Source organism: Aeromonas sp. FDAARGOS 1407, from assembly GCF_019048725.1.
GTDB classification, from domain to species: Bacteria; Pseudomonadota; Gammaproteobacteria; order Enterobacterales; family Aeromonadaceae; genus Aeromonas; species Aeromonas enteropelogenes.
This window is the reverse complement of sequence record NZ_CP077399.1, coordinates 2,744,359-2,859,701: the sequence shown is the minus strand read 5'-3', so window position 1 is coordinate 2,859,701 and position 115,343 is coordinate 2,744,359. Positions and strand designations below refer to the sequence as shown.

Annotated in this window: 94 protein-coding genes and 4 pseudogenes (2 of these 98 only partly in view); 35 read left to right on the top strand and 63 right to left on the bottom strand. The window is 57.6% G+C overall.

Annotated elements, in window-relative coordinates; translation table 11 throughout:
- A protein-coding gene (purL, locus tag I6L37_RS13610; protein WP_216992125.1) for a phosphoribosylformylglycinamidine synthase crosses the window boundary here: on the bottom strand, positions 1–3,754 show its 5' portion. Its footprint begins 152 nt before the window's first position; 3,754 of the gene's 3,906 nt are visible here — the first part of the coding sequence; it begins with the start codon at positions 3,752–3,754; the stop codon falls past the left edge of the window.
- A gap of 149 nt (positions 3,755–3,903) precedes the next feature.
- Here purL and mltF point away from each other — a divergent pair, with 149 nt between their 5' ends.
- Positions 3,904–5,394 carry a membrane-bound lytic murein transglycosylase MltF gene (mltF, locus tag I6L37_RS13605; RefSeq protein ID WP_216992124.1) on the top strand — a complete coding sequence of 497 codons (1,491 nt, stop codon included), beginning with the start codon at positions 3,904–3,906 and terminating at the stop codon, positions 5,392–5,394.
- A 174-nt stretch (positions 5,395–5,568) separates the two neighbouring features.
- Positions 5,569–5,715: a hypothetical protein gene (locus tag I6L37_RS13600; protein WP_167335329.1), complete on the top strand. Its 147-nt coding sequence runs from the start codon at positions 5,569–5,571 to the stop codon at positions 5,713–5,715.
- A 48-nt stretch (positions 5,716–5,763) separates the two neighbouring features.
- Here the strand turns inward: I6L37_RS13600 and I6L37_RS13595 are convergent, their stop codons facing one another.
- The 20 genes from I6L37_RS13595 to trmJ form a co-directional block, all read right to left on the bottom strand.
- Positions 5,764–5,991 carry a zinc ribbon domain-containing protein gene (locus I6L37_RS13595; RefSeq protein ID WP_216992123.1) on the bottom strand — a complete coding sequence of 76 codons (228 nt, stop codon included), beginning with the start codon at positions 5,989–5,991 and terminating at the stop codon, positions 5,764–5,766.
- Between the two features lie 115 nt (positions 5,992–6,106).
- Entirely contained in the window at positions 6,107–7,603 is a 1,497-nt protein-coding gene (gene der / locus I6L37_RS13590; protein WP_061475428.1) for a ribosome biogenesis GTPase Der, read from the bottom strand.
- A gap of 74 nt (positions 7,604–7,677) precedes the next feature.
- Positions 7,678–8,862, bottom strand: coding sequence for an outer membrane protein assembly factor BamB (gene bamB, locus I6L37_RS13585; protein ID WP_216992122.1), 1,185 nt, complete (start codon positions 8,860–8,862; stop codon positions 7,678–7,680).
- Positions 8,855–9,505, bottom strand: coding sequence for a tetratricopeptide repeat protein (locus tag I6L37_RS13580; RefSeq protein WP_216992121.1), 651 nt, complete (start codon positions 9,503–9,505; stop codon positions 8,855–8,857). Before I6L37_RS13580 ends, bamB begins: the two co-directional genes overlap by 8 nt.
- A 3-nt stretch (positions 9,506–9,508) precedes the next feature.
- Positions 9,509–10,786, bottom strand: a complete 1,278-nt coding sequence (hisS, locus tag I6L37_RS13575; RefSeq protein ID WP_216992120.1) for a histidine--tRNA ligase — start codon at positions 10,784–10,786, stop codon at positions 9,509–9,511.
- 138 nt (positions 10,787–10,924) lie between these two features.
- Positions 10,925–12,040 carry a flavodoxin-dependent (E)-4-hydroxy-3-methylbut-2-enyl-diphosphate synthase gene (gene ispG / locus I6L37_RS13570; protein WP_042025965.1) on the bottom strand — a complete coding sequence of 372 codons (1,116 nt, stop codon included), beginning with the start codon at positions 12,038–12,040 and terminating at the stop codon, positions 10,925–10,927.
- A gap of 10 nt (positions 12,041–12,050) precedes the next feature.
- Positions 12,051–13,004, bottom strand: a complete 954-nt coding sequence (gene rodZ / locus I6L37_RS13565; RefSeq protein ID WP_216992119.1) for a cytoskeleton protein RodZ — start codon at positions 13,002–13,004, stop codon at positions 12,051–12,053.
- Entirely contained in the window at positions 12,994–13,785 is a 792-nt protein-coding gene (tapF, locus tag I6L37_RS13560; protein ID WP_216992118.1) for a PilW family type IVa pilus biogenesis/stability lipoprotein TapF, read from the bottom strand. The genes rodZ and tapF overlap by 11 nt, the downstream gene beginning before the upstream one ends.
- Positions 13,786–13,796: 11 nt before the next feature.
- Entirely contained in the window at positions 13,797–14,900 is a 1,104-nt protein-coding gene (locus tag I6L37_RS13555) for a bifunctional tRNA (adenosine(37)-C2)-methyltransferase TrmG/ribosomal RNA large subunit methyltransferase RlmN (RefSeq protein WP_042025961.1), read from the bottom strand.
- Positions 14,901–15,069: 169 nt separating this feature from the next.
- Positions 15,070–15,498: a nucleoside-diphosphate kinase gene (ndk, locus tag I6L37_RS13550; RefSeq protein WP_026457648.1), complete on the bottom strand. Its 429-nt coding sequence runs from the start codon at positions 15,496–15,498 to the stop codon at positions 15,070–15,072.
- Positions 15,499–15,763: 265 nt separating this feature from the next.
- Positions 15,764–17,047 carry an aminopeptidase PepB gene (gene pepB / locus I6L37_RS13545; protein ID WP_216992117.1) on the bottom strand — a complete coding sequence of 428 codons (1,284 nt, stop codon included), beginning with the start codon at positions 17,045–17,047 and terminating at the stop codon, positions 15,764–15,766.
- On the bottom strand, positions 17,044–18,348 hold the full coding sequence (pepB, locus tag I6L37_RS13540) for an aminopeptidase PepB (RefSeq protein ID WP_216992116.1): 1,305 nt from the start codon (positions 18,346–18,348) through the stop codon (positions 17,044–17,046). Before pepB (I6L37_RS13540) ends, pepB (I6L37_RS13545) begins: the two co-directional genes overlap by 4 nt.
- A 160-nt stretch (positions 18,349–18,508) precedes the next feature.
- On the bottom strand, positions 18,509–18,847 hold the full coding sequence (gene fdx, locus I6L37_RS13535) for an ISC system 2Fe-2S type ferredoxin (RefSeq protein ID WP_005333808.1): 339 nt from the start codon (positions 18,845–18,847) through the stop codon (positions 18,509–18,511).
- A gap of 1 nt (position 18,848) precedes the next feature.
- Entirely contained in the window at positions 18,849–20,696 is a 1,848-nt protein-coding gene (gene hscA / locus I6L37_RS13530; RefSeq protein WP_216992115.1) for a Fe-S protein assembly chaperone HscA, read from the bottom strand.
- Positions 20,697–20,724: 28 nt separating this feature from the next.
- Positions 20,725–21,243: a co-chaperone HscB gene (gene hscB, locus I6L37_RS13525; RefSeq protein WP_026457930.1), complete on the bottom strand. Its 519-nt coding sequence runs from the start codon at positions 21,241–21,243 to the stop codon at positions 20,725–20,727.
- Between the two features lie 9 nt (positions 21,244–21,252).
- Positions 21,253–21,576 (bottom strand): iron-sulfur cluster assembly protein IscA, encoded by a 324-nt coding sequence (gene iscA, locus I6L37_RS13520; protein WP_216992114.1) that lies wholly within the window; start codon positions 21,574–21,576, stop codon positions 21,253–21,255.
- Positions 21,577–21,591: 15 nt separating this feature from the next.
- The gene (iscU, locus tag I6L37_RS13515) at positions 21,592–21,975 is read right to left on the bottom strand and encodes a Fe-S cluster assembly scaffold IscU (protein ID WP_005299770.1); all 384 of its coding nucleotides are present in this window, start codon (positions 21,973–21,975) and stop codon (positions 21,592–21,594) included.
- 41 nt (positions 21,976–22,016) lie between these two features.
- Positions 22,017–23,231 (bottom strand): IscS subfamily cysteine desulfurase, encoded by a 1,215-nt coding sequence (locus I6L37_RS13510; protein WP_042025954.1) that lies wholly within the window; start codon positions 23,229–23,231, stop codon positions 22,017–22,019.
- Positions 23,232–23,284: 53 nt separating this feature from the next.
- Positions 23,285–23,788, bottom strand: a complete 504-nt coding sequence (gene iscR, locus I6L37_RS13505; RefSeq protein ID WP_026457689.1) for a Fe-S cluster assembly transcriptional regulator IscR — start codon at positions 23,786–23,788, stop codon at positions 23,285–23,287.
- A 91-nt stretch (positions 23,789–23,879) separates the two neighbouring features.
- Positions 23,880–24,608, bottom strand: coding sequence for a tRNA (cytosine(32)/uridine(32)-2'-O)-methyltransferase TrmJ (gene trmJ, locus I6L37_RS13500; RefSeq protein ID WP_026457688.1), 729 nt, complete (start codon positions 24,606–24,608; stop codon positions 23,880–23,882).
- Between the two features lie 186 nt (positions 24,609–24,794).
- Between trmJ and I6L37_RS13495 the strand changes: the two genes are divergently transcribed.
- On the top strand, positions 24,795–25,211 hold the full coding sequence (locus I6L37_RS13495; RefSeq protein ID WP_026457687.1) for a hypothetical protein: 417 nt from the start codon (positions 24,795–24,797) through the stop codon (positions 25,209–25,211).
- Here I6L37_RS13495 and I6L37_RS13490 read toward each other — a convergent pair.
- On the bottom strand, positions 25,164–25,697 hold the full coding sequence (locus I6L37_RS13490; protein ID WP_042025951.1) for an SCP2 domain-containing protein: 534 nt from the start codon (positions 25,695–25,697) through the stop codon (positions 25,164–25,166). The genes I6L37_RS13495 and I6L37_RS13490 overlap by 48 nt on opposite strands.
- 189 nt (positions 25,698–25,886) lie before the next feature.
- On the opposite strand from I6L37_RS13490, the gene I6L37_RS13485 reads away from it, so the two are divergent.
- Complete coding sequence (locus tag I6L37_RS13485; protein WP_216992113.1) at positions 25,887–26,882, top strand: peptidase U32 family protein; 996 nt, start codon at positions 25,887–25,889, stop codon at positions 26,880–26,882.
- A 60-nt stretch (positions 26,883–26,942) separates the two neighbouring features.
- Complete coding sequence (locus I6L37_RS13480) at positions 26,943–27,815, top strand: U32 family peptidase (RefSeq protein ID WP_216992112.1); 873 nt, start codon at positions 26,943–26,945, stop codon at positions 27,813–27,815.
- 64 nt (positions 27,816–27,879) lie between these two features.
- Here the strand turns inward: I6L37_RS13480 and nlpI are convergent, their stop codons facing one another.
- From nlpI to queA, 7 genes are all read right to left on the bottom strand, one after another.
- Positions 27,880–28,824, bottom strand: coding sequence for a lipoprotein NlpI (gene nlpI / locus I6L37_RS13475; protein WP_324606633.1), 945 nt, complete (start codon positions 28,822–28,824; stop codon positions 27,880–27,882).
- A gap of 93 nt (positions 28,825–28,917) precedes the next feature.
- Positions 28,918–29,286 (bottom strand): rhodanese-like domain-containing protein, encoded by a 369-nt coding sequence (locus I6L37_RS13470; protein ID WP_061475435.1) that lies wholly within the window; start codon positions 29,284–29,286, stop codon positions 28,918–28,920.
- Positions 29,287–29,372: 86 nt separating this feature from the next.
- Complete coding sequence (gene secF, locus I6L37_RS13465) at positions 29,373–30,320, bottom strand: protein translocase subunit SecF (RefSeq protein ID WP_061475436.1); 948 nt, start codon at positions 30,318–30,320, stop codon at positions 29,373–29,375.
- Positions 30,321–30,329: 9 nt separating this feature from the next.
- On the bottom strand, positions 30,330–32,183 hold the full coding sequence (secD, locus tag I6L37_RS13460; RefSeq protein ID WP_216992111.1) for a protein translocase subunit SecD: 1,854 nt from the start codon (positions 32,181–32,183) through the stop codon (positions 30,330–30,332).
- A gap of 18 nt (positions 32,184–32,201) precedes the next feature.
- Positions 32,202–32,537: a preprotein translocase subunit YajC gene (gene yajC, locus I6L37_RS13455; protein WP_026456614.1), complete on the bottom strand. Its 336-nt coding sequence runs from the start codon at positions 32,535–32,537 to the stop codon at positions 32,202–32,204.
- A gap of 55 nt (positions 32,538–32,592) precedes the next feature.
- Positions 32,593–33,729: a tRNA guanosine(34) transglycosylase Tgt gene (gene tgt / locus I6L37_RS13450; RefSeq protein WP_216992110.1), complete on the bottom strand. Its 1,137-nt coding sequence runs from the start codon at positions 33,727–33,729 to the stop codon at positions 32,593–32,595.
- A gap of 119 nt (positions 33,730–33,848) precedes the next feature.
- Complete coding sequence (gene queA, locus I6L37_RS13445; protein ID WP_216992109.1) at positions 33,849–34,916, bottom strand: tRNA preQ1(34) S-adenosylmethionine ribosyltransferase-isomerase QueA; 1,068 nt, start codon at positions 34,914–34,916, stop codon at positions 33,849–33,851.
- A gap of 211 nt (positions 34,917–35,127) precedes the next feature.
- Between queA and I6L37_RS13440 the strand changes: the two genes are divergently transcribed.
- The 3 genes from I6L37_RS13440 to ahpF all read left to right on the top strand — a co-directional run bounded on the left by I6L37_RS13440 (position 35,128) and on the right by ahpF (position 38,454).
- Positions 35,128–35,574, top strand: coding sequence for a CBS domain-containing protein (locus I6L37_RS13440; RefSeq protein ID WP_042024955.1), 447 nt, complete (start codon positions 35,128–35,130; stop codon positions 35,572–35,574).
- Between the two features lie 638 nt (positions 35,575–36,212).
- Entirely contained in the window at positions 36,213–36,779 is a 567-nt protein-coding gene (ahpC, locus tag I6L37_RS13435; RefSeq protein ID WP_216992108.1) for an alkyl hydroperoxide reductase subunit C, read from the top strand.
- Between the two features lie 94 nt (positions 36,780–36,873).
- Positions 36,874–38,454: an alkyl hydroperoxide reductase subunit F gene (gene ahpF, locus I6L37_RS13430; protein WP_216992107.1), complete on the top strand. Its 1,581-nt coding sequence runs from the start codon at positions 36,874–36,876 to the stop codon at positions 38,452–38,454.
- 130 nt (positions 38,455–38,584) lie between these two features.
- Here ahpF and I6L37_RS13425 read toward each other — a convergent pair whose 3' ends face one another.
- The 4 genes and pseudogenes from I6L37_RS13425 to I6L37_RS22095 all read right to left on the bottom strand — a co-directional run.
- The gene (locus I6L37_RS13425) at positions 38,585–39,295 is read right to left on the bottom strand and encodes an SIMPL domain-containing protein (RefSeq protein WP_042071768.1); all 711 of its coding nucleotides are present in this window, start codon (positions 39,293–39,295) and stop codon (positions 38,585–38,587) included.
- Between the two features lie 54 nt (positions 39,296–39,349).
- On the bottom strand, positions 39,350–39,910 hold the full coding sequence (locus I6L37_RS13420) for a hypothetical protein (RefSeq protein WP_216992106.1): 561 nt from the start codon (positions 39,908–39,910) through the stop codon (positions 39,350–39,352).
- Positions 39,911–39,996: 86 nt separating this feature from the next.
- Positions 39,997–47,028 carry a DUF5801 repeats-in-toxin domain-containing protein gene (locus I6L37_RS22100; protein WP_254203581.1) on the bottom strand — a complete coding sequence of 2,344 codons (7,032 nt, stop codon included), beginning with the start codon at positions 47,026–47,028 and terminating at the stop codon, positions 39,997–39,999.
- A gap of 264 nt (positions 47,029–47,292) precedes the next feature.
- Positions 47,293–47,544 (bottom strand): annotated as a pseudogene (locus I6L37_RS22095) (cadherin-like domain-containing protein); the annotation flags it as partial.
- 21 nt (positions 47,545–47,565) lie between these two features.
- On the opposite strand from I6L37_RS22095, the gene I6L37_RS22090 reads away from it, so the two are divergent.
- On the top strand, positions 47,566–47,781 hold the full coding sequence (locus tag I6L37_RS22090) for a hypothetical protein (RefSeq protein ID WP_254203580.1): 216 nt from the start codon (positions 47,566–47,568) through the stop codon (positions 47,779–47,781).
- On the opposite strand, the pseudogene I6L37_RS22085 reads toward I6L37_RS22090, so the two are convergent.
- From I6L37_RS22085 to I6L37_RS13375, 8 genes and pseudogenes are all read right to left on the bottom strand, one after another.
- Positions 47,704–48,111: pseudogene (locus I6L37_RS22085) on the bottom strand (retention module-containing protein); the annotation flags it as partial. The gene I6L37_RS22090 and the pseudogene I6L37_RS22085 overlap by 78 nt on opposite strands.
- Before the next feature lie 272 nt (positions 48,112–48,383).
- Positions 48,384–50,309 carry an EAL domain-containing protein gene (locus tag I6L37_RS13405; protein WP_216992105.1) on the bottom strand — a complete coding sequence of 642 codons (1,926 nt, stop codon included), beginning with the start codon at positions 50,307–50,309 and terminating at the stop codon, positions 48,384–48,386.
- Positions 50,310–50,312: 3 nt separating this feature from the next.
- Positions 50,313–51,080, bottom strand: a complete 768-nt coding sequence (locus I6L37_RS13400; protein WP_254203489.1) for a transglutaminase-like cysteine peptidase — start codon at positions 51,078–51,080, stop codon at positions 50,313–50,315.
- A 113-nt stretch (positions 51,081–51,193) separates the two neighbouring features.
- Positions 51,194–52,513, bottom strand: a complete 1,320-nt coding sequence (locus tag I6L37_RS13395) for a TolC family outer membrane protein (protein WP_042071778.1) — start codon at positions 52,511–52,513, stop codon at positions 51,194–51,196.
- Between the two features lie 192 nt (positions 52,514–52,705).
- A protein-coding gene (locus I6L37_RS13390) for an IS3-like element ISKpn10 family transposase (protein WP_099368947.1) occupies positions 52,706–53,793 on the bottom strand; the annotation gives its coding sequence in 2 pieces (ribosomal slippage) (positions 52,706–53,541 and positions 53,541–53,793; 1,089 coding nt in all).
- 70 nt (positions 53,794–53,863) lie between these two features.
- A pseudogene (locus tag I6L37_RS13385) lies at positions 53,864–55,186 on the bottom strand (HlyD family type I secretion periplasmic adaptor subunit); the annotation flags it as partial.
- Entirely contained in the window at positions 55,179–57,323 is a 2,145-nt protein-coding gene (locus tag I6L37_RS13380) for a type I secretion system permease/ATPase (protein ID WP_216992104.1), read from the bottom strand. The pseudogene I6L37_RS13385 and the gene I6L37_RS13380, both read right to left, overlap by 8 nt.
- 387 nt (positions 57,324–57,710) lie before the next feature.
- On the bottom strand, positions 57,711–58,640 hold the full coding sequence (locus I6L37_RS13375; RefSeq protein ID WP_042028790.1) for a TIGR01212 family radical SAM protein: 930 nt from the start codon (positions 58,638–58,640) through the stop codon (positions 57,711–57,713).
- A 613-nt stretch (positions 58,641–59,253) separates the two neighbouring features.
- Between I6L37_RS13375 and gltB the strand changes: the two genes are divergently transcribed.
- The 4 genes from gltB (at position 59,254) to I6L37_RS13355 (ending at position 67,502) form a co-directional block, all read left to right on the top strand.
- On the top strand, positions 59,254–63,711 hold the full coding sequence (gene gltB / locus I6L37_RS13370) for a glutamate synthase large subunit (protein WP_216992103.1): 4,458 nt from the start codon (positions 59,254–59,256) through the stop codon (positions 63,709–63,711).
- A gap of 12 nt (positions 63,712–63,723) precedes the next feature.
- The gene (locus tag I6L37_RS13365; protein WP_216992102.1) at positions 63,724–65,139 is read left to right on the top strand and encodes an FAD-dependent oxidoreductase; all 1,416 of its coding nucleotides are present in this window, start codon (positions 63,724–63,726) and stop codon (positions 65,137–65,139) included.
- A 272-nt stretch (positions 65,140–65,411) separates the two neighbouring features.
- Entirely contained in the window at positions 65,412–66,707 is a 1,296-nt protein-coding gene (locus tag I6L37_RS13360; protein WP_216992101.1) for a DEAD/DEAH box helicase, read from the top strand.
- Between the two features lie 126 nt (positions 66,708–66,833).
- On the top strand, positions 66,834–67,502 hold the full coding sequence (locus tag I6L37_RS13355) for a DUF2913 family protein (RefSeq protein ID WP_216992100.1): 669 nt from the start codon (positions 66,834–66,836) through the stop codon (positions 67,500–67,502).
- 76 nt (positions 67,503–67,578) lie between these two features.
- Here I6L37_RS13355 and I6L37_RS13350 read toward each other — a convergent pair whose 3' ends face one another.
- The 3 genes from I6L37_RS13350 to I6L37_RS13340 are packed head-to-tail and all read right to left on the bottom strand — an operon-like array spanning position 67,579 to position 70,371.
- Complete coding sequence (locus tag I6L37_RS13350) at positions 67,579–67,818, bottom strand: FeoC-like transcriptional regulator (protein ID WP_026458231.1); 240 nt, start codon at positions 67,816–67,818, stop codon at positions 67,579–67,581.
- On the bottom strand, positions 67,815–70,088 hold the full coding sequence (gene feoB / locus I6L37_RS13345) for a Fe(2+) transporter permease subunit FeoB (protein ID WP_216992099.1): 2,274 nt from the start codon (positions 70,086–70,088) through the stop codon (positions 67,815–67,817). The genes I6L37_RS13350 and feoB overlap by 4 nt, the downstream gene beginning before the upstream one ends.
- Positions 70,089–70,143: 55 nt before the next feature.
- Positions 70,144–70,371 (bottom strand): FeoA family protein, encoded by a 228-nt coding sequence (locus I6L37_RS13340; RefSeq protein ID WP_026458432.1) that lies wholly within the window; start codon positions 70,369–70,371, stop codon positions 70,144–70,146.
- A gap of 120 nt (positions 70,372–70,491) precedes the next feature.
- Between I6L37_RS13340 and I6L37_RS13335 the strand changes: the two genes are divergently transcribed.
- The 8 genes from I6L37_RS13335 (at position 70,492) to I6L37_RS13300 (ending at position 76,796) form a co-directional block, all read left to right on the top strand.
- On the top strand, positions 70,492–70,821 hold the full coding sequence (locus I6L37_RS13335) for a translation initiation factor (protein WP_216992098.1): 330 nt from the start codon (positions 70,492–70,494) through the stop codon (positions 70,819–70,821).
- Between the two features lie 258 nt (positions 70,822–71,079).
- Positions 71,080–71,637, top strand: coding sequence for a TMEM165/GDT1 family protein (locus tag I6L37_RS13330; RefSeq protein ID WP_042028801.1), 558 nt, complete (start codon positions 71,080–71,082; stop codon positions 71,635–71,637).
- 148 nt (positions 71,638–71,785) lie between these two features.
- A complete protein-coding gene (locus I6L37_RS13325) occupies positions 71,786–72,724 on the top strand; it encodes a DUF2157 domain-containing protein (protein ID WP_216992097.1) in 939 nt (312 codons plus the stop codon).
- Complete coding sequence (locus I6L37_RS13320) at positions 72,717–73,721, top strand: DUF4401 domain-containing protein (protein WP_216992096.1); 1,005 nt, start codon at positions 72,717–72,719, stop codon at positions 73,719–73,721. Before I6L37_RS13325 ends, I6L37_RS13320 begins: the two co-directional genes overlap by 8 nt.
- Complete coding sequence (locus I6L37_RS13315) at positions 73,718–74,221, top strand: GDYXXLXY domain-containing protein (protein WP_216992095.1); 504 nt, start codon at positions 73,718–73,720, stop codon at positions 74,219–74,221. Before I6L37_RS13320 ends, I6L37_RS13315 begins: the two co-directional genes overlap by 4 nt.
- A gap of 70 nt (positions 74,222–74,291) precedes the next feature.
- Positions 74,292–75,038 (top strand): ABC transporter substrate-binding protein, encoded by a 747-nt coding sequence (locus I6L37_RS13310; protein ID WP_216992094.1) that lies wholly within the window; start codon positions 74,292–74,294, stop codon positions 75,036–75,038.
- Between the two features lie 101 nt (positions 75,039–75,139).
- Positions 75,140–75,883: an ABC transporter substrate-binding protein gene (locus tag I6L37_RS13305; RefSeq protein ID WP_216992093.1), complete on the top strand. Its 744-nt coding sequence runs from the start codon at positions 75,140–75,142 to the stop codon at positions 75,881–75,883.
- A gap of 166 nt (positions 75,884–76,049) precedes the next feature.
- Positions 76,050–76,796, top strand: a complete 747-nt coding sequence (locus tag I6L37_RS13300; RefSeq protein ID WP_216992092.1) for an ABC transporter substrate-binding protein — start codon at positions 76,050–76,052, stop codon at positions 76,794–76,796.
- A 1,291-nt stretch (positions 76,797–78,087) separates the two neighbouring features.
- Here I6L37_RS13300 and I6L37_RS13295 read toward each other — a convergent pair.
- Both I6L37_RS13295 and I6L37_RS13290 read right to left on the bottom strand, forming a co-directional pair.
- Positions 78,088–78,696 (bottom strand): annotated as a pseudogene (locus tag I6L37_RS13295) (IS66-like element ISKpn15 family transposase); the annotation flags it as partial.
- A 16-nt stretch (positions 78,697–78,712) separates the two neighbouring features.
- Positions 78,713–80,134: an IS66-like element ISKpn15 family transposase gene (locus I6L37_RS13290; RefSeq protein ID WP_032495448.1), complete on the bottom strand. Its 1,422-nt coding sequence runs from the start codon at positions 80,132–80,134 to the stop codon at positions 78,713–78,715.
- Between the two features lie 92 nt (positions 80,135–80,226).
- Between I6L37_RS13290 and I6L37_RS13285 the strand changes: the two genes are divergently transcribed.
- The 3 genes from I6L37_RS13285 (at position 80,227) to I6L37_RS13275 (ending at position 84,951) form a co-directional block, all read left to right on the top strand.
- Positions 80,227–80,721: a hypothetical protein gene (locus I6L37_RS13285; protein ID WP_254203488.1), complete on the top strand. Its 495-nt coding sequence runs from the start codon at positions 80,227–80,229 to the stop codon at positions 80,719–80,721.
- A gap of 239 nt (positions 80,722–80,960) precedes the next feature.
- The gene (locus I6L37_RS13280) at positions 80,961–81,617 is read left to right on the top strand and encodes a hypothetical protein (protein WP_216992091.1); all 657 of its coding nucleotides are present in this window, start codon (positions 80,961–80,963) and stop codon (positions 81,615–81,617) included.
- Between the two features lie 343 nt (positions 81,618–81,960).
- Positions 81,961–84,951, top strand: a complete 2,991-nt coding sequence (locus I6L37_RS13275; protein WP_216992090.1) for a DEAD/DEAH box helicase — start codon at positions 81,961–81,963, stop codon at positions 84,949–84,951.
- A 748-nt stretch (positions 84,952–85,699) separates the two neighbouring features.
- Here I6L37_RS13275 and cysS read toward each other — a convergent pair.
- Positions 85,700–87,076: a cysteine--tRNA ligase gene (gene cysS, locus I6L37_RS13270; protein WP_216992089.1), complete on the bottom strand. Its 1,377-nt coding sequence runs from the start codon at positions 87,074–87,076 to the stop codon at positions 85,700–85,702.
- 200 nt (positions 87,077–87,276) lie between these two features.
- Here cysS and I6L37_RS13265 point away from each other — a divergent pair, with 200 nt between their 5' ends.
- The 3 genes from I6L37_RS13265 to lpxH are packed head-to-tail and all read left to right on the top strand — an operon-like array spanning position 87,277 to position 89,247.
- Complete coding sequence (locus I6L37_RS13265; protein WP_026457729.1) at positions 87,277–87,774, top strand: peptidylprolyl isomerase; 498 nt, start codon at positions 87,277–87,279, stop codon at positions 87,772–87,774.
- Positions 87,764–88,501, top strand: coding sequence for a DUF4269 domain-containing protein (locus I6L37_RS13260; RefSeq protein ID WP_216992088.1), 738 nt, complete (start codon positions 87,764–87,766; stop codon positions 88,499–88,501). The genes I6L37_RS13265 and I6L37_RS13260 overlap by 11 nt, the downstream gene beginning before the upstream one ends.
- Complete coding sequence (lpxH, locus tag I6L37_RS13255; RefSeq protein ID WP_216992087.1) at positions 88,498–89,247, top strand: UDP-2,3-diacylglucosamine diphosphatase; 750 nt, start codon at positions 88,498–88,500, stop codon at positions 89,245–89,247. The genes I6L37_RS13260 and lpxH overlap by 4 nt, the downstream gene beginning before the upstream one ends.
- Before the next feature lie 111 nt (positions 89,248–89,358).
- Here the strand turns inward: lpxH and emrD are convergent, their stop codons facing one another.
- The 3 genes from emrD to I6L37_RS13240 all read right to left on the bottom strand — a co-directional run bounded on the left by emrD (position 89,359) and on the right by I6L37_RS13240 (position 92,086).
- On the bottom strand, positions 89,359–90,558 hold the full coding sequence (emrD, locus tag I6L37_RS13250; RefSeq protein WP_042071809.1) for a multidrug efflux MFS transporter EmrD: 1,200 nt from the start codon (positions 90,556–90,558) through the stop codon (positions 89,359–89,361).
- 262 nt (positions 90,559–90,820) lie between these two features.
- Positions 90,821–91,483, bottom strand: a complete 663-nt coding sequence (locus I6L37_RS13245; RefSeq protein ID WP_216992086.1) for a glutathione S-transferase family protein — start codon at positions 91,481–91,483, stop codon at positions 90,821–90,823.
- Positions 91,484–91,630: 147 nt separating this feature from the next.
- The gene (locus I6L37_RS13240; RefSeq protein WP_216992085.1) at positions 91,631–92,086 is read right to left on the bottom strand and encodes a hypothetical protein; all 456 of its coding nucleotides are present in this window, start codon (positions 92,084–92,086) and stop codon (positions 91,631–91,633) included.
- A 197-nt stretch (positions 92,087–92,283) separates the two neighbouring features.
- On the opposite strand from I6L37_RS13240, the gene suhB reads away from it, so the two are divergent.
- Positions 92,284–93,087 carry an inositol-1-monophosphatase gene (gene suhB, locus I6L37_RS13235; protein ID WP_026458137.1) on the top strand — a complete coding sequence of 268 codons (804 nt, stop codon included), beginning with the start codon at positions 92,284–92,286 and terminating at the stop codon, positions 93,085–93,087.
- A 317-nt stretch (positions 93,088–93,404) separates the two neighbouring features.
- Here suhB and I6L37_RS13230 read toward each other — a convergent pair whose 3' ends face one another.
- Complete coding sequence (locus I6L37_RS13230) at positions 93,405–95,036, bottom strand: methyl-accepting chemotaxis protein (protein WP_201977193.1); 1,632 nt, start codon at positions 95,034–95,036, stop codon at positions 93,405–93,407.
- 337 nt (positions 95,037–95,373) lie between these two features.
- On the opposite strand from I6L37_RS13230, the gene I6L37_RS13225 reads away from it, so the two are divergent.
- From I6L37_RS13225 to I6L37_RS13195, 7 genes are all read left to right on the top strand, one after another.
- Positions 95,374–96,306, top strand: coding sequence for a ZIP family metal transporter (locus tag I6L37_RS13225; protein ID WP_216992084.1), 933 nt, complete (start codon positions 95,374–95,376; stop codon positions 96,304–96,306).
- Positions 96,307–96,466: 160 nt separating this feature from the next.
- Positions 96,467–97,159: a 5'-methylthioadenosine/S-adenosylhomocysteine nucleosidase gene (gene mtnN / locus I6L37_RS13220; RefSeq protein ID WP_216992083.1), complete on the top strand. Its 693-nt coding sequence runs from the start codon at positions 96,467–96,469 to the stop codon at positions 97,157–97,159.
- Positions 97,156–98,118, top strand: a complete 963-nt coding sequence (locus I6L37_RS13215; RefSeq protein ID WP_216992082.1) for a cobalamin biosynthesis protein — start codon at positions 97,156–97,158, stop codon at positions 98,116–98,118. The genes mtnN and I6L37_RS13215 overlap by 4 nt, the downstream gene beginning before the upstream one ends.
- Positions 98,111–98,947, top strand: a complete 837-nt coding sequence (locus I6L37_RS13210) for a cobalamin-binding protein (RefSeq protein WP_216992081.1) — start codon at positions 98,111–98,113, stop codon at positions 98,945–98,947. The genes I6L37_RS13215 and I6L37_RS13210 overlap by 8 nt, the downstream gene beginning before the upstream one ends.
- A 149-nt stretch (positions 98,948–99,096) precedes the next feature.
- On the top strand, positions 99,097–100,101 hold the full coding sequence (gene pseB, locus I6L37_RS13205; RefSeq protein WP_216992080.1) for a UDP-N-acetylglucosamine 4,6-dehydratase (inverting): 1,005 nt from the start codon (positions 99,097–99,099) through the stop codon (positions 100,099–100,101).
- A complete protein-coding gene (gene pseC, locus I6L37_RS13200; protein ID WP_216992079.1) occupies positions 100,098–101,234 on the top strand; it encodes a UDP-4-amino-4,6-dideoxy-N-acetyl-beta-L-altrosamine transaminase in 1,137 nt (378 codons plus the stop codon). Before pseB ends, pseC begins: the two co-directional genes overlap by 4 nt.
- A gap of 44 nt (positions 101,235–101,278) precedes the next feature.
- Positions 101,279–102,490: a glycosyltransferase gene (locus tag I6L37_RS13195; protein WP_216992078.1), complete on the top strand. Its 1,212-nt coding sequence runs from the start codon at positions 101,279–101,281 to the stop codon at positions 102,488–102,490.
- Here the strand turns inward: I6L37_RS13195 and I6L37_RS13190 are convergent.
- The 12 genes from I6L37_RS13190 to I6L37_RS13135 form a co-directional block, all read right to left on the bottom strand.
- On the bottom strand, positions 102,487–103,542 hold the full coding sequence (locus I6L37_RS13190) for a glycosyltransferase family 2 protein (RefSeq protein WP_216992077.1): 1,056 nt from the start codon (positions 103,540–103,542) through the stop codon (positions 102,487–102,489). The genes I6L37_RS13195 and I6L37_RS13190 overlap by 4 nt on opposite strands.
- Complete coding sequence (locus I6L37_RS13185) at positions 103,539–104,981, bottom strand: glycosyltransferase family 9 protein (protein ID WP_216992076.1); 1,443 nt, start codon at positions 104,979–104,981, stop codon at positions 103,539–103,541. The genes I6L37_RS13190 and I6L37_RS13185 overlap by 4 nt, the downstream gene beginning before the upstream one ends.
- Positions 104,978–105,691 carry a bifunctional 2-polyprenyl-6-hydroxyphenol methylase/3-demethylubiquinol 3-O-methyltransferase UbiG gene (locus I6L37_RS13180; protein WP_216992075.1) on the bottom strand — a complete coding sequence of 238 codons (714 nt, stop codon included), beginning with the start codon at positions 105,689–105,691 and terminating at the stop codon, positions 104,978–104,980. The genes I6L37_RS13185 and I6L37_RS13180 overlap by 4 nt, the downstream gene beginning before the upstream one ends.
- Complete coding sequence (locus I6L37_RS13175; protein ID WP_216992074.1) at positions 105,684–106,568, bottom strand: hypothetical protein; 885 nt, start codon at positions 106,566–106,568, stop codon at positions 105,684–105,686. The genes I6L37_RS13180 and I6L37_RS13175 overlap by 8 nt, the downstream gene beginning before the upstream one ends.
- Positions 106,569–106,570: 2 nt before the next feature.
- Complete coding sequence (locus tag I6L37_RS13170) at positions 106,571–107,425, bottom strand: glycosyltransferase (protein WP_216992073.1); 855 nt, start codon at positions 107,423–107,425, stop codon at positions 106,571–106,573.
- Positions 107,422–108,033 (bottom strand): class I SAM-dependent methyltransferase, encoded by a 612-nt coding sequence (locus I6L37_RS13165; RefSeq protein WP_216992072.1) that lies wholly within the window; start codon positions 108,031–108,033, stop codon positions 107,422–107,424. Before I6L37_RS13165 ends, I6L37_RS13170 begins: the two co-directional genes overlap by 4 nt.
- 2 nt (positions 108,034–108,035) lie before the next feature.
- Complete coding sequence (locus tag I6L37_RS13160; protein ID WP_216992071.1) at positions 108,036–108,980, bottom strand: class I SAM-dependent methyltransferase; 945 nt, start codon at positions 108,978–108,980, stop codon at positions 108,036–108,038.
- A 23-nt stretch (positions 108,981–109,003) separates the two neighbouring features.
- On the bottom strand, positions 109,004–111,313 hold the full coding sequence (locus I6L37_RS13155; RefSeq protein ID WP_216992070.1) for an HAD-IA family hydrolase: 2,310 nt from the start codon (positions 111,311–111,313) through the stop codon (positions 109,004–109,006).
- On the bottom strand, positions 111,310–112,470 hold the full coding sequence (gene glf, locus I6L37_RS13150; protein WP_216992069.1) for a UDP-galactopyranose mutase: 1,161 nt from the start codon (positions 112,468–112,470) through the stop codon (positions 111,310–111,312). Before glf ends, I6L37_RS13155 begins: the two co-directional genes overlap by 4 nt.
- Entirely contained in the window at positions 112,467–113,420 is a 954-nt protein-coding gene (locus I6L37_RS13145) for a glycosyltransferase (RefSeq protein ID WP_216992068.1), read from the bottom strand. Before I6L37_RS13145 ends, glf begins: the two co-directional genes overlap by 4 nt.
- A gap of 171 nt (positions 113,421–113,591) precedes the next feature.
- Entirely contained in the window at positions 113,592–114,791 is a 1,200-nt protein-coding gene (locus I6L37_RS13140) for an acyl-CoA reductase (protein ID WP_216992067.1), read from the bottom strand.
- Positions 114,770–115,343, bottom strand: partial view of an acyl-protein synthetase gene (locus tag I6L37_RS13135; RefSeq protein ID WP_216992066.1) — the 3' portion only. Its footprint extends 482 nt past the window's final position; only the last 574 of its 1,056 coding nucleotides appear in the window; its start codon lies beyond the right edge, outside the window — the gene reads right to left on this strand; it ends in the stop codon at positions 114,770–114,772. Before I6L37_RS13135 ends, I6L37_RS13140 begins: the two co-directional genes overlap by 22 nt.

Below are 115,343 nucleotides of genomic sequence, written 5' to 3'. Positions count from 1 at the left end.
CGGTGATGCCGTCCGGCGAGCCGTTCGGGTTGGCAGGATAGTGCTCGGTCACCTGACCGCGGTTATCCACGAAACGCAGCCCCACCAGACCGCTGGCTTGCAGCGCCGCCAGGTGGGCGCCGTCGCGCACTTCCACCCGCCCTTCCCCGTGGGAGACGGCGATCGGCATCATGGAGCCTGCCATGCCGGCGAAGAAGGCGGACGGGGAGTCCTGTACTTCCACCAGGCTGAAGCGGGCCTCGAAGCGCTCGGAGCGGTTGCGCACGAAGCGCGGCCAGAGATCGGCACCCGGGATGAGCTCGCGCAGGTTGGACATCATCTGGCAACCGTTGCAGACACCGAGTGACAGGGTATCGCCGCGTTCGAAGAAGCGCTGGAACTGCTCGCGGGCGCCATCGTTGAACAGGATGGACTTGGCCCAGCCTTCACCCGCCCCCAGCACGTCGCCGTAGGAGAAGCCGCCACAGGCCACCAGGCTCTGGAACTGCTCCAACTTGATACGACCGGAGAGGATATCGCTCATATGCACGTCGACGGCGGTGAAGCCGGCGCGGTCAAACGCCGCCGCCATCTCCACGTGGGAGTTGACCCCCTGCTCGCGCAGCACCGCCAGACGTGGCGAGGCCCCCTTGGCGATATAGGGCGCCGCCACATCGTCGGACGGGTTGTAGCAGAGCTTGGCCTGCAGGCCCGGATCGGTGGCGTCCTGACGGGCGGCATGCTCCTGATCCGCGCACTCGGGGTTGTCGCGCAGGCGCTGCATCTGCCAGCTGGTCTCGCCCCAGATGGTGCGCAGGGCGGTGCGGCTGGCACGGTAAACCTCCTGACCGGCCCGCTGCAGGGTGATGAGATCCCCCTCGCGCACCGTGCCGAGCACGTGGGAGCAGGCGGCCAGCCCATGGCCGGCCAAAAGCGTCAGCACCGCTTCCTTATCTTCACGGCGCACCTGGATGACAGCACCCAGCTCCTCGTTGAACAGGGCCGGCAGCAGGTCGCCACCGATGCGATCCAGTTGCAGATCGAGGCCGCAGTGACCGGCGAAGGCCATCTCCACCAGGGTGACGAAGAGGCCGCCATCGGAGCGGTCATGGTAGGCAATCAGCTTGCGATCGGCCACCAGCGCCTGGATGGCGTTGAAGAAGCCCTTGAGCTGGACCGGGTTGTCCAGATCCGGCGCCTTGTCACCCAGCTGGCGATAGACCTGGGCCAGGGCGGAGGCGCCGAGGCGCTGCTTGCCGTTGCCAAGATCGATGAGGATAAGGTCGGTTTCACCGAGATCGCTGCGCAGTTGCGGCGTGACGGTGTTGCGCACATCCTCGACCCGGGCAAAGGCGGAGATGAGCAGGGAGAGCGGCGAGGTGACGCTTTGCTCCTTGCCATCCTGCTGCCAGCGGGTCTTCATGGACATGGAGTCCTTGCCCACCGGGATGGTGATGCCAAGGGCCGGGCAGAGCTCCTCACCAACCGCCTTGACCGCCTCATAAAGACCGGCATCTTCACCCGGGTGACCGGCAGCGGCCATCCAGTTGGCGGAGAGCTTGACCCGCTTGAGGGAACCGATGTGAGCCGGTGCCAGGTTGGTGAGCGCTTCCGCCACCGCCATACGGGCAGAAGCGGCGTGGGAGAGCAGCGCGACCGGAGTGCGCTCGCCCATCGACATGGCTTCGCCGTGATAACTGTCATAGGTGGCCGCGGTGACGGCGCAATCGGCCACCGGGATCTGCCAGGGGCCGACCATCTGGTCGCGATTGACCAGACCGGTCACGCTGCGATCGCCGATGGTGATGAGGAAGGACTTCTCCGCCACGGTGGGCAGACGCAATACCCGTTCGGCGGCTTCACTGAGAGTGATGCCATCCAGTTGTAGCGGCTTGCCTTGCGCCGGCAGAGTCACCACGTCGCGGTGCATCTTGGGGGTCTTGCCGAGCAGCACGTCCAGCGGCAGATCGATGGGGTGGTTGTCAAAATGCTGATCGGAGAGGGTCAGATGCTTCTCTTCGGTCGCGCTGCCGATCACGGCATAGGGAGCGCGCTCACGCTCACACAGGGCCTTGAACAGCGGCAACTTATCTTGCGCCACCGCCAGCACGTAACGCTCCTGGGATTCGTTGCACCAGATCTCCAGCGGGCTCATGCCCGGCTCGTCGTTAGGAATGGCACGCAAATCGAAACGGCCACCGCGATCACCGTCGCTCACCAGCTCCGGCATGGCGTTGGAGAGACCACCCGCACCCACGTCGTGGATAAAGACGATGGGGTTGTCGTCCCCCAGTTGCCAGCAGCGGTCGATCACCTCCTGGCAACGGCGCTCCATCTCGGGGTTGTCACGCTGCACCGAGGCAAAGTCGAGATCTTCTGCCGACTGGCCGGAGGCCATGGAGGAGGCGGCACCGCCCCCCAGACCGATGTTCATCGCCGGGCCACCCAGCACAATCAGCGCGGCGCCGACCGGGATCTCCCCTTTCTGGACATGTTCGGTGCGGATGTTGCCGATGCCGCCTGCCAGCATGATGGGCTTGTGGTAGCCACGCACCTCGACGCCGTTGTGGCTCGGCACCTCCTCTTCGAAGGTACGGAAGTAACCGAGAATGGCCGGACGGCCGAACTCGTTGTTGAACGCGGCACCGCCAAGCGGCCCCTCCTGCATGATGTCAAAGGCGCTGACAATGCGGCTCGGCTTGCCGAAATCCTGCTCCCAGGGCTGCTCGAAACCGGGGATACGCAGGTTGGAGACGGAGAAGCCCACCAGACCCGCCTTGGGCTTGGCGCCACGGCCGGTGGCTCCCTCATCGCGGATCTCGCCGCCGGAGCCGGTGGCGGCGCCCGGGAACGGAGAGATGGCGGTCGGGTGGTTGTGGGTCTCCACCTTCATCAGAATGTCGACCTGCTCCTGATGGTACTGGTACTCGCCGTTGGTCGGGCTCGGGAAGAAGCGGCCACCCTGGCTCCCTTCCATCACGGCAGCGTTGTCTTTATAGGCAGAGAGGACATGATCCGGCGTCTGCTCGAAGGTGTTCTTGATCATCTTGAACAGCGACTTGGGCTGCTGCTCACCGTCGATGGTCCAGTCGGCGTTGAAGATCTTGTGGCGGCAGTGCTCCGAGTTTGCCTGGGCAAACATGTAGAGCTCGATGTCGTTGGGGTTGCGGCCAAGCCTGGTGAAGTTCTCCACCAGATAGTCGATCTCGTCATCGGCCAGCGCCAGACCCAGCGCCACGTTGGCCTCGGCCAACGCGGCGCGGCCACCGGCCAGCACGTCCACCTGGGTGAAGGGGCGCGGCTCGTGATGGGCAAACAAGGCTGCGGCCTCGTTCATCTCGCCAAACACCGTCTCCATCATGCGGTCGTGCAGCACGGCGGCCACGTCGGCGCGCTGGGCATCGCTCAGCTCACCCTTGGCCTGAACGTAATAGGCGATGCCTCGCTCGAGCCGTTTGACCTGGGTCAGGCCGCAGTTGTGGGCGATGTCGGTTGCTTTGGAAGACCAGGGGGAGATAGTGCCGGGGCGGGGGGTAACGAGAAACAGCTGACCGCTGGGGGTGTGTTCAGGGATGGTCGGGCCGTAGCGCAGGAGCTGGCCCAATGTCGCTCGCTCCGGGGGCGACAGCGGGCTCGAGAGTTCGGCGAAGTGCACGTATTCGGCATAGACATCCTCTATCTCTACTCCTCTCTCCTGTTTCATCTGCGCGAAGCGCTGCAGCAGTTTTTGGACACGAAAATCAGACAGTGCGGGGGCACCACGCAAGATATCCATATGACCTTTCTCACCAAGTGTTGAAGTGGGGGGGAATTGAGACGCGCGTATTATAGGGATCTGGCTCACGGCGGACAAACGTTTTTCTAATTTGATGCAGTGTGACTCGACGCACACTCTCTGGTATAAAGGTGCCTCTTTTTTGACAAATGCCGATTTTTTCAACAAAGGTACTCACCTACTTGCGCTGCATTTTTCGACTGTTTATCGGGTTGATGTTGACGCTGGCCCTGGGTGGCTGTGACTTCTATACCCCCTCCAGCCAGCTGGAGCAGATCCGCCAACGGGGCGAGATCCGGGTTGGCACCCTCTACGGCCCCACCTCCTATTACCAGCGGGACGATATCGCCCAGGGCTTCGATTACGAACTGGCCAAAAACTATGCCGACTGGCTGGGGGTCAAGCTCACCATAGTGCCGGTCAACACCGCCGACGAGCTGGTAGCCCTGCTGCAAAAAGACAAGCTGGATCTCGCCGCTGCCGCCATCATGGTCACGCCGGAGCGGCGCGCACTGCTGCGCTTTGGTCCCGGCTTTTATCAGGTCTCCCCCAAGCTGGTCTATCGCAACGGCAAACCCAAGCCTGCTTCCCTGAACGACATCAAGGGCAAGCTGGTGGTGGCCGCAGGATCCAGCGGCGAAGATCTGCTCAAAGAGCTCAGCAAGGACTATCCAAGCCTCAACTGGAGCACCCGCACCGATGCCGACGTGGAAGATCTGCTCAAGCAGGTCGTAAAAGAAGAGATCGACTACACGATAGTGCAGGATACCGTGCTGGCTCGCACCCAGCGCTACTACCCCGAACTCACCGATGGCCTGACCCTGGCCCAGCAGCAAACCGTGGCCTGGGCCATGACCAAGCTGCCGGATGACAGCCTCTATGCCAGCGTCATCGACTTCTTCGGCCAGCGCTTCATGGATGGCGCCATCGCCAAGCTGGACGAGAAGTACTTCGGCCACGTGCAGAACTTCGACTTCGTCGATACCCGCACCTTCCTGAAGCGCGCCAAGAGCCTGCTGCCGAAATACCAGCCTCTGTTCCAGGCCTATGCCAAGAACATCGACTGGCGTCTGCTGGCTGCCATCAGCTACCAGGAGTCCCACTGGGATCCCCAGGCCCGTTCCTATACTGGGGTGCGCGGCATGATGATGCTGACCGAACCCACCGCCAAGGCGATGGGGGTCAACGACCGGACCCATCCGGAGGAGAGCATCAAGGGGGGCGCCCTCTATCTGCAGCACATGATGGAGAAGGTGCCCGACTCTGTGCCCGAGGATGAGAAGGTGTGGTTTGCCCTCACTGCCTACAACATCGGCTACGGCCACATGATGGATGCCCGTCGCCTGACCAAGGAACTCGGCAAGAACCCGGATGCCTGGGGCGACGTGAAAGAGGTGCTGCCGCTGCTGCAGCAGGCGCGCTGGCATCGCAAGGTGCGCTATGGCTATGCCCGTGGCGGCGAGGCGCGTAACTACGTCAACAACGTGCGCCAGTATTACCAGAGCCTGCTGTGGCTCGACAACGAACAGCAGAAGGATCAGCAGCGGGAAAGTCTCGATCGGGATGACGACAGCCCGTCAGAGCCGGTAGAGCGGCCGACCATTATCGCCGAGGTAGTGAGCCGGATCACCCAGAGTTAACCTGCTGATCCCGCTGTTTTCGGCCAAATTTCTCTGCTACCATCTGATCACATCGGAGCCTATCTGAAATCGCATTGTTTTTCATAGCGTTGAGATATGCACTAACAGCAATTTCCGATGGGCTCCGCCAATGACCCAAGGCCGGGATGGCCACCCAATTGGGAGGAGACCAAGATGCAAAAACGTAGAAAAATCAGTCTGGTCAGAAAAGCAAAGAGCAGCTGGAGCCCCAGACGCAAACTCAAGCTTAATGACATGAAGCGCAAGATATGGCGCAGAAACCGCTCATTTACCCTGCTCATCGCTGAGCACACAGCATAAACCCGGCATTTGCCGGGTTTTTTTATCGCTTCTTTTACTGACCAACCATCATGGCAACAGGGTCGCCTGGAACTGCACCGAGCGTTTTGAGACCAGATTGTTGCAGTGGTTACAGAAGTAATCCACCGCGCCGCACGCCTTCAGCCGCTCCAGCTCCTGCTGGCAGGTGGGGCATAGCGCCGTGATGCGCACGTTGGCCTGACACTGGCCGCAGATCTGCTCCTTGCTGCGGGTATCCAGTTCGGCCTGGCAGGATGGACAAAGCGGGGCTTCCATTTTCGACTCCTCGTAAAGTGAACCAGCCATGGGGTGGCCCATGGCTGGTTCCCCTTCCCTTGCGGATCCGGGAGAGCATAACAAAGCGGCTGCCGGTGAGGGCAGCCGCCAGGGCTTATTTCTTCTTCATCTTCAACAGGCGTTTGCGCTGACGCTCCTGACTCAGGGTCAGGGTGTTCTTCTTGCCCTCAAACGGGTTGACCGATTCCTGGAACTCGACCCGGATCGGGGTGCCCATGATCTTGAGGGACTTGCGGAAGTAGTTGATGAGGTAGCGCTTGTACGAATCCGGCAAGTCGTTGAGCTGGTTGCCGTGGATCACGATGCGCGGCGGGTTGTAACCACCGGCGTGGGCGTACTTCAGCTTGACCCGGCGACCGTTCACCATGGGCGGCTGGTGATCTTCCTGGGCCATCTGCATGATGCGGGTCAGCATGGCGGTGCTGGTACGGCGGGTCGCCGACTGGTACGCCTCCTGAATGGATTCGAACAGGTGGCCGACACCGCTGCCGTGCAGGGCTGAGATGAAGTGAACGCGGGCGAAGTCGATGAATCCCAGACGACGGTCGAGCTCATTCTTGACGTCCTCTTTCACCTTCTGATCCAGACCGTCCCACTTGTTCACCACCAGTACCACGGAGCGGCCGGTGTTGAGCACGAAGCCGAGGATGCTCAAGTCCTGATCGGTGATGGTCTCCTGGGCGTCGATCACCAGCAGGCAGACGTTGGCATCTTCAATGGCCTTGAGGGTCTTGATGACGGAGAACTTCTCCACCGTCTCGTGCACCTTGCCACGACGACGCACACCGGCGGTGTCGATGATGACGTACTTCTGATCGTCGCGCTCCATCGGGATGTAGACGGAGTCACGGGTGGTGCCCGGCATGTCATAGACGATGACGCGGTCTTCACCCAGCATGCGGTTGGTCAGGGTGGATTTGCCGACGTTGGGGCGACCGACGATGGCAAACTTGATGGGCAAGTCGGCAAACGGGGTCTCCTTGGTGTCTTCCTTGGTATCCAGATCACCGGCAGCCACCATGCGCAGCAGGGCTTCTTCGTCGAAGTCCTCCTCCTCTTCATCCTGCGCCTCTTCCCCGGTTACCGCACCGACCAGCTCCTCCAGGTGAGGCGCCAGGGCCAGCTCCAGCAGGCTCAATACACCACGGCCGTGGGCCGCCGCCATCTGGTACACCTCGCCCAGGGCCAGACCGTAGAACTCGGACACCGCGGAATCACCGTCGATGCCGTCGGTCTTGTTGGCCACCAGGAACACTTTCTTATGGGACTTGCGCAGGTGCTCGGCGATGGCCTGATCCGCGGCGGTCAGACCGGCGCGGGCATCCACCATGAACAGCACCACGTCCGCTTCATCGATAGCCAGCAGGGACTGCTCGGCCATCTTCAGCTCGATGCCCTCTTCGGTGCCATCGATACCGCCGGTATCGACCACGATAAATTCCAGCTCGCCCAACTTCGCCTGACCGTATTTGCGGTCCCGGGTCAGACCGGGGAAGTCGGCAACCAGGGCATCCCGAGTACGGGTCAAGCGGTTAAACAGGGTGGATTTCCCCACGTTGGGGCGGCCCACCAGGGCTACTACAGGAGTCATAAAAGCCTCATTCTCAAGACGACAAAGGCTCCGGGTCCGAAGACCAGGAGCCGGATATTCACATTTTCGGACGATCAGGGACGCTTGATGGCGTACAACTTGCCGTCACGGCTCTGTACATACAGGGTGTCACTATCCACCAGGGGGGCGGAGTAGAGACCACTGCTGTCGAGCTGCTGCATCGCCTGGATGGTACCGTCGGTACGATCCAGCCAGTACAGGTATCCTTCCACATCACCCACCACCACATAGTCACCCAGGATGACAGGTGCGGTAACGGTACGATTCTCCAGCTGGGTATTGGACCACAGCTCCAGACCATTGCGACGGTCGATGGCAAACAGATGGCTGCGGCTGTCGGTCAGCACGATGGCATTGCCGGTCAGCGCCAGATCGCGGTAGCCGGAATACTTGCGCTTCCACACTTCGTCGCCGCTCATCAGCTTGCGGGCCATCAGCTGGCCGTTGTAGGCGATGGCATAAAGCTCGTCACCGGCGATGAGCGGGCTGGCATCCACGTCCACCATGCGATCCAGCTCGGTGGCGCCGCGCGGGTCGGCCACCTTGGACTGGCGCACCGGCTGGCCGTTGCTCAGCAGCGCAATACCCACCTTGCCATCGGCACGGCCGTAAATGACGGCGCCGTTGGTGATGATGGGGGCGCCGGTGCTGCGCAAGGTCAGCGGCGGCTGCTCTTCGGAGAGCGACCACTGCAGCTTGCCTTCATCGGTATCCAGCGCCACCAGGCGACCGGAGGTGGTCAGCACCACCACACGGCCATCTTCCACCGCCGGGCTTGCCACCACTTCACCGGGCACCGAGGTCTGCCACAGCACCTCGCCGTTCTCCTCGTTCAGGGCGTAGACCACCCCGTTTTCGGAGCCGAGGAACAGTTTGCCGTAACGGGCAACCAGACCGCCGGAGAGACGGGCGCTGCGCTTGTCGGCATTGATCGGCAGATCCGCCAGATCGACGCTCCACAGCTCCTTGCCGCTGGCGCGATCGAAGGCAGTGACGTCGCCGTCACGGGCGGCGGCATAGATACGGTCCTCTTCCACCACCGGCTTGAGCTGGGAGTAGAAGTTGCCGATCCCGTCACCCACGGTGGAGGACCAGACGGTATCCGCCGTGAAGGAAGAGGTCACCTGCGGCAGGGGCGCCATCGGGGTGAGATCCTCTTCCGAACTGAACAGGGAACACCCCTGCAGAGCGAAGGAGACTGCCGCCCCCAACGCCATCATCTTGAATAGATTACGCATCCGCTGCCTCACCTGTGGTCGTGGCCGGCAAGGCCAGATCGTCCATCTTCAATTTGAGTTCCTGGCTGCCCTGCAGGCCGCCGGCATCCGCCGCCGCCTGATAGGCATCCCGCGCCTCTTCCAGCTTGCCCTGCCCCAGCAGGATATCGCCGCGCACTTCCGCCACCTGGGCCTTGAAGGCGTCGTTGTTGATCTTGCCAAGCTGGGCCAGCGCCTCGTCGGCCTTGCCCTGACCGTTCAGCACCCGGGCCAGACGCAGGGAAGCAAACGGACGAATGCTCTCGTCACCGGAGGAGGCCACCAGCGCAAGCTGCTCGGCAGCCAGGTCCAGCTTGCCCGCCTTGACGGCGGCTGAGGCCAGTTGCAGTGCAGCCATATCGCCATAGGCATCGCCCTTGTTGGCGGTGACAAACTGCTGCGCCTGCTCAAGACCGGCAGCTTCGCCCTTTGCCAGCTGCTCCAGCACCTGGTTGTAAGAGCTGGAAGCAGCCTCCATGGTCTCCTGCTGATGCTGGTTGTAATAGCGCCAGCCGAACAGACCAACCAGACCGATCACGGTCCCGGCGATCACCGAGGTTCCGTTCTCTTTCCACCACTCCTTGATAACCTCAACCTGTTGTTCTTCGGTGGTATAGACTTCCACAGCTTACTCTCCTTTGGCTGCCAGCAGGGCAATGGCGGCATCGACCGTGACGGTCTGTTGCTCGGCCTGACCACGCAGATATTTGATGGTGATCTCCCCGTTTTGCACCTCGGTCTCACCGAGGATCAGGGCGATCGCCGCGCCGCTCTTGTCGGCACGCTTGAGTTGTTTCTTGAAGTTGCCACCACCGCAGTGGCTCATCAGGCGAAGATCCGGCAGCGCATCGCGCAGACGCTCGGCCAGCTGGAAGCCAGCCTGCTCGGTCCCCTCGCCCACCATGCAGAGGTAGACATCCACCGCCGGGCGGATATCGGCGTTGAGCTCGAGCGTTTCCAGCATCAGCACCAGACGCTCCATGCCCATGGCGAAACCCACGGCCGGGGTCGGCTGGCCGCCCAGCTGCTCTACCAGACCGTCGTAACGGCCACCGGCACAGACGGTGCCCTGGGCACCCAGACTGTTGGTCACCCACTCGAATACGGTGAGGTTGTAGTAATCGAGACCACGCACCAGGCGCTCGTTCACTTCATATTGGATACCGGCAGACTCGAGCAGGCGCTTGAGCCCCTCGAAGTGAGCCAGGCTCTCTTCGCCCAGGTGATCGAACAGACGCGGGGCATTGACCAGGATGGCCTGGACTTTTTCGTCCTTGGAGTCGAGCACCCGCAGCGGGTTGCTGTACATGCGACGCTGGCTCTCTTCGTCCAGCTGATCCTTGTACTGCTCCAGGTAGGCCACCAGGGCATCACGGTAAGCCGCACGCTCACTGCTTTGGCCCAGAGTATTGAGCTGCAGAGTGACGTGATCCTGGATGCCGAACAGACGCCACAGGCGGTGAGTCAGCATGATAAGCTCGGCATCGATGTCCGGCCCGTTGATGCCAAACAGCTCGACCCCGAACTGGTGGAACTGGCGGTAACGGCCCTTCTGGGGACGCTCGTGGCGGAACATGGGGCCCATGTACCACATGCGGCGTTCCTGGTTGTAAAGCAGACCGTGTTCGATACCGGCTCGCACACAGCTGGCGGTCCCTTCCGGACGCAGGCTCAGGCTGTCGCCGTTGCGATCTTCAAAGGTGTACATCTCTTTTTCGACCACGTCGGTCACTTCACCGATGGCGCGCTTGAACAAATGCGTCTGCTCGACGATGGGCATGCGCACTTCGCTGTAACCATAACTGGCAACGACCTGGCGCAGGATCTGTTCAACTTTCTGCCATACCGGGCTCTGCTCCGGCAGGCAATCATTCATACCGCGAATAGCTTGGATCTGTTTTGCCACGTTGATACTCGAGAAAAAGAGGTAAAATTTGGCCGCATTATAGGGATTTTCACCCCCGAGGTAAAATCAGGGAATCCGGATGCGGGATGTAAAATCAGTCACCTGGACACGGGGCCACCGAATGTGGCCCCGTTTCGCTCAATCCTTGTCCAGCAGGATCTGGTTGGCGGGATCCAGCATGGCCGCCCGGGCGCGAATGCGACGCTCCAGGGTCGGGATCAGATCCTTGTTGTCGAGCCGATCGACCCGTTGGCCCCCCTCGTAGAAGGCGCTCTTGTTGGCCGCCCCAGCTAGCCCCAGATCGGAGACCAGCGCCTCCCCCGGACCATTCACCACGCAGCCGATGATGGAGACATCCATCGGAGTGATGATGTCCTCGAGACGCTGCTCGAGTTCGTTGACCGTGCCGATGACGTCGAACTCCTGACGGGAGCAGGAGGGACAGGCGATAAAGTTGATGCCACGGGAGCGGATGCGCAGGGATTTCAGGATATCGAAGCCCACCTTGATCTCTTCCACCGGATCGGCGGCCAAGGAGATGCGCAGGGTATCGCCAATGCCCTCGCTCAGCAGCATGCCAAGGCCGATGGCGGATTTGACCGCACCGGCACGGAAACCGCCCGCCTCAGTGATGCCAAGGTGCAGCGGCTGCTCGATCTGCTTGGCCAGCAGACGATAGGCGCCGACCGCGAGGAACACATCGGAGGCCTTGACGCTCACCTTGAAATTCTGGAAGTCGAGACGGGTCAGATAATCCACGTGACGCATGGCGGACTCCACCAGCGCCTCCGGGGTCGGTTCGCCGTACTTCTCCTGGATATCCTTCTCCAGCGACCCGCCATTGACCCCGATGCGGATCGGGATGTTGAGGTCACGGGCGCAGTCGACCACGGCACGCACCCGCTGCTCATTGCCGATGTTGCCCGGGTTGATGCGCAGGCAGTCGGCCCCGTACTCGGCCACTTTCAGGGCGATGCGGTAGTCGAAGTGGATATCGGCGACGATGGGAATGCGGGTCTGCTGCTTGATGAGTTTGAAGGCTTCCGCCGCCTCCATGGTGGGCACGGAGACCCGGACGATATCGGCACCGACCCGTTCGATCCGCTGGATCTGCTCGACGGTGGCGGCCACGTCCGTGGTTTTGGTGTTGGTCATGGTCTGCACCGTGATGGGGGCATCGCCCCCAACCGGTACATTGCCAACCATGATCTGCCGGGATTGACGACGAATAATGGGAGATTCGTGAGCGGACATGACTGAGAGATTACTCCTGCGGCAGTGAGAAGCGGGCAGTACGGCCGTTGTTGTAACGACTCATATCAAACGACTGGCCCTTGTATTCGAGCTTGACGGCCATGGGCGCGCCAACGATCAATTTCAGCGGCTCGGCGCCTTCCAGCACCAGTTCGTCGTTTGCCTTCTTCAGACCGCTATACAGGGTCTTGCCATTGGCATCCTTGACATCCAGCCAGCAATCGGCGGTAAAACTCATCTTGAGCTGGGGCGCGCTGACCGGTTCGCTCGCAGCGCTCTCGTCGGTCGCTGCCACATCTGATGCGCTGCTCTCAGCCTGGGTGCTGACGGCGGCGCTGGGATTTTCCTCAGGCAGGACCGCCGCCTCCGGCGCCAGGGTGCCAGTCGCATCGGAGACGGCAGCGGGCGCTGCAGCGTCGATGGCAGGCTCAGTTGCATCGGTCACCGGCGCCAGACTCTCGGTTCCCGGCACAGAGTCTGTGGCTGCGACGGAGGTTGAGGCGCTCATCTCGGTGGCAGCGAGGGCTTCGTCACCTGCGGAGCGACGGGCCGTGCTCTGCCACCACCAGGCAACGGAGAGGCCGATCAGCACCAGGATCACCAGCCAGGTCACCACCTTGAGCCGACTGTCGTTGGCTTGCTGGCGGGAACGGCGGGAGAAGCTCTGCATGTCGATGTTGTCGGGGGGCGTCAGACCCAGCTTGTCGTAAGCCGCCAGTATGGTCTCTTCGGGGATCCCGACAAGCTTGGCATAGGTACGCAGATAGCCACGGATAAAGGTATGGGACGTGTGCTTGTCGTAAGTATCCGATTCAATGGCGGCAATCAGGGTCAGACGAAGATGAATGCGAGACGCAACCTGCTCTCGTGTCCATCCGAGCTGTTCACGGGCGTTGCGCAGCAGCTGGCCTGGGCCCACTGCCTGGGAATCGTCTTGGAAATCGTGTTGCTGTTCAGTAGTCATTGGCTAAGTAACGCTTGGCTTGTTGCGAAGTGGGATATTGCCTTACCAGCTCAGTCCCGAATTGGTGAAGTAATGCCGGTTTGTCCATGGCCTGCGCCAGCCGCAATCTCAACCAGAGACTCGCTTCGTTTTCGTCCGATACATCGGCAAAACGGGCGAGGTAGGACTGCACGTCAGGTAGCTTGCCATCTTTCATGGAAAGTTCGGCCAAGTCCAGCAATAACCTTGGATCGCGGGGATTATACCCCAAGGCCAGACGATAGTACTCGCCGGCTTTATCATTTCTGCGATTTTGCAGGGCACAAAGCGCCGCATTCTCGTACGTATCGGCTATTTTCACGTACCCGGGCTGGGTGACCGCCTGGTTGAACGCCATGTCCGCCTCATCATAGCGACCCCGGTTGCACAGGAAGGCGCCATAGTTGTTCATTGCGTCAGCATTGGACGGATCCATGGCCAGGGCATTCTTGTAACTGGCTTCGGCCGCCTTGAAATCCCCTACCTTCTGGTAGAAGTAGGCAAAGCCGATCTGAACCTGGGGATTGGAGGGGTCGTACTGGAGGGCGCGGTCAAGGTTGAACTTGGCCTGTTCGGCATTGCCTTGCCGCAGATATTGAATACCCAAATCCAGGCGAGTCTGGGCTGCCGCCTTGAGGTCGGGGCCCACTTCACGCTGGGTCGAATTCTGGCCAGCGTAAGTGGTCTCGGTCACACAGCCTGGCAGCGCGCAGAGCGCTGCCACTACGATCAATGTACGTGTATCCATTCCCTGTCTATACAATGGCTTAGCAATTAAACCATTTTGACGGAAATCCCATCCTGTTGCATCCGATTTTTGATGGTGCGCTTGGTGCGGTCGATCACATCCCCCACCAGCTGGCCACAGGCGGCATCGATGTCATCACCACGGGTCTTGCGGACGATCACGGTGAAACCGTACTCCATCAGCACCTTGGAGAAGCGATCGATACGGCTGTTGCTCGGCTTGCCATAAGGGTTGCCCGGGAAGGGGTTGAACGGGATCAGGTTGATCTTGCTCGGGGTGTCTTTCAGCACCTTGGCCAGCTCGTGGGCATGCTGCATGTCATCATTGATATGATCGAGCAGCACATATTCCACGGTCACCCGACCGCCGTTGGCGTTGGATTTGGCCAGATAACGGCGCACCCCGGCGAGGAAGTCCTCGATGTTGTACTTGTCGTTGATCGGCATGATCTCGGAGCGCAGCTTGTCATTGGGCGCATGCAGGGAGATGGCCAGGGCCACGTCGATCTGATCCCCCAGCATGTCCAGCGCCGGCACCACCCCGGAAGTGGAGATGGTCACCCGGCGCTTGGAGATGCCAAAGCCGTAGTCGTCCATCATCAGACGCATGGCGGGCACTACGTTGGCCAGGTTCAGCAGCGGCTCGCCCATCCCCATCATTACCACATTGGTGATGGGACGTTTGCCACCGACAACCCGGGCGGCACGCCACACCTGGCCGATGATCTCGGAGACTTTCAGGTTGCGGTTGAAGCCTTGCTGGGCGGTGGAGCAGAACTTGCATTCCAGCGCACAACCGACCTGGGAGGAGACGCACAGGGTGGCGCGATCATCTTCGGGAATATAGACGGTCTCCACTTCCTGATCCCCTACCTGCAGCGCCCACTTGATGGTGCCGTCAGAGGAGCGTTGCTCACGGCTGATCTCGGGGGCTTTGATCTCGGCGATGGCTTTGAGGCGCTCCTTGAGCACCTTGTTGACGTTGGTCATCTGATCGAAATCATCACAACCAAAGTGATAGATCCACTTCATGACCTGATCTGCCCGGAATGGCTTCTCGCCCAGTTCGACGAAAAAAGCGCGCATGGCATCCCGATCAAGATCCAGCAGGTTGATTTTTGTTTCGCTCATCAATGGCCTCGGTTCAAACACTTCATCAATTATTGGCTGACGATGTCAGGGGGCGGCATTGTACAAATTATGGGTCTGGCTTTCTACCTGGAGAATAGAGGGATATTGCACCGGAGGCGAAAACAACAAAGGGAGCCGAAGCTCCCTTTGTCACATCACCCGGACCTTATCAGCCGCGCGGGCAGATCTCGTCATCGGAGAAGAAGTAGGCAATTTCACGGGCGGCAGAGGCCGGGGCATCAGAGCCGTGAACGGCGTTGCGATCGATGCTTTCGGCATAGCAGGCACGCAGGGTACCGGCCAGGGCCTCTTTCGGGTTGGTCGCGCCCATGATTTCACGGTGACGGCGAATGGCGTCTTCGCCTTCCAGCACCTGCACCATGACAGGACCCGAGGTCATGAAGCTGACCAGGCCGTCATAGAAGGGCTTGCCCTGGTGCTCGGCATAAAAACCGGCGGCCTGTTCGCTGCTCATGTGCAGCATCTTGGCGGCAACTACTTTCAGGCCTGCGCTCTCGAAGCGGTTGTAGATGGCACCGATCAAGTTCTTGCTGACAGCATCCGGCTTGACGATAGAGAAAGTACGTTCGATGGCCATTGAGATCTTTCCTTAACTACAGAGGTTTATTGTTAGAATCCATGTTCGCTGGCGATTATACGTAAACAAAAACCCAAAAAACACACAGTCTGGCAACTTTTTATTAAAAATACCGTTCTTGCAGTCAACATCAGGGCCATATTGGCCGAGCCAGGCCAGAAAATATGTGCGCTTGTGCACGATAATCCTATGAAGCGCTTAAAAAGCCATCTTTTGCTCATTATTCCAGCACCATGAAAAAGGGCGCCCAAGGCGCCCTTTTCATTTAGCCAGCCTCTGCCAGCAAGGTGTGCGCTATGGTGCGCATCCCCAGAGTATTGGCCCCCGGCGCCCAGAGGGCGTCGCCGTTGTCGCTGAAGCAGGCTGCCAGATCGATATGAAGCCAGCCAGCCCCCTCATTGGCCACGAAGCGGGAGAGGAAGCCCGCCGCGTTGGAGGCGCCACCCGGCCCGCCCCCCTTGACCGGACGACTGTTGGCCGTATCGGCGTAATGAGACGGACACTGCTGGCGATGCCAGGGCTCGAGCGGCAGCGGCCAGGCCGGTTCCTGCTCGGCCTCTGCATAGGCCATGGCCCGGCTCACCAAGGACTTGTCCAGACCAAACAGGGCGTTATAACGCCCACCCAGCGCCATCACGGCGGCGCCGGTCAGGGTGGCCGCATCTATGATGAGCGGGGCACCGGACTCGCTCGCGAGCTGCAGACCGTCGGCCAGCACCAGCCGCCCTTCGGCATCGGTGTTGACGATTTCCACCGTGGTACCGTTTTTGTAGGTGAGGATATCCCCCAGCTTGTAGGCATGACCCGACACCAGGTTTTCGGCGCAGCAGAGGATGAGTTTCACCCGCTTGTTAAGCCCGCGCAGCATGGCCAGCGCCAGGGCACCGGTGACGATGGCCGCCCCGCCCATGTCGCACTTCATGGTGAGCATCCCCTCGGAGCTCTTCATGGAGTAGCCGCCAGAGTCGAAGGTGATCCCCTTGCCCACCAGGGCCGCCGCCACCGGTGCCTTGGGATCCCGACTCGGGTTGAAGTCGAGTTCGAGCAACACGGGTTCGCGCTCGCTGCCACGCCCCACCTGATAGAGGCCGACCCAGCCCGCCTGCTGCAAGGCAGCCCCCTTGAGGATCCGGTGGCTCACCTTGTCTGGCGCCAGCTCGGTGATGAAGGCTGCTGCCTCCACCGCCAGTTCCAGTGGTCCCAGCTGCTCGGGGGTAGCATTGGTCATCTCGCGCACCCAGCGACCACACAACCAGCGTGCCTCCAGTTCCTCCCTGTCCTCTTCCGACGACATGGCCCACTGCAGTTGCACCTCGGCCTTGGGGGTCTGCAAGCCCTGGGCAAAGGCCCACTGCTGTTCACGTTCCCAGTGACCGGCCAGGGTCACTTTCTGGATCCCCTGCTGGCAGAGGCGGCGCGCCGCCTGCTGGATATCGAGCAGGGGGCTTGTGCTCACCAGGTGGATCACCATGCCATCGGCACGGTGGGAGAGCAGTGCCCCCTCCCCCCATTCGGTCGGGGCAAAGTCACGGCATAACCAGACGTTCATACGCTCACCTCCTGCAACCAGCGGGCGATGGTGCGCAGACCATGCCCCTTGGCACCGGTTGCCCAGAGATCGTTGCCCGCTTTTTGATAGGAGGCGGCCAGATCCAGGTGCACCCAGCCCTTGCCCTCGTCACGCACGAAGCGCGACAGAAACGCCGCCGCCGTGGTAGCGCCGGCCGTTCCTTCCGCTGAGGCGACGTTGCCCAGATCGGCAAAGGCCGAGGTGAGTTGGCCTGCATGCCAGGACTCCAGCGGCAGCGGCCACGCCTTCTCGTTTTCGGCTTTGGCGGCAGCCAGCGCACGCAGCTGCTCGGCCTCGTCCAGGGCAAACACGGCGTTGTAATCACGGCCCAGCGCCATCTTGGCGGCGCCGGTCAGGGTCGCGGCATCGAGAATGTGAGCGGCGCCGCTCTCGCTCGCGGCCAACAGGCCATCGGCCAGCACCAGACGGCCTTCCGCATCTGTGTTCTGGATCTCGACCGAAACACCGTTGCGGTAAGTGAGGATGTCGCCGAGCTTGAAGGCGTGGCCGGAAACCAGGTTCTCGGCGCAGCAGAGGATGAGTTTGACCCGCTTGTCGAGCCCCCGGCTGATGGCCAGTGCCAGCGCCCCTGTGACCATGGCGGCGCCGCCCATGTCGGATTTCATCGGCAACATGTTGTCGGAGGACTTCATGGAGTAGCCGCCGGAGTCAAAGGTGATCCCCTTGCCCACCAAGGCAGCCGCCACTGGGGCATCGTCACGGCCGGTCGGGTTGTAGTCGAGCTCGAGCAGCACGGGTTCCCGCTCGCTGCCACGCCCCACCGACCAGATCCCGATATGGCCCGACTCTTTCAATGCCTCGCCAGCGGTGAGACGCGCGGTTACCTTGTCTCCCGCCAGGCCGCGAATGAGCAGCAGCGCCGACTCCGCAAGGCTCATGGGATAGATCTCCTCCGGGCAGCCATTGGTGACGTCGCGCACCCAGCGGGTCGCCTTCTGCAGGGCCTCCAGCTCACGAGCCTCCTCCGCTGGCTGCTCACCAAAGTCGAGCTCCCGCTCCCCCTTGGCGGCGTAGAAACCCTGGGCAAACGCGTAACGACGTTCCAGATCCCAGCCACCGCCAGCCAGTGTGATGCGCTTGATCCCGGTCGATTCAAGGCGGCGGGCGGCACGTTGAATAGCACGCAGCACCTCGTTTTCCTGGCACACAGGATCGAGATGGATCAACGCACCATCACCGTTGAAACTGAGCAGGGCACCTTCGCCCCAGTGAGCGGCCGCAGCCTGGGTGGACAACCCTACCTTCATCATGTCAGCCATCTTTTCTTGCTTCCTTCTTCACTGGCACTGTTTTATTGGCGCTTGTCATGGCCAAAGGGAAATCACGAATACAAAAAAGGCCGTGCCCTCACGGGTCACGGCCTTCACCATATCACTGATGCACCACAGGTTGCTGCATGTGCAATTCACTCATGTCCGATTAATGACGTTCAGAGGCGAGGTTCAGGGTGTACTTGGGCAGCTCCACCACCAGATCCTCGTCCGCCAGCTTGGCCTGGCAACTGAGACGGGATTCCGGCTCCAGTCCCCACGCCTTGTCCAGCATGTCGTCTTCCAGCTCGTCACTCGGCTCGAGGGAGTCAAAACCTTCCCGCACCACGCAGTGGCAAGTGGTGCAGGCACAGGATTTCTCGCAGGCGTGCTCGATCTCGATGCCGTTGCGCAGCGCCACGTCCAGGATGGTCTCGCCGCTTTGCCCCTCGAGGGCAGCGCCATCCGGACAGAGCACGGGGTGAGGAAGAATGATCAGTTTTGGCATATTACACCTTGTTGACGTTTTGTCCGGTCAGCACCTTGCGGATGGAGGCATCCATCCGGCGGGCTGCAAATTCGCCACTGGCAGCATCTGCCGCCTCAATGGCCTCTTTGATTTGATTGGTGGTACCCGACTGGCGCATGACCAGCAGATGGGCGATGGCCTCATCGATATCGGCACGCTCGTCCGCGTTCAGCAACGCCTCACCATCGGCAGCCAGGGCGGCATTGAGGCTCTCGACCACGCGGTCTGCCTCGACCTGCTGCTCGGCCAGCATGCGGGCTTCCATGTCCTGCTGGGCGTTCTCGATGGAGGCGCTCAGCATGGAGAGAATCTCCTCTTCCGCCAGCCCGTAGGAGGGCTTGACCTGGATCTCGGCCTGCACGCCGGAGGATTTCTCCATGGCGCTGACCGAGAGCAGGCCATCCGCATCCACCTGGAAGGCGACGCGAATGTGGGCGGCCCCCGCCGCCATCGGCGGAATGCCGGTCAGGGTGAAACGGGCCAGGGAGCGGCAATCGGCAACCAGCTCGCGCTCCCCTTGCACCACGTGAATTGCCATCGCGGTCTGGCCATCCTTGAAGGTGGTGAACTCCTGGGCACGGGCCACCGGAATGGTGGTATTGCGCGGGATCACCTTCTCGGCAAGGCCGCCCATGGTCTCAAGACCGAGAGAGAGCGGGATGACGTCCAGCAGCAGCATCTCGGCATCCGGCTTGTTGCCCACCAGGATATCGGCCTGGATGGCGGCACCGATGGCCACCACCTTGTCAGGATCGATGCTGGTCAGCGGGGTGCGCTCGAAGAACTCGCCCACCAGTTCGCGCACCAGCGGAACCCGGGTGGACCCCCCCACCATCACCACCTCCAGCACTTCCACCTGCTCAAGCCCCGCATCGCGCAGCGCGCGGCGGCAGGCCAGCAGGGTCCGTTTGACCAGCGGGGTGATGAGCGCGTCAAACTGGCTGCGCGTCACCTCCCCCTGCCAGCCGGCAAAGGCGCAAGGCACGGCATCAGCATCGGTCAGACCGTGCTTGACGGCAGCAGCTACATCCAGCAGCTCCCGCTGCAGACGGGCATCCAGCTCACCGGACAAACCAGCCTGCTCCTTGATCCAGTCGGCCAGCAGGTGGTCGAAGTCATCGCCGCCGAGGGCGGAGTCACCACCAGTGGCCATCACTTCAAATACGCCGCGGTGCAGGCGCAAGATGGAGATATCGAAAGTACCGCCCCCGAGATCGTACACGGCGATCACCCCTTCCTGACCGGAGTCAAGGCCATAGGCAATGGCTGCCGCAGTCGGTTCGTTGAGCAGGCGCAACACGTGCAGACCGGCCAGTCTGGCCGCATCCTTGGTGCCCTGGCGCTGGGCATCGTCGAAATAGGCGGGCACTGTGATCACTACCCCATCCAGATCGCCGCCCAGGGTCTGGGCGCCGCGCTCGGCCAGTTTTTTCAGGATCTCGGCTGACACCTGCACCGGATTGACCAACCCCTGACGGGTCTGCAACTGGGGCATGCCGTTGTCGGCAGCCACAAATTCATAAGGCTGCTGGCGGGTGTCGATGTCAGCCAGCGCCTTACCCATCATCCGCTTGACCGAGACGATGGTGTTGTGGGGATCGAGGGCCGCTTCGCGCTTGGCGTCGAAGCCAACCCGGATCCCATCGGCCTGATAGTGCACAACGGACGGGAGCAGATCACGCCCCTGCTCGTCACTGAGGGTATCGGCGTGGCCGCTGCGCACTGCGGCGACCAGCGAGTTGGTGGTTCCAAGGTCGATGCCGACGGCACGCTTGTGCTGATGAGGAACGGCGCTCTGGCCGGGCTCGGCGATTTGCAGTAATGCCATGGGTAATCAAACTTCCAGCGTTAAGGGATCAAGACTCGAGCAGCGAGTCTTCGAATCGTTCCAGCTCTTCAAGGAGCTTGTCGACAAACTTGAGTTTGCGAACGCAATCTGCGGCCGCGAGATCCTCGCCATCGGCGAGCATGCGGGTCAGCTGCTGCATCAGCAGCTGGTGATCATGCCTGATCTCGTGGCGAAAATCCTTGATGGCGCGCTCAGGGTCGGCCTCGCCTTTCAGATCGGCCAGACGCTCGCGCCACTCCAGCTGTTGCATCAGGAAGGCAGTGTCTTGCAGGGTTTGCTGTTCGCCGCGAATATCGGTGCCACGCAGGGAGAGCAGATATTCTGCACGGCGTAGAGGCGCCTTGAGGGTCGTGAAGGCATCGTTGATCTGGGCGGCACGCTGCACCGCAGCCAGCTGCTCCCGCTCGGGAGCAGTGGCAAAACGATCGGGGTGAAACTGGGTTTGCAGCTGACGATAGGTGTCGGCCAGCTGGCGGGTATCGAGCTCGAAGCCTTCAACCAGCCCAAACAGCTCGAAATGGTTCATGCCAACCTCTTAGACACTGAAGCTTTCGCCACAACCACACTCGCCCTTGACGTTGGGGTTGTTGAACTTGAAGCCTTCGTTGAGGCCTTCCTTGACGAAATCCAGCTCGGTGCCATCCAGATGGATCAAGCTCTTGGCATCGACAATAATCTTGACGCCATGCTGCTCGAATACCTGATCTTCATCAGTCAGTTCATCGACAAACTCGAGCACGTAGGCAAGGCCGGAGCAGCCGGTGGTCTTGACGCCGAGGCGCAGGCCAATGCCCTTGCCCCGGTTTGCCAAGAAAGAAGAAACCCGTGCCGCTGCGGCATCTGTCATGGTAATAGCCATACTGCTCTCCGGCGCTTAAAGACCTTTCTTCTGCTTGTAATCGGCGATTGCCGCCTTGATGGCGTCCTCGGCCAGGATGGAGCAGTGGATCTTCACCGGCGGCAGGGCCAGCTCTTCTGCGATGTCGGTATTCTTGATGCCAGCCGCTTCGTCCAGGGTCTTGCCCTTGACCCATTCGGTCACCAGGGAGCTGGAAGCAATGGCGGAGCCACAACCGTAGGTCTTGAACTTGGCATCTTCGATGATGCCATCGTCGCTGATCTTCAGCTGCAGTTTCATCACGTCGCCGCAGGCCGGTGCGCCGACCATGCCGGTAGCGATGCTGGGATCGTTCTTGTCGAAGCCACCTACGTTGCGGGGATTTTCGTAGTGGTCGATTACTTTTTCACTGTAAGCCATATCTCACTCCTGCTAATTCTGTTGTTCACCGATCATCGAGATCAGTGATGAGCCCATTCGACCGTGTTCAGATCGACGCCGTCCTTGTACATCTCCCACAGAGGAGACATCTCGCGCAGGCGACCGATGGAGTCACGAATAAGCTTGACCGCGTAGTCGATCTCTTCTTCTGTGGTGAAGCGACCAATGCTGAAGCGGATGGAGCTGTGAGCCAGCTCGTCGTTCAGACCCAGGGCACGCAGCACATAGGAGGGCTCCAGGCTGGCGGAAGTACAGGCAGAACCGGAAGAGACCGCCAGATCTTTCAGCGCCATGATGAGGGATTCCCCTTCCACATAGGCAAAGCTGACGTTGAGGTTGCCGGAGACGCGCTGCTCGAGGTCACCATTCAGGTAGACGGCTTCGATGTCCTTGAGGCCATCCCACAGGCGCTGACGCAGAGCCATCACACGCTGACCTTCGCTGGCCATCTCTTCCTTGGCGATACGGAAGGCTTCACCCATACCGACGATCTGGTGAGTTGCCAGGGTGCCGGAACGCATGCCGCGCTCGTGACCACCACCGTGCATCTGGGCTTCGATACGCACACGCGGCTTGCGGCGCACGTACAGAGCACCGATCCCTTTCGGGCCATAGATCTTGTGGGCGGAGAGAGAGAGCAGATCGATCTTCATCGCTTCGACGTCGATCTCGACCTTGCCCACGCTCTGGGCGGCATCCACATGCAGCAGGATCTTGCGTGAACGGCACAGCTCACCCAGCCCCTTGATGTCCTGGATGACGCCAATCTCGTTATTCACGTGCATCATGCTGACCAGGATGGTGTCGTCACGCATGGCATTTTCGATCATCTCGAGGGTGAACAGACCGTTCGGCATCGGCTCGAGGTAGGTCACTTCGAACCCTTCGCGCTCCAGCTGGCGGCAGGTGTCCAGCACCGCCTTGTGCTCGGTCTTGGAGGTGATGATGTGCTTGCCCTTGCTGGCATAGAAGTGGGCGACGCCCTTGATGGCCAGGTTGTCAGACTCGGTCGCACCGGAAGTGAAGACGATTTCGCGTGGGTCGGCACCGATCAGCTCCGCCACTTGATTACGAGCCAGATCTACCGCTTCTTCAGCCTGCCAGCCAAAACGGTGAGAACGGGAAGCCGGATTGCCAAACAGGCCATCCATGGTCAGACACTGCATCATTTTTTCTGCGACACGCGGGTCCACCGGACAGGTTGCCGAATAATCAAGGTAAATAGGCAATTTCATGTTTTTCTCCGTCACAGTTCGGGTCATACATCGCCCCGCTGTGGAAAGCACGTTTATAGTTGGACTTTCAAGCTCACATCGCCGCGTTCCGCCCGTTCAACCAGGGACAACGCAGTTTTCATCTGTTCATCTTGCTTGCCGGCAATCCGGCGCACATCGGCCTGGCAAACCAGTTCGGCCAGGGTGATATCCCCAAGGAAACTGGAGATCCGCTCGCTCAAGTCCCGCCACAGAGAATGAGTCAGGCACTGGGTGCCACCGTGGCAGCCACCCTTGCCCAGGCATTTGGTCGCGTCGACCGACTCGTCAACCGCGGTGATCACCTGGCCAACCGAGATCTCGTCTGGCGCCAGACCGAGGCGATAGCCGCCCCCCGGGCCACGCACGCTGCTCACCAGGCCATGCTTGCGCAGGCGGGCAAACAGTTGCTCGAGATAGGACAAGGAGATGCCCTGGCGCTCGGAAATATCGGCAAGGGGAACGGGCCCCTGCTCAGCATGCAGCGCCACGTCGAGCATGGCGGTTACAGCGTAACGTCCTTTTGAAGTCAGTCTCATGTGCCTTACCGTCTTGCGAAGCAATTAATGGGCACATGGTCACATACCCGACCAAATCAGTCAAGTATATGGTTGAGTAAATTAGTCAGGATTAATCGATGACGCCCGATTTCTGAACCGAGGTCAAAATTCCCCGCAGGATATTGAGTTCCACCGCTTCCGGTCTGGCCCGATTGAAAAGACGACGCAACTTGCTCATCACGTGCCCCGGATGATCTTCGGTGATAAAACCGGTCTTGAGCAGGGTCTGCTCCAGATGCTGGTAGAAACCTTCGAGCTGGGCCGCACTCGGGTAATCTTGCACACCGTCAGTTTCAGCGGCTTGTTCCTGCGACTGCAGCCAGTGCATACGCACCTCATAGCAGAGGGTCTGCACCGCCATGGCCAGGTTGAGGGAGCTGTACTCAGGGTTGGCCGGGATCGCCACATGGTAGTGACACTTTTGCAACTCATCGTTGGTCAGGCCGGTGCGTTCACGGCCAAATACCAGCGCCACCGGATGCCTGGCCCCTTCCACCACGGTTTTTTCACCTGCCTCGCGAGGATCCAGCATGGGCCAACTCAGGGTGCGAGAACGGGCACTGGTACCGATGACCAGACCACAATCGGCGATGGCTTCATCCAGGGTAGAGACGACTCGGGCATTGGCGAGTATATCGCTGGCACCGGCAGCCAATGCATTGGCATTGCCATCCGGCAAGGCTTGCGGATCAACCAGCACCATCTGGGTCAAACCCATGGTCTTCATGGCGCGTGCCGCAGAGCCCATGTTGCCGGTATGAGAGGTGTTTACCAAAACAATACGAATCTGATCCAACATGCCCAGTCAATCTTCGGTGAAAAATGGCGCGCAATTATAACATAAGAGAGCGCTATTTTGGCACCGTTAAAGGAACGCCATTTCAGCACTAACGCGACAGTTTGTATAACAAACCAGCATGAGGCAAACGTGAGAGATGACTAAACTTGAAGGATAAGCGATTAACAGCGCAGGAGTGCCACAGCCATGCTTCCCCCGTATATCTATGAGAGACTGCCCAGCCTCTATTTGCTGATGGCCATTGTCATGATCACCTTGAGCGAGCAGCCTCTGCTGTGGTTTGCAGGTTGTCTGCTGTTTATCGTCGGGGCGATCACCTGGATGATGCGCTCCAGTTATCGCCGTACCGACCTCATCATCTTTCCAGACAAACGCTGGTTGCAACCGGAGTGGCTCTACGAGGCACAACCCTTTATCTGGCTTGCCTTGGGGCTGCTGATATCGCAGCAACCCGCCCCCTTTGCCTCGCTTGCATTGCTCCCCTGTCTGTGGGCATGCCGTTGTCTTTGGGCCCGGCACCGCTACCGTCATCACGTCTGCGGGGCGACAGCCCACTTAAGACGGGATCCCGCCCGGCGTCGCCTGCATCGCAGTCTGAACTGACCCGTTGCGGGCACGCTCGATAAAGGTCGCCAAGTCCATCAAGGGATACTTCATCAGGCTCGGCAGACCATCGAGATCCAGACTATCCATCAGGTTTTTCACTTCCAGACCCAATTCCGTATCACCTTCAATTTTCAGCTTGCGCTGGAAGAAGAGCGAATCCGGGTCTTCCTTGCGTCCGGCGATCAGGATGAGGTCATTGGTAGTGCCGCTGAAGCAGACATCCACTTTTTCGCAGTCGCGCGCCACAACCAGTTGACCCTTCTGCTCGCTGATGAACCAGCACAGCTCGAGATCGGATACTTCCACCTTAAGCCACTTGCCAGCCAGAAATTCGAAGTCGCCATCCTCAATGGCCTCCTTGAATACCCGTGCTAGCAGGCTCTCCATTACCTGCTTTTGCAGATTGAAGGGCACCAGTTTGAGGGGATGACGCAAGAAACGGGGGGCCTGCTCTACCAGACCAAGATGCAATTTTTGAAACACGATGGACTCCCTTTTTTGCGCATTCAACCATATGCCTCCCCATCAGATCCTGTGGGAAATCAAACTTCTGCCGAGTTACCTCTAGAAGGGTAAAGCCACCGAAAACTGCCTCAGGTCAAAAAGCGGCGCCATGCCGATGAATACAATCAGGGCCTATTTGCCCTTCATATGCACCCTCGGAGCGTACTAATGGAATTACTCTGTCCGGCAGGCAGCTTGCCGGCACTGAAAACCGCCGTAGATAACGGGGCTGATGCCGTTTATATCGGCTTCAAGGACGACACCAATGCCCGCCACTTTGCCGGTCTGAACTTCACCGATAGCAAACTTGAGAAGGCGGTTGATTATGTGCACCAGCATTGTCGGAAACTGCATATCGCTATCAATACCTTCGCCCACCCGGGGGCCGATGCCAGGTGGAAGCAGGCGGTGGATCGCGGCGTGGCGCTTGGTGCCGATGCCCTGATCATCGCCGATCTGGCGGTGCTCGATTATGCCAGCCGCCGCTATCCGGAGATGGAGCTGCATGTCTCGGTACAGGCCAGCGCCACCAATGCCGCTGCCATCCGCTTCTATCAGCAACAGTTCAATGCCAAACGGGTCGTTCTGCCCCGGGTGCTCTCCATGCATCAGGTCAAGCAACTGGCCCGCGAGACCGATGTCGGCCTCGAAGTCTTTGCCTTTGGCAGTCTCTGCATCATGGCCGAAGGGCGTTGTTACCTCTCTTCCTACATGACAGGGGAGAGTCCTAACACGGTCGGCGCCTGCTCACCGGCCAAGTATGTGCGTTGGGAAGAGACACCAAACGGCCTCGAATCGCGCCTCAACGAGGTGTTGATCGACCGCTACGGTCCGGGTGAAAACGCCGGTTATCCAACCCTGTGCAAGGGGCGCTTCGAGGTGGACGGCCAGACCTACCACGCCCTGGAGGAGCCGGCCAGCCTCAACACCCTCGGCCTCTTGCCCGAGCTCTTCAAGACCGGGATCCAGTCGGTCAAGATTGAGGGACGCCAGCGCAGCCCCGCCTATGTAGAGCAGGTGACCCGGGTCTGGCGCGCCGCCATTGATGCCTACCAGGCCAATCCCGATGTCTACCAGGTCAAGAGCGAATGGGATGCCCAGCTCGCCCGCGTCTCCGAGGGAAGCCAGACCACGCTCGGTGCCTATCACCGCCAGTGGCAATAAGGAGTCCCCTATGTCCTTCTCTTTCCTGCTCTTCTCTTGCGGCTACAAGGAGCTCAACTCATGCAATTCTCTCTAGGGCCCCTGCTCTTCTACTGGCCCAAGGCCGACACAGAGGCGTTCTATCAGGCAGCGGCCAGGAGCGACGCCGATATCATCTATCTGGGAGAAACCGTCTGCAGCAAGCGTCGCGAACTCAAGGTGGATGACTGGATCGCGCTTGCCCATCAGGTGGCTGATTCTGGCAAGCAGGTGGTGCTCTCTACCCTGGCGCTCATTTCGGCCCCTTCCGAGCTCAAAGAGGTCAAGCGGCTGGTCGACAATGGTGGCCTGATGGTCGAGGCCAACGATCTCGGTACTGTTCAGCTTGCCCGAGAGGCGGGCCTGCCGTTTGTGTGCGGTCCGGCCATCAACGCCTACAACGCAGATGTGCTCGACATGCTGCTCAAACAGGGGATGAAACGCTGGGTGATGCCGGTGGAGCTGTCGCGCGACTGGCTGGTGCAACTCAACCAGGATCTGGGCACCATGCGCCAGCAGTTTGAAGTAGAGGTGTTTGCCTACGGCCATATGCCACTGGCCTACTCGGCCCGCTGCTTCACCGCCCGCTCCCTCGACAAACCCAAGGACAACTGCGAGCTGGCCTGCATTCACTACCCGACCGGTCGTCTGGCCAACAGTCGCGAGGGGCAGCGGGTGTTCAACCTCAACGGGATCCAGACCCAGTCCGGCTACTGCTACAACCTGGGCAACGATCTGGCGAGCATGACGGATCTGGTGGATGTGGTCAGGCTCTCTCCCCAGGGCATGGATACCCTGGGCATGTTGGCCCGCTTCAAGGCCAATCAGCAGGGAGAGGCCCCCCTGCCCCTGCAGCAGGACCGTGACTGCAACGGGTACTGGCGCCAGATCCCCGGCATGAGTCTGGTGGAATAACGCCGACTCTCGCCCAACAAAAAGGCCTCATTGCGAGGCCTTTTTTATAGCTGACGACACCAGATCAGGATGGTTGATCGCTTTTGCTGCGAGCACTCTGGGCTCCCGGCGGCAAGGGTTTGCGCGCCATCAGCTCCAGCTCGAGCAGGGCGTAGCGGTGTTCGATGAAGTCATAGACGTTGTTGGAGAGCGCCAGCTTGAAGTAGCTGATGGCCTCCTTGCGATTGCCCTTGCCCAATTCTAATTTGCCCAGATAGAAGTAAGTCTCGCACAGGCGCTCGGCGAGTTCGCGATTGTCCTTCACCCCTTTGACCACGTTGGCCATCAGTTTGCTGGCATTGATCTCGCCGGTATAGAGGCGAACCAGATCCCAGTTCCAGGCATCGTCGTCATATTTGTTCAGGCGCTCGCGCATCCGGCTCATGGCGGCGGCGGGATCGAGCTTCTGCTCGGCCAGATAGAGCCAGATCACCCGATAGGGATCTTCCGGCTGCGCCTCATAGAAGCGCTTCATGTCGGCGGCGGAGAGATCGGGGCGGTTGCCGTAATAGAGCGCGATGCCGCGGTTGAGGTAGGCATAATCATAATCGGGAGCCAGTTCGAGGGCGGAATCAAATGCCTCGTAGGCTTCGTCATAGTTCTGCTGCTGCACCAGATAGACACCGATGAAGTTGTAGGCTTCGGCAAAATCCGGTTTCTCCCGCAGGGCACGGTTGAAATCCAGTCGCGCGAGGGAGCGCAGCCCCACCCGATCGAAAACAACGGCACGCTCATAGAAGAGTTCTGCTCGCTGCTCCGTGGTAAGCTCCATTTCGCTCAGCATCTGCCCGAGGCGCGCCAGTGCCAGCTCGCTCTGGTAGGAGACCTGCAGAGGGGTCGCCAAAACCAGTGACGCGGGCTGCGGCTTGGGCTCTTTCGGGGTGTTGATCTGACTGCTACTGCTGCAACCCCACATAGGAAGCAACAACAGGATACCAAGGAGGCATCCAATCCCTTTCCTGACGTTCAATGAACACTCCGACGCTGACGCTTCTTGACCTCGCATATGGTAAAGGGCAACAACCACTTTGTCATGTGGCTGAGCCCCTCTCCATCAAATAAATCAGGATTCGACAGGGTATCCGGCATCCTTCCATCCCCGAAAACCGCCATCGACACTGACAACCCGACTGTACCCCATCTGGCGCAAATTATCGGCCGCCAGGATCGAACGAAATCCGCCCCCGCAATAGAGGTAGAGTTCGGTCGCCGGATCCGGGTAACGAGTCTCGATATCGCGCTCTATCACCCCTCGCCCCAGATAGACGGCCCCTGGCAAATGGCCGTTGGCCCATTCGCTCTCCTCGCGCACATCAACCAGGATGAAGGTACGTCCCTCCTCCTGCCAACGCCGGATCTGGTGAACGTCTGTCTCCTCGACCCGAGCGCGGATCCCTTCGACCAGCGCCAGAAAACGGGGATTGTGTTGCATGGCAAACTCCTGTGACTTGAATCATCTGCGTCAGCATACGACAGGCAGACAAAAGAAAAGAGCGCCAGCGGCGCTCTTTTTCATGGTTACGGCAGGATCTCCTGTTGATCCGCACCCTCTTTCTCGACCTGGGTTGGCAGCATGTGCTCGCGCTTGACGCCGAGGAACATGGCAAACGCACTCGCCACATAGATGGAAGAGTAGGTACCGAAGGCCACACCGATCACCATGGCCACGGCAAAACCGTGGATCAGCGCGCCGCCCTTGAGCAGCAGCGCCAGCACCACCACGAAGGTGAGGCCGGAGGTGATGATGGTACGGCTCAGGGTCTCGGTCATGGAGAGATCCAGGATGTACTCGGTATCCCCCTTGCGCACCTTGCGAAAGTTCTCCCGCAGGCGGTCGAACACGACGATGGTATCGTTCAGGGAGTAACCCACGAGCGTCATCAGGGCTGCCAGCACGGTCAGGTCAAACTCGTACTGGAAGTAGGCAAAGACGCCGAGGGTGATCACCACGTCATGCACCAGGGAGAGAATGCCCCCCATGGCCAGACGCCATTCGAAACGTACCGCCACATAGGCAAGGATACAGAGGATGGAGGCCAGCATCGCCAGCGCACCGTCCGTCGCCAGCTCGTCACCCACCGAAGGACCGACAAACTCGACGCGCTTGAGCACGGCATCCTTGTCGATCAGCTTGGCGGCGGCCAGCACCTCGTTGCCCTGTTGCTCGACCTTGACCCCCTCTTGCGGGGTCAGGCGGAACAGCACGTCACGGCTGGAGCCGAAGTGTTGCAGGGTTGCCCCTTCAATTTTCTGCTCGGCCAGGACGTCGTGGATCTTCTCCAGGCTCACCGACTGCTGGAACCCCACCTCGATGGTGGTACCACCGGTGAAGTCCAGACCCCAGTTCAGGCCCCGATCAAACAGGAAGAACAGGGAGATCACCATCAGCAGGGAAGAGAACACCACACCCGGTTTAGCGAAACGCATAAAGGGGATGGGTTTTTCAAAATGTAGGATCTGAAACATGTCTCTTCCTCAGATGGGCAGCTTGTCGATACGCCGTCCACCCCATGCCAGGTTGATAATGGCGCGAGATACCGTGATGGCAGTAAACATGGAGGCAGTCAGACCGATGCCCAGCGTCAGGGCAAAGCCCTTGATGGGGCCAGTGCCGATACCGAACAGGATCACACAGGTGATGAGCGAGGTGACGTTGGAGTCGGCGATGGTCGAGAAAGCACGATCAAAGCCCAGGTGGATAGCCTGTTGAACCCCGCGCCCGTTGCGCAGCTCTTCCCGGATACGTTCATAGATCAGCACGTTGGCATCCACCGCCATACCGAGCGTCAACACGATACCAGCGATACCAGGCAGGGTCATGGTGGCCCCCGGGATCATCGACATGATGCCGACGATCAGCACCAGGTTCATGCACAGCGCCAGGTTGGCAACCCAACCGAAGGCACGGTAGTAGATCCCCATGAACAGCACGATCACCAGCATGGCCCAGCCGATGGCTTCCATACCGCTGTCGATGTTCTGTTGACCCAGGCTCGGACCAATAGTGCGCTCTTCGACGATCTGGATAGGTGCGATCAGGGCACCGGCACGCAACAGCAGCGCCAGGTTATGGGCTTCGTTGGCGTTGTCGATCCCTGTGATGCGGAACTGGCTGCCAAGGCGCGACTGGATGGTGGCGACGTTGATCACCTCCTCCTGCTTGCGGAACTTGCGCTTGCCATCCGGACCGGGCTGACCCACCGGCTTGTACTCGATGAAGACGGTCGCCATGCCTTTACCCACGTTGTCCTTGGTAAAGTTGGCCATCTTGTTGCCACCCTGGCCATCGAGCTTGATGTTGACCTGGGGACGGCTGTACTCATCGAAACCGGACTGGGCACCCACGATGTGGTCACCGGTCAGGATGACCCGCTTGTGCAGTACCACGGGGCGGCCATTGCGATCGGTATACACCTTGGAGCTCGGCGGGACACGACCGGCGGCGGCAGCCTGGATATCGGCTGTCTCGTCGACCATGTGGAATTCCAGGGTCGCAGTCGCCCCCAGGATCTCCTTGGCACGGGCAGTGTCCTGGATACCAGGCAGCTCCACCACGATACGCTCGGCACCCTGCTGTTGCACCAGCGGCTCGGCCACACCCAGCTCGTTCACCCGGTTGCGGATGATGGTGATGTTCTGCTCAAGCGCGTACTTCTTCACCTCCTTGATCTTGGCTTCACTCAAGCCAGCCAGCAGGATGTACTCATCCCCTTTCTGCTGTGTGGTGAAGGTCAAATCAGGATTCTGGCGACGCAGGTGGGAAACGGCACGCTCCTGATCCGCTTCATCGCGGAACACCACCTGTACCTGATCACCGACCCGGCGCACGCCGGAGTAGCGGATCTTCTGGGTACGCAGTTCGGTGCGAAAATCCTGTACCATCTGCTCTTGCTGCTTGGCCAGCGCCTCGGCCATGTCCACTTCCATCAGGAAGTGCACACCACCGCGCAGATCAAGACCGAGTTTCAGTGGCGCCGCGCCGATAGCTTCGAGCCAGGCGGGAGTGGAAGGGGCCAGGTTGAGCGCGGTAATGAAGTCATCGCCCAATTTATTGGCGACGATATCGCGCGCCTTGAGCTGATCTTCGGTGTTCTTGAAACGTACCAGGATCAGCCCGTGCTCGAACGCCGCATGTTTGACCGGGATCTTGGCCGCATCGAGCGTCTCTTTCACCAGGTCAAGAGTTTCCAGCTTGACTTCGGCACCACGGCTGGCAGAAACCTGCAAGGCCGGGTCTTCGCCGTAAAGATTGGGGGCTGCATATAGAAAACCGATGGCGATCACCACGATCACCATCAGGTATTTCCACAGCGGATAGCGATTTAACACGCTGTGCTCCTCGGGAGATTAAAGGGACTGGATAGAGCCCTTGGGCAGAACAGCAGAAACGAAGTCCTTCTTGATGGTGACTTGAGTCTGGTCGTTCAGGGCTATCACCAGGTAATCGCTGTCAGCCGCCACTTTGGCAATCTTGCCAACCAGGCCACCGGAAGTCAGCACTTCATCACCCTTGGAGAGAGAGCTCATCAGGTTGCGATGATCCTTGGCGCGCTTGGCCTGGGGACGGTAAATCATGAAATAGAAGATGAGACCAAATACGGCCAGCATGATGATCATTTCCATGCCACCACCCTGTGCTGCCGGAGCTGCGCCTTCTGCATATGCCTTGGAGATAATGCTCATTTAACAACCTCTTATTGATGTAGATTCACAAAGATAACGAGCTGATACGCTGTTGTTATTTCACGTCATTTTCAGCGAGTGGAGGCACAGGCTTCCCTTGCCGACGGTAAAACTCTGTTACAAAGTCGTCTAATTTACCCTGCTCGATCGCGTCCCGCAAACCCTGCATGACACGCTGGTAATAACGCAGGTTATGGATGGTATTCAGACGGGCGCCGAGGATCTCGTTGCACTTGTCCAGATGGTGCAGATAGCTGCGGCTGTAGTTTTTGCAGGTGTAGCAATCGCAATCGGCATCCAGGGTGCTGGTGTCGTCACGGTGCTTGGCGTTGCGGATCTTGACCACCCCGTCCGTAGTGAACAGATGGCCGTTGCGGGCGTTGCGGGTCGGCATCACGCAGTCGAACATATCGATACCGCGGCGCACTCCTTCCACCAGATCTTCCGGCTTGCCCACCCCCATCAGGTAGCGCGGCTTGTCGGCCGGAATTTTCGGGCAGACGTGCTCGAGGATGCGGTGCATGTCCTCTTTGGGTTCACCCACCGCCAGACCGCCGACCGCATAACCGTCGAAACCGATCTCCAGCAGGCCATCCAGCGACACATCCCGCAGCGACTCGTAGACGGAGCCCTGGATGATGCCGAACAGGGCATTCTTGTTGCCGAGGGCATCAAACTTGTCACGGGAGCGTTTGGCCCAGCGCAGGGACATCTCCATGGACTTGCGCGCCTCTTCATAGGTGGCCGGATACGGGGTGCACTCGTCAAAGATCATCACGATGTCGGAGCCCAGATCGTACTGGATCTCCATGGATTTCTCGGGGTCGAGGAAGATCTTCTCGCCATTGATGGGGTGACGGAAATGCACGCCCGCCTCGGTGATCTTGCGAATATCCCCCAGGCTGAATACTTGGAAACCACCGGAGTCGGTCAGGATCGGTCCCTGCCAGTTCATGAAGTCGTGCAGATCGCCGTGGGCGCGCATCACTTCCTGACCCGGACGCAGCCAGAGGTGGAAGGTGTTGCCAAGCAGGATCTGGGCACCGGTCTCGGCCACCTCTTCCGGGGTCATCCCCTTGACGGTGCCATAGGTACCGACCGGCATGAAGGCCGGAGTCTGTACCGTACCGCGTTCGAATACCAGCTGACCGCGACGGGCGCGGCCGTCAGTGGTTTTCAATTCAAATTTCATTGCTACCTCGGTTTCAGTCAGAGAAACAGTCTGACAGTGGAAGGCCCTCATGGGCCCGATTTTTGGGGCCGCCCACGATTATCACAGGATGCTCGTGAACGGCGCCTGAAGGACGAAGCTTAAGCCTGCGCCCGACGACGGGTGACGAACATGGCGTCCCCGTAGCTGAAGAAACGGTACTGCTCGGCCACGGCTGCCTGATAGGCCGCCATCACGTTGTCATACCCGGCGAAGGCACTGACCAGCATGATCAGGGTCGACTCCGGCAGATGGAAGTTGGTGACCATGGCATCCACCACCTGGAACTGGTAGCCCGGGAAGATAAAGATGTCGGTGTCGCTGAAAAACGGCGCCAGCGGCTTGCCCTGGGCCAGGGTCACCTTGGCGGCACTTTCCAGAGAACGCACCGAGGTGGTACCCACCGCAATGACGCGACCGCCACGGGCTCGGGTTGCCGCAATAGCATCCACCACCTCCTGCGGCACCTCGGCATATTCGGAGTGCATGTGGTGATCTTCAATCTTGTCCACCCGCACCGGCTGGAAGGTGCCCGCCCCCACGTGCAGGGTGACGAAAGCCGTTTCCACCCCCTTGGCGCGGATCTTCTCGAGCAGAGGCTCATCGAAGTGCAGACCGGCAGTTGGGGCCGCCACCGCGCCCGGTTTGGCGTTGTAGACGGTCTGGTAACGCTCCTTGTCAGCATCTTCATCGGGACGATCTATATAAGGTGGCAGCGGCATGTGACCGATGGCCTCCAGGATCTCCAGCACTGGGCGCGCATCAAGGAAGTGGATCTCGAACAGGGCGTCGTGGCGGGCCCGCATCTCGGCCTCGACCTTCTCGCCATCTGGGCCGCCATCCAGGGTAAGGCGGGTACCGGGCTTGGGCGACTTGGAAGAACGGACGTGCGCCAGTACGCTGTGCTCGTCCAGAATGCGTTCGACCAGCACTTCCAGCTTGCCGCCGCTGGCCTTCTGGCCAAACATGCGCGCAGGAATGACGCGAGTGTTGTTGAATACCAGCAGATCACCGGGGTTGAGCTGGTCCAGCACATCGACAAATTGACCATGGCGCAGCGCACCAGTCTGACCGTCAAGCTGCAACAGGCGGCTGGCGGTACGCTCTGCCATTGGGTAGCGGGCAATCAGCTCGTCTGGCAGATCAAAATGAAAATCGGATACTTGCATCTTTCACCTCGGGGGAATCGGCGGCTAGTCTAGTTATCCCCCTCTTGCAAGGCAACCCAAAAGACCAAAAACCCAAGAGAGACAAGGGATAGCGGCCATTTTTGTGACAGACAATGGGTTAATGATTCTTTAATGATCTGTATTGACCCTGATCATGTCTTGCCCGATGGGGGTGGGCTAGGGTGAAAGCAGGTACATAAGGAGGCCCACCATGATGACCCTAGCCGAAATCATGACAGAACAGCCCTTCACCCTGGGTCCGGAGAACAGCGTCAAACAGGCGATGGATCTGATGCAGCAGGAGCGGATCCGTCATATCCCCATCGTCGATGAGCATCATCATCTGCTGGGCCTGGTCACCCTCACCGACATTCTGGCGACTCGCGAGTCCAAACTGCTGCTCATCAGTCCGGAGCGGGAGGCCGAATTCACCGATAGTGTCCAGCTCGACGAGATCATGACCCGTCAGGTGGCAAGCGTGGATCCCCACGCCGGCATCAAGGAGGCGGCCCTCTATTTGCAACGCCACAAATATGGCTGCTTGCCGGTACTCAAGGGGCGCAAACTGGTGGGCATAGTGACTGAGTCTGACTTTATCGCGGTGGCCATCAACCTGCTGGAGTTGATGGAAGAGCAGGATCCCCCTACCGATTTTTGACCACCGATTTGTAATTAAATTACAACGAAAGCGTTTTTAGGCGATAAAAGAGCCTATAAAAATGAAAGGTTTTCATTTTGAATGAAAACTTACACCAAAAACTTGCTTTGTGATCTTCATCACACTATTATCTCCCCCATGCAATGATTGCCGAGGGGGAGACGAGGGATTGTGCACCCACCTTCTTCCTCTCATTTGTCTGCAAGTTTGCACACCCCGTAGTTAGTCTTTGCTGTAAAGCATTTGTTTATATAGCCATTCCTTGTTTGATGACCCGGCCCTGTCTCACGATAGCGCCGGGATTTTTTTATCTGCACGTTCCCCTCTCGCCTTACCGCCATTTACTCCCCCACGTTTCTATCCCTGGCCCCTCGCTTGATCGCACATTTCCTCTCGCACAAGGGGAGCAACACCACAGATATGGAATTCAGACAAGGAGTTAGCGCATCCAGGTCGCCATGTTCATGTTAGGTACAGCAGAGAAGTAGTATCTAATTATTAGATTTAAGCGATTCAAAATTGCGGCTTTTATCGATTAGCGAAAGACCCTAAGATGAATCCATCGAAAGTTAAACGCCTTGTCCGGCTCGACTCATCAACACCAGACAGGCATATGTACATCACCAAGGAGCCAATACATGTCTACCTACATCAACACTGAAATCAAGCCGTTCAACGCCACCGCCTACCACAATGGCAAATTCGTTCAGGTATCTGACACTGACCTGAAAGGCAAGTGGTCCGTTGTCTTCTTCTACCCGGCTGATTTCACCTTTGTCTGCCCGACCGAACTGGGCGACCTGGCTGACAACTACGCCGAATTCCAGAAGCTGGGCGTCGAGATCTACTCCGTCTCTACCGACACCCACTTCACCCACAAAGCCTGGCACGACACTTCTGACACCATCCAGAAGATCCAGTACCCGATGATCGGCGACCCGACCGGCACCATCACCCGCAACTTCGGCGTGATGATCGAAGAAGCAGGCCTGGCTGACCGCGGCACCTTCGTTATCGACCCGCAGGGCATCATCCAGATCGTTGAAATCAACGCCGGCGGTATCGGCCGTGACGCTCTGGAGCTGCTGCGCAAAGTCAAAGCTGCCCAGTACGTTGCCGCTCACCCGGGCGAAGTATGCCCGGCCAAATGGAAAGAAGGCGAAGCCACTCTGGCCCCGTCCCTGGATCTGGTAGGCAAAATCTAAGCCTCCCCACTCCAAAGACCGGCCCGATTCAGGGCCGGTCTGCTTTCTGGCCCACGCATACCGCCGACCCGCAATCACAAGAAGGAATTCGAAGATGTTGGATACCAACCTCAAACAACAGCTGAACACCTATCTGCAGTACATCGTCAATCCCATCGAGATCAGCGTGTCCGGCAATGACAGTGACAAATCCGCAGAGCTGCTGGCACTGGCCACCGAGATCAGCGAGATGTCACCCAAGATTACCCAGACTTCTGGCACTGCCGCTCGCAAGCCTTCCATGAGTGTGGCCACCCAGGGCCAGACTCCGCGCATTCACTTTGCCGGCATTCCCATGGGTCATGAATTTACTTCTCTGGTACTGGCCCTGCTGCAAAGCGGCGGTCACCCCTCCAAGGCCGATGCAGCCGTGCAGGAGCAGATCCGCAACCTCAAGGGTGAGTTCCACTTTGAGACCTATATCTCCCTCTCCTGCCATAACTGTCCGGACGTGGTTCAGGCACTGAACCTGATGGCTACCCTGAACCCGGGGATCACCCACACCATGATCGACGGCGCCCTGTTCCAGGACGAGGTCAACGAGCGTCAGATCATGGCGGTACCGAACGTCTACCTGAATGGCCAGCCGTTCAGCCAGGGTCGCATCTCGCTCGAAGAGATCGTCGCCAAGCTCGACACCGGCGCTGCCGAACGCAAAGCCGCTGAGCTGAATGAGAAAGATCCCTACGACGTGCTGGTGGTGGGTGGTGGCCCGGCTGGCGCTGCGGCAGCCATCTATGCAGCCCGCAAAGGGATCCGCACCGCCATCGTCGCCGAGCGTTTTGGTGGTCAGGTGATGGACACCGTCGGCATCGAGAACTTTATCTCCGTGCCCTACACCGAAGGCCCCAAGCTGGCCGCGAGCCTGGAGCAGCACGTCAAGCAGTATGGCGTGGAAGTGATCACCGAGCAGCGCGCCGCCGCCATCAGCAAGGATGGCTATGTCAACGTGGATCTTGCATCCGGTGCAACCCTGAAGAGTCGTTCCGTGATCCTGGCAACCGGTGCCCGCTGGCGCGACCTGAACGTGCCGGGCGAACTCGAGTACCGCACCAAGGGCGTGGCCTACTGCCCGCACTGTGACGGCCCCTTCTTCAAGGGCAAGCGGGTGGCGGTGATCGGTGGCGGTAACTCCGGCATCGAGGCGGCCATCGACCTAGCCGGCATCGTCGAGCACGTTACCGTGGTGGAGTTCGCCGACACCCTGCGCGCCGACGAAGTGCTGCAGCAGAAGGCCCGCTCCATGGCCAACATCGACATCATCATGAGCGCCCGCACCACTGCAGTGATCGGTGATGGCAGTAAGGTGACAGGCATGGATTACGAAGATCGCACCACCGGGGAAATCAAGCATCTGGCTGTCGCGGGTATCTTCGTCCAGATCGGCCTAGTGCCCAATACCGAGTTCCTCAAGGGGAGCGAGGTAGCGCTGACCCGCTTCGGCGAGATCGAGATCGATACCAAGGGCGCCACCTCCCTGCCCGGCGTGTACGCCGCAGGGGACGCCACTACTGTGCCGTTCAAGCAGATCATCATCTCCATGGGTGCTGGTGCAACCGCCGCACTCGGGGCCTTCGATTACCTCATCCGTAATCCGGCACCAGAAGCAGCCAAGGCTGACGCCGTCACAGTCTGAACGCCATTCAAGTAAACAAAAGCCGACTCTCTCGAGTCGGCTTTTTTCATTCTGATGTTGCGCTGGACATTAAAAACCCGTTGCGAGAGCGGGTTTTGGCATTATCAATGCGCAGTAGACTGGCTATCCATCATTCCAGGAGGAAAACCGCCTCGATGTTGTCGGTGATGGTGATCTGTTGCTGTTGATAGCTGTTTTCCACCATATCTGCGGCAGGTGCGGCGGACATGGCCAGCGCCTTGAGATTGCGGCTATAGACGGGAACTGGCGATGAATTTCGATATTCAGCGCTGTATACCTTGCCAAGCTTCATACCAAATGCCTTGGCCAGAGATTCGGCCTTGCTTTTCGCATCCTCGACCGCAGCCAGGCGTGCCTGTTCCTTGATGGTTTGCGGAGATTTCAGACCATATTCGATATGTGACACCGACTCGAGTCCTGCCTTGAGTGCGGTATCCATCAACTGGCTCAGCTTGTCGAGTTGATACAGCTTCACCGCCAGTTGACGCTGGGCACGATACCCCAGCAAGGTCGGCTTCTTGTTCTCGCCATATTGATACTCGGGAGAGATGACCAGATTTCCCGCCTCCACATCACTGCGCTTGATACCCAGTCCTTCCAGCTGACCAAAGAATGCAGCCACTCTGGTATCAACCTGTTGCTTGGCCTTGAACCCCTGTTTTTCCAACGCGGTGACCGACACATTGAGGGTCAGCATATCGGGTTCCGCTTTCTGCTCGGCGTAACCACTCACCACCAGATGGGGTGCCTGAGGCACTTCCAGAGCATACAGGGGGACACTGACAACCAGCGCAGAAAGGGTAAGAAGCGGACGCCACATATAAAAAACCTCAATCGAAAAATTGAGGTCATTATGCTCCTAGCAAACGGGAATTTATATATCGTGCAATGGCGGGATCTGATCCAGTACCTGATTGGTCAAATTGAGACTGATGCTGATTGTCGCATCAGCAGCGGGAAGAATCTCTGCATGCGCTGTCGTCGGCAATGAACTGTCGAGCAACACCTCATCATCGAAATGGAATGAATCCCACGACAGGATATGTCCTTGAGGAGGTAATTCCGTTCCGAGAGAACTGAAGTCATCTGCGACTACAGTCCAAGCGATTGTTTCAGAAGGCCCCAACAACTCCTGCAAGGATGCAGGATGAAAGCTATTCAATAGATACTCCTGCTGACCCAACTCATGACCAACCAAAATCATGTTATGGGAAGCTTCTGCATCCATGGCCGGTATGTAGCTGATCGATGCAGCCGCAAAGTCGACATGCAGCGTTCCTGCGACATCACCGGCGTCATTTTCTATCTCCACCGCATCCAGCCGATCACCTGCGATCGAGGCTTGATAGCCAAACTGGCCGGCACAGGTAATCTGACCCTGTCCATCCCAGCTATAGCGGATGCCATCAATGTCGACCCAGTTGAATGACTGCATGGTGTCTCTCCTTTATACCGCCGCTATCTTATCCATCCTCTGTCATAAAAAACAGGGGCCAAGCATGGCCTGGCCCCGACTCCTGGCTACGGATCAACCTTGAGGTTACCGTCATCCAGCATTTGCTTGATGATGTCGTGGTTGGTTGTGAGCCCTCCGTTTTGATCCAGATCCAGGTTGCCCTGGAACTGGACGGTCAATTGAGAGCCACCACTCGCCGATCCGTTCGTGTCTATGGTCAGCTTGTTGGTCGTGGTGTCGAACTGCAGATAGTTGTTGAGCACCGTGGCCAAATCATTGTTGTTGAACCCCGAGGGGACACCAACCAGCAGATCCGACAGATCCAGCACATCCCCCCCGTTGGACGGGTTGCCCAGCGTGAAGTCGGTAATGGTGTCGGTACTGCCATCCGCATCGCCAGCAATCCACTTGAAGGTATCGCTGCCCGCACCACCCGTCATGGTGTCGCTGCCCAGACCACCGATCAATAGATCGTTGCCATCTCCTCCTTGCAATATGTCGTTGCCAATTCCGCCGATCAGGGTGTCATTGCCGGATTCCCCATACAGGGTATCGTTGCCGCTGCCACCATCCAACACATCATTGCCCGACCCGCCAACCAGGGTGTCTTTGCCTCCCATCCCGTACAGCAGGTCATCACCATCACCACCCGACAGGATGTTATCCAAGCTGTTGCCCGTGATGCTGTCTCCAAAGTCCGAGCCGATGGCGTGCCCTTGCGTACTGGCCAAGGTCACATTCACCACACTGGCGGAGTCTTCGTAGTCCACGCTAAAGGGGGCATCCGGCAGCAGGCTCAGACCGATGTTGCTGTGAACGGCATCGCCATCGCCGTCCGTCAGCGTGACCGGCAACTGCAAGTTGACCGGAATACCCGGAGTCGCCACGCTGGAGCCGAAGTCGCCAATCTTGAAGGTGCTCCCTGCGGCATAGTGGAACTCCAGGCTGTTGTAACCATCTGCTGTATACGCCGCCAGTTTGGTATTGGAGATCACTCCGGCGACTGTCGCGACATAAGCCACGCCAGCGGTCGGATCGTCATCGGTAAAGTTGACCGTGAAGCTGTGGCCTCCCACCGAGACAACTTGGGACATTCCGGCTCCGATACTGACGATCTTGGTTGAACCGTTGTAACTGATTGCCACGGCAGTCAGCGACTCCTTGTTGCCATCGCCAATATCGTTGTCATTGTCCACATCCTGACGGGCAACCAGTTTTACACTGGAGCTGCTATTGATCGCCGTAAACATGGCGGAGGCCCCATTTACATCGTAGTGAGCCTCAAAGGCATGGGTCTGGTTGGCTAGGACGCCGTAGGAGCCACCACTGACCGGGCTGCCGGTCAGGTCGATGACAAAGTCAATCCGCATCGCCTCACCCAACCCAACGGATGAACCGTTACTGATCCCCCCCGTGTTGGCAGAGGTGTTGACGGTACCGCCATCCACACCATTGGTCATCGCCGTCAGCAGCAGATCCTTGCTGTTGTCATTCGCTGCCGTATTAAAACCAGCCCAGGACGCATTCCCGCCTACGAAGTTGTAACCGCCGCCGTTGAAGTCGATGGTGGTTTGCCCGCCGTCAACTTCGCCAATCATCTGGATCTGATAAGTCCCGGATGCTGGCTGCAAGGTGGCAATGAACACGGTGCCGGCCGCCGTTGTAGCGGTCAGGGTGATACCATCCGACGACAAAGCGTAGGTGATGGGCAAGCCACCCGAGGTCAGGCCACTGCTGCCATTCAGACTGCTGTCAAAGCGGATCGAACCACCATCAGCCCCGTAGTTGTTCAACAGCGAGCCATCGCCATCCAGCAGGAAGGTCTCAGTAAGCCCGGACTGGTTCAGCATGACTCCCATTGCGGGCGTCATGACAAGGGGCACATCATCTTCTACCTGCACGATGAAATCCCGTACCAGAGTCACATTGTCCGGTCCTTCATGAGCAGTGATCGCACTGGAGAGGTTCAATGCCTTCAGTTCTAGATCATTGCCATCAGCCTGAGCATGATCTATCGACCCCTGCAGGGTGAAGGTGTAATCACCATCCGCCTCCACCGCCAGCGTAAAGATCGGTTTGCTGCCGGCCATGGCCACCAGGGTATCCACCCCGACACCATGGACGATGCTGTAGGTGATCGGCACACCGCCTGAGGTCAACGCCGGCAAGCCGGCTGTGCTGCCAACACCGAAATTGACGCCAGCGCTGTCAATCACCATATGGGCCAGTGAGCCGCCCACGGTTGTCAGGGACGGGTCGTTGCCAGGCAAGCCTGTGGGCAAGCCATCCTCGAATACGGAGGCCGTGATCGGTGTGGTATCCAGCACTAGTATCTTCAGCAAGGCACTGGAGGTGTCACCATCTGCATCAACTATGGTGTAGGTAAAGGTCTCCAACGTATCCACTGCTACATCATTGGGCGGTGTGTAGGAGTAGGAGCCGTCGGCATTGACCACCAACTGGCCACCCAAAGGCGTAGTCATGGGACCTGTTGTTCCTCCTTGCACCAGGAAGGTCACGACATTGCCATTGATGCTGTCGGCAACCCCCACATACGCAGCCGGATTGCTGACGGTGAAGCTGACTTGGAACACGGTTGCGGGGGCATCGGCGCCTGCGCTGTCCACGCCGGCAGTCGCATCCACATCCGTGATCACATTGCCAGTGGCAGGAGGCGGCACAGTCGCCTGCAAAGTGGCATCCAGGTCATAGATATTGTTGACCAGCGTCACCGCATCTCCGTTGTCCTCCACCAGTCCCAGCTGGGCGATCGCCGAGACATTGCCGCTCACGTTCAGACCAACGGCGTAAACTTCAACGTTGTTGGTGTTCACAAAGCTGGTCCAGCCGGCGGGAACATTGCCTTCATTGGGCGCACCATCCGACAGGAAATAGACCTTGGTTTCATACCCGGCCAAGGCAGGGTTTGCCAAATCCGTTGTCAGTTGATTCTGTGCCAGTACCAGGGGGGCGTTGTAGTTGGTACCACCGCCATCCGTCGGCAAACCGGAAATGCTGGCCTTGGCCACATCAGGATCACTGGTTTGCGGGATCAGGACTGCACCACTGGCAAAATCAATGACCGTAATGACCAATGGAACCCCCAGCGCCACATACGAGTCGATCATGTGGTTCAGGGCATCCTTGGCCAGTTCCAGACGGTTTGGCGAGCCATTTGACGTCGTACCTATCTGCCACAACATGCTGCCCGAGGTATCGATCACCATGACGAGGTTGAAAGGCGGCAAGCCCGCCTCAGTAATGACGATGCTATTGTCCTTGGCTGTCGGCACATCGTCCTCAAAGTTGATGTTGCCACCCAGGTCCGCACTCACCGTCCCGGTCGCGGTGTCGTTGTCGCCATCCACCACCGTCACGGTCGCACTCAGCAACACCTTGCCACTGGTCAGGCTGATGAGGCTGTTGTCGTTGCTGTTGTCCACGTCCTCCGGCAGATGGTCCAGCTCTGCCGACTGGGTCAGCGTCACCGTGCCATCACTCGCCACGCTGATGCGGAACACCTCCCCGTCCGTGGTCGAGCCCACGACGTCGTCGCCATCCATGGCCAGGGTGATGACCAGCCCGTTGCTGGTCAGCCCGCTGTTGCTGTCGGTCACGCTCAGGCTGTAGCCGCTCACCGTGGTGGTGCCCGGACCGTCCGCGCCATAGCTGGGCACCGCCGCCGCCAGGAACGCCGCCGCAAAGCTGGCACTGGCCGTGTCGGTGTTCGGCCCGATGGTGTCTGCATCCTGGGTGGTCAGGGTGATGTCACCGTCCGCCACCACATTGATGGTCACGCTCGGCACATCGTCCTCAAAGTTGATGTTGCCACCCAGGTCCGCACTCACCGTCCCGGTCGCGGTGTCGTTGTCGCCATCCACCACCGTCACGGTCGCACTCAGCAACACCTTGCCACTGGTCAGGCTGATGAGGCTGTTGTCGTTGCTGTTGTCCACGTCCTCCGGCAGATGGTCCAGCTCTGCCGACTGGGTCAGCGTCACCGTGCCATCACTCGCCACGCTGATGCGGAACACCTCCCCGTCCGTGGTCGAGCCCACGACGTCGTCGCCATCCATGGCCAGGGTGATGACCAGCCCGTTGCTGGTCAGCCCGCTGTTGCTGTCGGTCACGCTCAGGCTGTAGCCGCTCACCGTGGTGGTGCCCGGACCGTCCGCGCCATAGCTGGGCACCGCCGCCGCCAGGAACGCCGCCGCAAAGCTGGCACTGGCCGTGTCGGTGTTCGGCCCGATGGTGTCTGCATCCTGGGTGGTCAGGGTGATGTCACCGTCCGCCACCACATTGATGGTCACGCTCGGCACATCGTCCTCAAAGTTGATGTTGCCACCCAGGTCCGCACTCACCGTCCCGGTCGCGGTGTCGTTGTCGCCATCCACCACCGTCACGGTCGCACTCAGCAACACCTTGCCACTGGTCAGGCTGATGAGGCTGTTGTCGTTGCTGTTGTCCACGTCCTCCGGCAGATGGTCCAGCTCTGCCGACTGGGTCAGCGTCACCGTGCCATCACTCGCCACGCTGATGCGGAACACCTCCCCGTCCGTGGTCGAGCCCACGACGTCGTCGCCATCCATGGCCAGGGTGATGACCAGCCCGTTGCTGGTCAGCCCGCTGTTGCTGTCGGTCACGCTCAGGCTGTAGCCGCTCACCGTGGTGGTGCCCGGACCGTCCGCGCCATAGCTGGGCACCGCCGCCGCCAGGAACGCCGCCGCAAAGCTGGCACTGGCCGTGTCGGTGTTCGGCCCGATGGTGTCTGCATCCTGGGTGGTCAGGGTGATGTCACCGTCCGCCACCACATTGATGGTCACGCTCGGCACATCGTCTTCAAAGTTGATGTTGCCACCCAGGTCCGCACTCACCGTCCCGGTCGCGGTGTCGTTGTCGCCATCCACCACCGTCACGGTCGCACTCAGCAACACCTTGCCACTGGTCAGGCTGATGAGGCTGTTGTCGTTGCTGTTGTCCACGTCCTCCGGCAGATGGTCCAGCTCTGCCGACTGGGTCAGCGTCACCGTGCCATCACTCGCCACGCTGATGCGGAACACCTCCCCGTCCGTGGTCGAGCCCACGACGTCGTCGCCATCCATGGCCAGGGTGATGACCAGCCCGTTGCTGGTCAGCCCGCTGTTGCTGTCGGTCACGCTCAGGCTGTAGCCGCTCACCGTGGTGGTGCCCGGACCGTCCGCGCCATAGCTGGGCACCGCCGCCGCCAGGAACGCCGCCGCAAAGCTGGCACTGGCCGTGTCGGTGTTCGGCCCGATGGTGTCTGCATCCTGGGTGGTCAGGGTGATGTCACCGTCCGCCACCACATTGATGGTCACGCTCGGCACATCGTCCTCAAAGTTGATGTTGCCACCCAGGTCCGCACTCACCGTCCCGGTCGCGGTGTCGTTGTCGCCATCCACCACCGTCACGGTCGCACTCAGCAACACCTTGCCACTGGTCAGGCTGATGAGGCTGTTGTCGTTGCTGTTGTCCACGTCCTCCGGCAGATGGTCCAGCTCTGCCGACTGGGTCAGCGTCACCGTGCCATCACTCGCCACGCTGATGCGGAACACCTCCCCGTCCGTGGTCGAGCCCACGACGTCGTCGCCATCCATGGCCAGGGTGATGACCAGCCCGTTGCTGGTCAGCCCGCTGTTGCTGTCGGTCACGCTCAGGCTGTAGCCGCTCACCGTGGTGGTGCCCGGACCGTCCGCGCCATAGCTGGGCACCGCCGCCGCCAGGAACGCCGCCGCAAAGCTGGCACTGGCCGTGTCGGTGTTCGGCCCGATGGTGTCTGCATCCTGGGTGGTCAGGGTGATGTCACCGTCCGCCACCACATTGATGGTCACGCTCGGCACATCGTCTTCAAAGTTGATGTTGCCACCCAGGTCCGCACTCACCGTCCCGGTCGCGGTGTCGTTGTCGCCATCCACCACCGTCACGGTCGCACTCAGCAACACCTTGCCACTGGTCAGGCTGATGAGGCTGTTGTCGTTGCTGTTGTCCACGTCCTCCGGCAGATGGTCCAGCTCTGCCGACTGGGTCAGCGTCACCGTGCCATCACTCGCCACGCTGATGCGGAACACCTCCCCGTCCGTGGTCGAGCCCACGACGTCGTCGCCATCCATGGCCAGGGTGATGACCAGCCCGTTGCTGGTCAGCCCGCTGTTGCTGTCGGTCACGCTCAGGCTGTAGCCGCTCACCGTGGTGGTGCCCGGACCGTCCGCGCCATAGCTGGGCACCGCCGCCGCCAGGAACGCCGCCGCAAAGCTGGCACTGGCCGTGTCGGTGTTCGGCCCGATGGTGTCTGCATCCTGGGTGGTCAGGGTGATGTCACCGTCCGCCACCACATTGATGGTCACGCTCGGGCCGTCATCCTCGAAGCGGAACACGCTGTTGGCACCCAGATCCACCGCCGCACTGGCGCGGTCGCCATCGGCGTCGGTCACGGTCTGCACCAGGGTCAGCACGCCCTGCCCCAGGGTCAGCGCCACGCTGTCATCTGCATTGCTGGTGTCGCCATGCCAGACGTTGTTCAGCAGGGCCAGGGTCACTTCCCCGCTGGTCGGGTTGATGGTCAGGGTGAAGTAATCCACCCCGCCCGCGCTGCCGGTGATGACGTTGCCCACCTGATTGAGCAGGATGGCCGCCCCCTGGCCGTTGGCAGCCAGCGGATCCACCGCATAGAGGCCGCTTGCCACGTTGCTGCCGCTCAGCGCCAGGCTGTAGCCGATGCTGCCCGCTCCGTCGGCGCCGTAGACGCTGGCAAACTGGGCCTGTACCGTCGCAGCCTGCAAGGTGGCACTGGCCACCCCGTCGTTGCCGGCGCCACCCAGGCCGGGCAGACTTTCATCTACTGAAACAGCGCCTAACCCATCAGAATTAGAAACAACTGCTGCACTCGGAACATCATCCAAGATCGTGACATCAAGGGAGCCATTGGTGGTATCACCATCGGTATCGGTCAGTACAACGTTAAAACTCTCGGCAAGCGAGGTGTCATTGGCTGGCTGGGCATGATTTTCATTGTCGAGCAGGGTGTAGCTGTAGCTCACGCTGCCAGCCCCTGTGACCGAGTTGAAATTAATTCCCGTCACGACCAGTTGATTGCCTAGCGGACTAACAATCGTCAGAGGGAAGGTTGTGGCCGGCTGTCCATTTGCAATCAGCGTGACACCACTCAATGTCAAGCTTTGCACCCCGTCAGGAGCATTGAAGGTAAAGACATTACTTTGTGTCAGTGCTGAGGGATTAGGCGCACTCCCGCCAGCCAACGCTGCCTCATTAAGGGTGAGTTCTCCTCCTGCTAGCGCCAGACCACCCAGCTCAACGGGTTCATCAACAGGTGTAATTGAAATGACGAGGGTTGACTGAACCGTATCTGTACCATCAGTCACGCTGTAAATCACTGGAGGAACCGCACCGTCATAATTGGGCGCGGGGGTGAAGGTGAAACTACCGTCCGCATTAACGACCAAGGTGCCGATACCATCAATCGTGATGCTGGTGCCTACCGTGACACTGAGATTGTCCCCCCAGCTGAAGCTGACCACTGTTGCTGCATTCGGACCATCTGGATTGGTTGTATTAGTCAGTAAATTTCCATTCAACACGCCATCTTCGGGAACGGTCAGTTGCTCTCCTTCATCGGCCAATTCGTTGACCAGCAATGGCTCTACGAATTGTTGGGTGTCGACAACGGGTTCAGCCTGATAGGTGGTGTCAAAACCGGCTGCAGCAATCGTGGCATCTCCAATCCGATCGATAGTGACAAAACCACCATTACCACTGGTTCCCGCAACACCACCGATCCCGCCACCACCCGCAGCAGGTGCTCCACCGGCAGCTGACGCCTCAAAGTTTTGCGTCGGGTCTACCCCTTGCAAGATTGATTGTTGCAAAGCCGCGATATCTGAAGGTAATCCCGTGCCTGCTTCTGCTGTTTGTTGCGGCCCTGATGCTGGAACATCGGGAGCTGTTGCATCGGGCGATGCAGGAGAGGGGGTGTCATCGTAGGGCATCAAAACCAATTTGGCGTCGTCAGCAATGTTAAGCTTGGCCCCAGGTTGCAGAATTTCACCTTTTTGTAGCGGCCGACTACTGCCATCCGCCAATACAATTTCCACTTTGCCTTCAATGGCCGAGACTACAACGGTCTTGTCGATGATTTGGGTACGCATATCCATTGCTCCAAGGTGACAGATCCTGATGCATACAACATAGAAGCTATCTGTGACCCTTACCGTTGCAAAAATTTATATGGACAGCATGTCAAACTGAAGGTGATTGCATTAAATCGAACGGATTGTTTTTCTCTATACATTTCACATGGTTGATCAATGCCCATACGAGACACTGACTTCCAAATGCTACTATAAACAGGCTTGTTCCTTCATCCATTTCAATAAAAAAGGCCCCAATGGGGCCTTTTAATTGACTCATTTGTCATTTTTCAGGACAAGGGAAAGGCTGGGTGGACGAATCCCTGATATCCATCGATATGCAATTGGGACAACACCTCAACCTGCTCCTGATCTTCGACCCGGGTCGCAATGGTGAGCACCCCGGCGTTATGAGCGGCACGGCATACAGCCGCCAGGAAGGATGTATCCGCCCCGGGCTCCATCACTTGACTGGTATAACCGTGATCCACCTTGACATAAGCTGGTGCCAGCTCTTCAAGATAGCCCAGAGACTGGAAGTGGCGACCATAGTGATCCACCCCCCACCCGAAGCCATGTTCACGCAAGACATTCACAAAAGCGGTGACTTGTTCTTTGTGTTTCACGATCGCCGCTTCCGGAATTTCAAATAGCAGACGCTCCTGAAAATCATCATGGCTGGCCAGGAAGGTAGGCAACCACCCTAAAAATACCTCTGAACACAGAGCGCCTGCGGTGATATTGATGGCCAACGTCAGCTCGGGTTCACGCTGCAACAATGCTGTGCTGGCATCAAGAATGGCCTTGTCAAACTCACTCCCCATCTGAAACTGTTCAATGGCCGGCATGAACTGTCCGGCGAAATAGTCATTTCCATCGCGGGAAATGGAAGCAAACAACTCGGCATGCAAACGAGCACCATCATCAAAACGACAAGCGGGTTGTGCCTTAAAACGCCAAAGTTGATTGGCAATGGCATCTTGCACCAGATCTCGCCATGCCAAGCGTCCCATCATGCCCTGACTGTTTCCTCCTTCCATCACGACTGCTCCGCGCCGCTCATTGCGTGCCTTGCCCAAAGCATTGTCAGCTTTGGTCAGCAAGGCGGAGAGATCATCATTACCATCCCGGCCAGCAATACCAATCACAGAAAGAGGCTTGCCTTCATCCATGGGATTGACGACCAGATCCGCAATACGGGTATTAATCAGCTGGGCCAGCTCTTTAAGTTGAGCAAGATCGTTGGTTGGACAAAGCAAGGCGTATTCTGTCGCAGAAATGCGGGCCACTGCAGCCCCACTCCACCCTTGCAGTTGCTCCTGCAGCACTTGGGCAATCGACTTGACCATATTGTCTCGGGCGGCAAAACCCTCTTCCCGATAAATATCTTCAAGAATGTCGACTGCAACCAGCATCACACCACCCTGCCCCGCTTCGGCAATCCAGGCATTTACCTGCCCGACAAAATAGGCCCGATTACCCAGACCCGAAACGGCATCGACATAAACACGCTCACGCAATTTCTCAGCTTCATCGGCTTGCTCTTTAAATTGCACAGCCAGCTTGCCGGACAAAATATTGATCGCTTGCACCACCTGTTTCAATTCATAGGTTTTTGGCTCGGGGATGGCATGACCAAAATGGTGCAGCTCAATTTCAACTGCCTGCTCACAAATCTGCTTAAGCGGCTTCAGCAGGAAATTGAGGGCTCGCATCAGCAGGATGGTCGTAATCAAGAAGCCAACCACAAACCAGGTCGCCAGCTCGCTCATCCCGACCCAAAGCTCGTGATAAGCCTGTCCTGGATGGCCAACCACCTTGAGTTTGCCCAGTTGCAGCCAGCCAGACGTCAAAATTGACTCATTGGATACTTCCGGAAACAGCCCCAATTCGATAAACCAGTCAGGAACCCCCTGGATCTGACTGGTGTTCTCCTCTTCAATCACATCTTTGGACGCAAGCAGATCCAGGCGAACCAGGCGATAATAACCACCATCAAAAATGGCCCGGATCACTGACTCAGCACCCACCTTGTCCCCGTTTTCCAGATAAGGTGTCAATGCCAGTCCCAATGAAGTCGCGGTGTTGATCACCGTAGTTTCCTGCTGCTGTGCAAGATATGATCGCGTTGAATTGAACTGTACCCAGTAGGTAGCCGCGAATAGCAATCCAAACAGCAGCAGCATGGTTGCCAATAACTGTCGATAGAGCGTCATAGGTTAGTCATCCAAATTCATCACAGGCCGAGCCAATCGCCCCGATGTCATGCGATTGCGTAGATCATTCCATAATCCCAAGCGAGATGATTGCCCGGCCAGTTCACCCTGACCACGTGCTTTCATCAACCACAAGTGACTACCGTTAAAACTGTAAATAGGGACCAGATCCCGTCGTTGCGTTGCCGGACGAATGGAGCCAATCAGGTTGTCCAATATAACCGGTACTGATGCAGGGGTTTCATAATACGCAACGACCATGTGGAATTGGTTATAATCGAGTGCCTTGACATATACCATCCGCATTTTCTCATCTGGAATACCCAATTCAAGCAAGGTCGAATATTTTGCGATGCTGAAATCTTCGCAGTCGCCTCCGGATGCCCCCAGAAACTCCAGTGGTGTTGCCCAGTAATCCTTTTTGCGCCACAACTTGCTATCGTCGATAAAACGCATCTGGTTAAAAAACTGATTCACCTTTTCCAGCTTCTGCCGCTCGGATAAGCCGGCTGTGCGGTTCTGCTCGACCAGAGTACGCCAGGTCGTCACCCTTTTCCCGGCCCGTCCCCCATAGGTTTGTTCAGCACGTTTGACCAGTTGGATGTCTTCCTGGCTCAACGGTTGGCTGGCAGATAAAAGAAGGGAAATGGGAAGAAGCCATAGCAACAAGACATAGCGCAGAGCACGACTCACATATCGGCTGACAAGGGGCAGGACACCAGAGTGATCGCCAGATAGACACTTGAAGGTCTCATCGTTCATCTGCTGCATCGTGGGTGGAGAACTCCTGAACAACACGGCCAGTTTTGGTTTGGGCAGGGTAGCCGCATAGGTACGGCCACCCCGCCGACGCTATTTTTCTGCGCTGAGAAAAGAGCGCTAGCTTATTGTTGCTTGGCTTGCCATTCAGTCGGCTGTTTGAAATTGAATGCATTAAGCAGGCTGCCAGTCGCATTCAGGATGCGATAATCTGCCAGCAATGCATCATATTCTGCCGTGATATAGCTGCGGCGAGCTTCAAACAGTTCGTTCTCGGTGTTCAGCACATCCAGCAAGGTACGTTGACCCAGACCAAATTGCTTTTTGTATGCCTGAACAGTGTCGTAGCTCGCGTCCACATGCTCTTTCAAAAAGGTCTTCTGCTTGGTCAATGAATCCTTGGCGTTCCATGCCAAACGGGTGCCCTCTTCTACCTGGCGAAAAGCATTCAGGTGAATGTCTTTCGCCTGGGAATAGAGTGCCGAGGTCGCATTGCTTTCAGCGACATCAGAGCCGCCACGAAACAGGTTGTAACGCATTCGAACCATGGCAGTAAGATCATCGTTGCGACCTTTCACCCCATCGATGTCTTCGTTCCAGTTTTGATCAACCTCAAAGGTAACATTGGGATAGAAGCCGGATTTGGCACCTTCATGCTGGTATTTGGCCGCCTCGATATCCTGCAGGGAAGAGAGCAGGGTTGGATGCACTTCGGTCGCTACCTTGAGGGCATTGTCCAGACTGGCTGGCAGCAATTCGGCATTGGGCACTGGCTGCACCAAATCTTTTGGTACCTCGTTGACGACGCGGATAAATTCACTTTCCGCATCACGGTAGTTGTTCTCGGCAGCAGCCTGGTTGGCGTATGCACGAGCAACACGGCCATCGATCTGGGTCTGGTCAGCTGTTGAGCCCAAGCCCGAGTCCGTCCGTTTCTGGATATCGCTGCGGATCTGTTCATGAGTCTCGAGGTTTTGTCTGGAGAGCTCCAGGATCTCCTGCTGGCGCAGCATGTTGAGGTATACCTCGGCTACCCGCAGGGCGGTATTCTCGGCTTCGGAGATCATTGCCAGACGTTGGGCATTGGCTTCTGCCTCGGTTCTGGAGACGTTGTTGCTGACATCGAACCCGTCAAACAACATCTGACGCAAGCTGATCCCTGCTTCTTTACGCGTCATGGAGTCATCGCTATTCGGATTGAGCCTGGTCGAGGGGCTATCCGTTTTTTCATAACCTACGCCACCACGCAAATCGATTGTCGGATAATAGCCTCCCTTGGCACCATCGTGTTGATAGAGACGCGCCTGATAAAGATCAAACGCTTCTTTAATCTTGGGGTGAGTGGAAAGTGCCAGTCCTACCGACTCCTCCAGCGTTTGGGCTTGTCCCAACGCAGGCAGCAGAGTGGCGCCACTAACCAGCATGGCAACAATCGTTTTTTTCATGTTATCTCCAGTCATGTTTTGTTTTCTGATTGTTGGCTTATCGTTCTCGAAGTGCAGACTGTTTGGCCCGCAATATAGGCTTAAGTAGATAGTCTAGAACACTTTTCTTGCCAGTAATGATATCCGCACTAGCTAACATACCGGGGATGATGGGGTAATCCCCCCATTTTTAGGGGCATTCAAAAGTAGAGGTCATGCGGCCTGTGCCAGACGCTGTTTCGGCGTGTAGCCACCCAGCGCCATATTGGGCCGCTCATGGTTATAAACCCACAGCCAGTTCGTGGCAAACTCCTGTAGTTCATTCAGTGACTCAAACAGGTAATGGCCCAGCCAGTCGTAGCGCACCGTGCGGTTAAACCGTTCGATGTAGGCATTCTGCTGCGGATTTCCTGGCTGGATATAGCCCAGGGTTATCCCCTCCTGTTTCGCCCATCGCTTGAGCTCTTCGCTGATGTATTCCGGGCCATTGTCACATCGGATAATGGCGGGCTTACCTCGCCACGTGATCACCTGCTCCAGCGCCCGTTTGACTCGTGAGGCGGGTAAGGAGAAATCCACCTCGATGCACAGCGCTTCACGATTGAAGTCATCGATCACATTAAACAGCCGCACCGAGCGGCCATCGCTGAGCTGGTCATGCATAAAGTCCATCGACCAGCACTGATTAGGCTGGTCGGGAACCGCCAACGGCTCTGGCTTAGCCCGAACCAACCGTTTCCTGGGTTTTATCCGCAGATTGAGCTCCAGCGCCCGATAGATCCGGTATACCCGTTTGTGATTCCAGCCAAAGCCTTGGACGTTGCGCAGGTACAAAAAGCATAACCCGAAGCCCCAGTTGCGCTGGCTGGCCGTGATACGTAGCAGCCAATCGGCAATTTCCTGGTTTTCATCGACCAGCACGGGCTGATAGCGATAGCAGCTTTCACTGACCTTGAAGATCCGGCAAGCCAGACGGATGGATATGGCGTAGTGAGTCACGGCTTTGGTCGCCATCTCCCGGCGGGCAGATGGCGTTACCACTTTTTTGCCATGGCCTCGGTGATGATCTCTGCCTTGAGGCGCTCCTCGGCGTACATCTTCTTGAGGCGGCGGTTTTCGTCCTCCAGCTCCTTGAGTCGAGCCATGAGGGAGGCATCCATCCCCCCGAATTTGGAACGCCACTTGTAGAAGGTGGTCGTGCTGATGCCATGCTCGCGGCAGAGCTCCGGGACGGGAGCTCCAGCCTCAGCTTGTTTGAGGATGGCGATGATCTGGGTATCGCTAAAGCGTGATGTTTTCATGTAGAACCTCCTGCGTTCAAGGTACGGGAAAATTCTACTTATGAGCACCCTGGTTTTTCGGGGGGATTACCATGGGAAGTGCGTTTAGCTCATCCCCCAAGTAACTTTTTTCAGTTCGCACGCGAACCAGGTAGAAGGAATTCCCCTCCTCATCCTGGATGGAGTCCGCACTTATTTGTTCAACCTTACCATGCAATCCCCCGTAAATGGTGAAATCATATGCGGTGATCTTGACCACGGCATTCAGCCCCGGACGTAGAAATGCGATGTCTTTCGGGGAAATCTTGGCCTCGACCAGCAGGGTATCTTCCAAGGGGACGATTTCCATCAGATCCATCCCTGGCTGGACCACACCACCCAGTGTATTGATCTTGAGCTTTTTAATAGTGCCTTTAAGAGGGGCAATCACGCTGGTTCTGTCCACCCTGTCGCGCAGGCCGACCTGCCCTTCTGACAACTGACCCAACTGGCCCTGTTTCTCGTTAAGCTCGGTTTGCGAGTCGGCCCTGAATTTGAGCGCGATATCATTGCGTTTGAAAATGGTCTCACGCAGCACCGAATTAAGCTTGGGGATCAGCAGTCGGTTACTCTCCAGCTCCCCTTGCATATCATTCACTTGCCGCTCCAATTTGATGAGTTCCACCTGCGGTACTATCCCCTCTTTTGCCAGAGGGCGACTGATGTTCAGCTCCTGCCTGGCCAGATCCACACTACGGTTCACGGTGCGGATCTTGGCATTGAGCTCGATCAGCTCCTGCTCTTTCTGCTCGATTTGTTGACCAAGAATGTAGAGCTGATTTTTCAGGTTGTTGAGACGCGCCTTTTGCACGGATCGCTCTCGGTTCGCATATTCGACGAAGACCTTCTCATAACCCTCGGGAAACTGGATCGGCACCTCTGTCACCGTCACCTGATCACGCCACCCCAGTGCGGGATCGTTTTTCACCTCGACGCTGGCCATCTCGGCACGCAGTCTCGCCACATCCCCTTTCAGGGTGACCAGCTCTTTTTCCCGCTCCCGAAAATCGGAACGAAAACGGGTGTCGTCGATACGCAGCAGAGGCTGCCCCTTCTCAACGATGTCCCCTTCCTTGACGAAGATCTCCTTGACGATCCCCCCTTCCAGGTTCTGGATCACCTGCAATTGACGGGAAGGGATGACCTTGCCCTGCCCAACCGTCACTTCATCCAGTTCGGCCCACGACGCCCAGACGATAGCGCTCATGAAGAACAGGAAACAACACCACAGCAAGATCCTCGCCCGGGTAGGGGTTGTAAGCAGTACCGCCGCAGCGCCGTCGTCAACAAACTCCAGGTGTTCGGGGGATGGCAACACCTCGCCAGAGGGGGATTTTCTGGTGCCTTTCACCCTGTCCATCAATCCCTTAACCATGGGAGACCTCCTGCACACGGACCTTGCCTTCTTTAAGCCGCTGCAAGATGACCTCCTTGGGACCATCGGCAACAATCTGCCCCTGTTCGATCACAATCACCCGACTGGCCACATCCAGCATGGAGGTCTTGTGGGTGATCAGGATGAGAGTCGTTTCCGGCCCCAGTCTGGCCAGTTCCTGTTTGACCTGCATCTCGGACTGGTTGTCCATGTTGGAAGTAGGTTCATCCATCACCAGAATGGGAGGATCATTGAGCAGCGCACGAGCCAGCAAGATCGCCTGACGCTGACCCCCTGACAACTGGCGTCCCCCCTCCCCAATCTGGCGATCCAGCCCGTTGGGATCCCGATTGGTGAAGTTGGTCACCCCTGCCCGCTTGGCGGCTCGCAATACCCGCACGTCGTCCACCAGCGGGTTGCCCAGCATGATGTTGTCCCTTACCGAGCCAAAAAAGAGAACCACGTCCTGGGGCACGCAACCGATATTGCGGCGAATAACCGAAGGAGGCAGTTGATCCAGCTCGAATCCGTCGAGACGAACCGAGCCATCAGTGGGCCGATAGAGCCCCATCAACAGCTTCTCCAGCGTGGTCTTGCCTGCCCCGATCCGGCCGATAATGGCGACCTTCTCACCAGGCTGAATGCGTAAATTGATATTGTGCAGGGTGCTGGTTTCCATCCCGGGATATTTGAAGGAAACATTGTCAAACTCGATCCGCCCCGAGATGACAGGATGGTGAATATACTGTTTGCCCTCATCCTGCTCACCGGGGGTTTGCATGATCTTTTCGAGTATCTCCAGCGCAGATTTTGCCTGGTTATAGCGGGTAGAGAGCACGGAGAGCTGCACCATGGGGGCGATGGCGCGACTGGAGAGCATCACGGCGGCAATCATGCCCCCCATGGTGACCAGCCCCTCGGAAATTTGATATACGCCAACGATCACCAGCCCCACGGTCACCATCTGCTGGATATAGCTGGCAAGGGACGACATGGCGTTGGTGATGCGTCGGGTCTGCACGCCCCAGGTAGAGATGTGGGACACTGCCTGCTCCCAACGATGCTGGAACATGCTCTCGGCGCCGAAGATCTTGACGGTTTCCAGCCCGGAGATGCTCTCGATCAGATTGGCGTTTTTCTGGGAAGCGAGGCGCGACCCCTCTTCAATGGATTGCTTGAGAGGCCCCTGGATATAGAAGCTGTATGCGATCAGGATCAGGATGGCGACGATGGGGACCACCACCATGACGCCGGCAAACACCCAGATGATGAAGAGGAAGAATATCGCAAAGGGGAGATCGATAAGGGTCGATACCGTGGCGGAGGTAAAGAAATCCCGCACCGACTCGAACTCCTGCAGATGTTTGGCAAATGCCCCGGTAGAGGCTGGGCGGGACTCCATCCGCATCCCCATCACCTTGGCGAAAATCTTTGCTGACAGCAGCACATCTGATTTTTTGCCCGCAATATCGATGAAGTAGCTGCGCAGCTGGCGCATCACAAAGTCAAAGGTAAAGACCACCATGGCCCCGACAGCCAGCACCCAGAGCGAATCAAACGCCAGGTTGGGCACTATCTTGTCATAGACGTTCATGGTGAACAGCGGACTGGCCACCGCAAACAGGTTGATGAGGATGGAAGCGACCAGCACATCGCGATAGATGCCGCGCGATTCGAACAAGGTACTCCAGAACCAGTGCCCGTTGCGGGTTTCCAGCACCTTGGGAGAGCGGTCATCAAACTTGAACTGCTTTTTCACATAGAAAAGGCGGCCAAGATATTCATCCCCCAGCTGGGGCGTCGATACCCACTGTGCCGCATCCCCTGCCTGCGGGAAGATGACGCGCCCCTGACTTCTGTCGTCATTCCACTCCAGCAAGATACAGGCACTGCCATTTTGCATCTGCAACACGCAGGGCAACAGCAGGGGGGGGATCTCTTCGAGGGGTTGGATGACCTCGCGAGCAGAGAGGCCACCCCGTTCGGCCGCACGGCTAAACAGGGCGGTGGTCAGACGACCGGATACCAGTGGAAGTCCGTTCGTCAGGGCATCCTGACTATTGGGCACACCATAGAAGCGGGTCAGAAAGACCAGACATTCCAACAGTTCATCGATACGACTAGTTTCTGCTTGCATAGCATCCTGTCACGGCATAAATGAGGTCGGTACGAAACGTATCTGTTCGTATTCCCCGGCATAGCGACTCAAAGAGAACACCACGATACCATCAGGATGTCGGCTCAGCAGACCAAGGCTGACATCAATGACCCTCCTCCGATGACCGCACTCCTAAATAAGGTGCGGCTCAGCCCTCCCCCTTCATGGTGCATCACAGCAGACAGAGGGGATGGATATCTATGACTGGCTACACATCATGACGGGATGAAACCGGACTTGTTTGATAGCGTTTGTTCTCACGGCGCATCACTATAATAGCCTGACGATGACAAAACTATAGTTAAAAAATACAAACTTTTTTATATAACCGTCTGTTTTACTAAGAAATATTAATTTCGAACTCAATTATGGGACGCAAAGTGTAAAGGGACGTCCCAGCGCCTGCCCTTGCGGGCCACTCTTCTCCAATGCCTTGGCGATGTCCGCCATGGCCGTCCAGCGGTTCTCGCACCAGGCCGGCGCCAGCAGGGTCGGCCGGCGGGCCGAAGCCGAGATGCGGTGATAAACCACCTCGGGGGGCGTGTGCTGGATCATGGCGACCGCCGCCTCCACATATTGCTCCAGAGTCAGCACCTCCAGCCTTCCGGCCTGCCATGCCTTGCCAAGGGTACTGCCCTGCACCACGTGGAGCGGATGCAGCTTGATCCCCTCCACCCCCGTCTCCACGATGCGATGCAGGGTATCCAGACTGTCCATCGGCACCTCGCCGGGCAAGCCGACGATAAGGTGGGCACACACCTTGATCCCCCGCTGATGGGCCCGTGTAACCGCATCGACATAGGCAGCATAGCCGTGCCCCCGATTGATGCGCTGCAAGGTCTTGTCGTTGGCGCTCTGCAGTCCCAACTCCAGCCACACCTCGTAACCACGGGCCTGATAGCCTGCCAGCAGATCCAGCACTGCATCCGGCACGCAGTCGGGCCGGGTACCGACGCACAATCCAACCATGTCGCTGACCGACAAGGCCTCTTCATACATCCGCTGCAGGTACTCCACCTCCGCGTAGGTGCTGGTATAGGCCTGAAAATAAGCGAGATAGCGCTTGGCTCGGGTCACTTCATCCCGGCGGGCCAGCAGCTGCTGCACGACGGAGAGCTGCTGAGCCGACTCGTCGGCAAACGAGGAGACATTGCAAAATGTGCAACCGCCACGCCCCAGAGTGCCGTCCCGGTTGGGACAGGTAAAAGCACCGTGGATGGAGAGCTTGTGGATCTTCTGACCGTGGCGCTGTTTGAGATCCTGACCGAATGTATTGACGAGTTCGTGTAACTGCATGGCTCCTCCGCTAAAGGAGCGCCATTGTACGAGTTTGCGCAAAACCGGCGCTGCGCTGGATCAAGGGAAGGTAAGAGCAAGAAAACATATAAATATTCACTCTTTGTCGGATAAATATATGAAACAACCCGCTTACCGACGCTTTTGAAACCTCTGTGGCCTGCTGTGACGCTTTTATCCGGCCAACAAAACCAGCGATAAACTATTGTTGAACAATAAAAATTTTTAAGAGTAGCAATAGTTCATAAATGCAAGGGAGAGGTGCGCGAAATGTGATCGTCTGCACCTCTCCCGGCCCGAGATTGGTAAAATTACTACACCTTGCGTCACAGAGGGAGTTCACCATCAAAGTCTGACAATCTGGATTATCCATCTACAAAATTAAAAAATAACAAAATAAACCAACATAAAGTCACAATATCACTCTGCAAACCCATATTTTGTTATGCGTATGTAACATTGCAAACAGCCCGGTTGTCCAATTGACCTTGCCGAAAAATCCCATTAGTTTGGAGATTCGCCACCTCAGGCGGACGGAACCACAAGAGCCAATCGCAATTTATGCAGTCTGTTTATGACAGTGCGATGCAAGGCCGAGCAAGGGAGAAATGCAATGTCACTATATGATCCAAAGCTGGAGAGGGATAACTGTGGCTTCGGCCTGTTGGCCCACATGGAAGGTGAAGCCAGCCACAAGCTTGTCCGTCTCGCGATGTCAGCATTGGCTCGCATGCAGCACCGCGGCGGCATATCAGCCGACGGTAAGACCGGCGATGGCTGCGGTCTGTTGCTGCAAAAACCGGACAGCTTCTTTAGAGCTGTCGCCGAAGAGAAGGGATGGCACCTGGGCCGCAATTATGCAGTCGGCATGCTGTTTCTCAACCCGGACCCCGTATTGGCCCAGCAGACGCGCGACATCATCGACGAAGAGCTGGAAAAAGAGACCCTGAGCCTGGTCGGCTGGCGCAAGGTGCCCGTCGACACCAATGTGCTCGGCACCATCGCCAAGGCTTCCCTGCCCAGTATTGAACAGGTCTTTGTCAACGCCCCACCCGGCTGGGTCGACAAGGATCTTGAGCGCCGCCTCTATATCGTGCGCCGCCGCATCGAAAAGCGCATCAGCGACGACTACTTCTACGTGGTCAGCCTCTCCAACCTGGTCACCGTCTACAAAGGGCTGTGCATGCCGGTGGACCTGCCGCGCTTCTATCTGGATCTCGCCGACATCCGCATGCAGGCGGCCATCTGCGTCTTCCACCAGCGCTTCTCCACCAACACCAGCCCGCGCTGGCCGCTGGCCCAGCCATTCCGTTATCTCGCCCACAACGGCGAAATCAACACCATCGCCGGCAACCGTCAGTGGGCCAAGGCGCGTAGCTACAAGTTCGCCACCCCGCTCATTCCGGATCTGCAGGAGGCCGCCCCCTTCGTCAACACCACCGGCTCCGACTCATCCAGCCTCGACAACATGCTGGATCTCTTCCTCGCCGGTGGCATGGATCTGTTCCGTGCCATGCGCCTGCTGATCCCGCCTGCGTGGCAAAAGCACCCCAACATGGATGACGATCTGCGCGCCTTCTACGACTTCAACTCCATGCACATGGAGCCCTGGGATGGCCCCGCCGGCATCGTCATGACCGACGGCCGCTACGCCACCTGTGCGCTCGATCGCAACGGCCTGCGCCCGGCCCGCTACGTCATCACCAAGGACAAGTTCATCACCCTTGCCTCCGAAGTGGGCACTTGGGACTACACCCCGGACGAGGTGCTGGAGAAGGGCCGCGTCGGCCCGGGCGAGCTGTTCGTGGTGGACACCAGCAACGGCAAGGTGTGGACCAGCTTCGAGATCGACGACGATCTCAAGAGCCGCCACACCTACAAGCAGTGGATGGACAAGCACTGCCGCCGCCTGGTGCCGTTCGAACAGATGGATGACAGCCAGACCGGCAGCCGCGAATTCTCCGACGATCAGCTCAAGACCTATCAAAAGCTGTTCGGTTACTCCTTCGAGGAGCTCGACCAGATCATCCGCGTGCTCGGCGAAAACGGCCAGGAAGCGGTGGGTTCCATGGGGGACGACACCCCCATGGCGGTGCTCTCCGGCACCCAGCGCACCCTGTACGACTACTTCCGCCAGATGTTCGCCCAGGTGACCAACCCGCCCATCGATCCGCTGCGGGAAAACCACGTCATGTCGCTGGCCACCTGTATCGGGCGCGAGCAGAACGTCTTCAACGAGACCTTCGGCCACGCCCACCGGGTGCTGTTCCAGTCGCCGATCCTGCTCTACTCCGACTTTCACCAGCTGCTGGCGCTGGAAGGGGAGTACTATCGCCATCAGGTGATCAGCCTCAACTTCAAGCCCGAAGAGGGGCTGGAGGCGGCCATCCTGCGCATCTGCGAAGAGGCCAAGGCTGCTGCCGAAGCGGGCACAGTGCTGCTGGTGCTCTCGGATCGCGCCATCAGCGTCGATACCCTGCCCATCCCGGCCGCCATGGCGGTGGGGGCGGTGCAGCGCACCCTGGTCGACAACAATCTGCGCTGTGACGCCAACATCCTGGTGGAGACCGCGAGCGTGCGCGACCCGCACCACTTCGCCGTGCTGCTGGGCTTTGGCGCCACCGCTATCTACCCCTATCTGGCCTACGAGACCCTGGCCAAGCAGGTCGAGGAAGGGGTGCTCACCATGCCTCTGCGCCAGGCCATGCTCAACTACCGCAACGGCATCAACAAGGGCCTCTACAAGGTGATGTCCAAGATGGGGATCAGTACGGTGGCGAGCTACCGCTGCTCCCAGCTGTTCGAGGCGGTGGGCCTGGCCAAATCCGTGGTGGATACCTGCTTCCGTGGCGTCTCCAGCCGCATCCAGGGGGCCGACTTTACCGATATTCAGGAAGATCAGCTCAAGCTGGCCCGTCAGGCCTGGCTGGCGCGCAAACCGCTCGGTCACGGCGGCCTCTTGAAATTCGTCCATGGCGGCGAGTACCACACCTACAACCCGGACGTGGTGCAGACCCTGCAAACGGCGGTGCGCTCCGGCAACTACGCCGATTACAAGGAGTACGCCCGTCTGGTGAACGAGCGCCCAGTCGCGACCCTGCGCGACCTGCTCACCTTGAAGAAGGTTGACAATCCGGTGGCGCTGGAGCAGGTGGAGCCGGCCGACAAGCTGTTCCCCCGCTTCGACTCTGCCGCCATGTCCATCGGCGCCCTGGGGCCGGAGGCCCACGAGGCGCTGGCCATCGCCATGAACCGCCTCGGCGGCCAGAGCAACTCCGGCGAAGGCGGTGAGGATCCCAAGCGCTTTGGCACCGAGAAGAACTCCCGCATCAAGCAGGTGGCCTCGGGGCGCTTTGGCGTGACCCCCCACTACCTGATGAACGCCGACGTGGTGCAGATAAAAGTCGCCCAGGGCGCCAAGCCCGGCGAGGGCGGCCAGCTGCCCGGTGACAAGGTCACCGCCCAGATTGCCCAGCTGCGCTATTCCGTGCCCGGCGTGACCCTGATCTCCCCGCCGCCGCACCACGACATCTACTCCATCGAGGATCTGGCCCAGCTCATCTTCGACATCAAACAGATCAACCCAAGCTGCCTGGTGTCGGTCAAGCTGGTCTCCGAGCCCGGCGTCGGCACCATCGCCTGTGGCGTGGCCAAGGCCTATGCGGACTTCATCACCGTCTCAGGTTATGACGGCGGCACAGGCGCAAGCCCCCTCACCTCGGTGAAATACGCCGGCTCCCCTTGGGAGTTGGGGCTGGCCGAAACCCAGCAGGCGCTGGTGGCCAACGGATTGCGTCACAAGGTGCGCCTCCAGGTGGATGGCGGTCTCAAGACGGGCCTCGACATCATCAAGGCGGCCATCCTCGGCGCCGAGAGCTTTGGCTTCGGTACCGGCCCCATGGTGGCACTCGGCTGCAAATATCTGCGGATCTGTCACCTCAACAACTGCGCCACCGGCGTCGCCACTCAGGATGAGAAGCTGCGCCGCGAGCACTTCACCGGCCTGCCGGAGATGGTGATGAACTACTTCAAGTTCATCGCCGAAGAGACCCGCGAGCTGATGGCCCAGCTGGGTGTCACCCAACTGACTGATCTGATTGGCCGTACCGATCTGCTGGAGGCCCTGCCCGGCCTCACCGCCCGCCAGGCCAAACTGGATCTTTCCGGCATCCTGGCCCGTCCGGTGGCGCCGGCAGGCTCCAGCCTGTTCAGCCAGCAGCACAACCCCACCTTCGACAAGGGGCCGCTCAACCTCAACATGGTGGACGATCTGCTGGGTGCGGTAGAGACCAAATCCGGCGGCGAGTTCCGCTACGACATCCGCAACACCGACCGCTCGGTTGGCGCGCGTCTGTCAGGCGAGATCGTCAAGCGTCACGGCAATCAGGGGATGGCGGCCGATCCGGTCAGGGTGCATTTCAACGGCACCGCCGGCCAGAGCTTCGGCGTCTGGAACGCGGGGGGCCTTGAGATGATCCTCACCGGGGATGCCAACGACTACGTGGGCAAGGGGATGACCGGCGGCAAGCTGGTGATCAAGCCTCACGTCGGCGTGGCGTTCAAGTCCCACGAGGCGGCCATCATCGGCAACACCTGCCTCTACGGCGCCACCGGCGGCAAACTCTATGCTGCCGGCACCGCTGGCGAGCGCTTCGCGGTGCGCAACTCTGGGGCCCTCGCGGTAGTAGAAGGGATCGGCGACAACGGTTGTGAATATATGACTGGCGGCATCGTCACCGTGCTCGGCCAGACCGGTGTCAACTTCGCGGCGGGCATGACAGGCGGTTTTGCCTACGTGCTCGACGAGTGCGGCAACTTTGCCAAGCGCACCAACCCCGAGCTGGTGGAGCTGCTGGAGGTGGCGGATCTGCCCATCCACCAAGAGCACCTGCGCGGCATCATCACCGCTCACCTGAATGAAACCGGCAGCCACCGTGCCGAGGAGATCCTGGCCAACTTCGACTCCTATGTGCCCAAGTTCAGGCTGATCAAACCCAAGTCCAGCGACGTCAAGTCCTTGTTGGGTCACACCAGTCGTTCCAGTGCAGAACTCAGAATCCAGGCGCAATAAGGAGGGAACCCTATGAGCCAGAACGTATTTCAGTTTATCGATGTGCAACGGGTCGACCCGCCGAAGAAGCCGCTCAAGATCCGCAAGATCCAGTTCGTGGAGATCTATGAGTCTTTCAACAAGCCTCAGGTCGAGATGCAGGCGGATCGCTGCCTCGAGTGCGGCAACCCCTATTGCGAGTGGAAGTGTCCGGTGCACAACTACATCCCCAACTGGCTGAAACTGGCCAAGGAGGGACGCATCCTGGAAGCGGTGGAGCTCTCCCACCAGACCAACAGCCTGCCGGAGGTGTGCGGCCGGGTCTGCCCGCAAGACAGATTGTGCGAGGGTGCCTGCACCCTCAACGATCGCTTCGGCGCCGTGACCATCGGCAACATCGAAAAATACATCACCGACAAGGCGTTCGAGATGGGCTGGCGCCCGGATCTCTCCAAGGTGGTCAAGACCGGCAAACGGGTCGCTGTCATCGGAGCGGGCCCCGCCGGTCTTGCCTGTGCCGACGTGCTGGCACGCAACGGCGTGACGCCGGTGGTGTTCGACAAGTATCCGGAGATCGGGGGCCTGCTCACCTTCGGCATCCCCTCCTTCAAGCTGGAGAAAGAGGTGATGCAGCGCCGGCGCGAGATCTTCGAGGGGATGGGGGTGGAGTTTCGCCTCGAGACAGAGGTGGGCCGTGACGTCACCTTCGCCGACCTGCTCGGCGAGTTCGATGCGGTCTTCCTCGGGGTCGGTACCTACAAGTACATGAAAGGCGGCTTTGCCAACGAAGAGGCTCCGGGGGTCTATGACGCCCTGCCCTACCTCATCTCCAACGCCAACCGGCTGCTCGGTTTTGAGAAGGCGCAGAGCGACTACATCGACTTTGCCGGCAAGCAGGTGGTGGTGCTGGGCGGCGGCGATACCGCCATGGACTGTGTGCGTACCGCCATCCGCCAGGGGGCCGCCAAGGTGATCTGCGCCTACCGTCGCGATGAAGAGAACATGCCGGGCTCCAAGCGGGAGGTGAAAAATGCCCGCGAGGAAGGGGTCGAGTTTATGTTCAACCTCCAACCTATCGGCGTCGAACTGGATGCCAGCGGCCGCACCGTCGGCATCAAGGTGGTGAGCACCGAGCTTGGCGCCCCCGATGCCAATGGTCGCCGCAATCCGGTGGTGATTGACGGTTCCGAGCAGGTGCTGCCTGCTGATGTGGTGGTGATGGCCTTTGGCTTCCAGCCCAACCCCCAGCCCTGGATGGCGGAATACGGCATCGAGCTCGACAGCCGGGATCGCATCAAGGCGCGCGAGCAGGCCGAATACCCTTTCCAGACCAGCAACCCCAAGGTGTTCGCCGGTGGCGACGCGGTGCGCGGTTCCGACCTGGTGGTGACCGCCATCTACGAAGGGCGCAAGGCCGCCGAAGGGATCATGGACTATCTGGCCGTCTGATCCGCCATCGCAGCCCCTGCGTCAGCCAATACAGAGCCCCGCCGATGCGGGGCTCTCTTTTTATGAGCCCTCCTGATTGGCCCCTTTCCCGTAAAAACTGAAACTATTTGAGGCAGAATTTGTAGCATCTATCTGATACACTTCGCGCCCGCCATTTTCCGGCCACTCTCTGACGTGATGTCAGACACAGCCGTCGGTGGTCATAACCGACTTTTCGCTCATACCGAGCCAACCAGGCCAGCCATAGTCCCGCTGGAACACAGGAACCCCTTATGAGATTTGAATCGTTCGATTTTGCCCCCGAGATTTTGCGCGCCATTTCAGAGTGCGGTTATCAGGAGATGACCCCTGTGCAGAGCCAAGCCATCCCGGCCGTGCGCCGTGGCCGCGACCTGCTGGCCAGCGCCCAAACCGGCACCGGCAAGACCGCCGCCTTCGCCCTGCCCATCCTGCAGCGTCTGGTGGACAATCCGGCGCCGGTGCAGCCCTCCAACGCCCGGGTACTGATCCTGACCCCGACCCGCGAGCTGGCGGCCCAGGTGGCGAGCAACATCAATGACTTCGCCAAGTATCTGGCGATCACCACCCTCACCATCGTTGGTGGCGGCAAGCAGGACGTGCAGGCCAAGCGGTTGAAAGCGGGCGCTCACATTATCGTGGCGACCCCGGGTCGTCTGCTCGAACACCTCACCGCCTGCAACCTGAGCCTCTCCGGGGTCGAGACCCTGGTGCTGGACGAAGCGGATCGCATCCTCGACATGGGCTTCAGTGCCGATGTGCAAAAGATCCTGCAAGCGGTCAACAAGACCCGCCAGAACCTGCTGTTCTCCGCCACCTTCTCCGAGGCAGTGAAGAAGCTCGCCAACCTGATGTTGGACAAGCCGCAGATCGTCAGCGTCAACAAGCAGAACTCCACTGCCGACACCGTCAGCCACACCGTCTACCCGGTGGAGCAGAAGCGCAAGCGCGAGCTGCTCTCCGAGCTCATCGGCAAGCAGAACTGGCAACAGGTACTGGTGTTCGCCAGCACCCGTGAGAGCTGCGACGAGCTGGTGGAAGAGCTGAACCTCGATGGCATCAAGTCCGCCGTGGTGCACGGCGACAAGGCTCAGGGCAGCCGTCGCCGCGCCCTGCGCGAGTTCAGTGAGGGCAAGCTGCGGGTGCTGGTGGCCACCGAAGTGGCCGCGCGCGGGCTGGATATCCCGGATCTGGCCTACGTGGTCAACTATGATCTGCCGTTCCTCGCCGAAGACTATGTACACCGCATCGGCCGCACCGGCCGCGCCGGCAAGAGCGGCATGGCCATCTCCTTCGTCAGCCGCGAGGAAGAGCGCACCCTACTGGAGATCGAGGCGGTGATCGGTCAGAAGATCCGCCGCATCATGGTGCCGGGCTACGAGGTAAGCAGCCGCGACGATCTGATCAAGCAGTTGCAGGAGCGCCGCCGTTTCGGCAAGCGTCCGCAGCGTGAAGACAACGCCGCCGCCCAGGCCATGGCCGAAGCCAAGCTGCAGGGCCAGCGCCTCAAGCGTCTGGCGGCTGCCAAGAAGCCCCGCCAGCCGAAGTAAGGACCAACCCTTTTCCTCTCCAGTGAGAGGAGAGGGGCAAACATCTCATATACCAAAGGCGCCACTGGCGCCTTTATGCTGTTGATTAGCCGGCCGTGAGTCCGGCTCCCTTTGTGAGGAACCGTGATGACCCTTCCCACCTACAACCTGGCCCTGCTCGAGATGGCCAGCCAGAGCCTGGCCGAACTGGCGCGCACTGCCGCCCAGAAGGCGGGCAAGCGCACACCCGCCCAGGAGAGCCATTTTCTGTGCACCTGGATGGCGGAATCTCTCAAGGAGAAGCGCTTCTCCCGGCTGGTGATGGAGGATCTCAAAGAGTGGGTTCAGCTGGGCCGCACCCTGGGGGCTGGCGCCGATCTCAAGGGGCTGCTCGAGCGCATCGTCAGCCAGTATGAGCGCGCCATGGCCGCCCCGACCCAGCTCGGGACCAGACTCAACGCACTGCTGGCCGAGCTCGCCGCCGCTGGCTGGCTCGTCATCACGGAGAGCGAGATCAACGCCAAGCTGCGCCTGCAATCGGGCGGCCAGCCCAGCCTCATCATCAGTGCCAGCGAATATGGCGAGCATATCGAGGACGGCGAGCTGACCCGCCCCCTCACCCTCTATGTGCGCGGCGACGAGCAGCAGCTGGCCCGGGCTGCCTTTACCCACGCGCTCTTGCTGAGCCAGGGCAACAAGAAGGGCTCTCTGGTCAAGCACCACAAGGCCTACCGGGTGATGCCGGGCAACGCGCAACCGGCACGGGCCCTGCTGGCCGAGACACACCTGCCAGATGAGGCTCGTCAGCCCGCTTAAGCGCTGCATCACGCCATAAAAAAACGGCAGACCACTGGGTCTGCCGTTTTCATTTCCAGGCGATGGCAAAAGGCGACTAGCGCACCTTGAGCCCAATCTGGCCCGGGGCGCACCACTCGAAGATCACCTCTTCACTCTTGCCGCAGCAGCTGCCGCCGCAGAGCCGGTTCTCCCGCTTGATCACCCGCCCCTTGCGCATCCAGACACCGAGCATGGCCTCCACCGCATCTTCCGAGGTGTGGAAGTGGCGAGCCAGATCCCGCCGGCTCACCTTCTGCTGCGCGGCGAGATAGTCACCCAGCTCGCGCAGGATCACAGGACCACCACCTTGCGGGCGACGATGTCACCGTGACGGCGCCCCAGCCACCAGAGCAGCACCAGGGAGAGGCCGTAGCTGGCGATCCAGAACAGGCTCTGCTCGGGATGGTCGGCGAAGGTTGCCACCTGATAGAAGAGGGTGGCGCACATAAAGGCCATGTAGTTGCACCAGGCGGCGGTAAAGAGTGCCCACTGACGGCCGGTTTCCCGCACCAGAGCCCCCATGGCCGCGGCGCAGGGCATGTAGAGCAGCACGAACAACAGGTAGGCAAAGGCACCGGCCGCCCCGTCGAAGTGGGTCTGCATGTTGCCGTAGGTGGAGATGTCGACCTCCTGCTCTTCGGCTGCAGCTTGCTGATCCGCCAGATCCCCTACCGAGATCCCCATGGGGTCTGTCGGGTCGATGGAAGAGAGATTGTCAGCCACCGCGCTGATGGCCTCCTTGAAGCTGGCCACGAGGGAGAACTCGGCCGCCTCTTCATCCCCTTCCCCGCTGCCGGCATAGAGGCTGTTGAGCGTACCGACCACCGCTTCCTTGGCGAAGATGCCGGTGACGATGCCGACTGTAGCCTGCCAGTTGTCATCGCGCACACCGATGGGGTGCAGCACCGGAGTAACCGCCTGGCTCACCTTGCTCAGCACAGAGTCTTCCTGCTCCTGGTGTCCGAAGCTGCCGTCGGTACCCAGGGAGTTGAGCACGCTCAGCACGGCGACCACCAGCACGATGGTTTTACCGGCGCCGAACACGAAGGATTTAAGCTTCTGCCAGGTCTTGATCCCCACGTTGACCGGACGCGGCCACTCGTAGTCCGGCATCTCCATCAACATGGATTCGCTCTTGCCCGGTAGCAGGGTGCTGCGCAGCAACAGGCCGGTGAGCACAGCCACCAGAATGCCGATGAGATAGAGACCGAACACCAGGTTCTGACCGGAGTGCGGGAAGAAGGCCACCGCAAACAGGGCGTAGACCGGCAGACGGGCACCGCACGACATGAAGGGGGCCATGGCCGAGGTCATCAGCCGCTCGCGCTCGGAGTTGAGGGTACGGGTCGCCATCACCGAGGGCACGGTACAACCAAAGCCCATCAACATGGGGACAAATGCCTTGCCCGGCAGGCCGAGGCGGCGCATCAGGGCGTCCACCACGAAGGCGGCCCGCGCCAGATAGCCGGAGCTCTCCAGCACCGCCAGGAACAGGTAGAGACAACCGATCACCGGGATAAAGGTGGCGACGGTCTGCAGACCCACACCGAAACCGTCCGCCAGGATGGCACCGAGCCACTCGGGGGCATTGACCAGCCCCAACAGGTAATGCACGCCATCGACGAACAGGGCGCCGCCCATGATGTCGAAGAAGTCGATGAAGGCGCTGCCCACATTGATGGCAAACATGAACATCAGGTACATCACCAGCAGGAAGAAGGGGATGCCGAACCAGCGGTTGAGCAGCACCCGATCGAGCTTCTCGCTCTGGGCCACGGTGAGCTTGCCCTTCTGCTGGCACGCCTCGGCGGCCCACAGATGAATGTGGCCATAACGGATATCCGCCAGCTGCAGATCGATGTCCTGCCCCTGCTGGGCACGGCTCACCACGTTGGCCGCCGCCTCATGCTGGCCGGGCAGCAAGGTCTCCTGCATCACTGCATCTTCTTCGAGCAGGCGCAGGGCGCGGCCACGGGTCGTCAGATGATGGGGGGCAAGCAGGCTCTCAAGCTCCGCCAGATCTTTTTCAAGCTCGGTGCCATAGTCGAGCATCAGCGCCTGTTGCGCCTTGCCGATAAACTGCTGGATCTGGCCCTTGAAGGCGGCAACCTGCCTGGCGTTGTGGGCGGAGAGCGCCACCACCGGGCAACCGAGGGACTTGGCAAGCAGGGTTTCATCTATGGTCACTCGCCGCTTTTGCAGGATATCCATCTTGTTGAGCACCACCACCATGGGCAGCCCCAGCTCGCGCAGTTGCAGCGTCAGATAGAGGGAGCGCTCCAGATTGGCGGCATCGATGACGTTGAGCAGCAGATCAGGTTGCTGATCCTCGACGAAGCGGCTGGCGATCTGCTCGTCCAAGCTCCCCTCCTGATTGGCCAGGCTATAGATGCCGGGCAGGTCCATCAGCTTGTAATCGTGTCCATCGACAGAAAACTCGCCCATCTTCTTGTCGACGGTGACCCCGCTCCAGTTGCCCACCTGCTGGCGGGCACCGGTCAGGGCATTGAACAGGGAGGTCTTGCCGCTATTGGGATTGCCAACCGTTACCAGGGAATAATTCATACCGGTTCACCCTCGATTGTGCTTTGACCATGACGATTGTTTTGTGAGGTGTGTTTCATACCGGTTCGACCTCGATTTGCTGCGCCAGACTTTTTTGCATGGAAAGACAGATCCCCTGGCACTGGATCTGGAGCGGGTCCCCGAGAGGGGCAGAACGCAGATAGATGACTTCGGTCTGAGGCAACAATCCCATTACCATCAGCTTGCGACGCAGGGGACGGGTCAACTGGTCCAGGTTCTTGATGCGAGCACTCTGTCCCGGTGACAACTGCGTGAGTACCATGACTGACTCCTGAAAGTTAAACAATAATAATTCTCTTTTAGCTAGGCCATTATAAGCTGTGTCTTCAACTTTTATTTGAGTAAAATCAAACTCCGCTTCGCTAATCGATAAAGAAATACCATGAGTCACAACAACAACAGCCGCCTGGTTTACAGCACGGATGGCGGCATGATCAAAGAGCAGAGTGCCCCCCAATCCGCCTCCCCTTTCCCCACCGATGGCACAGTGCGCATTCGCCGCGAGACCAAGGGGCGCAAGGGCGCCGGGGTCATCACCATCCACGGCGTACCGGCCGAACAGCAAAAGGCGCTGGCTACCCAGCTCAAGAAAAAGTGCGGCACGGGCGGGGGCATCAAAGAGGGCGTGATCGAGATACAGGGGGACAAACGGGACCTTATCAAGGCCGAGCTGGAGAAAGCCGGTTTCAGCGTCAAGCTGGTGGGGGGCTGAGCCGCCTGCGGCGCACCTTGCTTCACTTCGGCTTTTTCCCTAGAATGCCCGCTCCCATCGAGGGGGAGTAGTCTCGCACGCCGGATCCCGCCGGCCTGCGACCCTGATCAACATACTTGGTGCCAACTCACCATGGTCAGGGTGATCCAATCACCATCTGGATTTGACAAGACCTTTGACGGGCCAGTGCCAATACCGGGGACGGATGGTGCAGGCTTGTCTTTGGTTTATAACAATTCCGTCCCCCGGTTCACTTTTATGGAAGCCTTGTTAACCTCAACCCTCAGCGTGGCCATCGCCGAAATCGGCGACAAGACCCAACTGCTGGCGTTGCTGCTCATCTGTCGTTTTCGCAAGCCCTGGCCCATCATCGCCGGCATGCTGGCGGCTACCCTGCTCAACCATGCGGGCGCCGCCTGGATTGGCGACTTCATCAGCCGCTGGCTGGATCCCAAGGTGATGACCTATCTGGTGGCCGCGGCCTTCGTTGCCATGGCGATCTGGATCCTGGTACCGGACAAGATGGATGACGAGGAGAGCTCGCTGGACAAGTACGGCCCCTTCATGGCCACCTTCGTGCTTTTCTTCATCGCCGAAATTGGCGACAAGACCCAGATCGCCACCGTGCTGCTGGCCGCCAAGTATGACTCCCTGTTCCAGGTGGTCACCGGCACCACCCTCGGCATGATGCTGGCCAACGTGCCCGTGGTGCTGATCGGCAAGCTGGGGGCCGACAAGCTGCCGCTCAAGGGGATCCGCATCGCCTGCGCCCTGCTGTTTGTGGGGCTCGGGGTCACGACCCTCATCTTCGTCTGACGAGCTGACTGCCCACTCCTTCGAGCGCCCCGCCCCTGGTCGGGGCGCTCTTTTTTGTGTCGGTATGGCGCCGGTGACAAAGGGCCAACGGGCTCCCCTCCTCCTCGCCCCTCATGCCATAATGGGGCAAATTCCGTGGAGTTCCCCCATGCACAAGGTATCAAGAGAGACGCTGCTCGAATGGGTTAGACAAGGCAGGCTTGCCCCCGAGCGGCTCGACGCGGCACTGGCGCTGGCCGAATTGCCCCCTCCTCCCGCGCGCTGGCAGTGGTTGTTCGATCGTCTGTTGCTCTGGCTCGGCGCCCTCTGCCTCGGCGCCGGACTGGTGTTCTTCGTCGCCTTCAACTGGCATGAGCTGGGACGTCTGTCACGTCTGGCCCTGCTGGAAGCGCCCCTGCTCGCCACCTTGCTGGTGTTGTGGCGCACGTCCCTCGGCGACACGGCGCGCCAGGCGCTGCTGTTGACCCTGGCGCTCAATATCGGTGCCCTGCTGGCACTGGTGGGCCAGACCTACCAGACCGGTGCCGATCCCTGGCAACTGTTTGCCACCTGGACTTTGATGCTGCTGCCGCTGGCGGCGCTGGGCCAAAGCCCCTTGCTGTGGACCCTGAGCTGGCTGCTAGCGCAGCTGGCCCTGGTGCTCTACTGGCGCCTCGGCCTGTTCGACCTCTTCTTTGCCTTTGACGAGGAAGCGCTCGGCTGGAGCCTGACCCTGCTCAACGCCGCACTCTGGGGCCTGCTGTTACTGACACCGGCCCGCTGGCGGCTGATGCCAAGCTGGCTGGCAGGGCTTGCCGCTGGCCTTGGGATCACACTGCTCGCCTTGCTGGCTCTGTTCGATGCCGCCTCCCCCTGGGTGTGGCCGCTCTGGCTCGGCTGGCTTGCCGCCGCCTATGCCCTCTGGCACCACAGATTTATCGCCGGCCTCGCCATGGGGTGTCTGAGCCTCATCGCCATCATCCTGGCCACCCTTGGCAAGTGGATGGAACCCGATGTGGACGGTTTCCTGCTGCTCTGCCTTATCGCCATCGGTCTCTCGGTCGTGGCCAGCCGCTGGCTGCAACAGCAAAGGAGGCATCATGAGTGATCCGACCCTCTGGCAACGGCTGCAACAGGCCAATCTGGTCGAGGGGGAGATGCCCCGGGACACCAGCCCCCACTGGTCGAGCCGCTTTCTGCTCGGACTGGTGGGCTGGATTGCCGCCCTCTTCCTGCTGTTTTTCCTGTTCATGACCTTCGAGCAACTGACTCGCGAGCCGGAGCACGCCCTGCTGATGGGCACCCTGCTACTGGCCGCTGCCTACGCCATCAACCGTAGCCAGCACGGGGATCTCTGGGATCAATTTGTGCTTGCCCTGGCGCTGGCGGCCGATGCCTGGCTGCTCTATGGCCTTATCGATCAGATAGACCCCCACCAGGCCCTGCTCTGGTTCGGCCTCTGCCTGCTCTCTTTGGGGATAGCCGTGCTGTTCGATCACTGGCTGGTGCGCCTCTTTCACAGCGTGGCCGCCGCCCTGTTGCTCACCCTGGGGCTCGCCAGCCTCGGCCTGCAACTGCTAGCCCTGCCGCTGGTGATGGCGGCCATCACCTTCTGCTGGCTGCGGGCCGAAACCGATCCGGCCCGTCACCCGCTCTATCACGCCATGACCCTGGGGCTCGCCCTCTCCCTGCTGGTGCTGGGTCGGCTGCACCATCCACTCTGGGAAGGGGGCGCCAGTCTGCTCGACGAGCTCGGCCTCTCGCGCCTGCCACTCTGGCTCAATCCGCTGCTGTGCGCCGCCCTGCTGCTAGCCGTGATGGTGAAGCTGGCCCTGCCGCTGCGCTATGGATTGCCGCTGGTGCTGCTCAGTGCCCTTATTCCCGGCATGGGTGCCGGTGCCCTGGTGCTGATCCTCGGTTTCTGCGCAGGCAGCCTTGGTCTGATGACCCTCTCGCTCTTGCTGTTGACAGGCTATGGTGCCCTCTATTACTACGATCTCGGGCTCACCCTGATGACCAAGTCCTGGCTGCTGCTGGGCTCGGGGGCTTTGTTGCTGGGGACACGTTTTTTGTTGCAACGCCTCAACCAAAGGAGCCCGTCATGAGACCCCTTGCCATCCTGCTGGTCGGCCTCGCCATCCTGGCGGGCATCAACTTCACCGTCTGGCGTTATGAACAGGCCATGGCCAACGGCGAGGTGGTACTGCTGCGGCTAGCCCCGCTCGATCCCCGCTCCCTGATGCAGGGGGACTATATGCGTCTGAATTACGAGCTAGCCCGCGAGCTTGCGACCCACAGGAGCAGCGCGAGTGCCAGCGGGAGCGATACCCTGGTGATCCGCCTGGACGAGCACCAGGTGGCAAGCTGGGTAGCCGGCGACAAGCCGGAGGCCCTGGCACCCAACGAGCGATTGCTGCAGGTGAGTCGCCACGCCGGCCAGTGGCAGATTGGGCCGGATGCCTATTTCTTCGAGGAAGGCACGGGAGAGGCCCTTGAGGAGGCCCGCTACGGCGAGTTCCGGTTGCAACCCGATGGCAAGACCCTGCTGGTGGGGCTGCGCGATGAGGCGTTTCGCCCTCTGGGAGCAAGCCGCAGCCGCTGGTGAGAAAGACGATGGCACTTTGCCCGGTTCATGCCCACACTGGAATCATGATTGCCGCATAGGGATGTGCACCATGAGGATATGGCTGATCTGTCACCTTTTTCTGATCCTGTGGGCCGGTGGCGTGCGGGCCGATCTCGGCAAACTCGAATACCTCACCGAAGAGTATCCTCCCTACAACTACAACGATGAACAGGGGCAGCCCACCGGACTCGCCGTCGAGCTGCTGCGAATGGTGTGGCAACAGGGCGGGGTCGAGCTACAACCCGTCCGCATCATCCCCTGGGCCCGCGGCTACTACCTGCTGACTCAAAAACCCAACGTGGTGCTCTTCTCCACCGCCCGCACCCAGGCGCGGGAAGCCCTGTTCAAGTGGGTATGCCCTATCGGCTACTCGGAGTTCATCCTGCTCGGGCACAGTTCCCGCCCGCTCACTCTGGGCTCGATTGCCGAGATAAGCGACTACAGGATCAGCGCCGTGCGCTCCGATGCCGCCGAACAGCTGCTGCTCAACAACGGCATGGATGACAGCAAGATCATCCCGGCCAACCGACTGAGCCAGGCGGTGAAGATGCTGGTCTCCGGCCGCGCCGATCTGCTCGCCACCAGCAAGCTGGCCGGCTATGAAGCTATCCGCGAACTCGGTATGCGGGTGGATGACTTCAACGTAGCGTTGCTGCTCAGTGCCGAGCAACTCTGCTACGCCTTCAGCCGCCAGGTACCCGACAGCGATATCACCCAGTTCCAGCAGGCGCTGACCCGCGTCCTCGCCTCCCGGGAATTTCAGGCCCTGCAGGCCAAATACCTGCCCGAGCCCTGACAGCAACTCCCTCCCCAGCGCCAACCTGAAGTTGCCGGGGCTGGCGAAATGCGTCGCCCCGACAACACTTGAGGAGAAGACTGATCAAGAGGGCGGCGCAGATGACACGATGGACCGGATTGGCAGGCCTGCTGCTTGCCACCCTCGCACAGGCCAGCCCCGAGCTTGGCAAGCTGCACTACATCACCGAAGAGAACAGCCCTTACAACTACCGGGATGGATCCGGCATGGCCACCGGTTTTGCCGTCGAGCTGTTGCAACGGGTGTGGCAACAAACCGCAACCCCGCCACAACCCATCGATGTGATGCCCTGGGCCAGGGGCTACTCCCAGCTGAGCAAGAGATCCGATGTGGTGCTCTTCTCCGCCGTGCGCACCAGGGCGCGGGATCCCCTGTTCAAATGGGCTTGCCCCATTGACCATGCCAACATAGTGCTGATCGGCCTGACTCATCGCCATATCAATCTCGACAGGCTGGAAGATGCCAAACACTACATCATCGCCGCCGGACGGGCCGATGTGGGGGAGCAGTTGCTGATCCGCAACGGTTTTCAGGCAGACAGGATGATGACCTCCAACCGTTTCAACCATGCCATCAAGATGCTCACCTCCGGGCGGGCCGATCTGCTCTCGACCAACAAGAACACCTTCTATCAGCGTATCGGGGAGCTGGGGCTCGCTCCCGACCAGTTCAGGGTGCAATGGACACTGAGCGCCGACCCCTTCTGCTACGCCTTCAGCCTCGCGGTGAGCGACCATCTGGTCGCCGAATTCCAGCAGGGGCTTCAACAGGTACTGGCCAGCCCGACCTATCCAGCGCTGCGGCGTCGCTATTTGCCAGAGTAGTGATTGCCCGAAGCGCGAACATCAGAGCAATGAGCCAAAAGGGCCAGTGACGCCAGGCATCAGCACCCAGGCTCTCTCTTGCTGTCAGGAAATCTGACTTGGCCTTGGCGAAATCGGCTCGCTTGCCCACACTGAAACGACGATTCCCTCAAGCAGGATGGCGCTGATGAAACAATGGATTGGATTGATTGGGCTGCTGTTTGCCACCCTCACCCAGGCCAGCCCGGAGCTGGCCAAGCTTCACTACATGACCGAAGAGTACAAACCCTATAACTACACGGACGAGGCGGGCAAGCCGGCCGGCTTTGCCGTCGAGCTGCTGCAGCAGGTGTGGCAAAAGACGGGCACCACACCGCAGCCCATCACCGTCATGCCCTGGGCCCGGGGTTACTACCTGCTGACCCAAAAGCCCAATGCGGTGCTCTTCTCCACCGCCCGCACCCAGGCCCGCGATCCCCTGTTCAAATGGGCCTGCCCCATCGGTTACGCCGAGATCGTGCTGGTGGGGCTCACCAGCCGCAATATCGCCATCAACAAGCTGGAGGACGCCAGAGTCTTCAATATCGGGGCGGTGCGAGCCGATGTGGGGGAGCAACTACTGCTCAACAACGGCTTTGACGAGAGCAGGCTGATGGTCGCCAACCGGCTGCCCCAGGCCCTAAAGATGCTCACCTCGGGACGGGTCGATCTGGTCTCCACCAACAAGACCACCATGGAACAGTTGATCCTGGAACAAAAACTCGATCCCGCCCGCTTCAAGGTGCGCTGGATATTGAGCTCGGAGCAGTTCTGCTTTGCCTTCAGCCATCCGGTGAGCGACGAATCGGTCAGAGAATTTCAGACCGGCCTGACCCAGGTGCTGGCCAGCAGCGAATTCCAGCAGTTGTACGGCAAATACTTCTCCGCCCCCTGACAGAGGTGGCACCCGCTTGGGTGCCGCCCTTTCCTTTATCGTTACCCAGTCCCTTTATCCTCAATTCTCACCCTCTCCCTATCGCGGTCCTGCAGCCATCGCCACTCCCTGACCAGGACGTCAGCCTGCCAACCGGCCCGCCGAAATGGCGGAACACCATGCCCCAAACTTTGCGCCAGCGCAGAAAACCAATCTTTTCTGATAGTTAACTCATCAAATCGATAGATAAGACCGTACTGGCTCCGTAAGATGGGCCAGGGTGCCTGTTTGACGCCCGATTTTGTCAGGGATGGTCAGAGGCGCAGGGTGGCGGCGACAGTCAGGGGCGGCAGCGTCTTTGGCGGAGACCAGTCGGTCTCCCGCCCCTGCGGCAGGGTGCGAGGGTTTCACCCTCGACGGAGGTGCCCGTCAGCCCCGGGGCTCCATCCCCTCTCCCCAGGTGGGAGAGGGCTAGGGTGAGGGGTCGGGTAACGTCTTTGCCCTACACAACAAGGTATTGGCATGACCTCACCAGTAGGGTCGATTAGCGAAGCGTAATCGTCCGCGGTAACCGTTCCCCCTCCCCTTGCGGGTAAGACGTAGGGTGCAATAAGCGGAGCGAAGCGCATTGCACCATGGTAACCACTCCCTCTCCCCTTGGGGGAGAGGGTTAGGGTGAGGAGTCGCCAACCGCGTTGGCATGGCTTCGCCATGCAGGACACGAGGACTCCGTCCTCGACGGGGTTTCGCCGCCGCTGCGCGGCTTGGCGAGTGACTTTTCTTTGCGTGGCCAAAGAAAAGTCACCAAAAGAAAGGCCACCCCCACTTGTTCGCCCTCCTGCGTCGGGTTCCCTCGGTTCACCCGTTTGTCCCACGGCACGCGCCGATGGGCCATCCATGGCCCAACGGCGCTCGCTCGGCGTCCTGCCTCGCGGCCTGGACAAACGGGCTCACCTCGGCGAACAACAGGGGGCAACACCCAGCCCGTAGCCCAGTTAACGGCTCCCTGTGTATTTGGAGAATGGCTTATATTGAAAGTCAGATAAAGAATGTTTAGCCGTTATATCATCTTATTTCTCGAACGTCAGATTATGCTTCGCTAATCGAATCTACCACTCAGAGGTTTTTATGAAATATTTTTCCACATTGTTTTTTGCATTGGCTGTAAATACAGCACTTGCAGAGGAACCGGGTCAAGAGCATATCACTTCAAAGGTAATTGGCGAGGCTATGGGGGATTTGGACAAAGATGGTATCGATGAAAAACTCATTGTTCTGGATACTGGGTTGGACGGTGAAATAGGGTATCTATTCACCAGGACGGGGTTGACGGCATCAGTTCTGCCGGGATGGGATAATCTGTCTTCTCGATGCACGCCCTGACCACGGCCCTCAACCACTCCTGTGGGCAGCGGCCCAATCGCTTGCCGGTCTCCACCAACGACAGGATGCGCTGGCGAAACAGCTCGCCCCGGTGAGACCACACGCCGTAGCTACCCTTGCGCCAGAGCACATAGCCACGCAGCGCCCGCTCCGCCTCGTTGTTGGTCAGCGCTATTTCGTCGTCAGTCATAAACCGCCACAGCATCTCGTCATCCCGCAGCAGCAACTGGCATCGTCCACGGTAGCGTTTGCTGCACAACAGGGCGCCGCGCTCCAACTGGCTTCGCCAGCTTTGCCGGTAACGCGCGAGCCTGCGCAGGTATTTCTGCTTGCTCAACGCACCGCTTTCCCAACGGTGCCGGGTACGAAACACCGCATCCGCCAGCAAGACCAACCGGGCACCGATGGGCTGGTTGCACTGCTCGCTACTCTCGGCGATGGCCACGAGATTGCGGGCCACGTGGGCCCAGCACAGTTGCCGCTGGTCGGCGTCGATAAACCGGTAGCCGGCGTACTGGTCGGTCACCAGCACCCCGTCAAACTCGGGTATCTATTCACCAGGACGGGGTTGACGGCATCAGTTCTGCCGGGATGGGATAATCTGTCTTCTCGATGCACGCCCTGACCACGGCCCTCAACCACTCCTGTGGGCAGCGGCCCAATCGCTTGCCGGTCTCCACCAACGACAGGATGCGCTGGCGAAACAGCTCGCCCCGGTGAGACCACACGCCGTAGCTACCCTTGCGCCAGAGCACATAGCCACGCAGCGCCCGCTCCGCCTCGTTGTTGGTCAGCGCTATTTCGTCGTCAGTCATAAACCGCCACAGCATCTCGTCATCCCGCAGCAGCAACTGGCATCGTCCACGGTAGCGTTTGCTGCACAACAGGGCGCCGCGCTCCAACTGGCTTCGCCAGCTTTGCCGGTAACGCGCGAGCCTGCGCAGGTATTTCTGCTTGCTCAACGCACCGCTTTCCCAACGGTGCCGGGTACGAAACACCGCATCCGCCAGCAAGACCAACCGGGCACCGATGGGCTGGTTGCACTGCTCGCTACTCTCGGCGATGGCCACGAGATTGCGGGCCACGTGGGCCCAGCACAGTTGCCGCTGGTCGGCGTCGATAAACCGGTAGCCGGCGTACTGGTCGGTCACCAGCACCCCGTCAAACTCGGCGCCCAGCAGCCGCTTGGCCGCCTCCTGACCACGGCCATAGGCCGTCATGAAGCAGACGGCTATCTTGCTCAGCGCCAGCCACATCCAGCGGCGCTCTCCACCCCGCTGATGCCGGGTCTCATCGGCATGAACGTGGGTGGCCGTCTGCACCTGCTGCTTGATGGCCTGGTAGGTCGGGGTGAGCATGGCACTCACCCGCCCCTGCGCCTCACTGATGGCGCCCCGGCTAAAACTCAGGCCGAAATGCTGTTTGAGCTGCTGCTGTATCTGGCTGACGCTCTGGTGAAACTGGCCGCTTTGCAGCGCGATGTAGCTGAGCAGATTGGCCCCCATCTGGCTGCTGCTGACGTTGTCTGGCAGTGCGGCCTGGGTCGTGCCGATACACCGTGAGCAGGTCGCACGATACAGTTGGTGTTCGGTGACGAGATAGCTCACCTCGGGCAGCTCGAACACCTGATGAACCTGATAGGGTTTGGCATGGGCCACCATGTCCCCGCCACAGCAAGCGCAATCGGCGGCAGGGTAATGCGGGACCAGGGTCAGGCGGGCATCAAGCGGATGCCGCTCGCGGCGATGTCCCTTGTGACCGGGCTGCGCCCCCCGTTGCTTGCCGGACGCCGGACGCTTGCGGGCCGGCGGCGGTGCACCGGGGCCGTCGCTGGAAGGCGGCTTGGAGGAGTTGCCGCTGTGCTGATTGAGGCGGTCCTCCAGCTCGGCGATGCGGTCGAGGAGCTTATAAATCAGCTCGTTGGCCTGCTCCAGAGTGGTGGGCATTCCCGCGGAATGCATGGTGTTTTTGCTCATGGGGGGAGCGTATCTAAGGAGCAGGATCAAGCAAGCAGGAAAGTGGGATCAAGAGACGATCGTCTCATTTTTCCTGTGTCAATACTGTTCCGGTGAATACTTACGAAATAGGAACACAAAGAACACTGCTTATATATAAAAAAAAACAAGATAAGTGGGACTTATGGCACTCTTCGCAAGGGCCAATATTAGATAGTGCTCATGGTGGCATGATGGGGGATCCATTCATCAGCGTTGATATACAACGAGGGGCTATCGTCATTGATCATTTTGGTGGTAGCCGTCATAAGTGGAGTTACACTCATAGATATCGTTTTAATAATAAAGCATGGTATCTAATTGGTGCCACAATAAATTATGGAGCACCATGCGAAGGTTTCTTTAACTTCGACTTCAATGTAATGACAGGAAAAGCTATTTATAAAACATATCAAGATGGTTGCATTGATGAAGAGGTTGCATCAAATTTCAAAACTGAACAGAAAGAGATCTCCGTCCCCGTTACTAAACATATTGATATGGATGGGTTCTATCCAGGCTCGAACAAACTGGACATAAAAGAAATTGGACAAGAAATTTATTACTAACCTTCCCCCTTCACAAGGCAATATTTCATATTCCTCACCTTGGCAAACAGTCAGGGCAACACCCGCTCCCCAATCCGAGGAAAATATAAAATACAGGGGCAGGCCGAGTAACTAATTACACCCTATATGATTCAGCTTGGAAATAGAGGTGTAATTCACTTCGTTCATTACACTCTACGATACACACCGCTTTCTATAGAATAATTCCTTATCAGACGATAAGCATTTTCGGGATTTACATGAACAACGAATTAATTAAAAACTTGAAGTCTTTTAACCGTAAAGAGCGGTTTTACCTAATTGGTCAAATGCTGGGGAACCCGGAGTTTCGCATGGATGACAACCAGCTTGATAAGATATCAAAGCTAATTGGTCTCACCATCCCCAGAAAATACTTTGCTGCAATGGATTACCACCTTGACTGGATCTATGCCAGCTTGTACCTCACTAAAAACAACTCTAAGAGCTGCGTAAAACGCAATTTCATAGAGGAAAATGGAATTGCAATTGACTATCAAATATCAGGCACTCAAGAAGATGTCGACTTTCTTCTCGCCTTTGTTGACGAAAAGCAAATAACCCACCTTGTGATGATTGAGGCTAAAGGCGATAGCTACTTTAGCAATGGTCAGCTAGATAGCAAAAACAAACGATTCAAGGCTATTTTTGGTAACGAAAACACATGGTCAAATGTAAGGCCTCACTTCATAATTTGCAGTCCTAAAAAGCCACAAAGGATAAACATAGAAGAACCAGCCTACTTTATGTTCAAAGACTTTAAATTACCCTGGCTTGAGCTCGATATGGGTAATGGAAAAAACAAAGTTACTCGATGTGATGAAGATGCAAAACCATCTAACGATGGTGAACATTGGAAAGTTGAAAGTCGATTTTAAACATATCTGTGCAACTTATATCACTCATTATCCCTGCCGGAAAATGATCGGGCTGGTTGTTATCTCGGAACTAGCCCCTCGCCCACCCCATGGTGAGACCAGATTGTCGCACTTATGCAACAGGCATCATCGACATGGTTGCATAGGGGAAAAATCATTGTGAGTACAACAGCAAGTAATACATATCCCTATCGGGAACGGTTGTATACAGAAGGTCCGATAGTGAGTATGTCACTGTAATAATACCTGATTCCTCGAACATACGATTACGCTTCGACAATCGAATACAACAGGTTTATCTATAGATACTGACATATAAAAAATCTAAAACAAGGGCTATAAGATGGCTTCACTTATTGAAAAAAACATAGGAAATAGCTCGTTAAGCTGGCTACCTCTTGGCGATATCAATCAGTCTTACGATGAAATATTCAATTCATGGTGTTCTGCAAACTTTTTATTTAAAGAGCTAGATGAGAGCAAAAGAACAAAAGGGCTTAGGCCACCTCAAATTGGTGGTATTTTTGCCGCTCTTGGGTTTGCCAAATCAGAAGAAAAAACAGCAGCAACGATTGTAATGCCAACAGGAACAGGTAAGACAGAGACAATTCTTTCCATCGTTGTGGCTGGAAAATTCAAAAAAACACTAGTCATTGTACCCTCTGATGCATTACGAGAGCAGACAAAAGAAAAATTTATACACCTTGGCTTACTTCGACAACTAGAGTTAATTGACTGCAACACTTCAAATCCTATTGTAGCCACTATTAAACATGGAATTAACAATGAGGATGAATTACAGAAAATATTACAGTCCAATGTAATAATATCATCCGCATCAGCTCTTTCTCTTTTTTCCAATCAAAATCTTTCAAAACTGACAAGTGCTTGTACACATCTTATTGTCGATGAAGCTCATCATATCACCGCATCTACTTGGGCTAGGATTAAATCTCATTTTGAACACAAACCAATATTTCAATTTACTGCAACCCCCTTTAGGTCAGATCGTACAAGGATTGGTGGGAAAATAATATTTAATTACCCACTAAAAAAAGCACAAGAAGATGGGTATTTTAAACCTATCGAATTCCACCCAATTCGAGAGTTTGTTGAGGAAAAATCCGACGCAGCTATTGCTAAAAAAGCTATACACTTGCTCAGGGAGGATATAGCTAATGGTTTTGATCACATAATGATGGCAAGAGCAAGTACAATTGAACGTGCAAAATCTATTTTTGAAATTTACTCCAATGATAAAGATCTTAATCCAGTCTTAATAAACAGCCAGACAAAAAATAAAAAGGAGGTTTTGGCTGCCATACGAAACAGAGAGCACAAAATAATAGTGTGCGTCGATATGCTAGGTGAAGGATTTGATCTGCCTCAACTGAAAATATCGGCATTACATGACCCTCACAAAAGCATAAATATAATGCTTCAATTCACAGGACGATTTACTCGCACAACAAAAAATGTCGGCGATGCAAAATTCATCGCTAACATTGCTAATCCAAATATGAGTGATAGTCTTGAGGAACTTTATAAAGAAGACTCTGACTGGAATAGTGTCATCAGCGATATCAGCTCACGAAAAATTCAAGATGAGAGAGAGTATCATGAATTTAGGTCTGAATTCTCCACCCCGAGCAAACTATTAGATTTAGGTCTAACACCCACCATAAGCTCTACTATTTATAGAATGAGCTTAGAAAAATGGCAGCCAAACAACTTTATATCATTTGGGAACAAACATTTTCAAATAGTTGACTCTACCATTAATGATGACCAAGACATCCTGATTTTCTCAGTAAAATCTTTTTTACCAGTTGGCTGGACTAGCTCAAAAGAACTTTTTGATGAATCGTGGGATTTATATATCGCGTATTACAACAAGGAATTAAACCTCTTATTTATTCACTCTTCCGCTAAAGATGGGTTAGTAAAACGTTTGGTTAAATTAGTCGCTCCTGATGCATCTCTAGTTCAAGGTGAGTATGTTTTCAGAGCGCTTGCTGGACTGAAACGGTTAAAACTACAAAATGTTGGCCTAAATAAAAATAAGAGAGGTCTACGTTATTCTATGCATACCGGAACTGAAGTAAATGACCAAATTCCAGACATCGAAGCCAATAGAGCAACCAAATCCAACATTTTTGGTAAAGGGTATGAAAACGGAGAATTAGTTAGTATAGGCTGTTCTCACAAAGGGAAAGTCTGGGCCATGGACAGTGACTCTCTAGATAAATGGATTACTTGGTGCAAAAATGTCGGTAAAAAAATCCTTGATGACTCAATAAACACTAATGAAGTAATGAAAACGGCAATGCAAACTGAAGAATTAGATAAATATCCAGACTTACATCCTTTATCTATCGAATGGCCCGTTGAGTTACTAAGGAAAAATGAATTAAAGGTCACAATTCTCTCCGATACTTGGGAAGAAAAAATAATACAATGCGAATTAATATTGATAGACAAGGCTAACGTTGATAATAAATCCATGGCAATTGGAATAAAAACCCAGCATGGTATTAATTCAATAACAGCAAAAATACATAAAAAAGGTGAGGTTATATTCCACTCCACAGAAAACATTAAAATAAATTTAGGTGAGAGCATCATTAACATCACTGATTATTTTAATGAAAACCCACCAACTATTTTCATGTCAGACACATCTGTAGTTGATGGAGGTCTAAGGTATTATCCCAATGAAAAATACTCTTACCTTTACGACAGAAACAATGTTGAGGATTGGGAGTGGACAGGTGTAGACATATCTATTGAATCTCAAACAGAATCAAAGATAAAAAACTCAATTCAATATCATACAATTCAAAGGTTATTAAATCACTATGACATAGTATTTGATGATGATGGCGCAGGTGAAGTAGCCGACATAGTAGCAATAAAAAACATTGATAATAGAGAGCTTGTAATCGACCTATTTCACTGCAAATATTGTACAAAATCCAATGGTATAGCAAAACCTGGAGCAAGGGTTGATGATGTATATCAAGTAGCGGGACAAGCAGAAAAAAGTGTAAAGTGGTTTGGTGACAAAGAGAATCTCATTTTACGTTTGATGCAACGTGAACGCAGTCGTTTAAAAAATGGCAGAGCATCAAGAATAGAAAAGGGTGAATTTGCAGATTTAGTGCAGTTAGCAAAAGTCGCTAGATATGCCTCTTTTAAATGTGGAATCTCTGTTGTTCAACCTGCAATATCAAAAAAACTAATATCAGATGACCAGTTGACAATATTAGGTGCCACTGCAGCTTATATAGATGAAATAAGTGGTATAAAACTGAGAGTAATCACAAATATTTAACGCCGCATTTCTTAAACTTTCAAGTCAACACTAAACGAAACCGCAGCCTTGAGCTGCAGTTTTTATTTCTATTCCCAGAACATGCTTCTATCCAAACCAAAACCCCATTTCTCCAATCCCATGCACTGCTCTCCCCCTGCAGCGAAATAGGCGGCCGACATGAACGTTAAAGCCACGGGCGGGCACGGTATTGGTTCCCCCTGCAATCCGCCGAGTCGATTTCAACGGGTCAGGATCGCCGTCAGGGATGATAGCGCAGCCGGCATAGGGGCCAAATCGGATCAGGGCGAGCACTGCTCGCCCTGATTTGGCGCGAGAACAAGGATGTTCGAAGCGGACTTTGGTCGAGGCCATGGATGGCATAGGCCAAAGTGCCATCTGCGGCGCTCCGTCCGACCCGTTGAACGAGACGAGGGAACCCGCGAAGCGGGCGGTTTGCCGGGGGAGAAGACTTTTGGTGACTTTTGGTCTTTCAAAAGTCACTCGCCAAGCCGCGTAGCGGCGGCGAAATCCCTTCGAGGGCAAGGCCCTCGTGTCCTGCATGGCGAAGCCATGCCATCCAAACGTTGGATTGCATTCCGCCAGAGGAATGACATTAGCCCCCCTCACCCTTACCCTCTCCCCCAAGGGGCGAGGGGATCAGACCGAAGGATGCCGAGGCATCACAGCAGGCCACAAAAAAACCGCAGCCCAAGGGCTGCGGTTTTTTTATTGGCTCAACCTGTTGCCAGCAACAGGACAACCGGCCTTAGGCACGGCGCCAGCTGGTCTTGCCGGCACTGTCTTCCAGCACTATGCCCATCTCGGTGAGACGGTTGCGAGCGGCATCGGCGGCGGCCCAGTTCTTGTCGGCGCGGGCCCGATTGCGCTCGGCGATCAGGCGCTCGATTTCGGCAACCTCTTCGTCCGCTTCATCCCCCTTGAGGAAGGCCTCGGGGTCTTGCTGCAGGATACCGAGCACGGCGCCCAGTTCGCGCAGACGGGCACCGAGGCCAGCGGCAACGGCCATGTCTTCGGCCTTCTGGCGGTTGATCTCGCGCACCAGGTCGAACAGGGCTGAGTAGGCTTCCGGGGTGTTGAAGTCGTCGTCCATGGCCTCAACAAAACGGGCCACCTGCTCGTCGCCACCGGCAGCGGCGGCTTCTGGCAGGTCACGCAGGGCGGTGTACATGCGCTCCAGCGCGGCGCGGGCTTGCTTCAGGTTATCTTCCGAATAGTTGAGCTGGCTGCGGTAGTGGCCGGACATCAGGAAGTAACGGACGGTTTCGGCGTCGTAGTGGGCCAGTACGTCTCGGATGGTGAAGAAGTTGCCAAGGGACTTGGACATCTTCTCTTTATCCACCATCACCATGCCGCTGTGCATCCAGGTGTTGACGTAGTCACCACCGTGGGCGCAGCAGGACTGGGCGATCTCGTTCTCGTGGTGGGGGAACTGCAGATCGGAGCCACCGCCGTGGATGTCGAAGTGGTTGCCCAGGTGCTTGGAGTTCATGGCAGAGCACTCGATGTGCCAGCCGGGGCGGCCCGGGCCCCAGGGGCTGTCCCAGGTCGGCTCGCCCGGCTTGGACATCTTCCACAGCACGAAGTCCAAGGGATTCCTCTTGGCATCCACCACATCGACGCGGGCACCGGCTTGCAGCTGCTCCAGATCCTGGCCGGAGAGCTGGCCATAGTCGGCGTAGGACTCGACGATGAACATGACGTCGCCGTTGTCAGCCACGTAGGCGTGCTCCTTGTCCAGCAGGGATTGCACCAGTTCGATGATTTCACCGATGTGCTGGGTGGCACGCGGCTCGATATCCGGACGCACCATGCCGAGGGCATCGAAGTCGGCGTGCATGTCGCCAATCAGGCGCTCGGTCAGCTCGTCACAGGTGACGCGGGTTTCGGCGGCGCGTTTGATGATCTTGTCATCCACGTCGGTGATATTGCGCACATAGGTGAGATCGTAACCGGCGTAGCGCAGGTAACGGGCCACCACGTCGAAGGCGACAAAGGTGCGGCCGTGGCCGATATGACAGTGATCGTAGATGGTGACACCACACACATACATGCCCACCTTGCCCGGGTGGATAGGTTTGAATTCTTCTTTTTGACGAGTGAGTGTGTTGTATATCTTCAGCATCTTATAACCACTGCCTGTGTGTAAAATGGTTGGTCATAATACCCCGTTCGACCAGAGAAAACGAGCCGGATCCCGCCTGCCATCTATGTCTTGACGCCAGATGCACTATGCCCGCCGCCCCTGATGGGCTAGAATTGCCACCACTTTATGCCATACACCCGCGGGCCTGCCTGGCTCGCTACAAAATGAAGGGACAACTCATGGTCACTCTGCATACCAATCACGGCGACATCACCCTCACCCTGAATGCTGAAAAAGCCCCGGAAACCGTGGCCAACTTCCTGCAATACTGCCGTGACGGTCACTATGACAACACCATCTTCCACCGCGTGATCGACGGCTTCATGATCCAGGGCGGCGGCTATGCCCCGGGCTTTGAAGAGAAAGACACCCGCGCCCCGATCAAAAACGAAGCGGCCAACGGTCTGTCCAACAAGATTGGCACCATCGCTATGGCCCGCACCATGGAGCCGCACTCTGCAAGCGCCCAGTTCTTCATCAACGTGAACAACAACGACTTCCTCGACTTCAAATCCGCTACCACCCAGGGCTACGGCTACTGCGTATTCGGTGAAGTGACTGCGGGCATGGACGTGGTAAACAAGATCAAGGGCGTCAAGACCGGCAACTACGGTCGCATCCACCAGGACGTACCGGTTGAAGACGTGGTGATCACCAAGGTGACCCTTGCCGAGTGATCTCTGCCGGCCAGGCTCTGACAAAACTGCGGCCCCGGCCGCAGTTTTTCCATCTGCCGCCCCAAACTGGCGCCATCTCGACTATCTGGCCCACGGCAACCCGCGCCAGCGCTCCGCTCACGCCCTGTTAAGTAACGGCCTGTGGACGCGCTTGCAAGAGCTGTGCAGCGACGTGGCCATGGTCAGTACCCTCGCCATCGGACTGGAGCGGCCGGGTAGCGATCTCGATATCCTCTGCCAGCATCCGGTGCCTGCCCAGCTTGCGGCTCAACTGCGCGAGCAGGGGTGGCTGGCAAGCGACAAGGGGGAAGGCGTCTGGCTGCTGGAGCGGCTTTTTGCCGGCCCGGACGGGTACTCCTGGCCGGTGGAGCTCTATGTCACGCCGGCAGCGGTCGAGACTCTCAACGGCTGGCGCCACCTCACCCTGATGGCCGCCCTGCTGGCGCACTTTGGGGATGATTTTTATCAGGCGGTGCTGCGTCTGCGCCTTGAAGAAGGCTTCAAAGGAGAGGCTGCCATCTGTCGCCTGCTGGGGCTGGCCGGCGACCCTTACGAGGCGCTGCTGACTCTGGAGGGATGCAACCTTGCCACACTCAGGTGGCAGCGGATGTCTGATCCTGCCCGGCCTGCAGTTGTCCAGACGCCGCCTTCAGCCCTTGCCAGCCCCGAAACAGCCGTTCATTGCCCCTCCCCGGATCCGACCCTGAGCACCGACACGCCACCATGAGCACCCTCTTTATCAGTGACATTCACCTGTGCGCCCAGCGGCCCGACATGACGGCGGCGCTGGTGCACTTTCTCGAGCACGACGCCGTCGGCGCCGATGCCCTCTATGTGCTGGGGGATCTGTTTGAATTCTGGATTGGCGACGATGATCCCAACCCGCTCCACCAGACCATCGCCGACGCGTTTTTGGCCCTGAGCCAGCAAAACGTGCCCATCTACTTTATTCACGGCAACCGCGACTTTCTGCTGGGTCAGCAGTATGCCAAGCGCGCCGGCATGACATTGTTGGGGGATCCTTGCGTCATCGAACTCTATGGCGAGCGGGTGGTGCTAAGTCACGGGGATCTGCTCTGCACCCTGGATGAGGGGTATCAGAAGTTTCGTCGCATCACCCAGCTCAAATGGCTGCGCTGGCTCTTTCTGCGCCTGCCGCTCCCCCGCCGGCAGGCCATCGCCTGCAAGATGCGCGGCCAAAGCCAGATGGAAAATGCCTACAAGAGCCAGAGCATCATGGACGTGACGCCCGCGGCGGTGGACGCCATGCTGCGCAGTCACGACTGCCGGATGATGATCCATGGCCACACCCACAGACCCGCCATCCACGACTTTACCCTGGACGGCCAACCCGCCCGCCGTATCGTGCTGGGGGACTGGTTCGAACAAGGGTCGGTGCTGGTCTGCCGCCCGGGCGAGCAACGGCTGGAGCAGCGCCCCCTTCCCCAGGCAGACATGGCATCGCAGGGGTAAGCGAGCATTTACCCGCGCAGGCCAAAAGCGTGCGCGCCACATAACAAAAGAGGCCATGACCCCGACGGGTCATGGCCTCTTTTTATTGGGCAAGGGACTGGCGCGATGGCGTCAGATTGCCATCTGCTCGTGGGGGGAGCCGTGGTGGCGCAGCCAGACAAAGCTCAGCGCCACGATCAGCACCATCAGGGTCATGATGGCCCCCAGGGTCACCTGGCCGGTCATCGGGAAGCAGGCCGCCAGCAGGGTGACGACACCCGCCCCCAGGTTCTGCATGCCGCCCAGGATAGCCCCTGCGGTACCCGCCTGGCCCGGGAAGGGCTCGATGGCGCAGGAGGTGGCGGTCGGGTAGAGGATGCCGCTCCCGATGAAGTAGACGGCAGCGCCCCCGATCAGTGACGCAGCGCTCACTAACCCGAACAGGCCCGGCAGCAGAATGATGAGCGAGCCGAGTGCCAAAAATGCGATGCCCAGACGCATCAGCTTGCCCTGGCTCAGGCGAAAGCTCAGCTTGGCCGAGAGCCAGGCCCCGAACAGATAACCCGGCAGCGGCAGTACGAACAGCACGCTCACGGTGCGGGCACTCAGTTTCAACACATCCCCGAGCAACACGCCGGCGGCCGCCTCAAAGACCGCCAGACCGGAGAAGGTGGCCATCAGGCAGAGCAGGTTGCCCTGAAACTTGGGGTTGCCCAGCACATGGCGATAGGCCGCCCCCACCCGCAGCGGTTGCTGGCGGGCGCTCACCGGCAGGGTCTCACCAAACCAGGCCATGATGGCCAGGGTCGCCACGGCGCCAAAACCGAACAGGAACCAGTAACCGGCGCGCCAGTTGAACAGCTCGGTCAACCAGCCACCCAGCACGGGGGCCAGCAGCGGGGAGAAGATCACCCCCATGCTCACCAGGCTGTTGGCGCGGTTGAGCTCGGCGCCGCTATAACGGTCGCGCATCACGGTGCGGCTCATGGCGCCGCCCGCACCGGTTCCCAGCCCCTGAATGAAGCTGCCCACCAGCAGGGCCGCGAAGTGGGGGATCAGCTGGATGGTCAGAGTCCCCAACAGAAACACCATCATGCCGATGATGAGCACGGGGCGACGACCGATGCGATCCGACAGCGGCCCGTAGACAAACTGGGAGAGGCCATAGGGAATGAGGTAACAGGCCATCACCGCCTGCAGCTGACCGGAGGCCACCTGAAAGTCCCCCGCCATCATGGGAATGGAGGGGACATAGAGGGTCTGGGTCATCTGGCCCACAGCGACCATCAGAATGGTCAGGAAAAACAACGGATAAAAACTGTGCCGATCCATATCAGTCCCAAAAAAATCGTCAAAAAGCTGCCGCCCCCCAGCACAGAAATGGCCCGGGGGAGTCTCTTCACAGAAACAGTGAGTCAATCAAATCAGTGTTGGAAACAGGAGGCGGGGAACCCGCCCGACCATCGCACAGGACGCTTGATGGTATGGGGGCATGATAGTGATTCAGCTCACAGAAAACGAACGAATCTTTATAATCAGCTTGCCTTAGTTTTTCTAATATTACGGGGCATTTCGCCCCGTCTGCAGTTAAAAATCAACGCGTTACCATCTGCTGTGCCTGCTTGATCAGATCCTCCGGGTGCTCCTTGCGCGGCGGAATGGTGATCCCCTTCTGGCAGGCAGGACGGGACTCCATGCGCGCCATCCAGGCCTGCAGATGGGGCAGCCCCTCGATGGAGATCCCGCTCCAGTCGTAGATCCGCACCCAGGGCCAGGTGGCAATGTCAGCGATGCTGTACTCATCGGCCAGATACTCGTGGTGGGCCAGATGGCTGTCGAGCACCTCGAACAGGCGGCGCCCCTCCTTCTGGTAACGCTCGATGGCCGCCGGGATCTTCTCGGGGAAGTAGCGGTAGAAGACGTTGGCCTGCCCCATCATGGGGCCAACCCCGCCCATCTGGAACATCAGCCACTGGATGGCCCGGGAGCGGCGCTTGGGATCCTGCGGCAAGAGCTTGCCCGCCTTCTCGGCCAGATAGAGGAGGATGGCGCCGGATTCGAACACGGCGAAGTCATCGTTGTCCCGATCGACGATGGCCGGAATGCGGCCGTTGGGGTTGATGGCCAGAAACTCGGGCTTTTTCTGATCCAGTGCCGACAAGTCGAGCGGGATCACCCGATAAGGCAGCCCCAGCTCCTCGAGGGCTATCGCTACCTTGAAGCCATTGGGGGTCGCTGCAGTATAAAAGTCGATCATGGTCACTCCTTGGTTACGCAGATGGGGCCACCGGGCACTCATTTCCCCCGGCGGCGGGATCCTGACCCACTCTCTAGTAACACAAACGGCGCACCCAGTACCAGTGATGACACTGGGTGCGCCGTTTGTCGGCCGATGATGACGAGATCAGTTGAGGGTGGCGGCCGGCTTGCGCTGGCGCAGCATGATGAGGCGGGAGAGCAGCGGGAAGTAGGATTCCAGCTTGCGCAGCAGCACCCGGCTGCTGGCGGGATTGGCGAGATCCGACTCCTCCAGCACTATGCCGTTGGAGACGAAATAGAAGCGGGGGTCGCGCACATCCGGCCCGCAGATGGCCAGCTCCCTGCCCCCCTTGCGGATCAGCAGCGGCAACACGGGTAGCCCTATGGTGTCATCTTCCCCGCCCAAAAAACTGGCATCCTGCCAGGGGGTATTGCCATCGATCAGCAGGATCGCCGCCTCCGCCTTGGCTGGCTGCCACTCGGCAAGCGGCGTGATGCCGATGTTGGCAAAGTGGTCGCCATACTCTCTGGATGAACGCAAAATGGCCAGTAAACCTTCACTGGCGCCGGATACGTGCTGACTGACTACTGACAAGTTCATGATTCATGTCCCTATGCTCATGACAAACTGGGTTGATTGCAGGCATAAGACTAGCGCAGATCCGGCCTATATTGGAGCCGTCATATCTGGCAGTGGCAATCGAATGGCTGAATCGGGATAACAGTTGCCATCGGTGGAAATACTGGTATCATACCGCGTCCTTTTATCCCCGTTCTTTAACATCCAGTGGTGAACCTATGCATCCGATGCTGAATATCGCCGTGCGCGCTGCGCGCAACGCCGGTCAAGTTGTAGTAAAAGCCTTCTCCCAGCCCGAGAACATTGAGGCTATCCAGAAAGGCAGCAATGACTTCGTGACCAACGTTGACCGTGAAGCCGAAGCGGCCATCATTCATACCATCAAAAAATCTTACCCGGAGCACAGCATCGTAGCTGAAGAGTCTGGTGAGACTGCCGGAACCAATCCGGATTACCAATGGATCATTGACCCACTGGATGGCACGACCAACCTTGTCAAAGGCATTCCGCACTTCGCCGTTTCCATCGCCCTGCGCGTGAAAGGCAAGACCGAACAAGCCGTTATTTACGACCCGATCCGCGACGAACTGTTCACTGCTACCCGTGGTAGCGGCGCCCAGCTGAACGGCTACCGCATCCGCGTCGGCAAGGCCCGCGAACTGGCTGGTACCGTGCTGGCCACCGGCTTCCCGTTCAAGCAGAAGCACCATATCGAGCCGTACCTGAAGATGTTCCAGAGCATGTTCATCGAGTGTGCCGACATCCGACGCTCCGGCTCCGCCGCCCTGGATCTGGCCTACGTGGCCGCCGGCCGCGTCGACGGTTTCTGGGAAATCGGTCTGAAACCCTGGGATACCGCCGCCGGCGAACTGCTGGCCAAGGAAGCGGGCGCCATCGTGACCGACTTCGTGGGTGGTCACAACTACGAAACCTCCGGCAACATAGTCGTTGCTAACCCGCGCGTGCTCAAAGAGATGCTCGGCAAGATCCGTGAAGAGCTGCCGGAGTCTCTGGCCAAATAAGCCAGCCCGTACTCGACATAACAAAAAACCGGCGCAAGCCGGTTTTTTGTTATCTGCCGCTCGTGGTTATGTGTCGCTCGTGTTTCCCCCTGCAAGGCGTTCGTGGCTCTGTTTCCTTGCAATCCAGCCCTCCACCAAACCATCTATCGCTATAACCATTAACCCACTCTCCCCTTCCCTTCACGCTGACGCACACAGGCGCTGATTGCCACCTCCCCCCTCGAGATGGGGATTGGCAGGCAATAAAAAACCCGGCCTAAGCCGGGTTGATATCAGCAATTCAGGCGTCTCTTCGCGCGCCTGAATTGCACTCGGGATCAGGCAAGATGAAAGCGCCCGATAGTCTGCTTGAGCCCTGCGGCCAGCTGGCTCAGCTCCAGACAGGCGCGCGCGGTATGATCGGCGCCGAAGGCAACCTCGTTGGCCGACTCGTTGATCCGCTCCACGTTGCGCCCCAGCTCGTCGGAGACCGCATCCTGCTCGCCACAGGCGCTGGCGATCTGGATCGCCATGTCGGCGATCTGGGCCACGGCTTCCTCAATTTGCTGGATACCCGCCCCTGTCTGTTCGCTCTGGGTCACGCACTCGCGGATCATGTCGCAGCTAAGTCCGGTCACCTCTTTGGCCTTGTTGGCACGGGCCTGCAGGGTCTCGATAATGGCCACAATCTCGCCGGTAGAGGCCTGGGTACGACCCGCTAGGGTACGCACCTCATCGGCCACCACCGCAAAGCCACGCCCCTGCTCACCGGCACGGGCGGCCTCGATGGCGGCGTTGAGGGCCAGCAGGTTGGTCTGATCGGCAATGCCGCGGATCACGTCCACCACCACATTGATCTGGGCAGACTCGCGCTCCAGCTCGGTCACCAGCACGCCGGCCTGCTCGATCTCTTCGGCAACCCGGGTGATCGCCACCAGAGAGTTGCGTACCTCCCGGTTGCCGCTGCGTGCCAGCGCATTGGCCGAGCTGGCGGATTCCGAGGCGATCTCGGTGTTGCCCGCCACGTCGGCGACGGTGGCCTTCATCTGGGTCATGGCCGTCGCCACCAGAGAGATCTCCTGCTGCTGGCTCTGGATCCCCTTGGCCGACTGCTCGGAGACGGCACTCACCTCTTCGATGGCGGTGCCCAGCTGGGTCACGGCGGCCACCACCTCTTCAATCAGGCCACGCAGGTTGTCCTGCATCTTGAGGGAAGCATTGGCCAGCGCCCCCAATTCATCGCGCCCCAGGTTGCGGCGATCCAGACGGTGAGTCAGATCCCCGCTGGCGATGGCGTTGGCCTGGGCCACCACGGCCTGCAGCGGCAGGCAGATCTGGCGGGTCAGGAACCAGGTCATCGCCATCATGAACAGCAACAAACTGCCGATGCTGACCATGGCCAGGGTGTTGAGCATGCTGACGCTGCCGAGCAGGCTGCCCCGGTTCTCCTTGACGAAGTCGAGGTTGACCCCGACCAGATCGTTGACTGCCTGTTCCAGGGCGCCATAGGTCGCGTTGGAGGCAAACAGCTGGGCCTCGGCTTCGGTATGCCGGCCTGTGGCCAGCAGCTGATCGAACTCGCTCACCGAGCGGCGATAGCTCAACCAATGCTGCTTGGCCCGGTTGAATACCTGACGCTCATGGGCCGCTCCGACCGTGGCCTCATAGGCCTGGAAGCTGGTCTCTACTTTCTGGATATTGTTCTGGATCCGACCACGACGGGCCTGCAGATCGGCACTGTCATCCACCATCAGCAGGGCAAACTGGGCCCGGCGCACATAGGAGACGTCATAGAGCAGGTTTTCCACCGACAGCACGCTCGGCAGGGTCGAGTCGGTAAAGTTCAGCACCCGATCACGCACGCTGCGCAGCTCGCTGGAGAGAAACAGACCGAACAGCACGTTGACGGCGGCGATGATCGCAAAGACCACGGCAATCTTCTTGCCGATGGAAAGATTCTTGTAAAACATGGTGGCAGTGGGTCCTCGACTGCTGACTGGGTGTGGAGTGTGGCGATCACATCCCTGTGAGCTGATACCCGGGCCATCCTGACGGGGAGATGCACAAAACGCGGGAAGAGGGCATTTGGCAAAGTCGCGCACTCTAGCACAAGGCGACAATGCCTTCATTTTTATTAAAAAAATTTAAATGGTGTTAATTCCCCCGGCGCCAAGGCCTCAGGCGGGTGCCCTACGCCAGTGCTCAACTGCATGCTATTTAGCTATGGGGGCAATCGCCTGCCTCGGGTAGACAAGGCGTCGGCGCAGGGATGTAATGAGCCTTCTCTCTTTCTCATAAGGTCACCCGATGGACGATATGTCAGCCCTGCCCGCCTCCTCCTGGTCCCAACAACTGCGCGCCCAGATGCAATCCCGCCCCCGAACGGCCCTCGGCCTCTTCATCGCGCTGGCGGCCGTATTGTTGTTGCTGTTGCAGAGCCTCGTCATGCTGGCGACGGAGGAGATCAGCAGCGGCATGCGCTATGGCCTCATCGGCGGGGCGGCCGGCTTTGCTGCCACCGCCCTCGGTGCCCTGCCCGCCCTCTTTCTACGCGCCGTGCCGCAGCGGGTGGAGGATTCCATGCTCGGCTTTGCCGCCGGCATGATGCTGGCGGCCAGCGCCTTCTCCCTGCTGCTGCCGGGGCTCGATGCCGCCAGCGGCATCACGGGCAACGGCTTTGCTGCCGCCGCCGTGGTGGTAGCGGGGATGACCCTCGGGGTGCTGCTGATGCTGGGGCTGGATCAGTTCACCCCGCACGAACACGACAAGACTGGCCCCTGCGGCCCGGGCCATGAGCATTGCTCCCGGGTCTGGCTGTTTGTCTTCGCCATCGCCCTGCACAACCTGCCGGAGGGGATGGCCATCGGGGTCAGCTTCTCCCAGGGTGACATGTCGGTGGGATTGCCGCTCACCACCGCCATCGCCCTGCAGGATATTCCGGAAGGGTTGGCGGTGGCGCTTGCCATGTGCGCCGCCGGTTTTCGCCCGCCACTGGCCGTGCTGGTCGCCATCGGCAGCGGCCTGCTCGAACCCCTCGGCGCCCTGCTCGGGGTCGGGCTCTCCAGCGGCCTGGCCATCGCCTATCCCATCGGTCTGGGCCTGGCGGCTGGCGCCATGCTGTCTGTGGTCTCCCATGAGGTGATCCCCGAGACTCACCGCAACGGCCATCAAACTCACGCGACCCTCGGCCTGATGGCGGGTTTCGCCCTGATGATGACGCTGGACACCGCCCTCGGTTAAGCGATCTCCGTCCCTTCCCTCGTTACTTGTGGCGCCTCGCGTTGGGGCGCCTGGGTTCCTCCCTGGCATTTCTCTTCTGGCGCTCGGCGCCGTCTTCATCTTTTGTTATGATCTACAGCAACTTAAATACAGCCTGACGGCTATCAAGACGAGGTCAGTGATGAAAGTAGGTATTATCGGCGCCATGGAACAAGAAGTGGCCCTGCTGCGCAGCCAGCTGAGCAACGCCACCACCCTGCAACTGGGTGGCTGCGAGTTCTATCAGGGGATGCTGGCCGGCAAAGAGGTGATCCTGACCCGCTCCGGCATCGGCAAGGTCGCCGCCAGCGTGGCCACCAGCCTGCTGCTGGAAAGATTTGCCCCCGATTGCGTGATCAATACCGGCTCTGCGGGCGGTTTTGCCCAGGATCTGCATATCGGTGACGTGGTGATCGCCAGCGAAATGCGCTTCCACGACGTGGACGTGACCGCCTTCGGCTACGAGATGGGCCAGATGGCGCAGCAACCCGCCGCCTTCCCCTGCGACGAAAAGCTGATCACGGTGGCGCGCGAGTGCATCGCCGAGCAGGGCAAGCACCAGACCAAAGTTGGCCTCATCTGCACCGGTGATCAGTTCATGTGCAAGCCACAGGCCATCGCCAAGGCGCGCGCCGATTTCCCGCAAATGCTGGCGGTCGAGATGGAAGGGGCTGCCATCGGCCAGGTATGCCACATGTTCAAGGTGCCCTATCTGGTGGTGCGCGCCATGTCTGACATCGCGGGCAAGGAGCAGGTGGAATCCTTCGACGCCTTTATCGAGGTGGCCGGTCAACACTCGGCCGAAGTGATCATCAAGATGCTCGGCAAGCTGTGATCCCAATCGCATCGCTCGAACCGATGGCCGCCGATCTGCTTTCCACGACGGCGGCCATCATGTTGGGGGCCGCCTTGCTGGAGGCCCTCATTCCCCGCCCCGCCCACATCCGGCTCTCGGCCCTCACCCCGCAGCTCACCCGCCTTGGCCACAAGGTACACAGGGCGGACGGCTCGCCCAGACAACAGTTGCAGGCCGGCGTGCTGGCGATGCTGGTGGTCTGGCTGCCCTGCGCAGCTGGCCTCTGGTCGGTGCGCAATCTGGCCCTGAGCGAACCTCTGTTCGATCTGCTGTTTCTGCTATTGATGATTGAATCCCGCCCGCTGCGGGAGCTGGCGAGTGCTACCCGCGCCCTTGCCTGCCAGGAGACGCTGCCACTGGCACGACTGCAGGCCGTGCCCTGGCTCAAGCGGGAGACAAGCAAACTCTCGGTCATGGGGATTGCCAAGGCTGTGAGCGAGAGCTGCGCCCTGCGCCTGGTAGGACAATGGGCCGGCCCCCTGCTGGGCTATGCGCTGGCCGGTGTACAGGGTGCCCTGCTCTGGCGACTGACCCAGCTGATGAGCCTTGGCTGGAGCATGAAGGATCCCGCATTCAGCCACTTTGGCCGCGCGGCGAGCGCCTTCTATCAGGCGCTCAATGCCCCGACTGTGCTGCTGCTTGGCTTGCCCCTGCTACTAACCCGTCTCAAGCGTGCTGGCTGGCTGCTGCGAAGTGCCGCACTCTGGCCCTATCCTGCCATGGGCATCCTGCTGGTGCTGCTGGCGGACAAGTTTCAGACCCGGCTGGGGGGCCCGCGCTACTACCAGGGCACACTGCAACGCTGGCCCGTGCTGGGGCTCGGACAGGATCCCGGCGCCGACATGGCCACGCGGATGCTCAATGTCTTGCAAGGAACAGGCTGGGGATGGCTGCTGGTCGCCCTGGCGCTGACACTGGTGGAACGCTGGCATGCTTAGACACACAGGTAAATGGATGGGGTTGCTGGCAGGTTTGCCATTTTTGGCGATGGCGGCGACCCCGGAGCGGGTGGTGAGCGTGGTCCCTCACCTCACCGAGCTTCTCTATGATATCGGGGCCGGCGACAAGCTGGTGGCCGTTGATGATGCCTCCGACTATCCATCCGAGGTGACAGACAAGCCCAAGGTGGCGAATTACCGCAGCATCAATGTGGAAGCATTGCTGGCCCAGAAGCCGGATCTCATTCTCGCCTGGCGATCCGCCCAGTCGCGCATGCTGGCACCGCTGGAAAAGCTCGGCATTCAGGTGTTCTACTCCGAGCCCACCGATTTTGATTCACTGGCTGGCGAGATGCGGGCCCTTGGCAAGATGCTGGGGGTTGAGCAACGCGCCAACGAGGCGGCCGATCGCTATCTGGCCAGACTGGCGGCCCTCAGGCAGCGCTACGGCCAGCCGACCGGCGTCAAGGTGTTCTACCAGCTCTGGTACCCGCCGCTAACCAGTGCCAGTGGCCACGCCTGGCCCGCCCAAGCCATCGAGCTGTGTGGCGGCATCAATGTGATGGCCCATGCCAAGACCCCGTACCCCCAAGTCAGCCAAGAGCAGGTGATCAAGGCCAACCCCGAGCTCATTCTAGCGGGCAGTGGCGATCCGGGCGCTCTGGCGCACTGGCAACAGTGGACCATGATAGACGCAGTCAAGCAGGGACGATTGACCCTCATCAACTCGGATGAGCTGCACCGCTTCACCCCGAGAGCCCTCAATGCCGTGGAGCAGATCTGCTCCGCCATCTGGCAGAACCGGACTACGCCCGTTACGTCGCCTTAAGTCGTCATTACAATTAACTTTGAGAGTGATGACCTAAGTTCGCGTGTTAAAAGCGTTTTTGCGAATGGATCACACTCTTTGCATAAAAAGCTGGTACTTTATTTGCTAGCATATGATTCATCTACTGTTTTTCTGACGAGATGCCCGCAATGTTCAATGATAAAACGCTACTCATCACGGGTGGCACCGGCTCGTTTGGCAAGAAACTGGTCAAGACAGTACTGGAGCGTTACAAACCCAAGCGCCTCATTATCTATTCCCGTGACGAGCTGAAACAGTTCGAGATGCAGCAGGTCTTCGATGCTCCCTGCATGCGTTATTTCATTGGCGATGTGCGGGATGCCAACCGCTTGACCATGGCGATGCGCGGGGTGGATTACGTGGTTCATGCCGCCGCCCTCAAGCAGGTTCCAGCCGCTGAATACAACCCCATGGAATGCATCAAGACCAATATCCACGGGGCCGAAAACGTCATCCAGGCTGCCCTGATCAATCAGGTGAAGAAGGTCATCGCACTTTCCACCGACAAGGCCGCCAACCCGATCAACCTCTACGGAGCCACCAAGCTGGCCTCCGACAAGTTGTTCGTCGCTGCCAACAATATCGCGGGCCAGGATCCGACCCGTTTCTCTGTGGTGCGTTACGGCAATGTGGTCGGCTCCCGTGGTTCGGTCGTCCCCTTTTTCCAAAAGCAGATCGATCAGGGTGCAGACTCACTGCCCATCACCCACGAGGAGATGACCCGCTTCTGGATCACCTTGCAGCAGGGGGTGGATTTTGTGCTGCGCAACTTCGAGCGGATGAAGGGGGGGGAAATTTTTGTTCCCAAGCTCCCTTCCGTTCGCATCACGGATCTCGCCCTTTCCATGGCACCCGAGCTGCCGCACAAGATTGTCGGCATCCGCCCGGGCGAAAAAATGCACGAAGTGATGTGCCCTGCTGACGACTCCTATCACACCTTTGAGTTCGACGACTTCTTCATCATCGGGCCGACCATCAACTTCAACAACCGCAACAACGACTTCTCGAAGACCGCCGCCGGCGAGAAGGGAAAGATGGTCGACTCGGGGTTTGAGTACAACTCTCGCAACAACCCGGTCTTTCTGACCATAGAAGAGCTCAAGCAACTCAATCAGCAAGTGGTGATGGAATGATCCCGTACGGCAGACAATCGATCAGTGAAGCGGACATCGAGGCCGTGGTGGAGGTCCTGAGATCCGACTTTCTGACCCAGGGACCAGCAGTGCCTCGTTTCGAGCAAGCTGTTGCCGACTATTGCTGCGCCCGTTTCGGGGTCGCCGTCAACTCCGGCACCGCTGCCCTGCACATTGCCTGCCTGGCGCTGGGAGTGGGTCCAGGTGACTGGGTCTGGACCTCCCCCATCAGCTTCGTTGCCTCCGCCAACTGCGCCCTCTATTGCGGCGCCCGAGTCGATTTTGTCGATATCGAACCCGATACAGGCAATATGTGCGCCGTGGAGCTGGAGCGAAAACTGGTGGCTGCCAAGGCCGAAGGACGCCTGCCCAAGGTGGTGATCCCGGTGCACTTCGCGGGCCTGCCCTGCGACATGAAAGAGATCCACCGCTTGGGGCAAGAGTATGGTTTTCGGATCATCGAAGATGCCTGCCACGCCCTCGGCGCCCGCTATCACGACGAGCCCACCGGCAACGGCCACTACAGCGACATTACGGTCTTCAGCTTTCACCCGGTGAAGATCATCACCACGGGGGAAGGTGGCATGGCCATGACCAATGACCCCGCTCTGGCCAAGACCATGCGCCTGCTGCGCAGCCACGGCATCACCCGCGAACCGGAAGACTTTATCAACGAGCCGGACGGCCCTTGGTACTACGAGCAACAGATGCTCGGCTTTAACTACCGCATGACCGATATCCAGGCCGCACTGGGGTTGAGCCAGATGGCTCGCTTGGATGCATTCCTCGCCGCCCGCCGTACACTGGCTGCTCGCTACCAACGCGACTTGCCTGAATGCGTCGTACAACTCGCAACACGAGAGAAACGCCTAAGCGCCTGGCACCTCTATGTCCTCCAGGTCCCCGCCGCGCTGCGTGCCGAGATGTTCCGGGCCTTGCGCGAAGAGGGTACAGGCGCCAACGTCCATTACATACCGATCACCCGGCAACCTTATCACACAGCCGTGACACCACCGCACGCCGCACGCTTTTACAATCAGGCGATCACGCTGCCGCTCTACCCGACTATGGACGACAGCTCTGTCACGCACGTCGTGCACGCTGCGGCGCTTCGCCTCGCTTCACACGCATGAGCACCAGATTCTTATCCAACAGGGCCACTCCGGCAGAGACAGCGATGAAAGTAGCCATTTTGAGCAAGGCCGACCGAAGTGGTGGCGGTGCCAGCCGCTGCGCGGAAGATCTGGTGGCACAGTTTAGGCACCACAATCACCACGCCGATCACTTCGCCCGCTCATCGCGTTATGAGGAGACCCTGCCTCTCTATACCCAGAATGAGAAGAAGATTTACCATCGCCTGCTCAGTCTGGGTCTGCAGGAGTTGATTCCCTTCGAAAAGAAGGTCATTCGCCAACATGACGAGCAACACCACTATGACCTCTTTCACTTTCACGATCTCTCAACAGCCATCTCGCCATTAACTCTGAAATGGTTGAGCGATCACCACAGGCCGGTGATATGGACCCTACACGATTGCTCACCAGTCACGGGCGGTTGCATCAACCCCCTGGGCTGTGACAAGTATCAGACGCACTGTTTCCCGTGCCCGCAGATAAACACGCTTCCGCTCGGAAAGAACCTTGATTTGTCCTTTCTATTCAGAAAATTAAAGGCATATGTGCACCACAAAAGCCACATACATTACGTGGCACCCTCGAAATGGTTGGCCGATTTCGTCTATGACACCGGCTTACTGGATAGATATCCGACGATCATCCCCAACGGGGTCGATACCAAGCTGTTTTGCGCACATGACAAGCATGCGATACGACAAGCACTCTCCCTCCCCGAGGACCGCTTCGTCATACTTCTCTCCTCGGCAGCCAAAAACAACCCATTCAAAGGGTTGCACTTCGCCATCGATGTCATTGACAAGCTGAGGGAATTAAACCCCTTTATTCTTGTGGTGGGTGAGAAAGATCCCGCACTGCTAGGCAGACTGACGACCTTTGATTATCGATGCACTGGATTTATTGCTGATCGAGAGGTGTTGGGGAAATACTACTCTGCAGCAGACATCTACCTCAATACGACGATCGCGGAAGTACAATCGATCGCCTCCCTCGAGGCCATGTCATCGCAGACCCCCGTCTTTGGCTTCAAGACCGGTGGCGTGCCCGAGTTGATCACTCAGGGGGAGGATGGCGTGCTCGTCGACAACAGAGACACCGGCGCATTGGCACACCACATCATCACGGCCTATCGCAGTGGACATCTCAGTGTGATGGGACAAAACGCCAGAAAGAAGGTAGAGGACAACTACTCCATGGAATTGCTGTTCCAACGCTATCTCCAGCTCTATCGGGACGTCATCAACGGCATCCGCTAGAGCGACAAGGTAGCGATCTTGTCGGGATCGATACCACACTGCTGCTGCAAATATTCATAGATCTCCCGCTCCCGACCCAGCACAGAGATAAGAACAAGGTCACAGTCGTATTCCTTTAAGGTGGAGGGGTGCACCACGAAGTCAAATGCGTTGCGAGTCTGCTCGCTCATATCAACAGTCAAGAGCAGTTGCGAATGATAGAGACCATAAATAAATTGCCCAATCTGGCCATAACCGTACAACACAACTCGACGACGAGTGGCAAAGATTGAGGATAATTGTCCTACCAGTTCGTTAAATAACGTGGAAAAATAATAATTATTATTATTGGAATTAATTTTTTTCAATGTAGCATAGGAAGGGGTATCAAATATCTTTTCAATGGGTTCAATATACTTGGACTGGATAAACATGTCTTCAATTTTTGCCTTCATGAGATATTTATAGGAGAGGCCGCCGGAAAAAAAATTAGCGATGGGAAATGAAAGGTATGCGAATTGTGCACCATTCATCAGGCATTTCAATGCAAAATCATAATCACCAGCAATCTTGAAACTCGTGTCAAACTTGTACTTTTTACAAAGTGCAGTCCGGGTAAACATTGTCTGGTGAAAACAGAACATACCCTCCATGGCCTTATCAAGGCCTTTGGCATGAGTATACATTCTCTCACCTGCCTCCCAGAGATAGATGTCACCAGAGACAATGTCATTGTCCTGGGTGAGGTGTGGAATAACCATGCTAATGGTATCTGAGTCACAGAAATAATCGCCGGCATTCATGAAAATTATCCAGTCACCTGTAGAGGCATCGATGCCCTTATTCATGGCCTCATAGATACCTCCATCTTTCTCACTCACCCAATATGAAAGGTAATGGCGATATTTCTGGATAATATCCACCGTACCATCCGTGCTGGCACCATCGATGATGATATATTCAAGGTCACAGTCAATTTGACCAACTACGCTTTTTATTGTTCTCTCAATACAATCTTTTGCATTATAAACAACAGTGATGACTGTTATTTTTTGATGATGAGTGGGAATCATATATCTACTCTTAATACCTTGTTCTGCGCAATACCAACTTGTTCAATCAGCAAAGCCTCTATCGTATCCTCTCGACCAAGCAAGCTAATCAGAATCACATCGAACGATTGTTCGGCAAGTTGCTCTGGTGGATATATAAGCAGCTCACCATCTGCTGCACTTTTTAATTTCATTGCACAAAGATCGACATAGCCGACAAATACACCGTCAAGCAATGCGGCCAGAATCTGCCCCAGGGAGGAGAATCCATACACCATGATCCGTTCATGTTGACTTTTGATGCGTTCAACAAACTGGAGCATCTTGCCATTATGCCGGTAGAACATTTCCGCTGACGCACTATAGGCCCGAAATGGGTGCCGGGAATGCACAGTCGCTGAAGTCGAGCATGATTTTGATGGGCCCAGCAATGCACTCACCTGGCAATAAGCCTCTTCCACACCAATGGTATTGATATCGATATCAGACCCCGCATAGTAGGTATTCAGATCAGCCTCACTCAACGTGAGCATGTCAAAAGGCAGTGCACAGCGATAGCGGTCAGACAATTCTGAATAGGGGACAAAGCGATGCAGATGATTGCCGTTGGATATCACAACGGCCTGTTTCTCCAACGCGACTGCCAGATGCAATAGCCCGGTATCGTTTCCAATGACGATGGTGCTGGCACTCAGGATACCAAGCATGTCAGCAAGTGAAGTGGCCCCTACAAGGTTGATGCATGCCTGCCCCAGTGCCCTTTCTATGATGATGGACTCATTCACCTCAGTTGGACCACCACACAACACCAGTGGCATACCATAGTCGTCACGAAGTTTCTGTCCCAATCGGGCATAATACTCGGGATGCCATTTTCTCTTCGTGTCGGCAGCCCCGATGACCATGACCGCATAGTCACGAAAAGGTGGAGTCAGCACTTCCTCACTGCAAACTCGAATCACAGGATTGGACAGAAACGAGGAGATGCCTGTAACACTCTCGAAGAAAATACGGTTTCTATCGAATTCAAATTGTCGCCCTGACCCAGTTTCGATGAGCTCATGATAGAAAGAGTCCGTATATTTCTTATCCTCCTCCGTCATATTGGAAGTATCACCGGCAAACCCTATTTTTCGCCCGGAATGAATGCCTTCTATCAACAAATCCACCCAAGCACATCTCGAGTAAACAGGATGAATGACTACATCAAATGCTTCAGCATTCAATTTCTGCTCGAGTGAAAAGCGATACCAGGCATTTTTTTCATACTGCCGGATATCAAGCGGCACACAATTCACATCGGGCAATAATGTATAGACCAATGATGCCCAGATCTCGTTACACAACATCGTGACATGCCAGCCAGAAAATGTTCCTTCCCGGCAAAGTAGGTCAATATAGTTATGAATCAGGACGTAATCACCGATACCATCTAGTTTGACGATGAGTAAGCGCTTCACTCTTTCTTGTATCCCACCAATTTCAGTTCATACGCAAATGAAATCGGACTCTGTTGATGATAGTAGCTTCGAGTAATATATCGTTCAAATAGCTTCATTGCCTTGTAGGCAGATAATAGTATCCGTCTGAAACAAGCATTCCATGCTGTTTCGCCAATGAATGCATCAAGATCGACAAACTCATAATGCTGAAAACCAGAAGACTTCATAACATACATGAGACTACCCGTGGTGAATAACAGCGTATGGGTAAAATCCTCATAGGCCCAATAGGCATGAGTAGACGACTGAGCATTAGGCACTGCAATAAAGAGTACTCCATCATCCTGCAAAAGTTCATCCTTGATGATACGCAACGTATCAACAATTGTTTTCTTATCAAGATGTTCAAGCACATGGCTCATCAGTATGAAATCATACTTTTCCGCAGATGCCTTCGCAAACGATGCAATACTCTCTATTTTCTCCACAGGAAGATTTATCGACCGAGCATAATTTACCGCATCATCAGATATATCAATGCCTTTTACATTGATTCGACCATGGGTGACAACACAATCACCGACAAAGTTTCCAACACCACAACCGATATCGAGGATGAACGCATCTTTATTCTTTGGCAAATAAGGTATGACATATCGGGGGGTATGGAACTGATGTTGCAGCCCACCCATATTTCTTGCGTCGTAATAGTGATCACTATCACTCATAAATGATTCTACCTTGCTCCAAAAGGGAAGAGATCTTCACCGTATCCGAAGTGTCTAAATCCCAGACTTCCATCTCTTCGATACAAGCGATCCGCTGTATATCTCTCAGATAAGTCAGCGATCCATCTTGCCCACGCGACTCTCTGGCTTTTGAATAAACATAGCGAGCATATTCTAGTTCTTGTGCAACACAGTGAGCATGGTCCTTACGGATGAAGAAAGCATCATTCCCTGCACTGGTCGCGCCAAAAAATACATAACCCTTTCTCTCAGCCAGCGAAATCAATGCGCTGAGTGATGCCCCGAAGTAAAGATTACTGTGATGAGCTTGGGTCCTGTAAAAATCGTCTCTATAGGGAACCGTAATTTTAGCTCCGTTACCAAAAACAGAATTATATTCACAAATCACAATAGAAGGATTGATGCAATGAATAGCGTCCCATACCCAATAATCGTTTCCATCAATATCTATACTTAACAGATCAGCATCACGCCCGGGTAAGTTACTTTTAATAAGCCAGTCTATATTATCTCGGGTAATGAAGGACTTAACAGCATTGATATCATACTTCCAGTACAATCCCTCAGACTGAATAAAATCAATATTCTCTTGTGAACCGTCAATGACCAAGCCAGACCAGTTGTCATTCATCATCAAAAAACGTGTATTCGACTCCCGGTAGTTTTCCACACCAAACTCAATAAAAACCTTATTACTCATTGGGATTCTATTAATCAGGTACTGAATAATACCATCCTGCCCCCACTGCGAAAACACCTTGAATTCGACATCAGGAATACCTTGGTATAACTGAATATTCTTGATGCGGTCAACATGTAATTTACCAAGCAGCATCATTTGATTTTCATAGGACATGATTAACCTCGGTAAAATTTTTTGAGCAGCCCCAAGCACATCTCATCTTCTACGATATAGCTGTTAAAGTCATTGAAATAATATTCTGATACAGCTGTGTCAAAGAAAGTGGTGGTACCACAGTGTACACCCGATGAATCATTCCCTATATTATGGGTGAATGATCGTTTCGGCACTAGGCATAAGCCATTTTTCAAGAAAATACTTAAATACCAGAAAACGGCCCAAGTTCTTATCTTACCTGCCTTGTTAGCCAAAAACTGCTCATAAACACCAGGATTACACCCTTGAAGGTTCATTTCATGAATAATCTCATTAGAGGTGATCGCAGCATCAATTTGTGAGACATCACGAGTGAAATGTTTCCAAGCGCTGCGCCAAGTTGCCCATCCCCAGCAATACATGGTCCGATTCAGGAAGAAGTGGCTTTCTTCTTCAAAATGGATGTTAGGCACATAGCCACCGATATGCATTACATCATCGTGTGACTCATAAAATGACAATGCCTCATTCATATATCGAAGGAAGTATCTACTGGTGATTATGTCATCTTCGAGGACGATCACATGACTATGATGACTCAATGTTTCAGTCACACCACTGATGATATTATCAGCCAAGCCCCAATTATAATCTCGATTAATCAGCGTAATACTTTTGAATCCGCTGATCATTCCAATATACTCACGAACCGCGCTAACCTGCTCCCACGAGGCAGTATCTTTTCCCCCATCACTATATACAATGAGATCACTTTCAGCCGCCAGCTCATTTTGCATCAACGCGTTTAACGTTTGCTGGGTATGCCAAAGCCGATTATAGACAAACAGAATAATTGGAGCGCGTGTGTTGCTCATGCCATCCCCTTGTAAAGATCAACAACCAGCGACATTGGACGATATGGCGATGAAACTCGTGGGTCATTGTCAGGTGTACGTTGAATGTAACCCATAGAGTAATCTATCGGTTTAACGACAAATTGTTCTCTGTCCACGTAATAATGCAAATAATGAACATGACCATCTTTTTCAAAGCGGCTTGAAGAAATAAGTTTACTGACGCTTTCAAATGTTGGAAACCAGACATGCCCCGGCTCTTCGAACGTCCCACCCCCGAGAGGGTCGAAGACAATATTACCATTAAAATCGTAGACACTTCGCTTATAAAGCACGTCGCAATAATAATCAGGCAACGATAGTCTAAAGAGAGCACCCGGTCTAAGAATTCTGAAAATTTCATCGAATACTGCAGGCAACGCAGTATAAGGAATATGTTCAAAAACATCTTCAGACTGGAAGAAGTCGACGGTATTGTCATCGAAAGGGTAAGGGGGGTTAGTCAAATCACAAGGTATATGAGTATCATTTTCCTGATTCAGTGACAGACCGATTAAGCCTGTATAGCGACTATTGGTAGGAATATCCCCTGCGTATAACTTAATTCCTTTCTCGGATATTTCTAGCATACTCAAATACCTATGCAGTTTTTATCTCGATAGAAGACCGTGGTGCATTTATTATTAAATACCCCAGGAGCGATCCCCCAAAAATCCAATCTTTTGAATCCTGTTTTTATCAACCATTCCACACCCGGCTGATACTTTTCCCTCTCAGCATCGTCGAGCACAATCACACCACCATTACTTAACTGAGAGCAAGACGCAATAATGCAATTTACCCGGTCACGCCCATCAACAACAATGATGTCAAACCGTTCATCACTGCGCTGGGCAAATCGCGAATATTCGCCGCCATATTCGAGTGGCTGAAAATGAATGCTGATATTATCAGCATTATTCTCACGGATGTGTCTGAACCATTGCTCATCATGTTCCACCGAGGTAACACGCCCAACTCGTTTGGAAAACCATATTGTTGAACTGCCGGCACCAAATTCAAAAACCGCCATCCCCTGATGAAGACGTGGCTCAATGAAAGCAATGAAAGCGTAGGTTGTCCAAGGGATTGGAGCACCCTCCTGATCCAGAGAGCGGTTCGCACAATATGCCCTCAACCACCCTGTTTCTTGCAGATAACCAGTCCACGGGAGAGTGGACTGGAATCGCCATATCTTCTCCTGATCACGGCTTAACACCAGGTAATCACGGCAACTTATCAAGTTTGAGGTGGGCCACTGCATTCGGAACATACTGGAAACTTTTCCATTCTCAACAGGGTCCATGACCGTATTGACCACCAACCAGTTCTTGTCGATGTCTAGCGCCTCAGGTCGCACTATGTTGACCCCCTCCACACTGGCAAACTGATCCACAACGACCATGTTGGGACAGCGCTCCCGGTAGCGCGCATACAAATCACGCCCCAATGCGCCAAAGCCGTAGATGACCACCTTGCTGTATGCCGCCAGGCAATGATGAAACGAGACATTCAGCATGTCAGCATCGTATGTCATAAGATGTCCTTTTTCGCGTTGTATCACTGCCGACTAGGTTTAGGGGCACACAATCCGAAGGCAATGACCTTGGGTGACACACCGGCGGTAGTGCAGGCTGCCCTGATTTGCGCCTCAATTTCCATTGCAAAAGCACGAGATGCTACCGTGAAACAGGTCACGCCCTGGACCAATGCTTCAGCCAGGGTAATCACCTCATGCTCCCCCAAAGTGAAGCGGGTCGCTTCTGCCCGACGATCCACAACATGGGTAATGATGATTCCGTGCTGCCTCAGTAAGGAATACACGCCAAGTCCCAGCTCTCCTGCACCGTAGAGAGCGGTCTTCGTAATTTCTTGACGCTGCAGTTGTGCCAGCAGCCCAGGGGCGACTTTGTCGTCATCTTGCAGGCATGCGAGCTCTCCCAACGTTTGTAACTGACCCGGAAAAGCCTGCGCCACCAGCCCAGGGAACCAGGGTTCACTACGAGTGATGGGGTGCACACCGTCACGCCCCAACAAGAAAGCGCGCTCACCATCTTCAGCCAGTTCCCGCAATGCATCGATCTGGGCAGAATTGAGCAGTACCCGACTCTTTCCCGCACTCAGGGGCACAGGTAACCAGGCCAGGCTGTCAGCCTCCTGCCAGGTTGGATATTGGACCAACCGATATAGCACCCCAAACAGATAATGGCGTTCGTCCACTGACGGCTCACAAACTAACCAACCGGTTTCACTTGCCAGGCGGGCCCATGCCATCACCTCCCGAGCGAAATCCTGCAATGCCTCCTGCTGCCAAGGCATCTGCTCAGGCGATTGCACCGGTAGCGGATAGACCCCTGCCTCGGCGTAGGTATAGGAGCGGGTAGAACACAAGGTGCCATTAAGCAGGATCTCGTTGATCTCCGGGTAGGCGGCCAACACCGCGGACCATTCACGCGCAGCGGCAGGCTGAAACACATGCAGTTTTTGCTGCAGGGCGACATCCATTGCCCTGCGGCTGCTGTAGAACATGAACCCAGACGTTTCATCCAGCTCCACCAACTTGTGCAGGTTGCGCAGCAAGCTGCCACCGCATCCCCAGTCCAGAATGGCGACATCCGGCGTATTGCGCACCCCTTGCTGCCTCAAGTATTCACACGTCAGGTCGCGCTGTTGCGCAAGATGTGCCTCGATGGCTACCTGTTGCTGGTCAATCCAGGTGACTATCTCATTCCAACAAGGTTGTGCTGCCAGCTCGAAGAGAGGCTCTTGCAACCGAGATGCACAAAACGCAGGGCAGCGCTGTCCGAGGTCTTCCATCAGCTCGTGCAGGGTATAACCGCGGCGCTGCACCAACTGTGCCAGACAGCCGCTATGCCAAACCTCCAAGCTCGGCAGCAAGGTAGAGCGTCGAGAGACATGCAGGGTCTCAACCCGCAAATCCGGCACACCACAGAGCCGGATAAGGCTCGCGATTAGCTCGCCTTCTCGCAGCAAGCAATAGAGAGTACGTATCCCAAGTCGCTCACAGCGGTGGGCTACCCAGCGGGCAAAACCGAAGATAATGGGGCCATAAACACGACCCGCCAACTCGGAGAGCATCGCGCCCTGGCTATACCAGGGCCAGAGACGTCTCACTCGCTCAAGTCCCGGCATATCGAGGGAATAGAGGCGTTGCTCATGCTTAACCTGAGCGAGATACGCCTCACCAAGAGGGACAGGAAAACAGCGCAGACCGGCGGCCTGAGCCATCTGGTGGTCGGTGATGCGGTCATCGCCAATGTGTAGCACACGGGTAGGAGGGCATGACAACGACTCAAGTACCCGAGCATACAAGAGACCGCTACGTTTGCTGGCCCCCTGCTCCCCGGAAACATAGATAGCGTCGAACGACAGCATGGGCGCATATTCACCCATGAAACGAGCAATCAGCGTGGCGGGCAGATACATGTCCGATATGAGGATCAGACGACGGCCTTTCTGCTGTTGCTCGTGCAGGGCTGTGACCAAGGCCCCATTGATACGCCAGTCGGCATATTCATGGACTTGCTCGAGCGCTGTCAGAGCCTCCCCCTGGCTGCTTGGCCAGCATGCATAAATCTGTTCCAGCGTGACTTCGGTGTGACCAGCCAACACCTGCTGGCGCTCTCTTGCTGCCTTTTCTGCACTCTGGCGGCGCACCACGAAGGCCTCGCTATCGTCATCATCGAAGAGACCTTGCCGGTAGGCCTCGCGACCCAGCGCTCGCCACAGCGACTCCGGGCTGCCCGTCTCCCTGAAGATAAGTGTATCGAACACATCGCACGAAATGACGTGAAGATCCGGGTCGGCCAGAGCAGCCTGCAGCGCGGTCATACGTTGAGACAGACTCATCTCCCCTTCTCCAGTTGCTGAAAGCGTGCCAGGGCATTGGAAACCGCATCATCCATATCGAAATAACGGTACTCGGCGAGTCGACCCAGGGTCACCAGCTGAGGAAATACCTGCATGGCGGCGCGGCAGCGCTCATAGCTGGCTCTGGCCTGGTCAGTAAAGATTGGGTAGTAGGGCTCGAGCACGGTGCCGTGCTCAAAGGCACAGGGGTATTCCCTCACTATGCTGGTGCCGTTTGTCTGCTGACCCGTGAGGTGCTTGAACTCGGTGATGCGAGTAAACGCCTCTTCGTTGGGGTAGTTCACTGTCGTGACCGGCTGGAAGCACGCCTGCGCCAGGTGCTCGTGCACAAAGCGCAGGGAGCGATAGGGCAGCGTCCCATGCTGGCCCGGCAACAGCTCGTCGAGCATACCGGTGTAGACCAGCACGCCGCCAAACGGGGCGCCATCGAGCAGGACGCACAGGTTCGCTTCATCGAGCGCGACCCTGGCTGACATGGGCATGCCAAGTTGCAGCTCGATACCCGGTTGCGCCAGCATGCGGCTGACCATGGCGGCATAGCCGTCCTTCGGTACCGCCTGGTAGACGTCGGTGAAGTAGCGATCGTCGCGGCTCACCACCACGGGTACCCGCGCCGTTACTTCAGGGGATATCTGTTCGGGAGGCACCCCCCACTGCTTGCTGGTGTAGTTCACAAACGCCTTACAATAGATGAAATCGGCCAGCTCACCGAGCAGGGGATCAGCCTCCTTGCGCAGTTCCAGAATGGGGACCCTGGCCCCATCGCCAAAGCGTTCGCGCAGGGCTGCTATCATGGCGACAGCGGTATCGGGTTCGAAACAGCGCTCGATGCTGGTCAGGTTGAACGGGATCGGCACCAATTGCCCGTCGATACGTGACAACACCTTATGTTCGTAGGGATGCCACTCGGTGAAGGCCGACAGATACTCCCACACCTCATGGTTATCGGTGTGAAAGAGATGGGGTCCGTAGCGGTGTACCAGCACACCATGCTCGTCATACTCATCGAAACAGTTTCCGGCAATATGGTCGCGCTGCTCCAGCACCAACACCTTCCAGCCAAGCTGACTGGCCATCCGCTCGGCCATCACGGCGCCGGATAGGCCGGCACCGATGACAATCGCCTGATAACTCATTGAGAAGCCCCGAAAAGCTGTTGCGTCACAATAGTGGGTTGAGCACGATTCTCCCAGGCCAATTGATGTCGCTCATCGAAGAACCAGCCATCCACCACAGATTCATTGATGAAGCGCTCGAAACGCATCACATCGCCCTGTTTGAGAAAATAGAGCGCCGTCGCGAAACGGTAGTGCGCCTTGCCTGCCGCGATAACCGATTCGGCGAACCCGAATGGACGCGCGTTATCACAGGCTTTGAGTTGATCAGCCAGTACCTGTTCACGCCGCTCTGGCGAACGCTTGGTTTGTCCCCCAAAGCTATGGGAGTGGATCCGGTAACGGCCATACACTTCGGGAATAAAATCGACGCTCCCCTTGCCATACAAGGCGTTGAGGATGTGCCACGGATGGTCGAGGATGATCTTGCAATCGGTATCCACCGCCTCCTGCAAGTGAGGATGGCGTCGAAAGGCGATCGAACTGGCATTGGGGAAACAGCCATAACGGATCAAGTGTTCTGCACTGGCCTGGCGGGGAATATAAGCAGCATTGTAATAATCGCGGCTGTAATGGGCCGTAACCTCTTCTGTTTCGCTGTCAAATACCTCTGCCTCGTGATAACAGAGCGCACAGCCGGGATGGACATCCAGATAGTCGGCCAGTACCTGCAACTTGCCAGGCAGAGCAAGATCATCACCATCAACGTAGGCAATATATTCACCTCCCGCCTCGGCAAGCAGACGTCTCTGGGTCTGGGCCAGCCCCATGTTCTGCGGATTCTGCAATGCCCGCAGCCGCGGCAACCGGGCTGCCAAGCGCTGCATGATGGACCAGGAACCATCGCTCGAGCCGTCATCGATGGCGATCACTTCAAAATCGAAATTGGTTGTCTGCTCGAGCAGGCTGAGCAGGCAGGGTTCGATAAAGCGCTCCAGATTGTAAACCGGCACCAATACGCTGAGTTTCATGACGAGATCCAGGAAAATGAGTAGAAAAGAAGCGAACGGGGGAAAATCGGCAAGGCTACCGCACGGTCTGTGTCAACCTTTCTCCCCCTTGATGGGAACTTTTACTGCAAAGCCTGTGCCAAATAAAGTTAATTCATTGAAATATCTGGTTTTTTTGTGAGGTCGCAACCATTATTGCGCGTTTGTGTGCCCACGGCTGCACACTCGCAGCATATCGAGCCCATCCCAGTGCCATTCGAATGCCAGTGCCTGTCCTGGTGCCACGACCCTGTCGATGCGACAGGCTGTTGCTTCTACCAATACGGCTTCGCACTGCGCTTTTTGTTCGCCCACCCAGACACAGGTTTGCATGTCCCAAGGCTGTTTCAGCAACTCAATCAGGTTATCGGCCACAAATTCGGCAACTGTACCTCCCCCGATATGAGGGAGCCGCAGCGAAGTGGCAGGAGTCAATAAGGTGACGCCCGGGAGTGTGCTCAACTGCATCTCGCCCACCATGGCGGCATTTTGTTGACTGTTGATGAGGCGCTCCATGGCCAACGCGGGATCCTGGGCGAAGGGAGCAAACACCGCCTCCAGCACATGCCGGCGCAGGTCATTATCTGGCTCTTCCAGCCAGCAGAGGGTGGTCGGCGAAGCGCACGCCTGCTGATTGAAGCGGGTACAGTCCTGCTGCAAGGCCGACAGCACTTGCTGCAATCGTTCTGGCGCCAGCCCTGCCAGCCAACGACTGTCGAGCACCGCCATGGAACGGCGATCCGGAAACACCACTTCCTGGGCATTCGGGGAGAGCGGAATGGCTCGCACCCGGCGGATGGTTTCATCGCCACCCCAGACGATGCGCAGGTGACAGCGATCCGACAGCCAGGCGGTGATCCCCTCGTCATGGCCGTAACGCACGAAGCGGGTACGCTCGGCAACAGGGCGCCACCCGGGTTGTTGAAACAGCTCGTTCAGGATGGCCAGCATGGCCTCCTGCATCGGATCAATCCGTGATGAGAGACGCACCACCGAGCTGTTGCCCGTCAAGAGCGCCATCAACCAGGAGTAGAAGGCCACTGTCGGGACGTTGGAGGGCACCAGATGAAAAACCATACCAAGCGGCATGCGCCCCGCCATGCGCTTGCGCTGCTCATCAATATTCCTCGGGCGAAGCCAGAAACCCAGCGCGGCCAGATCGGGATAACGCCGCCCCTCCTGCTGCAAACGGGTCGACAGCGCCGCCACGAAATCGCAGATGACGGGGGCAAAGCAGGGCAAGGGGTCGGCAATAAAACCATGCCAATCCGCCAGAGGGGCCACGAAACTGACCTCGGGACCTCCCTGCCACTGCAAAGCCTGCGAAAGGGTTACTGGAAGGTGTCGCTGCATCCTCTCACCTCGGCGCCCGGCTGGCGCCCTGATACATGAAAATAACGGCCACGGCGGCCACAAGGGCAGTCATCCTCTCCCAGCAAGACGCCAAGATCTTCGGTCAACAGGCTGTGACCCGGATAACTGCCGGGAATGGCCGAGAGCACCTGCAACAGGCCCGGCCGGCCCATCCCCAGCGGTTGATGGGTCAGCGGATCACGCACCAGCAGATCGGCAAACACGGGGGCATGGAGATGACCCTGTTCACACTCGACGAAGACCGACCCCACCTGCTCCACCATGCCGTAAAAATTGTGCACCCGACGCAAATCCAGTTGCTCGTGACAGCGCTGCTTGAAGGCCGGATTATCCACCGCCAGATGCTGCATTTTCTTCCAGCCCCCGCTGTGAAACAGGACGCCCTCGGCAAAGGGCAACTGTATACCACGCTCGCGTAGCGGCTCCAGCAGGCACTGCCACACCATGAAGGTAAAGCCAAACAGCAACACGGGCTGACCGGCGTATTTGTCACAAAATGCCTCGATGACCGGCCAGTTGGGCCGCATCTGC

Coding starts and splice junctions, on each gene's coding strand:
- mltF (WP_216992124.1), top strand. CDS start 3,904: ATGCCGATTTTTTCAACAAAGGTACTCACCTACTTGCGCTGCATTTTT.
- I6L37_RS13555 (WP_042025961.1), bottom strand. CDS start 14,900: ATGAGCGAAACAAAAATCAACCTGCTGGATCTTGATCGGGATGCCATG.
- I6L37_RS13225 (WP_216992084.1), top strand. CDS start 95,374: ATGGACGATATGTCAGCCCTGCCCGCCTCCTCCTGGTCCCAACAACTG.
- fdx (WP_005333808.1), bottom strand. CDS start 18,847: ATGCCAAAACTGATCATTCTTCCTCACCCCGTGCTCTGTCCGGATGGC.
- I6L37_RS13335 (WP_216992098.1), top strand. CDS start 70,492: ATGAGTCACAACAACAACAGCCGCCTGGTTTACAGCACGGATGGCGGC.
- iscR (WP_026457689.1), bottom strand. CDS start 23,788: ATGAGACTGACTTCAAAAGGACGTTACGCTGTAACCGCCATGCTCGAC.
- der (WP_061475428.1), bottom strand. CDS start 7,603: ATGACTCCTGTAGTAGCCCTGGTGGGCCGCCCCAACGTGGGGAAATCC.
- I6L37_RS13400 (WP_254203489.1), bottom strand. CDS start 51,080: ATGCAGCAGATGAACGATGAGACCTTCAAGTGTCTATCTGGCGATCAC.
- I6L37_RS13360 (WP_216992101.1), top strand. CDS start 65,412: ATGAGATTTGAATCGTTCGATTTTGCCCCCGAGATTTTGCGCGCCATT.
- I6L37_RS13170 (WP_216992073.1), bottom strand. CDS start 107,425: ATGAGCAACACACGCGCTCCAATTATTCTGTTTGTCTATAATCGGCTT.
- I6L37_RS13315 (WP_216992095.1), top strand. CDS start 73,718: ATGAGACCCCTTGCCATCCTGCTGGTCGGCCTCGCCATCCTGGCGGGC.
- I6L37_RS13175 (WP_216992074.1), bottom strand. CDS start 106,568: ATGTCCTATGAAAATCAAATGATGCTGCTTGGTAAATTACATGTTGAC.
- I6L37_RS13325 (WP_216992097.1), top strand. CDS start 71,786: ATGCACAAGGTATCAAGAGAGACGCTGCTCGAATGGGTTAGACAAGGC.
- secF (WP_061475436.1), bottom strand. CDS start 30,320: ATGTTTCAGATCCTACATTTTGAAAAACCCATCCCCTTTATGCGTTTC.
- pepB (WP_216992117.1), bottom strand. CDS start 17,047: ATGAACGTCTGGTTATGCCGTGACTTTGCCCCGACCGAATGGGGGGAG.
- I6L37_RS13180 (WP_216992075.1), bottom strand. CDS start 105,691: ATGAGTGATAGTGATCACTATTACGACGCAAGAAATATGGGTGGGCTG.
- pseC (WP_216992079.1), top strand. CDS start 100,098: ATGATCCCGTACGGCAGACAATCGATCAGTGAAGCGGACATCGAGGCC.
- I6L37_RS13375 (WP_042028790.1), bottom strand. CDS start 58,640: ATGCAGTTACACGAACTCGTCAATACATTCGGTCAGGATCTCAAACAG.
- I6L37_RS13480 (WP_216992112.1), top strand. CDS start 26,943: ATGCAATTCTCTCTAGGGCCCCTGCTCTTCTACTGGCCCAAGGCCGAC.
- pseB (WP_216992080.1), top strand. CDS start 99,097: ATGTTCAATGATAAAACGCTACTCATCACGGGTGGCACCGGCTCGTTT.
- trmJ (WP_026457688.1), bottom strand. CDS start 24,608: ATGTTGGATCAGATTCGTATTGTTTTGGTAAACACCTCTCATACCGGC.
- I6L37_RS13440 (WP_042024955.1), top strand. CDS start 35,128: ATGATGACCCTAGCCGAAATCATGACAGAACAGCCCTTCACCCTGGGT.
- I6L37_RS13405 (WP_216992105.1), bottom strand. CDS start 50,309: ATGACGCTCTATCGACAGTTATTGGCAACCATGCTGCTGCTGTTTGGA.
- I6L37_RS13395 (WP_042071778.1), bottom strand. CDS start 52,513: ATGAAAAAAACGATTGTTGCCATGCTGGTTAGTGGCGCCACTCTGCTG.
- I6L37_RS13330 (WP_042028801.1), top strand. CDS start 71,080: ATGGAAGCCTTGTTAACCTCAACCCTCAGCGTGGCCATCGCCGAAATC.
- I6L37_RS13155 (WP_216992070.1), bottom strand. CDS start 111,313: ATGAGTCTGTCTCAACGTATGACCGCGCTGCAGGCTGCTCTGGCCGAC.
- emrD (WP_042071809.1), bottom strand. CDS start 90,558: ATGGATCGGCACAGTTTTTATCCGTTGTTTTTCCTGACCATTCTGATG.
- I6L37_RS13420 (WP_216992106.1), bottom strand. CDS start 39,910: ATGCAGTCATTCAACTGGGTCGACATTGATGGCATCCGCTATAGCTGG.
- rodZ (WP_216992119.1), bottom strand. CDS start 13,004: ATGACTACTGAACAGCAACACGATTTCCAAGACGATTCCCAGGCAGTG.
- I6L37_RS13265 (WP_026457729.1), top strand. CDS start 87,277: ATGGTCACTCTGCATACCAATCACGGCGACATCACCCTCACCCTGAAT.
- I6L37_RS13340 (WP_026458432.1), bottom strand. CDS start 70,371: ATGGTACTCACGCAGTTGTCACCGGGACAGAGTGCTCGCATCAAGAAC.
- I6L37_RS13190 (WP_216992077.1), bottom strand. CDS start 103,542: ATGATTCCCACTCATCATCAAAAAATAACAGTCATCACTGTTGTTTAT.
- I6L37_RS13485 (WP_216992113.1), top strand. CDS start 25,887: ATGGAATTACTCTGTCCGGCAGGCAGCTTGCCGGCACTGAAAACCGCC.
- ispG (WP_042025965.1), bottom strand. CDS start 12,040: ATGTCCGCTCACGAATCTCCCATTATTCGTCGTCAATCCCGGCAGATC.
- I6L37_RS13280 (WP_216992091.1), top strand. CDS start 80,961: ATGAACAACGAATTAATTAAAAACTTGAAGTCTTTTAACCGTAAAGAG.
- I6L37_RS13245 (WP_216992086.1), bottom strand. CDS start 91,483: ATGATCGACTTTTATACTGCAGCGACCCCCAATGGCTTCAAGGTAGCG.
- I6L37_RS13470 (WP_061475435.1), bottom strand. CDS start 29,286: ATGCAACACAATCCCCGTTTTCTGGCGCTGGTCGAAGGGATCCGCGCT.
- ahpC (WP_216992108.1), top strand. CDS start 36,213: ATGTCTACCTACATCAACACTGAAATCAAGCCGTTCAACGCCACCGCC.
- I6L37_RS13140 (WP_216992067.1), bottom strand. CDS start 114,791: ATGCAGCGACACCTTCCAGTAACCCTTTCGCAGGCTTTGCAGTGGCAG.
- suhB (WP_026458137.1), top strand. CDS start 92,284: ATGCATCCGATGCTGAATATCGCCGTGCGCGCTGCGCGCAACGCCGGT.
- I6L37_RS13355 (WP_216992100.1), top strand. CDS start 66,834: ATGACCCTTCCCACCTACAACCTGGCCCTGCTCGAGATGGCCAGCCAG.
- pepB (WP_216992116.1), bottom strand. CDS start 18,348: ATGGCTGACATGATGAAGGTAGGGTTGTCCACCCAGGCTGCGGCCGCT.
- I6L37_RS13495 (WP_026457687.1), top strand. CDS start 24,795: ATGCTTCCCCCGTATATCTATGAGAGACTGCCCAGCCTCTATTTGCTG.
- I6L37_RS13145 (WP_216992068.1), bottom strand. CDS start 113,420: ATGAAACTCAGCGTATTGGTGCCGGTTTACAATCTGGAGCGCTTTATC.
- I6L37_RS13310 (WP_216992094.1), top strand. CDS start 74,292: ATGAGGATATGGCTGATCTGTCACCTTTTTCTGATCCTGTGGGCCGGT.
- I6L37_RS13240 (WP_216992085.1), bottom strand. CDS start 92,086: ATGAACTTGTCAGTAGTCAGTCAGCACGTATCCGGCGCCAGTGAAGGT.
- glf (WP_216992069.1), bottom strand. CDS start 112,470: ATGAGTTATCAGGCGATTGTCATCGGTGCCGGCCTATCCGGCGCCGTG.
- I6L37_RS13230 (WP_201977193.1), bottom strand. CDS start 95,036: ATGTTTTACAAGAATCTTTCCATCGGCAAGAAGATTGCCGTGGTCTTT.
- hscA (WP_216992115.1), bottom strand. CDS start 20,696: ATGGCATTACTGCAAATCGCCGAGCCCGGCCAGAGCGCCGTTCCTCAT.
- iscA (WP_216992114.1), bottom strand. CDS start 21,576: ATGGCTATTACCATGACAGATGCCGCAGCGGCACGGGTTTCTTCTTTC.
- iscU (WP_005299770.1), bottom strand. CDS start 21,975: ATGGCTTACAGTGAAAAAGTAATCGACCACTACGAAAATCCCCGCAAC.
- lpxH (WP_216992087.1), top strand. CDS start 88,498: ATGAGCACCCTCTTTATCAGTGACATTCACCTGTGCGCCCAGCGGCCC.
- cysS (WP_216992089.1), bottom strand. CDS start 87,076: ATGCTGAAGATATACAACACACTCACTCGTCAAAAAGAAGAATTCAAA.
- I6L37_RS13290 (WP_032495448.1), bottom strand. CDS start 80,134: ATGAGCAAAAACACCATGCATTCCGCGGGAATGCCCACCACTCTGGAG.
- queA (WP_216992109.1), bottom strand. CDS start 34,916: ATGCAAGTATCCGATTTTCATTTTGATCTGCCAGACGAGCTGATTGCC.
- I6L37_RS13300 (WP_216992092.1), top strand. CDS start 76,050: ATGAAACAATGGATTGGATTGATTGGGCTGCTGTTTGCCACCCTCACC.
- I6L37_RS13195 (WP_216992078.1), top strand. CDS start 101,279: ATGAAAGTAGCCATTTTGAGCAAGGCCGACCGAAGTGGTGGCGGTGCC.
- ahpF (WP_216992107.1), top strand. CDS start 36,874: ATGTTGGATACCAACCTCAAACAACAGCTGAACACCTATCTGCAGTAC.
- I6L37_RS13380 (WP_216992104.1), bottom strand. CDS start 57,323: ATGCAAGCAGAAACTAGTCGTATCGATGAACTGTTGGAATGTCTGGTC.
- hscB (WP_026457930.1), bottom strand. CDS start 21,243: ATGAACCATTTCGAGCTGTTTGGGCTGGTTGAAGGCTTCGAGCTCGAT.
- ndk (WP_026457648.1), bottom strand. CDS start 15,498: ATGGCCATCGAACGTACTTTCTCTATCGTCAAGCCGGATGCTGTCAGC.
- gltB (WP_216992103.1), top strand. CDS start 59,254: ATGTCACTATATGATCCAAAGCTGGAGAGGGATAACTGTGGCTTCGGC.
- bamB (WP_216992122.1), bottom strand. CDS start 8,862: ATGCGTAATCTATTCAAGATGATGGCGTTGGGGGCGGCAGTCTCCTTC.
- I6L37_RS13320 (WP_216992096.1), top strand. CDS start 72,717: ATGAGTGATCCGACCCTCTGGCAACGGCTGCAACAGGCCAATCTGGTC.
- I6L37_RS13275 (WP_216992090.1), top strand. CDS start 81,961: ATGGCTTCACTTATTGAAAAAAACATAGGAAATAGCTCGTTAAGCTGG.
- I6L37_RS13365 (WP_216992102.1), top strand. CDS start 63,724: ATGAGCCAGAACGTATTTCAGTTTATCGATGTGCAACGGGTCGACCCG.
- I6L37_RS13510 (WP_042025954.1), bottom strand. CDS start 23,231: ATGAAATTGCCTATTTACCTTGATTATTCGGCAACCTGTCCGGTGGAC.
- I6L37_RS13160 (WP_216992071.1), bottom strand. CDS start 108,980: ATGACATACGATGCTGACATGCTGAATGTCTCGTTTCATCATTGCCTG.
- tgt (WP_216992110.1), bottom strand. CDS start 33,729: ATGAAATTTGAATTGAAAACCACTGACGGCCGCGCCCGTCGCGGTCAG.
- I6L37_RS13210 (WP_216992081.1), top strand. CDS start 98,111: ATGCTTAGACACACAGGTAAATGGATGGGGTTGCTGGCAGGTTTGCCA.
- I6L37_RS13600 (WP_167335329.1), top strand. CDS start 5,569: ATGCAAAAACGTAGAAAAATCAGTCTGGTCAGAAAAGCAAAGAGCAGC.
- I6L37_RS13425 (WP_042071768.1), bottom strand. CDS start 39,295: ATGTGGCGTCCGCTTCTTACCCTTTCTGCGCTGGTTGTCAGTGTCCCC.
- mtnN (WP_216992083.1), top strand. CDS start 96,467: ATGAAAGTAGGTATTATCGGCGCCATGGAACAAGAAGTGGCCCTGCTG.
- I6L37_RS13165 (WP_216992072.1), bottom strand. CDS start 108,033: ATGCTAGAAATATCCGAGAAAGGAATTAAGTTATACGCAGGGGATATT.
- feoB (WP_216992099.1), bottom strand. CDS start 70,088: ATGAATTATTCCCTGGTAACGGTTGGCAATCCCAATAGCGGCAAGACC.
- I6L37_RS13305 (WP_216992093.1), top strand. CDS start 75,140: ATGACACGATGGACCGGATTGGCAGGCCTGCTGCTTGCCACCCTCGCA.
- yajC (WP_026456614.1), bottom strand. CDS start 32,537: ATGAGCATTATCTCCAAGGCATATGCAGAAGGCGCAGCTCCGGCAGCA.
- I6L37_RS13595 (WP_216992123.1), bottom strand. CDS start 5,991: ATGGAAGCCCCGCTTTGTCCATCCTGCCAGGCCGAACTGGATACCCGC.